The sequence below is a fragment of the Micromonospora sp. NPDC047557 genome, from assembly GCF_043205095.1.
Classification (GTDB): domain Bacteria; phylum Actinomycetota; class Actinomycetes; order Mycobacteriales; family Micromonosporaceae; genus Micromonospora.
Window position 1 is genome coordinate 320,897 of record NZ_JBIDDK010000002.1, and the last position, 109,584, is coordinate 430,480.

Sequence of the window (109,584 nt, forward strand, 5' to 3'; positions counted from 1 at the left end):
AGCCGCTGGGCGCGGTGGTCACCGTGCGGACCTTGCGGAAGGTGGTGGACTCGTCGAGCTTGGGCAGGCGGGGCAGGACGAGGATGTTGTCGACGGTGATCGCGGGCATCGAGGGCTCCTTACTAACTCGTGGCGTGGGTGTTCGACGTGGTCCGGGCCGCCCGCAGGCGGCGGCCGAGTCGGTCGAAGACCCGGGTGAGGCAGGCGACCTCGGCGTCGTCGAGGTCGTCCATCAGGTGGGTACGCACCGACGCCAGATGGTGTGGCGCGGCCTCCGTCAGCGTGAGCAGCCCGGCGGCGGTGAGCACGGCCTCGCTGCCGCGCCTGTCGTCCGGGCAGGGTTCCTTGCTGACCAGGCCGCGCCGCTGCATCGAGGAGATCTGGTACGTGAGTCGGCTGGGGGAGAAGACCAGCCGGCTGGCCAGCTCGCCCATCCGCAGTCGTTGCCCCGGTGCCTCGGAGAGCAGGACCAGCACGTGGTAGTCGGCGAAGGTGAGGTCGCTGTCGGCGCGCAGGTCGTCTTCCAACTGGGTGAACAGGCGCTGGCTGGCCTCGATGTAGGCACGCCAGGCGGCCGCTCGGGTGCTGTCCAGGCTCTCTGTCACGCCCATCACGATAGCACTAGTTCAAAATTTAACTAGTGCTGTTGGGCGTTGTCTGCGTCACGTCTGTCCGGTTGGTGGCATGCTTCGTGCAGCTTTGAAAGAAATCCCGGGTAATCGGGCGGCGGGATCACCACAGGTTGTGCCAGACTCCGGCCTCGTGGAACACGTGGAGCTAGCTGCCGACGACCTGCTGCTGCGCCCCTGGCGGGACGCGGACGCCCCGGCGGTGCGCGACGCCCTGCGCGACCCGGCCGTCGCCCAGTGGAACCCGCAGGGCGACGGGCCGATCGACGACGACGTCGCCCTGCTCTGGGTGCGTCGCCGGGGCGACTGGTCGGCAGGGGACCACGCCTCGCTGGCGGTGACCGCCGCCGGTGACGGCAAGCTGCTCGGCTCGGTGTCGCTGCACCACATTCGCCACGGCGACGCCTCCATCGGCTACTGGACCGTGCCGGCGGCGCGTGGACGTCACGTGGCGACGCGGGCCGTCGTCCGGCTCACCGCGTGGGCGTTCGACGTCCTCCGGCTGCACCGGATCGAGCTGTGTCACGCCGTCGCCAACTCGGCGTCCTGCCGGGTCGCCGACCGGGCCGGGTATGCCGCGGAGGGAACGCTGCGCGAGTCGTACCAGTACGGTGACGGCCGCCGCTACGACGATCACCTGCACGCACGTCTGGCCACCGACCCTCAGGTGCTGGTTCCGACCGTCAGTCGGTGACCTTGCGGAGGAACGCCGCCAGGGTGGTCCTGGTGCGCTCGATCTTCTCCTCCACGGACAGCGTCTCGTGCATCCGCGGCCCGGCGTGCTTCCTGCCCCGCAGGTAGAGCGAGCAGGCCAGGTCGGAGCAGACGTACGCCCCGACGGAGTTGCCCTGCCGGCCCTCGCGGCCGGCCTTGCGCGCGGTCATCAGCGACACGCCGTCGCCAGTGTGGGTGGTCAGGCAGAGGGAGCACATGCTGCGTCGGGTGCGCCCGGTCTGCTGCGGCGCCACCCGCAGGGCGACCCCGACCGGGCCGTCGTCGGTCTCGGCGATCAGGTACGCCCGCTGCGGCGCGGCGGGGTCCCGCCAGCCGAGGAAGTCGAGGTCGTCCCAGGGGTGCGTCTGAAGATCGCTGGGTACGGCCAACCGCTTCGCCTCGCCCTGCGTGCAGTTGACGAAGGAAGCGCGGATGGCGCGTTCGGTGAGGGCTAGCATAGGTAGTAGCCTAGCTCCCCTAGGCAAACGATTAACAAGACTAGATTCTGGGGTGTGGTGCGTGGCACGTGCCGGAGTGACCGCCGAGCGACTGGTCCTGGCAGCGGCCGACCTCGCCGACGAGGTGGGCGTCGAGAACGTGACAGTCGCCGCGCTCGCGCGGCACTTCGGCGTGAAGGACGCGAGCCTGTACTTCCACATCAGGAGCGCTCACGACCTGCGGGTCAGGATCGCCCTCCTGGCGCTCGCCGAGCTGGCCGACCGGGTCGCCGACGCGCTCGCCGGCCGGGCTGGCAAGGACGCCCTGGTCGCCTTCGCCAACGCGTACCGGGACTACGCGACACGGCATCCCGGCCGGTACGCGGCCATGCAGATCGACCTCGACCCCGAGACGGCCGCCGCGAGCGCGGGTATTCGGCACTCGGAGATGACCCGGGCCATCCTGCGCGGCTACCGGCTCGCCGAGCCGGACCAGACCGACGCCATTCGGATGATGCACAGCACCTTCCACGGCTTCGTGAGCCTGGAGCGCACCGGCGGGTTCCGCCACACACCGCGCCCGACGGACGAGTCCTGGGCCCGTACCCTCGATGCTCTTGATGCCCTGCTGCGCAACTGGCCGCAGCCGTGACGGGCGGGGCATGTATCCCATGCCCCGCCCGGCGTCCGGCCCGAGCCCATCAACACGATCAGTCGGAGACGAGCGGGCGTCGCGCTGCGGTCCGCTGTCGGAGCAGGACCAAGCCCAGGCCCGCCAGGAACCAGGTGGCGAGGACGGCCAGGGGCACCAGCGTGTGCGAGCCGTTGAAGTAACCGAAGTTGTTGACCGCGCGCACGGCTGCGCCCGGCGGGAGCTTCGCCGAGATCGCCTGCGCCCATCCCGGCAGCAGGTCGATCCCGATGGTCGCTCCGCTCGTCGCGTTGCCGATGGTGGTGAGGGTGAGCACGGCCAGCGCGATACCGATCGGGCCGAGCCAGGCGCCGAGGGCCTTCGTCGTGAAGGCGCTGGCGGCCGACAGCAGGATGAGCGACAGGGCGAGCAGGGGGAACGGCGCCGTCAGGGAGCCGTACACCGGGCCGGCGACCGTGGCCGCGACCACGCCGATCACGACCGCGAATCCGCCCATCGCGTAGAGCCGGTGGCGCAGGCGCACCTTCGCTGTCGACGCGGTGAGCCCCTGCGCGAGGACGAACGACGAGAGGGTGACCCCGAACACCACGTAGAAGGCGGACAGCCCACGGCTGTCGTAGCTCGCCAGCGGCACGATGTCGTTCTCCTGAACGGTCATGCCCGCATGCCTGGCGAGGCCGGCGACGAGTTGCCGGGCGGCGCCGCTCTCGCTGAATCCGCTCGCGCCGGCGTAGTCGAGCCGCAGGCTGTCGGGCGAGGCCGCGCTGAGGACCGCGACGGCGTCGCCGTCATGGACCAGGGCGGCGCCGTCGTCGACGCTGGTGACAGGTGTGACGGCGACGGCGTCGCCGAGCCCGGCATGGGCACTGGTGGCCAGCTGCTCGCCGACGACAGCGATCGGCAGGCGACTTGGCTCGGGATCACGTTGGAGCCCGACGTAGACGGCGATGAACGCCGTACCGATGATCAGCCCGGTGATCACCAGCGAAAGCCAGGCTCGACGTTGGGTGGTGACTGGCGTTTCCCGCTGGGTGGGTGGATCGGATGGCGACGTCATGGGTGCGTCCTCGGGTAGTGTGGTTTGAATGTCCAACCAGACGAACCGTAGCACCCCCGGTTTGAATTCCAAACCGTCTCGGGACACGCTTGCGGTGGCGCTCGACGCGGTCAACGACAGGTGGTCGCTGCACATCGTGCGGGCGCTCGCCTTCGGGGCGTCGCGCTACACCGAGATCCTGCGAGCGGTCGGCGCGCCCCGGGACGTGCTCGCCGCCCGGCTGCGAAAGCTCGCCGAGACCGGCATCCTGCGGGCGCGATCGACCGAGGACGGCAAGGTCGCGGGGTACGAGCTCACCCAGAAGGGTAGGGACCTCGGGCAGGTCATCCTCGTGCTCAAGCGCTGGGGCGACACCTACAGCGACGCCGACGTACCCAAGGTCGACTTCATCCACGACGTGTGCGGTGAGGTGTTCGTCGCCGAGGTCTGCTGCCAGGCGTGCGGCAGGCCCCTGCGGTCCGGAGAGTTGTCCCTCGATCAGGAGTCCGCCGCATGCTGACCGATCTGGAACTGGCCGACTGGCGGGAGCGGGTGGCCCGGCTGTACCTGTCCGACGTCGATCTCGCCGGCTTCCGGGCCGGCCGCGACGAGCTCTTCGCCACCCACCCGCAGAGCCCGATTCCGCCGGCCGAGCGGCCCGGCTTCACCGGTGTGCGCTACTTCGCGCCGAACCCGGAGGCCGTGGTGGAGGCGCCCCTGCGACCGGCCAGCGGCGAGCTGCGGGTGGACACCGGCGGCCCGGACGGGGTCGTCGCGTACCGGCGGGTGGCGGTGGCCGAGACGCCGTGGGGGCCGCTCACGCTGTGGTGGATCGAGGCGTACGGGGGTGGGCTCTTCGTGCCGCTGCGCGACGGCACCTGCGGGCAGGAGACCTACGGCGGGGGGCGGTACCTCACCGACACGGTGAAGGGCACCTTCGGCCGGGGCGTCGAGCTGCTGTCCGGTGACCGGGTCCGGCTGGACGCCAACTACCTCTACAACCCCAGCTGCGCGTACGACGACCGCTGGGCCTGCCCCCTCGCGCCGCCGGAGAACCGGGTCGACGTGCCACTGCGGGCCGGCGAGCTGGCGTACCACGACTGACCGGCCGCCCCGGCGGACTGCCGGGACGGCCGGTCGTGCCCGTCGATCAGCGGGAATTCGCCGGTGTCGAGCCGGGCACCTGCATCCGGGCCAGCAGTTGCCGGGCCTGATCGGCGAGTTGTGCGTCGACGGTCACCGCGTACTGGCCGGCGCGCAACGAGCTGGCCGAGGTGAAGTCGCGCTGCCCGCCGGTCATCGCGTGCGCCACCGCGCCGAACACGGCGCCCCAGATCGCGCCGATGATCAGGCCGACCAGGATCACCGCCAGCCAGTTGCCGACGGTGAAGATGCCGAACAGCAGGCCGATGAAGAGCCCGAACCAGGCGCCGGTGCCGGCGCCGAGCAGGGCCGCGCGGCCGGTGGTCATCCGCCCGAGCACCGTCTCCACAAGCGTGAGGTTCGTGCCGACGATGGCGCTGTGCTCCACCGGGAAGCGGTTGTCGGCCAGATAGTCGACCACCTTCTGCGCGGACGGATAGTCCGGATACGCGCCGATCGTCACCGTGGGTGGGCCGCTCTCCGGCCCGTGCCCGTCCCCGGCCGGCGAAGACAGGCGGCCTGCCGGCCCGGACGGAAGCACGTCGCCACTGGTTGCGCCGGGCCGCCACGCGGCGGCCGGCCCCGAAGCTGAGGTCATGAGCATCCTCCCTCGTCAGCCGACCGCGTTCCCGCCAGCGCCGGGCGGTAACGCCCGCGCCGGAGTGGGGTGCGTGTCTCCGGTGAGGCATGTGCGGGGACGGTCCGGGTAGGCAGTCCGGTGCAGAGCGGACAGATCAGCGACCACGGGTTCCTCGCCGACGGCCGCACGGCCGCGTTGGTGGACCGCTCGGGCTCGGTGAACTGGTGGTGCCCGGGCCGGTTCGACGCGCCGTCGGTGTTCGCGCGGCTGATCGGCGAGGACGCCGGACACTGGTCGATCCGCCCGGAGGCCGACTTCACTGTCGAACGCTGCTACCTCGACGGCACCCTCGTGCTGCGGACCGTCTTTCGCACCGCGCAGGGCGAGGTGGAGCTCACCGACGCGCTCGCCCTGGAGCCCGGCGCGCGCGAGCACGACATCGGTCTGCGCTCGCCGCAGGTGCTGGTCCGAAGCGTGCGGGGCCTCTCCGGCGAGGTGCCGATGCGGATGCACTACCGACCCCGTTTCGAGTACGGCCGGACCACGCCGTTCCTCATCGAGCGCGACGGCACCCTGGAGGCGGTCGGCGGGGCCAGCCGGCTCTCCCTGGTCACCAGCCTGCGGCTGACCTGCGGCGAGGGCGAGGCCACCGCGGCGTTCACCGTCCGCGCCGGCACGACCCACAACTTCACCCTCGGGTACGCCCCAACCTACGACGCGCCGCAGCCGCAGGTGCCCGACGCCGACCGGACCATCGCCGACACGGCCGAAGGGTGGCGCTCCTGGGTCCGGCAGCACGAGTACACCGGGATCTACGCCGAGCACGTGCGGCGCAGCGCGTTGGTGGTGCAGGGCATGACGTACCGACCCAGCGGCGCGGTGGTGGCGTCGGTGACCACCTCGCTGCCGGAGAAACTCGGCGGGGACCGGAACTACGACTACCGCTACGTGTGGGTGCGCGACTTCAGTCTGACGCTGCGGGCGCTGTGGCGGACGGCGTGTTACGACGAGGTGCAGCGGCAGTTCGCGTGGTTGGGTCGCGCGATGGGCCGGATCGACGAGGAGCCGGTGCCCATCATGTACGGCGTGCTGGGGGAGCGGGACCTCACCGAGCACCGCCTGGATCAGCTCGCCGGCTACCGCGACAGCCCGCCGGTGATGATCGGCAACGACGCGTGGCGGCAGCGGCAGATCGACATCTTCGGTGAGGCGTTGGACGCGGCCTGGCTGATGCGCGACCGGCTGGAGCCGTTGGAGCCGGACGTCTACCACCTGCTCCGGTCGCTCGCCGACAAGGCGGAGCGGGACTGGAAGTTGCCGGACGCGGGGATGTGGGAGGAACGCGGGACCGAACGCCACCACGTGTCCTCGAAGGTGCAGTGCTGGGCGGCCCTGGACCGGGCGGTCCGCTTCGGCGAACGGCTCGGTGAGCCGCAGGACGTGGACCGCTGGGCGGCCGCCCGCGACGAGGTGCGCGCGGAGGTGCTGCGACGCGGGTGGAGCGACCGGCTCGGGGCGTACACCGGGAGTTTCGAATCCGACGACCTGGACGCCTCGGTGCTGGTGATGCCGCTGGTGGGGTTCCTCCCGGCCGACGATGAGCGGATGCGCTCGACGATCCGCGCGGTGGAGGAGCAGCTGTCGCACGACGGCCTGCTGCGGCGCTGGAACGGCGACCCCGCGGGGTTTCTCATCTGCTCGTTCTGGCTGGTGTGCTGCCTGGCGCTGGCCGGTGAGCGGGACCGGGCGCACGAGTTGTTCGACGCGCTGGCCGGGCGGCTCAACGACCTGGGGCTGTTCGCCGAGCAGATCGACCCGTCGACCGGGGAGCAGTTGGGCAACTTTCCCCAGGCGTTCTCGCACATCGGCCTGATCAACGCCGCCGGTGTGCTCAGTGACGTCGAGCAGAACCCGGAGCTGCGTAGCCGCGGCATGCCGCCCGGGCACTTCACACCGACGTCGCGCTGAGCTGCCAGGAGCTGAGCGCCCCGCACGAGCGTCCCCGGGTGGACGGCGCCCGCTCGGGGGATGATGCCGGCATGAGGCTGGTGCTCACGGCGGACACGCATCTCCCCAAGCGGGCCCGGGACCTCCCGGGGCCGCTGTGGACGGCGATCGAGGCGGCGGACGTCGTGCTGCACGCCGGCGACTGGGTCGACGAGTCGCTGCTGGACGCCATGACCGTCCGCGCGCGGCGGCTCATCGGCGTGTACGGCAACAACGACGGCCCGGCGCTACGCGCCCGACTGCCGGAGGTGGCCCGCGTCGACCTCGACGGGCTACGGATCGCCGTGGTGCACGAGACGGGCCCCCGCACCGGCCGGGAGCAGCGGTGCGCGGCCCGCTTTCCCGACGTCGATCTGCTGGTCTTCGGGCACTCGCACATCCCCTGGGACACCGTGGCGCCCGGTGGGCTGCGCCTGCTCAACCCCGGGTCGCCCACCGACCGCCGATCCCAGCCGCACGCCACCTACCTGGAGGCCGAGATAACCCGGGCCCGACTGACGCGGGTCCGGCTGCACACCCTGCCGCGCCCCTGACCGCCGAGCTACTGGCCGCGACCCGTCTCGGCCTGCAGCTCGTCGATCCGCTTGGACGCCTCGGCCTTGGTCAGGTCGTCCGGCAGCGTCGCGTCCGCCTCCCGGGCCAGCGTGGCCAGGTACGACTCCTGGGCCGCGGTGGGCGGCTCGTCGCCGGTGACCCACTCGTCCGGGTCCTTGATCGCGCCGCGCGGGTCGGCCTGGTCGTTGCTGCGGTCCGTCATCATCATCACCCTTTCTTCGAACAGGTGTGCCAGTACCCCGATCGCCGTCGGTTCATGCCCATCCGTGGCGACCGTCGGCACCTACGATCAACGGATGAGCGTGAACTCCTCGGGCGTGGCAGTGGTCGGGGCGGGCATCACCGGGGTGGCCTGCGCGGTGGAGTTGGTCCGGGCCGGGGTGCCGGTGCAGGTCCGTGAACGGGGGCACGTGTGCGGCGGCCGGATGGCCAGCAAACGCTTCGACGGCCGCCCCGCCGACATCGGCGCCGCGTACTTCACCGCCAGCGACCCGGACTTCGCGGCCGTGGTCGACGAGTGGCGTGCCGCCGGTCTGGTCCGGGAGTGGACCGACACCTTCTGGTCGTACGACACCAACGGCCGCCACGACGTGCCCGGTCCGCTGCGCTACGCCGCGCCGCGCGGGCTGCGGTCGCTTGTCGAACACCTGGCCGGCGCCGTGCCGGTGACCGTCGACCGGCTGGTGCTCGCCGTGGAGCCGGGGCCGGCCGTCGACGGCGAGCCGTACGCGGCGGTCGCCCTGGCCATGCCCGGGCCGCAGGCCGCCCTGCTGCTCGATCCCGCCCTGGCCGACGCCACCCGGATCGTGCAGGAGCAGACGTGGTCGCCGGCCCTGGCCGCGGTGCTGCGGTTCCCGTCCCGGCGCTGGCCGCACTTTCACGGCGCGTTCGTCAACGACCATCCGGTGCTCGCGCTCATCTGCGACGACGGCGACCGGCGCGGTGACGACGCGCCGGTGCTGGTGGCGCACACCGTGCCGGAGTTCGCCGCCGGGCACCTGGCCCAGCCCTCCGCCGCCGGACCGGCGATCGAGCAGGCCGTCCGGGACCTGCTGGGGCTGGCCGAGGAGGCCACCGACGTGCACGTGCACCGTTGGACGTACGCCAAGCCGGCCGGCGACCTCACCGGGAACACCCACCACCTCGACGCCGACGGGATCGGTCTGGCCGGCGACGCGTTCGGCAAGCCCCGCGTGCAGAGCGCCTGGCGCTCCGGCCGCGACCTCGGCCGCGCGCTGGCCGCCCGCCTGGGCTGAGCGCCGCTGCCCACCGCTCAGGGGTGCCCGGCGGCGGCGACCGACCGGGCCTCGGGTTCGGACGGGTCTTCGGTCCGCTCACCCGCCCGGTCCAGCAACTGCATGACCGGGGTCGCCGCGACGCCGTGCACCACCACGGAGACGAGCACCACCAGCCCGACCGTCGCCCACAACAGCTCCGCCTGCGGAAAGTCCGCCTTCGTGGTGGCGTACGCCAGGTAGTAGAACGAGCCCACCCCACGGATGCCGAACAGCGAGATCACCCAGTGCTCGGCCGGCCGGCCGGGCGCGCCGCGCAGCGACAACCAGCCGACGGCCGGCCGGACCAGGAAGACCAGCGCCAGCCCGACGGCGGCCGCCGGCCAGGTCAGCGGGGCGAGCAGACCGCCCACGATCGCGCCGCCGAGCAGCAGCAACAACACCAGGGTGAGCAACCGCTCGACCTGCTCGGCGAAGTCGTGCAGCACCGAATGGAACTCGTGGGTCCGCTCGGCGGCCCGGATGGCCCGCGCGGCCACGAACACCGCCAGGAAGCCGTACCCGCCGGCGACCTCCACCAGCCCGTACGCCAGGAAGGTGGCGGCCAGCGCCAGGAAACCCTCGGCGTGCCGGGCCAGCCGCAGCTCGCTGGGCGCCCGGAAGAACAGCTTGCCGAGCAGCCATCCGATGAGCAGGCCGCCACCCACACCGACGCCCACCTTCCAGAGCACGTCGACGGTGAACCACTCGGCCACCCACGCGCGCGGGGCGAGGCTGGTCGAGGCGATCGCGATGGCCGCGTAGACGAACGGGAACGCCAGGCCGTCGTTGAGGCCCGCCTCCGAGGTCAGGGCGAAACGCACCTCGTCCTCGGAGTCCTCCACATCGGTCGGCTCGCCGACCTGCACGTCGGCGGCGAGCACCGGATCGGTAGGCGCCAGCGCGGCGCCCAGCAGCAGCGCCGCGGCCGGCACCAGGCCGGCCCACCACCACCCGAGCAGCGCCACCGCCGCGATGCACAGCGGCATCGCGATGGCCAGCAGCCGCCAGGTGGAGGACCACCGGGCCCAGCTCAACGGCCGGTCGATCTTCAACCCGGCGCCCATCAGGGCGACGATCACCCCGATCTCGGTCAGGTGGGTGGTCAGCTCGGGGTGGGCCAGCGGGTCCGGTGTCGGTAGCCCGACCGGCAGCAGGAAGACCAGCATGCCGAGGGCGAGGAACGCGATGGGCATGGACAGCGGGCGGCGCTCCAACACCCGGGGCAGGATGCCCGCGAGCAGCGCGCCCAGGCCCACCAGCGCGAACGCGACGTCTACCGGCTCCACGGACACCACCCTTTCGCCGCACCCGCACGGCGCGGGCAGGTGGCCACAGACCATGCCCCGGAAGACTTCCGGCTATGCGTGTGCGACCCGGTGAACCGGAGTGAGCCTCACCTCGGCCGGATGAGCGGGGAATCCGCCAGCTCGGCCAGCAGCGCCGCCGGGTCGTCGTACACCGCCACCGCGCCGGCGCCGGCGAGCTCCCCCCGGCTGGTGCCGCCGCAGGTCAACCCGACGCAGGGAATGTTCAGTTTGCCGGCCGCGGCGACGTCCCAGACCGAGTCGCCGACGAAGACGACGCGCTCGGCGGCCAGCCCGGACTGCTCCAGCGCCGCCTCGAGAATGTCCGGTGCCGGCTTGCTCTCCTGCGCGTCCGCCGAGGAGGTGACGGTGTCCACCACGTCGTCGGCGTTCAGGGCCCGGCGCAGCGCACCCACCTCGTGTTCAGCGGCGGAGGTGGCGAGCACCACCCGCAGCCCCCGCTCGGCGCACGCCCGCAGCAGGTCCGCCGCACCGGGCAGCGGAGTCAGCCGCTCCCAGTACTCGGCGTACAGGGTGTTGTGCGCCTCGCGCAGCTTCGGGTCGTCGTCGCGGTCGCGCTCGGGGCCGAGCAGGTGGTCCAGCAGCTTGTCCGAGCCCATCCCGATCGCGCGGTGCACGGTCGCCATCGGTACCGGGTGGTCGGCCTGACGTAGCGCCTCCCACCAGCTCACCGTGTGCAGGTAGGTGGTGTCGACGAGCGTCCCGTCGATGTCGAAGAGCACCCCGTGGGGTTTTTCGGTGGCCATGGGCGCACTCCTACCCGTTCGACGGTCGGCTGATTCGTCCGGGCTGACCGATGGCGGCCGACCTCAGCGCGGCTCGGCCGGCGGAACGAGGATCTCGAACCAGACCGTGGACCCGCGCACCGACGGGTCGGTGCCCCAGGCGTCGCTCAACTCCTCGATCAGGCCCAACCCGCGCCCGCGACTGCTCAACGTGTCGGTGCGGGCCCGGGTCACGGTGCCCCGGGTGCCGGAATCGGCGACCGAGACCAGCAGTCGCTCCGGGCTCAGGTCGATCTCCACGCGGGCGGCCGTGCCGGCGTGCAGCAGCGCGTTGGTGGTCAGCTCGCTGGTGCACAGCACCGCCGCGCCGATCACCGACTCGGGCACCTGCCACTCGGTGAGCTGGCCGGTCATCCAGTGCCGGACCCGGCTGGGCGCGGTCGGCTCGGCCGGCACCTCCATCGCCGCCGACCGGCTCGGCTTGAGCGCGTGCTCGACCGCCAGCACGGCCACGTCGTCCTCGGTGCCGCCGGACACGGCGGCGGTGGCCACCGCGCAGAGGGCGCGGGGGTCGCTGGTGCCGGCCTTGGCCACGGCGTCGCCGAGGGCGTCCAGCCCGGCGGTGAGGCTCTGCCGCCGGCGCTCCACCACACCGTCGCTGAACAACAGCAGGGTGTCGCCGGGAGGGAACGCGACAGTGACGGTGCGCGGGCGACCGCCCAGCCCCAGCGGGGGACCGGCCGGCAGGTCCACGTACTCGGCGTGCGACCGGCCGTCCGCGGAGCACCGGCGGATCAGCGGCGCGGGATGACCGGCGGTGGCCAGGGTCAGCTCCCGCCGCTCGGCGTCGATCACCCCGAACACCACGGTGACGAACAGCTCGTGGCTGCCGGCCTCCGCGCCGAGACTGGCCACGAGCCGGTCCAGCCCGGCCAGCACCGCGTCCGGCGCCGGGTCGGCCAGGGCCAGCGCTCGCAGCGCCGCCCGCACCTGCCCCATTCGCGCCGCGGCCTGCACGTCGTGCCCGGCGACGTCGCCCAGCACCACGCCGAGCGCGCCGGTGGGCAGCAGGAACGCGTCGTAGAAGTCACCGCCGGCCGCGTTGCCGTCCACTCCCGGGTCGTAGCGGGCCGCGATCCGCAGCCGGGGCAGGTCGGGAAGGTGCTCCGGCAGCATGCTGCGTTGCAGCAACTGGGCGGTGCCGTGCTGGGTCTCGAACCGCCGGGCCCGCTCCGCGGCCTGACCGATCAGCTCCGCCGAGGCGGCCAGCAGCGCCCGCTCGGCCGCCGACCAGGAGTGCGGCACCTGGTAGCCGACAGTCAACCCACCCCGGATCACCGACGTGCCCAGCGGCAGCACGGCCATCGACCGGATCTTCTGGTCGTGGCGGTCCACGGCGGTCTCGCGCAGCGGCTGCCCGTCGCGGGTGAACGACGGCTCGCCCGAGCGGGCCGCGAGCGCGACCGGCCCCAGCCAGTCCGCCGGCGTCCGCCGCCACAGCGGCGGCAACCGCTCGTCGGCCTCGTCCATCAGTTCGCCGCGGACCCGGCGCACCATCCGCCAGCCGCCGCCACCCTCGTCCACCGCGAACGCGACCCGGTCGGCGTCGAACGTGGTGATGGTGTGGCGCAGCGCGACCCGGGCCACGTCGTCGAGGGTGAGGGTGCCGGCGAGCGCGGCGGCGACCTCGCTGAGGCTCTGCAACTGCTCGGTCGCGTGGGTGGTTTCGGCGGCCACCGTCAGGATTCCCACGATCTGTCCGGCGCTGTCGCGGACAGCCGAGTGACCGCGGGTGAAGACCACCTGCTCGACCACCCCGGAGCTGTCCCGCATCAGGGGGAGCGTGGACTCCTTCTCCAGGAAGGGCACGCCGTGCCGGTAGGCGCGCTCGATCACGTCACCGAAGCCGGGCAGCGACCAGACCTCGGCGTACACCTCGGCAGCCGGTCGACCGAGGGCAGCGGGGTGTTTGCTGCCCAACAACTCGGCATAGCCGTCGTTGTAGAGCAGGACGAGGTCGTCGCCGTACGCCAGCGCCATCGGCATCGGCGCGGCGAGGATCAGCTCGACCACGGCCCGGACCGCCGGATCCCACCCCTCGCGCGGCCCGAGGGCGGTGGCGGACCAGTCGTGGGCGAGCACGGCGGCCGCACCGGGCCCGGTGGATGCGCCGGGCACCGGAATTGCTGGCGTGGGGACTCGCCCGACCGTTCCTGGCATGTTCGCAGCCTATCCGGCCGTCGGTCAGCCGCATCCGATCATGTGCGCGGGTCGCGGCCGACCCCGACGGGGTGCCTGTTAGGGCAGGTCAGGGCCCCTGTTTGTCGACTTGTCGGAAAAATGGCAGTGAGCCGCGCGGACTGCCGTACCGGTGGCCGGGTATGCGCCCGACGCAGTCCATGCGACAGGAGGGACATCATGCTGAAAACCCTCGCGGTTCGGCAGGCCGACATCGGTGATGCCATCGCCGACACCTGGAGGTCGGTGCTGCTCTTCATCCCGAAGGCAGTGGCCTTCATCGTCATCCTCGTGGTCGGCTGGCTCATCGCCAGAGCGGTCCTCAAGATCGTGGATGCGGTGCTGGAACGGGTGCACTTCGACCAGGCGGTCGAACGCGGAGGCATCAAACGGGCACTCGAGAGAACGAAGTACGACGCCAGCGACATCCTGGCCAGGTTGGCGTACTACGCCGTCCTGCTGTTCACCCTGCAGTTCGCCTTCGGAGTCTGGGGGCCCAACGCGATCAGTGACCTGATCAGCGGTGTGGTGGCCTGGCTGCCGCGCGCGTTCATCGCGATCATCATCGTGGTGGTCGCGGCCGCGATCGCCAACGCCGCCCGCGATCTGGTCACCGGGGCGCTGGGCGGGCTGTCGTACGGCAAGGTCCTGGCCGACCTGACGGCGATCTTCATCATCGCGCTCGGCGTGATCGCCGCGCTGAACCAGGTGGGTATCGCCACCACGGTCACCACTCCGGTGCTGATCGCGGTGCTCGCCACGGTCGCCGGCATCCTGATCGTCGGCGTCGGCGGTGGTCTGGTGAAGCCGATGCAGAAACGCTGGGACGGCTGGCTCGATAGGGCCGCCCAGGAGGCCCGGGCGGTGCAGGAGCATCGGCGGGCCACCTCGGCCGGGCGCGGCGACATGGAGCGGCAGATGGCCGACCGTGGCGGCGACCGGACCCAGGCCATGCCCCGGGTCGACGAGCAGTCGACGATGTCCGGTGGGCGCGGCACGTACCAGTCCGGTGCGGCCGACGAGACCCAGCAGTACCGCCCGTAGCGGGGCGCGACGGCACGATCGTGAGGGGAAGGGCGTCCGCGTTGCGCGGGCGCCCTCTCTCCGCGTCGCGAGTCGTACGGGGTGACCGGGTGGGTCAGGAACGGTCGAGCGAACGGGCCAGCGCGCAGACGGCGACGAGCCGGGTGAGCGGCCACTCCGGCTCGCTCCAGTCCACCGGGCCCCGCGGCGGCGTCCACCCGTGCTCCAGGGCGGCCTCGCGTACCCCCTCGGCGTAGCCGGCGAGCGTCGCGGCGGTCAACGGCCGCCGGTCGCCGTCCAGGCTGTCCCGCACGGCGGCGGCGTGCTGGTCGACAAGCGCCAGCAGTCCGGGACGCGCGGCGGCGGCGGCGAGGCCGGCGGTGCCCACGGAGACGGTGAGGGCGGCCAGGGTCGACCGCGCCGACTCGACGGCGGTCGGGGAGGCGACGCGGTTGAACGGCATACGCATGGTGACCGAGGCTAACCGACCGGTCACCGGGCCGGCCTCGGCCGCTCGGCGGGTGTCGGTTGTGCCACCGGACGGGTCGGGCTGGCCGCGGGGGTTGATCCGGCACAGACGGGGCAGCAGGAGAGGGACGGCGCAGCCCGGCACAGAGCACGGACGGCGCCGGGTGGGCGGCAGACAGCAGGGAGGCACCGATGGGGGAAGTGACGGACGGGCCGGACGAGCGGCACCGGCGGCCGGCAGGGGTGAGCGACGAGACGGTCGCGGCGCTGGGCAAGCTCAGCGAGGCGCTGGAGTGCGTGGAACGGGCCCGTGGGCACCTGTACTCGCTGCACCAGTTGATCGGGCATGCCGACCTGATGCTCGATGACGCGGTGGAGCAGTTCCGCGCCGCCGGGCATCCACACATCGCCGAACGGATCGACGCCGAACTGCTCGGCCGCAACGTGATCGCCGGCCGGTGGACGTTCCAGATCGTCGAGGACTTCGACGACGGCTACCACGCGCTGTTCCGCGAGCTGGACCGGCAGGCCCGTGACGAGTTGGTGGGCGGGCGGCGCCATCTGTACGAGGCGGAGATGAAGGAGCGCCGCCGCACCCGGGGCCGGCCGGGGCACGAGGCCCGGCCGGTCGGCGAGGGCTAGTCGCTGGTGGCGTTGGCCGGCCGACGCCGGGCCGCGTCGTCGGCGATGATCACGGTGGCCACCATGAGCGCGACGCAGAGGCTGAACAGCCAGGACTCGTCGGAGACGAGCCAGGCCGACACGGGCGCCTGCAGCGCGGCGAGCAGGAAGCCGAGCCAGGCGAGGCGGCGCTGACGCGTGGAGAGGATTCCGGAGCCTTGATGCATCCCGAAATTCTTACGCGAACTGGCCCGTTTGCCGTCCTCCGATCGGTCGATTCTGGCTGAGCTGTCCGCTTTCTCAACCGTCCGGACACGAGTTCTTGTCGCGACGCACGGGCGGCTCCCCCCGCCGGTAAGGTGCGCTGCGGCAGGATGGGGTCCCGTGTCCACCTCGCCCGCGCCGCCCCGCGCCACGCTGCTCCTGCTGGCCTATCTCGCGTTCGTCAGCCTCGGCCTGCCCGACGGCCTGCTCGGCGTCGGCTGGCCGTCGATCCGCGCGGACTTCGGCGTACCCACCGAGGCGGTCGGGCTGCTGCTCACCGCCGGCACGGTCGGCTATCTCGCCTCCAGCGTGCTGGCCGGGTTCACGCTGGCCCGCCTCGGCGTGGGCGCGCTGCTCGCCGGCAGCACCCTGCTGGCCAGCCTGGCGCTGACCGGCTACGCCGTGAGCCCCGGGCTGGCCGTGCTCGTGGGCTGCGCGCTGGTGCTCGGGCTGGGCTCCGGTGCGATCGACTCCGGGCTCAACGCGTACGCCGCCGGGGCCTTCGGCCCGCGACACATGAACTGGCTGCACGCCTTCTTCGGCCTCGGCGTGGCGATCGGTCCACTGATCATGACGGCGGCGCTCAGCGCCGGGCTGGCCTGGCGGTGGGGGTACGGCATCGTGGCCGGCGCCCAACTCGCCCTCGCCACCGCGTTCGCGCTCACCGTACGCGCGTGGCAGCGTCGCGCTCCCGCTCCCGAGCCGGGCGTGGGGACGACCGACGCCGGGCCGGCGGTCCGGGTGCCGGTCCTGGCCACGCTGCGGCTGCCGGCGGTCTGGTCCGGGGGACTGGCCTTCGCGCTGTACGTGGCCATCGAGGTGTCCGCCGGACTCTGGGCGTTCCTGCTGCTCACCCAGGGGCGCGGCCTGAGCGCCGCCGTGGCGGGCGGCTGCGTCTCCGCGTACTGGGGCAGCCTCTTCGTCGGCCGGGTGGTGCAGGGCGTGGTCGCTGAACGGCTCGGGTCCCGGCTGGTGTTGCGGGTCAGCCTGGGTGGCATGGCCCTCGGTACGGCGCTGATCGCGGTGCCCGGGGTGGCCGTGCTGGCCGTGCTTGGCCTGGTCGTGCTGGGGTTCGCCGCCGCGCCGGTGTTTCCGCTGCTCACCCTCACCACCGCCGACCGGGTCGGCGCGGCGCACGCGGACCGGGCCATCGGGTTGCAGATCGGCGCCGCCGGTGTGGGCGCGGCGCTCGTCCCGACGGGCCTCGGCGTGCTGATCAGCAACCTGTCGGTGCAGGTGCTCGGCTCGGCCCTGCTGGTGCTCGCGCTGGCGTTGATCGTGCTCTACGAACTGGGCGCCCGCCGGCCCGCCGCCGGAAGCGGGCCGGAGCAGCCCGGCTCCGCTGCGGCCGAGTCCCCAGCGTCCGAGACCGCGACGTCCGGGACGCCGGCCCAGTCCCGGACCGCTCTGCCCGACGCGGACTATCCGTTGTCCGGTCCGGTCCGGCCGGTCGTCGACGGGCGGTAGGCGCGCTGCGGGTCGGTCGGCTCCCGCCCGGCGCCCTCGGCCTCCCCGCCTCGGTCGGCCGCCGCGGGCCCGTGCCCGAAGGCGGCCTCCTCACCGGCGTCGTTGCCGGTCACGTCGTCGGCCTGCCCGTCGATGCTGGAGCCCGCCACGGCGCGCTCCAACTCCTCCAGCGGAAGCCGTTCCTCGTCGCGCCACACCCTGTCGTCCGTCATGACTTCAGCCGTACCCGGGCGCGATGATCGCAAACGGGTACCAGCCGGCCCGAGACACGACGATGGCCGCCGGGAACTCCGGCGGCCATCCTCGGTCGTGCAGGGGATCACGGCTGCGGGCGGTCCACCGAGCCACGCCAGGCGCCGGTCTCCTGACCGCGCCGCTCGATGAACGTCTTGAACCGCTCCAGATCGCCCTTGGCCCGCCGGTCGACGATGCCGAGCTTGTCGCCGGCCTGCTCGACCACCCCGTGCGGCTCGAACTCGAGCTGGAGGGTGACCCGGGTCTTGCCCTCGTCCAGGCGGTGGAAGGTCACCACACCGGCCTGCTGGGTGCCGCCGGTGGAACGCCAGGCGACCCGCTCGTCGGGCAGCTGCTCGGTGATCTCGGCATCGAACTCGCGCTTCACGCCGGCGATGTCAACCGTCCAGTGGGTCATCGTGTCGGAGAGCTGCCGGACCTCCTGCACGCCCTCCATGAACTGGGGGAACTCCTCGAACTGCGTCCACTGGTCGTACGCGGTGCGCACGGGTACGGAAACCTCGACGTGTTCGGTAACGCCACTCATCAGGAACCCTCCTCTGGTCGCGGGTGATGGCCGGATCGGGGGACGATCCGTCTCACCAGCGAGTCGTCTCGTTCTTGTGGCCGAGCGCGGCCCACACCTCGGAGACCGTCTGGTACTCGGTGCCCTCGGGCAGCCGCTCCAGCGCCGCCACGATGTCGTCTGGCGCCTCGTTCTCCCGGGCGCTGGCGATGAGCACCAGTCGGTCGCCGGGCAGCGCGCTCATGGAGATGAACCGGCCGAGCCGGCTACGCTGCTCGACGTCGGTGGAACTCATCCCCTGCGGGGTGCCGGTGCGCAGGTCGCCCGCCGGTGCCGTGGTGGTCTCCGGCTGGTCCTCGCCGGCTGGTTCCGGCACCCGGGACTCCTCGACTCGGGAGCCACCGGTCCCCGGCCCCTGGACGAGGCCGCTGACCTCCTGGCTCATCTGCTCGTCGATCCTCGGTCCGTGCTTGCTGTTGCCACGCTCCATGCCTTCTGCGCTACCCGGCACCCCGCCCGGTAAACCGGCACCGCGTCACGAACCGGCCCCCGGGCCGGACATCCGGGCGGACAACGGCCCTCAGGAAGCGGCCGCCTTCCGCGGTGGCAGCACCGGCTCCTGGAGGTCCTTCTCGCCCGCCTGCAACTGCCGGCCGCGCTGCACCTCGGCGTTGATCTGCACCCCGAGCATCAGGGCAGAGTTGGACAGGTAGAGCCAGACCAGGAACGCGATGGCCGCGCCCAGGCTCCCGTACGTCGTGTTGTACGAGGCGAACTTGGCCACGTAGAGGCCGAAGCCGAAGGAGACCGCCGCCCAGGAGACCAGGGCCACCGCGCCGCCGGGGGTGAGCCAGCGGAAGCGGGGCTGGCGCACGTTCGGGGCGATCCAGAACAGCAGGGACAGGAGCACCATCATGACTATGGCGAGCACCGGCCACTTCGCCACGCTCCACACCGTCCGGGCCAGGCCGCCGGCGTGGATCAGGTCGCCGACCGCGTCGGTGACCGGGCCGCTGACGATCAGCGCGAGGGCGACCACCGCGAGCAGCACCAACGTCACCGCGGCCAAGCCGATCTGCACTGGCCGCAGCTTCCAGACCGGCCGACCCTCGGTCACCCCGTAGATCGCGTTGGAGGCCCGGGTGAACGCCCCGATGAAGCCCGACGCCGACCACAATGCGCCGAGCAGACCGAAACTCAGCAGCACCTTCACGTTGCTCTGCTGAACCACCACGGCCCGGATCACCCCGACCACGCCGCCGTCCTTGTCGGCCACCACCGATCCGGCACCCACCTGCTTGGCGAGGTCGACCACCGTGTCCAGGGTCCGCTCGCCGTCGGAGACCAGACCGACCAGGGCCACCACCACGATGGCGGACGGAAAGAGCGCCAGCACGCCGTAGTAGGTGAGTGCGGCGGCCCAGTCGGAGCAGTTGTCGTTGACGAAGTTCGTCACGCTGCGCACCAGCACCCCGCGCCAGGTCCGCCAGCTCAGCTGCCGCATCCGCCGGGGCACCGGCGCACCCCGCGTGTCGGCGCGCGTCGTACCGGGCTCCATGGTCGTCATGCCCGCTCCCTGTTCCCCGGCCACCGGATGACCGGTCGTCCGGTCGGGCCTGGCCCGGCCGGTACCCCCGGCGAGAAATCGACAAACCCGTGCCGGCAGCGCCGTGTTTGCCGTCCCGCCAGCGGGGAACGGTCATCAGTCATCCTGTCGACACTCCAGGAGGACGAGATGCCCGGGCGCGAGGACATGCCCAGCACGCTGCGACGCTCCCCGGACAAGGCGCAGCGCACCTGGGAGAAGACACACGACTCGGCGGTGGAGACCTACGGCGAGGGCGAGCGGTCGCACCGCACCGCCTTCGCGGCGGTGAAGCACCAGTTCGAGAAGGTGGGCGACCACTGGGAGCCGAAGGGCCGCAAGGGCCCGAGCGACCGCCAGGCCGCCGGCGGCGGCCCGGAGCGGCGCGCACCCACCGCCGGTGGGGTGGACGCCAACGCCAGCAAGGACCACCTCATGTCGGTGGCCCGCAAGCTGGACGTCCCCGGCCGGTCGAGCATGACCAAGCCGGAGCTGGTCACGGCCATCGAGAAGGCCAACGACCGGGCCACCCGCAAGGCCCGCGGCGACTGACCCACGCACACCGCGGTACGGGCGGACGCGCCACCCCGGCGTCCGCCCGTACCGCTCACCACTGCCCGCCGCCGGGCGCCTCGATGTGCACCGCCTTCGTCGCGCTGAACTCGTCCAGCAGCTCCGGGCCGTACCCGAAGCCCTGCCCGCTGGCCCGGCGCGGATGCGCGGCACCGCCGGGCGCCCCGCCGAACACCGAGTTGACCTTCACGGTGCCCACCGGCAGCTCCCGCCACGCCCGCTGCGCATGGCTCATCGACGCCGTCAGCACCGTCGCGGCCAGCCCGTACGGAGAGTCCGCCGCGCAGGTCAGCGCCTCGTCGAACGAGTCGACCACCACCACCGGGGCGACCGGCCCGAACGTCTCCTCCCGCACCAGCACCATGTCGTGCCGGCAGTCGGTGACCACGGTCGCCGGGTAGTACGCCCCGGGCCCGTCCGGCACCTCCCCGCCGGTACGCACCCGCGCTCCGGCCGCCACCGCCGCGGTCACCTGCCCGTGCACGTGGTCGCGGTGCCGCCGGTCGACGAGCGGGCCCAGCTCGGTGCCCGGGTCCCGACCCGGCCCGACCCGCAGCGCGCCGGCCCGGCGCACCAGCGCCGCCACGAAGTCGTCGGCCACCTTCCGGTGTACGTAGATCCGTTCCACCGCGACGCAGATCTGCCCGGCGTTCGCGAACGCCCCGAGCGCGGCCTGCTCCGCCGCCCAGTCGGGGTCGACACCCGCGTCGACGACCAACGGGTCGCTGCCGCCGTTCTCCAGCAGCACCTTCGCGCCGGTACCGGCCGCGGCGGCGGCGATCTTCCGCCCGGTGGCGGTGGAACCGACGTGCGCGACCACGTCCACGTCCTGTGTGGCCAGTGCCGCGCCGACCTCCGGACCACCGGTGAGCAGGGACAGCACCCCGGCCGGCAGCGCCGCGTCCAGGGCGCGCGCCAGCAGCCAGCCCGTCGCCGGCGTTCGCTCGCTGGGCTTGTAGAGCACCACGTTGCCGGTGACCAGGGCCGCGCCGAGCAGCCCGCAGGACACCGCCACCGGGTCGTTCCAGGGGGTGATGACGGCGACCACGCCCCGCGGCTGGGGCGTCATGAAGTCCACCGCGTCCGTCGCGCCGTTCAACGTCCGCCCACCGCGCAGCGGGGCCAGCTCCGCGTACTGTCGCAGGGTGCCGATACCCGCCTCGACGCCGCCGCGGGCGTCCGCGAGTGGCTTGCCCATCTCCGCGGTGACCGCCGCCGCCAGCTCGTCGGTGACGGCCGCGACCGCGTCCGCGGCCCGGTGCAGCGCCGCCGCCCGTTCCGCCGGCGCGGTCGCCGCCCACGACGCTGCCGCGTCCCGCGCCGCCTGGGCCGCCTTGCCGACCTCGTCGGCCGTTGCGATCGGCACGGAGCTGACCGGTTCGCCGTCCGCCGGATCGTGGACGACCAGCTCGCCGCCGGCCCCGCCCGCGCCCCACACCCCGCCCACCAGCTGCGCAACCGTGTACATGCGGCGCTGGATGCCCCGGCCCCGGCGAGACAAACGCGTTTCGCCCGGTTGCGCGCCGGGTAGGCGGATCGGGTGACTACCACCGGCGCGCAGAGCGCGGACGCCGTCGTCGTCGGAGCCGGGCACAACGGCCTGGTCGCGGCGAACCTGCTGGCCGACGCCGGGTGGGACGTGGTGGTGCTGGAGGCGACAGCCGTACCCGGCGGCGCGGTGCAGTCCGCCGAGGTGACCGCCCCGGGCTACCTGAGCGACCTCTACAGCTCGTTCTACCCCCTGGGGTACGCCTCGCCGGTGCTCAACGGCCTCGACCTGGGCCGGTACGGGCTGTCCTGGCGGCACGCCCCGGACGTGCTGGCACACCTGCTGCCCGACGGCCGGGCGGCGGTGGTCAACCGGGATCCGGACGTCACGGCCGCGTCGCTGGAGCAGTTCGCCCCCGGCGACGGAAAGCGCTGGCTGAACGCGTACGCCGACTGGCTCGACGTGGCCGAGCCGATGCTCACCACCATCACCACGCCGTTCCCCCCGGTGCGCGGCGGCCTGGGCCTGCTGCGCCGGCTGCGGGTCGCGGGCGCCCTGCGGCTGGCCCGCCGACTCGTGGTGCCGGTGCGCAAGCTCGGCGACGAGCTGTTCGACGGTCCGGGCGGGCCGGCGCTGCTCGCCGGCTGCGCCCTGCACACCGACCTGTCCCCCGAGGAGGCCGGCTCCGGCGTGTACGGCTGGCTGCTGGCCATGCTCGGCCAGCAGGTCGGCTGGCCGGTGCCCGACGGCGGCGCGCGGCAGATCACCAACGCGCTGGTGGCCCGCCTGTCCGAGCGCGGTGGCCGCATCCTCTACGGCGCGCGGGTCGACCGGGTGCTCACCGCGCGCGGCCGGGCGATGGGCGTCCGCACCGAGGGCGGCGCGCTGTGGCGGGCCCGCCGGGCCGTCCTCGCCGACGTGCCGGCCCCGGCCCTCTACCTCGACCTGGTCGGGGCTTCGGCGCTGCCGTCGCGGCTGGTCGAGGACCTGGCGCACTTTCGGTGGGACGGCTCGACGCTGAAGGTGGACTGGGCGCTCTCCGCCCCGGTCCCGTGGACCAACCGGGAGGTCGCCGGCGCCGGCACCGTGCATCTCGGCGCGGACCTCGACGGGCTCACCCGCTACGCCGGCGAACTCGCCCGCGGCGAACTGCCCCGCGACCCGTTCCTGCTGGTCGGGCAGATGTCCGTGGCCGACCCGAGCCACTCACCGCCGGGCACCGAGTCGCTGTGGTCGTACACCCACCTGCCGTTCCGAAAGGACTGGCGGGCAGAGGAGATCGCTGGGCACGTGCAGCGCATGGAGGACGTGCTGGAGGCGGCGGCCCCGGGCTTCCGGCAGCTCATCGTCGGACGGCACGTGGCCGGGCCCGCCGAGCTGGAGAAGGGCGACCCGAGCCTGGTCGGGGGCGCGCTCGGCGGGGGCACGGCCGCCGCGTACCAGCAGCTGTTCCTGCGCCCGATTCCCGGCCTGGGCCGGGCGGACACCCCGGTGGACCGGCTCTTTCTGGCCAGCTCGTCGGCGCACCCGGGCGGTGGGGTGCACGGCGCACCGGGCGCGAACGCGGCCCGCGCGGCCCTGGCCCGCGACCGCGCCCTGACCGGCGCCGCCTACGCGAAGGCCATTTCCACCGCCCACCGGGCCGTCTATCCTCCGACCTGACGCGGTGATCAAGAGGTTCGCGTCACCGGCGAGCCGGAATCTGACGCACACCTCTTGATCACCGCTGGACCAGGGGTCAGTTGGTGATGTTGCGGTGCTTGCTGCGCAGGCGGAACGGCATCAGCGCGCTCTCGACCTTGGTCGCCGTGGTCATCTTGGAGACGCCGTCGCGCCGCTCCTCGAAGCGGATCGGGACCTCCAGGATCGTGTGGCCCAGCTTGGTGGCCAGGTAGTGCATCTCGACCTGGAAGCTGTAGCCGTTGGACTGCACGCGGTGCAGGCCGATGTCCTTCAGCGCGTCGGCCCGCCAGATCTTGAAGCCGGCGGTCAGGTCCCGGATGCGCACCCGCAGCAGCGTGTGCACGTAGAGGTTCGCCCATCCGCTGAGCGCGCGCCGGTACAGCGGCCAGTTCTCGTCCAGCTCGCCACCGGGCACGTACCGGGAGCCGATCACCACGCCGGCCTGGGTGGAGAGCAGCGCGCCCAGCATCCCCGGCAGCGCCTCCGGCGGGTGCGACAGGTCGGCGTCCATCTGTGCCACGAACTCGGCGCCGCCCTCGAGAGCCCGGGTCATCCCGTCGACGTACGCCCGACCCAGGCCCTCCTTGCCGGCCCGGTGCATCACCTCGATCCGCTCCGGATACTCGATGGCCAGCTTGTCGGCCACCTCGCCGGTGCCGTCGGGGGAGTTGTCGTCGGCGACGAGGATGCGCAGGCCCGGCAGCGGCAGTGCGAGCAGCCGCTCGACCAGCGCCGGGAGGTTGCCCGCCTCGTTGTAGGTGGGCACGACGACGGTCAGGTGTGCGTCTCGCCACGGCGACGGCAGTTGGACGGGCTCGATCATGTCGGACATCCTCGGTTTGCGGACTGGGCTACCCCAGAGGGTAGCCAGTTGCCCGATCCGGATTGAAAAGGCTCCCCGTCGATCGGGCCGGCCGCAGGTGGCGGCGCGCTCAGCGCAGGCGACGGGCCATCGCGGTGAGGGCCATCGCGACGCCAGCGAGGGCGAGGCCGGACAACGCCGGTTTGTGGGTGCCCACCCAGAGCGCCGCCGAGCGCCGCCGCGCCTGGTCGCCGAAGATGCCCGCCGCGCCCCGGTCCCGGTCGTCGTCGCCCGGGTGGTCCAGGTTGTCCCGCCAGGTGGCCGGGTCGATCTCGTCGCCGGTCTGCTGGCTGTCGTACCCGTCGCGGGCCAGCTTGCGGTCCAGCAGGCCGGGGATCAGGATGTCGCCGAGGCGCGCCTGCCAGGTGGGGCCGCCCACGTTCAACTCCCGGGTGCCCCGGTCGGCGGCCCAGACGATGGCCCGCGCCGCCACCTCGGGCGCGAAGATCGGCGGCACCGGCTGTGGGTGCCGGGGCAACCGGGTACGCACCCAGGAGAACTGCGGCGTGTTCACGGCGGGCAGCTGCACCATCGACAGCTTCACGCCCGGGCAGTCGTGCAGCAGCTCGGCCCGCAACGAGTCGTTGAACCCCTGTACGGCGTGCTTGCTCGCGCAGTACGCCGACTGCAGCGGAATCCCCCGGTAGGCCAGCGCGGAGCCCACCTGCACGATCGCCCCCCGACCGTGGGCCCGCATGTGCCGCAGCGCCGCGAGGGTGCCGTGCACCGTGCCGAGGTACGTCACCTCGGTGACCCGGCGGAACTCGCGGGCCGGGATCTCCCAGGCCGGCGCGAACACCGACACCATGGCGTTGTTGATCCACACGTCGATGCCGTCCCAGTGGTGCACCACGTCGTCGGCGGCCTGCTGCACGGCACCCGCGTCAGCGACGTCGACCTGGTACACCCGTACGTCGGTGGCGCCCAGCGACCGGCACTCCCGCTCGGCGGCGGCCAGCCCTGCCGTGCCCCGGGCCAGCAGCGCCAACCGAGCGCCCCGGGCCGCGTACGTGCAGGCCACCGCGCGGCCCACACCGGCGCTCGCGCCGGTCACCACCACCGTCTGCGTCACCGGGTGCCCTTCTGCCGGGTGGCGATGTCGGAGAGCCGGGCCAGCGTCTCCTTGTTGCGCAGGTGCAGCACCAGGTCGTTGGCCTTGTTGCGGACCCAGCGCAGCGGGCCGGCCGCGAAGTCCTCACCGAGGCGGACGCGGGTGGCGTCGCCGTCGACCGGTTCCAGGGTGAACGCCACGATCGCCTCGCCGGCCGGCCACAGGCCGGCGCGCAGCACCAGCCGGTGCGGCGGCTCGCAGGCCAGCACCGTCGAGGCGTCCTGCAACGAGAACGGCCACGGCCCGGCCCGGTGGTGCAGTTGGCTGCCCACCCGGGGCCAGGCGTCGTCCACGTCGCGCACGTGCGCGGTCCCGACCACCCAGTCGCTGTACGTCCACCCGTCGGCCAGCACGTCGAACACCTGCTGCGGGGGAGCGTCGATCACTTTCTCCACTATCGCCACTGGGCTCCCATACCCGCCTCGCGACGGAGGCTAACGGGCCGGCGGGTTAGCTTCTTCCAAGCGGCGGGTAAGGCCGACCGGGGCACCGCCGGCGGCGTTGGCCCACGGCGCCGACGACGACGTTTACTCCTCGGGGCGCCGGGAACCCGCCGGCTGTGCGACAGGACCAGGAGGATCCGTATCAGCGCAGGTCAGCCCGGGTTTACGCCGGTGTTGGCCGGGCTGGTCACGGGCCTGCTGAACCCACCGGGGGAGTCCTGTACGACGCGGTCCTGCTCGACCGCGACGGCACGCTGATCGAGGATGTGCCGTACAACGGCGACCCGGAGAAGGTCCGTCCGGTCCCGGGGGCGCGGGCGGCGCTGGACCGGCTGCGGGCCGCCGGGTTGCGCCTGGCGGTGGTGACCAACCAGTCGGGTCTGGCCCGGGGCTACTTCAGCGAGGAGCAGATGCGGGCGGTGCACGCCCGCGTGGAGGAGCTGCTGGGTGGCTTCGACGCCTGGCTGGTCTGCCCGCACGACGACTCCGACCGATGCGACTGCCGTAAACCGGCGCCCGGTCTGGTGCACGCCGCCGCCCGCGAGCTGAGCACGAGCGCGTCGCGCTGTGTGCTGGTGGGCGACATCGGCCGCGACGTGGGCGCCGCGCTGGCCGCCGGTGCGGCCGGGGTGCTGGTGCCCACCCCGGTGACCCGACCGGAGGAGATCGCCGCCGCCGGCTGGGTGGCCGCGGACCTGCCCTCGGCGGTGGACGAGATCCTGCGCCGCCAGCGGGCCGTGCAACCCGCCGAGGCCGGGGAGCGGGTGGGCACGGCGTTGGTGGTGCGCTCGGACTCGGCCGGGGACGTGCTCGTCACCGGGCCGGCGATCCGCGCCGTCGCGGCCGGCGCGCGGCGGGTGGTGCTGCTGTGCGGTCCCCGCGGACGCGCCGCCGCCGAGCTGCTGCCCGGCGTCGACGAGATCATCGAGCACCCGCTGCCGTGGATCGACCCCGCGCCGGCACCGATCGACCCGGACGCCATGCGGGGCCTGACCGCCCGTCTCGCCGCCGTCGGCGCGGACGAGGCGGTGGTGTTCACGTCGTTCCACCAGTCCGCCCTGCCGCTCGCGTTGCTGCTGCGGATGGCCGGGATCACCCGGATCGCCGCGATCAGCGACGACTACCCGGGCTCCCTGGTGGACATCCGCCACCGGGTGCCGGTGGGCGTCCCCGAACCCGAGCGGGCGCTCTCCCTCGCCGCCGCCGCCGGTTACCGGCTGCCGGTCGGCGACGAACCCGTGCTCCGGCTCCGTGGCGACACCGTGGCGCTCCGCCCGGCCGCTGCCGGTGACCCCGGTTACGTGGTGCTGCACCCCGGGTCGGCCGCGTCGAGCCGGGCCTGCCCGACCGAGCTGGCGGCGCGGATCGCCGCGGCGCTGACCGCCGCCGGGCATCGGGTGCTGGTCACCGGCGGGCCCGACGAGCGTACGGTCACCGCCCGGGTCGCGGCGGCGGGCGGCACCGACCTGGGCGGCCGGACCGACCTGGCCGGGCTGGCCGCGCTCGTCGCGGACGCCGCCGCCGTGGTGGTCGGCAACACGGGGCCCGCGCACCTGGCCGCCGCGGCCGGGGTGCCGGTCGTGAGCCTGTTCGCGCCGACCGTCCCTTTCGGGCAGTGGGGGCCCTACCGGGTTCCCACCGTCCGGCTCGGCGACGCGGGCGCGCCCTGCCGTGACACCCGGGCAGCCAGCTGCCCGGTCCCGGGGCACCCGTGCCTCAGCGGCCTCGACCCGGCCGAGGTGGTCGAGGCGGTACGCACGCTCGTGCCCAGCGGTGGTGGCAACCGATGAACATCCTGCTCTGGCACGTGCACGGCTCCTGGACCACGTCCTTCGTGCACGGTAGCCACCGCTACCTGATCCCCACCACACCCGACCGTGGCCCGTACGGCCTCGGCCGGGCCCGCACCTATCCGTGGCCGGACAGCGCCGTCGAGGTGGCCCCCGACGACCTGCCCGGCAGCGATGTCGACCTGGTCGTCCTGCAACGTCCGGAGGAGATCGACCTGGCCGAGCAGTGGCTCGGGCGGCGCCCCGGGCGTGACGTGCCCGCCATCTACGTCGAGCACAACACCCCCAAGGGCGACGTGCCGAACACCCGCCACCCGATGGCCGACCGCGCCGACCTGCTCGTCGCCCACGTCACCGGGTTCAACCAGATCTTCTGGGACACCGGCGCGACCCGCACCAGGGTGGTCGACCACGGCATCGTCGCGCCGACCGTGTCGTACACGGGTGAACTGGACCGGCTCGCCGTGGTGATCAACGAGCCGGTGCGGCGGGGCCGGGTCACCGGCACGGACCTGCTGCCCGAGTTCGCCGAGATCGCGCCGCTGGACGTGTTCGGCATGGGCGTCGCGGGTCTCGCCGACCACCTCGGGCTGCCCGCCGACCGGCTCACCAGCCACGACGACGTGCCCCAGGACCGGATGCACGCCGAGCTGGCCCGTCGGCGCGCGTACCTGCACCTGTGCCGCTGGACCTCCCTCGGGCTCAGCCTCATCGAGGCGATGGCGATCGGCATGCCGGTCGTCGCGCTCGCCACCACCGAGGCGGTGACCGCGGTGCCACCGGAGGCGGGCGCGCTCGCCACCCGGATGGACACCCTGCTCGACGCCGCCCGCCGGTTCATCGCCGAGCCGGCGGCCGCACGTCAGGCCGGTGTGGCGGCACGGGCCGCCGCGCGGGACAGGTACGGCCTCGACCGTTTCCTCGCTGACTGGGACCGGCTGCTGGAGGAGGAAGTATGCGGATCGCGATGATCTCGGAGCACGCCAGCCCGCTCGCCATCCTCGGAGGCGAGGACGCCGGCGGTCAGAACACGCACGTCGCCGAGCTGTCCGCCGCGCTCGCCGCCGCCGGGCACGAGGTGCGGGTCTACACCCGCCGCGACGCCCTCGACCTGCCGGTGACCGTGCGCGCCCCGGACGGGTACGACGTGGTGCACGTGCCGGCCGGCCCGGCCGAGCCGGTCGCGAAGGACGCGCTGCTGCCGCACATGCGCGAGTTCAGCCGCTGGCTCATCGAGCGGTGGCGCGGCGGGGACTGGACGCCAGAGGTGATCCACGCGCACTTCTGGATGAGTGGCCTGGCCGCGTTGACCGCCGGTCGGCAGACCGGGGTGCCGGTGGTGCAGACGTACCACGCGCTGGGCACGGTCAAGCGCCGCTACCAGGGCGTACAGGACACCAGCCCGGCCCGGCGCATCTCCTACGAGCGGGAGCTGGGCCGCTCGGTGGACCGGGTGGTCGCCCAGTGCCGCGACGAGGTCGGAGAACTGGTCCGGATGGGCGTGCCCCGCTCCCGGATGACCGTCGTGCCCTCCGGGGTCAACCTCGCCTCGTTCTCCCCGCTCGGGCCGGTCGCCGACCGAGAGCCGGGCCGAGCCCGGATCCTGACCGTGGGCCGGCTGGTCGAGCGCAAGGGTTTCCAGACGGTGGTCCGCGCCATGGCGCTGGTGCCCGACGCCGAGTGTGTGGTGGTCGGCGGCCCGCCCGAAGGGCTGCTGGAGACCGACCCGTACGCCCGCAGGCTGCGCGCCCTGGCCGAGTCGTGCGGGGTCGCCGACCGGGTGCACCTCGTCGGCGCGGTGCCCCGGGAGGAGATGGGCCGCTGGTACCGCTCGGCGGACCTGCTGGTCGCCGCGCCCTGGTACGAGCCGTTCGGGTTGACCCCGCTGGAGGCGATGGCGTGCGGTGTGCCGGTCGTCGGCACCGCCGTGGGCGGCATCCGCGACACCGTCGTCGACGGCACGACCGGCGACCTCGTACCGGCTCGGGACCCCAACGCCCTCGCCGCCGCGATCCAGCGGCTGCTCGACGACCGGATCCGCCGCTTCCGGTACGCCACGGCGGCGCGCGAGCGGGCCCGGTCGCGCTACTCCTGGGCGGCCACCGCCGAACGCCTGGCCGAGGTCTACGGCGAGGTCGCCGCCGTGCGCCGGCCGACCCGGGTGGTGGCCTGATGCCGGCGGGCAGCCCGCTCGACGTGCACCTGACCAACCTCGCCGCGGCACTGGGGCCGTACCGCCGGTCTGAACCGCAACTGGCGCGCTGGGGCGCGGCCCTGGCGCACCGGCTGGCCGGCGGCGGACGGCTGCTCGTCGCCGGCAACGGTGGCAGCGCCGCCGAGGCCCAGCACCTCACCGCCGAGCTGGTGGGCAAGCTGCACGACGACCGCCAGCCCCTGTCGGCCATCGCCCTGCACGCCGAGACCAGCGCGGTGACCGCCATCGCCAACGACTACGGCTACGCCGATGTCTACGCCCGCCAGGTCCGCGCCCACGGCCGGCCGGGCGACGTCCTGTTGCTGCTCAGCACCAGCGGCACCAGCCCCAACCTGCTCACCGCCGCGCACGCGGCGCGCGACGCCGGCCTGACCACGTGGGCACTCACCGGGCCCGCCCCCAACCCCCTCGCCGACGCCTGCGACGAGGTGCTCGCCGTGCCGTCGGCCGACACCCAGGTCGTCCAGGAGCTGCATCTCGTCACCAGCCACCTGATCTGCGAGTACCTCGAACAGGAACTGCCCGCCGCGCTGGCCGCGACCAGCGCCGCCGCGGGCGTGCCCGCCGGGCCGGCGCCGGCCGGTCGGCTCGCGTCCGGGCCGGTGCGGACCGGGGTCGAGGTGGTGCTCGACGGCGGGACCGGACAGCAGGTCGACGCGTGAGGATGAGGGGGGAAGCGTGAGGGGACCCGTGGTGGTGGTCGGGGACACCCTGCTCGACCGGGACGTGGAAGGGGTGGTGAACCGCCTCTGCCCGGACTCACCGGTGCCGGTGCTCGACGAGACCTCGGCCGTCGACCGGCCCGGCGGCGCCGGCCTGGCGGCGGTCTTCGCGGCCGCGCAGGGCGCCGAGGTGGTGCTGATCACCGCCCTCGCCGACGACGCCGGGGGTGCGCGGCTCAGCGCGCTGCTCGCCGCGGCCGGCGTGCAGGTGTACCCGCTGAGCCTGTCCGGCGCGACCCCGGAGAAGATCCGGCTGCGGGCCCGGGGCCGGGTGCTGCTGCGTCACGACCGTGGCGGCGCCTCCGGCGAGCCGGGCCAGCCCTCCTACGAGGTGCTGCGGGTGCTCGCCGCGGCGTCGGCGGTGCTGGTCAGCGACTACGGCCGGGGAGTGGCCCGCCAGCCCGCGCTGCGCGCCGCGCTGGCCGCCACCCGCGCGCCGGTCGTGTGGGACCCGCACCCGCGCGGCCCGGCCGCGGTGCCCGGGGTGCACCTGGTCACCCCGAACGAGTCGGAGGTACGCGAGCTGGTCCCCGCGCTGCCCGGCGCGTCCCGGCTGGCCACCGCGTCCCGGGGCGCACAGGGGCTGCGGCGGCGGTGGCGGGCGGGCGCCGTCGCGGTGACGTTGGGCGGGGACGGCGCGTTGCTCTGCCACGCCGGGTCGACGCCGCTGGTGGTGCCCACCCCGGGCAGCGCCGAGGGCGACACCTGCGGGGCCGGCGACCGATTCGCCGCCGCCGCCAGTCTCGCGCTGGCCCGGGGCGCGCTCGTCTCCGAGGCGGTGCAGGCGGCGGTCGCCGAGGCGTCCGCGTACGTGGCGGGCGGGGGAGTGGCCAGCGCCCTGCCGCCACCGGAGCAGCCGTTCCCGCGCGTCCTGCGGGCGGGGTCGAACCGCGGACCGGCGAGCGGGCACGGGGTCACCGGCCCGGGTGGTGAGCGGGTGGGCATCGCGGCGGTCGCCACGCTGCTTGCCGAGGTGCGGGGTGCCGGCGGAACCGTGGTGGCCACCGGAGGCTGCTTCGACCTGCTGCACGCCGGGCACGTGGCCACCCTGCAGGCCGCCCGGCAGCTCGGTGACTGCCTGATCGTCTGCGTGAACTCCGACACCAGCGTGACCGGGTTGAAGGGGCCGGACCGGCCGGTCATGTCCGAGGGTGATCGGGCCCGGCTGCTGGCCGCGCTGAGCTGCGTCGACGCCGTCCTCGTCTTCGACGAGCCGACCCCGGAGGCGGTGCTGTCCTGGCTGCGCCCGGATGTCTGGGTCAAGGGCGGCGACTACGCGACCGGCGGCCCGGACGCGGCCGGGCTCCCCGAGGCGGAGGTCCTGCGCCGCTGGGGCGGGAACACGGTGGTGGTGCCGTACCTGGACGGTCGCTCCACAAGTGACCTGATCACCCGTTCGGCCGGCGGGCCGGCCCCCGGCCTGGGCGAACGCACGCAGCAGCCGGTGTCGACGACGCGGGAGCGCAGCCGATGACCGCCACGAGGTCCGGCGCCGGGCCCACCGTCCTGGTCACCGGCGGCTCCAGCGGGCTCGGCGCGGCGGTGGTCGCGGCGGTGGCCGCCTCCGGTGGCCGTCCGCTCGTGCTGGACCGGCAGGCACCGGTCGACGGCGTGTCCTGGACCGAGTGCGACCTCGCCGACACCCGCGCCGCCGAGGTGGCCACCCAGCACCTCGCCGAGCAGGCCGGCGGCCTGGACGCGGTGGTCACGGCCGCCGGCATGGACGTGCCGGGTCGGCTCGCCGACGTGCCGGGGGAGATCTGGGACCGGATCGTCGCCGTGGACCTGCTGGCCACCGCCGCGGTGATCCGGGCCGCGCTGCCGTTCCTGCAGACCTCTCGGGGCCGCATCGTCACGGTCGCCTCGACCCTGGGGGTCAAGGCGGTCAGCGACGCCACCGCGTACTGCGCCGCGAAGTTCGGCGTGGTCGGGTTCACCCGCGCCCTGGCCGCCGAGCTCGCCGGCGAGGTCGGGGTCACCCTGCTCATTCCCGGCGGGATGCGTACCGCGTTCTTCGACGAGCGCGACCCGCAGTACAAGCCGGGGCCGGACGCCATCCTCAACGACCCCGTCGACACGGCCGCGGCGGTCATGTTCGCGCTCAACCAGCCGCCCGGCTGCGCGGTGCGCGAGATGGTGGTCTGCGCCGAGCAGGAGACGTCGTACCCGTGATCCTCGTGCTGCGCGCCCTCGGCGTCGGCGACCTGGTCACCGCGGTGCCCGCGCTGCGGGCGCTGCGGGCCGCGTACCCCGGTAGGGAGCTGGCGCTCGCCGCGCCCGGCGGCCTGGCCCCGCTGGTCGACCTGGTCGGGGGCGTCGACCGGCTGGTGGACACCGCCGGGCTGGACGGGCCGTCCTGGCCCGGCCCCGCCCCGGAGATCGCGGTGAATCTGCACGGACGCGGCCCACAGTCGCACCGGCTGCTGGCCGCCGCCCGTCCGGGGCGGCTGCTCGCCTTCGCGAACGCCGCCGCCGGGTTCGGCGACGGGCCGCGGTGGGTCGACGACGAGCACGAGGTGGACCGTTGGTGCCGGCTGCTGTCCTGGTACGACATCCCGACCGACCGCCGTGACCTGGGCCTGCGCCGGCCCGCAAAGGCCGGCCGACCGACCGGCGCCACAGTGCTGCATCCGGGCAGCAAGGTCCCCGCCAAGCGGTGGCCCGCCGAACGGTTCGCAGCCCTGGCCCGGGCGCTCGACGAACGGGGGCACCGGGTGCTGGTCACCGGCTCGGCCGACGAACGCGGGCTGGCCGCTCGGGTCGCCGACGCGGCCGGCCTCGCGCCGGCCGCCGTGCTGGCCGGCCGAACCGACCTCGGCGCGCTGGCCGCGCTGGTCGCCGACGCCCGGCTGGTGGTCAGCGGGGACACCGGCGTGGCCCACCTGGCCACCGCGTACGGGACCCCGTCGGTGGTGCTCTTCGGGCCGGTGCCGCCGGCGGCGTGGGGTCCACCGCCGGACCGGCCCCGACACCGGGCGCTGTGGACCGGTGCGGGGGATTGGCGCAGGTGGGACGGGGTAGGAAGCCACCCGACATTGACGGCCCTGCGCCTCGACGAGGTGCTGGCCGCTGTGGACGAGGTGGAGAGGGCGGTGCGGGTCTCCGGTGCGGTTGCGGCGTAGCGACCCGGGTCGGCCCGGTTACGGGCGACGCCGGCGCGGTAAGGGCTGGACCTTCGTCGATCCGAGTGGTGCGGTCGTGCGGGATCCCGCGACTCTGGCGCGGCTGCGGGAGCTGGTGATTCCCCCGGCGTGGCAGGACGTGTGGATCGCGCCGCACGCGAACGGGCACATCCAGGCGACCGGCGTCGACGCGGCCGGACGCAAGCAGTACGTCTACCACCCGGTGTGGCGCGAGAAGCAGGACGCGGCGAAGTTCGACCACATGCTGGAGGTGGCCCGGCGGCTGCCGGGGCTGCGGATTCGGGTGGGACAGGACCTGGGCGGGCGGGGGCTGGGTCGGGACCGGGTGCTGGCGACCGTGGCCCGCCTGCTCGACATGGGGATGTTCCGGGTCGGCAGCGACCAGTACGCGGCCGGCGACGACCCGACGTTCGGGGTGTCCACCCTGCGCCCGGAGCACGCCCGCAGACGCGGTGGCTGCGTGGTCTTCGAGTTCCCCGCGAAGGGCGGCATCGAGCAGGTGCGCCGGATCGAGGACCCGGAGCTGTGTGAGGTGCTGGTCAACCTGCGCCGGCGTCGCCGGCGGGCGGACCGGCTGTTCGGCTACTGGGACGGCCGGGAGTGGCGCGACGTGCGCAGCGACGAGGTCAACGGCTACCTGCGCGACGCCAGTGGCGGCGAGATGACCGCCAAGGACTTCCGCACCTGGCATGCCACGGTGCTGGCCGCCGCGGAGTTGGCCGCGGCCGACCCGGCCCGCTCGGCCACCGCCCGGCGCAGGGCGGTGGCGGCGGTGATGCGTGCGGTGGCCGAGCTGCTGGGCAACACCCCGACGGTGGCGCGGACGTCCTACGTGGACCCCCGGGTCGTCGACCTCTACCACGACGGAGTGGTGGCACCGGTGGACCCGGGTGCGCCGCGCGAGGAGATCGAACGGGTCGTGTTGGACCTGCTGGAGAAGGCCTGACCGGCCCCGCCGACGATCCTGGGGGGGAAGCGACGGGGCCGGGGCCTCGGCCCGGGGGCGACACCGGGCGGCCGCCCGCCGCGTTCCGCGGCGGGCGCCTCGCCACGGCCCCCGTTCGTGGCCGCTGTCGAGCCCGGTACGCGGGCGCCGCCTCGGCCACGTCGGTCGTCAGTCTGCCCCGGACGAGTTGACTCTGGACGCCAGGCGGTTGACGGGCCGCGCCGGAACTGCGTCGCCGTCGCGACACGCCTGCGGGCTCATCCCGTACGCCGCCCGGAACACGCGACTGAAGTGGGCCTTGTCCCCGAACCCCCAGCGCGCGGCGATGACCTGCACGGGCTGGGTCCGCAGCGTCGGGTCGGTCAGGTCACGCCGGCACCGGGCCAGCCGAAGGTCCCGGATGTACGACGCCACAGTGGTGTTCTCGGCCTCGAAGAGGCGGTGCAGTGTGCGCAGTGAGATGTGCTGGGCGTCCGCGACGACCTGTGGGCTGAGCGTCGCGTCGCCGAGGTGGCGGTGGACGTACGCCTGCACCTGGGCGACCAGCGCCCGGCGGCGGACCTCGGTCGGCACCGCGTCCTCGGCGACCAGGTGCCGGCCGAGCATGGTGGTGGCCAGGTCCAGCCCCACCGCGCCGAGCCGGCCGGCGTCGGCGGCGTGGTACTGCTCGGGGTGCCCGGTCACCTGGAGCAGGAACTGCGCCAGCAGCGCACCGAGCCCCTCGCTGCCGGACATCCGGCCGCCGTAGAGCGCGGCCATCCGCGCCGGTGGCAGCGGCAGCGCGGCGTGCGGGATCAGCGTGATGATCGAGGTGGCCTGGGTCCGTTGCGGGTCGGTCGAGTGGTGGCAGACGTCGTGTTCGCGGGAGGCGTCGTAGAAGGTGAACTCGCCGGCCAGGATCTCGCTGCGGCGACCGTCCTGACTGGACGTGCCGACGCCACCGGTCGTGAGGGCGAGCACGTAGAGCTCCGGATCCGAGCGGCGGACCAGCTTGCGGGTGCGGGTGGCGTCCAGTGACGGGTACTGGTACTCGACCACGTGGATCGCGCCGAGGTCGATGAAATCGGCCCGGGCGGCGAAGTCGGCCGTGTGCGCGGACTGGATCCGCAACGGCGCGGAGGTGCGCGCCACCAGGTCCAGCCACATGCCGAACCGTTCACCGGGTGGCAGGACGGTGGTGTCGACGGTCTCTGTGGGCAGCATCGGCGTCGCCTCAGGCGGCTCGGCGGGCGATCAGCGCCTCGATGCCGTCGAGGATCCGGTCCAGGCCGAACGTGAACTCGTCGTCCGGGTCGTCGTCCTGGTCGAGGACGCCGGAGTTCAGCACCCGCAGCAGCGCCGGGAAGCGGACCGGGTCGATGAGACGCCCCAGCATCCGGCGGTACGCCGGCATCAACTCGCCCGGCCCGACGCCGGCCGCCCGGCTGCCCTCGGCGACCTGGTTGACGAGCGTGGCCTCGTTGCGGACGTACCCGGTGACCAGCAGGAGGATCGACATCTTCTCGCTCTCGGGCAGGGGAGTGCCGTCGAGGCAGCGCAGCCCGTCCTCCATCCAGTCGAGCTGCTGGGGGGTGATCGGCGGGCCGGTGATCGGCACGTGCAGCAGCCAGGGGCGCTGTCGCAGCACGTCGTGTTCGGCCCAGGCCCAGCGGGTCAGGCGGGCGCGCCAGTCGTCGTCCGGCGAGGCCGGGCCGGGCGACGGGCCGTACCCGGCGTCCACCATCAGCGTCAGCAGTTCGTCCTTCGAGCCGACGTGCCGGTAGAGGGCCATGGTGGCCGCGCCCAACTCCTTGGCCACCCGGCTCATCGAGACGGCCGGCAGCCCTTCGGCGTCGGCGACCCGTACGGCGGCGTCGACGATCGCGGGCACGCTGAGGCCGGGTCGGGGACCCCGCGGTGGCCGCTCCCGCAGGCCCCAGGCGCTCTCGATGGCCGGCGGGAGCGCCGGGCCGCTGTCGTCTTTCGTCTCCGCCACATTTCCTCCTTGCCCCGCCATCCTAGTTCTGCGTATGGTCTACGCATAACAGCGTACGTCATACGCAGAAGGAGTTCTCCCATGACAGCGACGACCTCACCGGCACCCCGCGCGGGCCGGCGGGAATGGATCGGATTCGCGGTGCTGATGCTGCCGCTGCTCCTGGTCTCGATGGACGTGTCGGTGCTCTACTTCGCCGTCCCGTTCATCAGCGAGGAGCTGCGGCCCACCGCCACCCAGCAGCTCTGGATCTTCGACATCTACGGCTTCGTGCTCGCCGGGCTGCTGATCACCATGGGCGCCCTCGGCGACCGGATCGGCCGGCGTCGGCTCCTGCTGCTGGGCGCCACCGCGTTCGGTGCCGCGTCCCTGCTGGCCGCCTACGCCGACAGCGCCGCGACGCTGATCGCCGCGCGCGCCGTGCTCGGCGTCGGCGGGGCCACCCTGATGCCGTCCACCCTCGCCCTGGTGCGCAACATGTTCCACGACGCCAAGCAGCGGGGCACCGCGATCGGCATCTGGACCGCCACGCTCACCGGCGGTATCGCCGTCGGTCCGGTGCTCAGCGGCGTCCTGCTGGAGCACTTCTGGTGGGGCTCCATCTTCCTGATCAACATTCCGGCGATGCTGTTGCTGCTCCTGCTCGCCCCCGTCCTGGTGCCCGAGTTCCGCAACCCGGTGCGCGGGCGGTTCGACCTGGTCAGCGCGGCGCTGTCGCTCGGCGCGCTGTTGCCGGTGATCTACGGCATCAAGGAGATGGCCCGCGACGGCGTCAGCGCGGTCCGGGTGCTGGCCGTCGTCGCCGGTCTGCTCGTCGGGGCGCTCTTCCTGCACCGGCAGCGGACCCGGGCGTACCCGATGGTCGACCTGGCGCTGTTTCGTCGCCACGGCTTCGCCGGGTCGCTCGCGGTGAACCTGCTGGCGATGTTCGCCCTTGTCGGGTTCGCCATCTTCACCACCCAGCACCTGCAACTGGTGCTCGGCCTGAGCCCGCTGCGGGCGGCACTGTGGAGCCTGGTGCCGTCGCTGGCGGTCGGCGGCGTGGCCCCGGCCGCCGCCGCGCTCGCCCAGCGTGTCGAGCGGGCGTACCTGATCGGCGCCGGCTTCGCGATCGCCGTGCTCGGGTTCGCGGTGCTGACCCGGGTCACGCCCGAGACGCCGCTCTGGCTGCTGCTGGTCGGCGCCAGCGTGTACGCGGGCGGCCTGGTGATGGTGATGTCGCTGGTGACCGAGCTGGTCCTCGGTGCGGCGCCGCCGGAGCAGGCCGGTGTGGCCTCCGCGCTGACCGAGTCCAGCAGCGAGCTGGGCGGCGCGCTGGGGATGGCCATCCTGGGCAGCGTGGGTGCCGCGATCTATCGCCGCGAGGTCCTCGACGAGCTGCCGGCCGGGCTGCCGGCGGACGCCCGCGACGCGGCCGGGGAGACGCTGGGCGGCGCCCTCGCCGTGACCCGGGGGCTGCCGGGTCAGGTGGGTGACGCGGTGCTGCACGCTGCCCGGTTCGCCTTCACCGACGGGCTGCACCTCGCCGCGATCGCCGCCATGGTGGCGATGGTCCTGGGCGCGGTGACCGCGCTGGTGACGCTGCGCGGCGTCCGGCCGGCCGACCCGGCGGCAGTGGCCGCCGAGCCGACCGGCACGCCGTCGTCGGACGTCGCTTCCGTCAGTCGTTGAGCACGTGGGCGAGTCGGTCGCGGAACCGCCGCTCGGAGTCGCTTACCGACTCGCCGCCAAGGCCCAGCAGACCGCCGCTGGACGCTGCGCCGACCACCTGGTCCGCGATCTTCACGAGCCAGTGCTTGTACGCCCCGGCCTCGCCCTCGTCGACGCGGGCGGCCAGCAACGCGGACGCCTCGCCGGCCCGCACCAGCACGTCGTCGATGTACGCCTGCGGGTCGGCGGGCGCGATGACCGGCAGCTCCTCGCCGGCCTCGGGGTCGCCGACCTGCGTCACGATCTCGCCGGCCACGGCGGCGACCAGCGGGCTGGCCGACTCCCGGCCCGCGCCGATGGTCTCCAACCCGGCCGCGTTCTCCGCCATGGTCCGGCGGGTGCCGTCGGACTCGGCGGCGCTCGCCGCGGTCAGCACCGACTGCGGGAGGCCGACCAGCAGCCCCCACTCCCCGTCGGAGAAACCGAAACCGGTGTACGCCGGCTGCTCGATCACGGCAATGCCCCTTCCGCCCTGCTCAGTGTGGTCAATCAACGGGCCCCGCACCGGTGCCCGGGTCAGGCTAGTCCAGGGTCAGCAGACCCTGCTCGGACACCACGCGCACCGACAGGGTCTTGTACCCGACCTCGTCGAAGAGAACAGTCATCTTGTCGTCCTCGTAGGAGAGCACCAGGCCGTGCCCCCACTCCGCGTGGCGCACCTGGCTGTGCACCGGAAATGGCCCGACCGCGCCCTGGTCGGCCACGCTGGTGCCCCGGTGGCAGTTGTCGCAGTGCGCGCAGACCTCGGTCATCTGCTCGCCGAAGTAGGCCAGCAGGGTCTGCCCGCGACAGGCGGTGGTCTCGGCGAAGGCCCGCATCATGTCGGTGCGCGAGCGGGTCACCGTCTGCTGGCGTTCCGCCTCGGCCAGCGCCGCCGCCGCCGCGTCGGTCGGGGTGGGCGAGTAGCGGGGCGCGGCGATGCGCTGGCGGGCGCGCGGCTCGGCGGCGCCCACCTGCTCCAGCAGCGAGAGGTACTGGCCCAGCTTGCGCGGGCCGAGGCCGGTGGCCTCGCGCAGCTCGGTCTTGGTGGCCGGCTTGCGGCGCAGCAGCGCGGCCAGGTCCCGCAGCTCGTTCTCGTCCGGCAGGCCGCCGCTGAAGAACCGTTGCAGGCCCACGTCCTCGGCCTGCCAGAGCAGCAGCACCCGGGCCGGCTGTCCGTCGCGTCCGGCCCGGCCGATCTCCTGGAAGTAGCTGTCCGGCGAGTCGGGCAGCGCCATGTGCACCACCCAGGCGATGTTCGGCTTGTCGATGCCCATGCCGAACGCCGAGGTGGCCACCATGATCGGCACCTGGTCGGCGAGGAACGCCTCGTGCAGCTCGTTGCGCGCGCCGGCCGGCATCCCACCGTGGTAGAACTGCGCCGGGAAGCCCGCGTCGGTCAACCGGGCGGCCAGTTCCTCGGCGGACCGGCGGGTCGGCACGTAGATGATCCCCGGTCGCACGTCGTCGCGCAGCAGCGTGATCAGCCGCCGCCACCGGTAGTCCTCGGTGGGGCAGTGCGCCACCTCCAGGAACAGGTTGGGCCGGTCCAGCCCGGAGACCACGACCTCGGGCTCGCGCAGCCGCAGGCGGGCGATGATGTCGTCGCGGACCGGCGGGGAGGCGGTGGCGGTCAGCGCGACCACCGGCGGCCGGCCGATGCCCTCGATGAGGTGGCCCAGCGCCAGGTAGTCGGGCCGGAAGTCGTGCCCCCAGGCGGAGATGCAGTGCGCCTCGTCGATCGCCACCAGCGCCGGCTTCAGCGCGGCGACCTCGGCCATCCGGTCCGGGTTGCTCAACTGCTCCGGCGTGATGAACAGGAACTCCGCCCGGCCCGACTGGATCTCGGCGATCGCCTCGGCCTGCTGTGCGGCCGACTCGTTCGAGCTGATCCGCACCGCCCGCAGCTCCGGACGCTGCCGCTCGTTGAGCGCCGCGATCTGGTCCTGCTGAAGAGCCAGCAGCGGGGAGATCACCACGGTCGGGCCGGGGATCAGGCTGGCCGGGATCTGGTAGATCGCCGACTTGCCGGCACCGGTGGGCAGCACCACCAGCGCGTCGTGTCGCTTCATCACCGCGCGCATGGCGGCGAGCTGGTTGGGCCGCAGCGCTTTCCAGCCGAAGAGGCTCTTCGCCGCGCGGCGCAACGTCATCGAGTGCGTGGACAGTTTCATCGAGGGCCGGAGGTACCCGAGCCCACGACCGCCGAAACGCGTTCGGCGATCATGGGCTCGGCGGATCCGTGGTTCAGCGCAGGCGGGGAAGCACCTCGCGCTGGTAGAGGTCGAACAGGCCCTGGTAGTGCGGGCCGGTGTTGGCCACGTACACCTCGTCGAAGCCGGCCTTGGCGTACTTGTCGATCATCTCCAGGTGCGCGTCGGCGCTGTTGCCGCAGACGAACGCGTCGCGCACCATCTCCGGCGTGACCAGCTCGGCGGCCTGCTCGAAGTGGCGCGGCGAGGGGAGCACCTGGGACAGCTCGCCCGGCACCCCGGCATTGGGCCAGCGCTCGTACGCGATCCGCGCGCCCTCGGACTCGCTGGCCGCGTACGCCGCCTTGAAGCCGGCCTGGCACGGCTTGTCGCCGCCGCCGTTCTCCCGGAAGCGCCGGACCATCTCACCGTCGGGCATGGTGCTCACGTAGCCGTCGCCGATGCGGGCGGCCAGATCGATGGCCTTCGGGCCGAAGCCGGAGACGTAGATCGACGGCGGCGTGTCGGGCAGCGTGTAGATCCGGGCGTTCTCCACCGTGTAGTGCTTGCCGCGGTGGTTGACGAAGCCGCCGTCCCACAGCTTGCGCAGCACCTCGACGGCCTCCTCCAGCATCTCCAGCCGGACGTCGGCCGACGGCCAGGCGTCGCCGAAGATGTGCTCGTTGAGCGCCTCGCCGGTGCCGACGCCGAGCACGAACCGCCCGCCGTGCAGCACCGCGCTGGTCGCCGCCGCCTGGGCGATCACGGCCGGGTGGATCCGCACGGTCGGGCAGGTCACCGCCGTGGTCACCGGCAGCGAGCAGACCTGGCTGAGCGCCCCGATCATCGACCAGACGAACGGGCTCTGGCCCTGCGCGTCCACCCAGGGGTGGTAGTGGTCGGAGATCCACAGCGCCTCGAAGCCGGCCCGTTCGGCGCCGCGGGCCTGCTCCACCAGCTCGGCCGGCGTGAACTCCTCACTGGACAGAAAGTAACCGATCTTCATCGCTTCCCCTTCGGCGCGCGGACCTGCTGATGGGGAAGCGGTACCCCGGTCGCCGTAGGCCACACCGATCGGTCGGGGCGGGTTCGGTCACCGTCGGCCGAACATCGCCCGGATCGCCGCGAGCAGCAGCAGGGCGCCGACCACCAGGCCGAGCAGGCGTACGCCGGGGATGTCGGCCGGGCTCGTGGCGTCGGCCAGCAGGGCGGGATCCATCCCCGCACTCTCCCGGGAACGGTGCCGTCGGGCAACTGTAAGGTTTATTGACTATTGAATCGCTCGGTGTGACCATGGCAGCACCGCCTGCCGGTGGCGGTGCGCCGAGGGCGCGAGAGATGGGGTACGGGGGCCGCATGAGCGAGCGCAACCAGCGGGTCGGCGGCAACGCGCCGACGCCCGCGACCGACGCCGACCGTTTCGAGGCCACGGCGTGACCGCGCCCGCCGGGCACCTTCCGGCGCTGGCCGCCGCCGTCCTGCAACCCGGGTTCGTCGGGACCACGCCGCCATCCTGGGTGTGCCGCTGGCTCGGCGAAGGGCTCGGCTCGGTGGTGCTCTTCGCCCGCAACGTCGTCGACACCGCCCAGGTGGCGGCGCTGACCGCCACGCTGCGCGCCGAGCGGCCGGACGTCATCGTGGCGATCGACGAGGAGGCCGGCGACGTCACCCGGATCGAGTCCGCCCGGGGCAGCACCCGGCCGGGGAACTTCGCCCTCGGCGCGGTCGACGACCCGGCGCTGACCGAGGCGGTCGCCCTCGACCTCGGCGTCGAGCTGGCGGCGGCCGGGGTGACCCTCGACTACGCGCCGGACGCCGACGTCAACTCCAACCCGGCCAACCCGGTGATCGGCGTCCGGTCGTTCGGGGCCGACCCGGCGCTCGTCGCGCGGCACACCGCCGCCTGGGTCCGCGGGTTGCAGCGCGGCGGCGTGGCCGCCTGTGCCAAGCACTTCCCCGGGCACGGTGACACCCGCGTCGACTCCCACCACGACCTGCCCCGGATAACCGCCGACCGGGCCCGGCTGGACGCCTGCGAGTTGGCGCCGTTCCGCGCCGCCGTGGCGGCCGGCGTGCAGGCGGTGATGACCGGCCACCTGCTGGTGCCCGCGCTCGACGAGCGGCTGCCGGCCACGCTGAGCCAGCGCATCCTGGGCGGGCTGCTCCGCGACGAGATGGGCTTCTCCGGCGTGGTGGTGACCGACGCGGTGGAGATGCGCGCGGTCGCCGACCGGTACGGCTTCGCCGGCGCGGCGGTGCGGGCGCTCGCCGCCGGGGCCGACGCGATCTGCGTCGGTGGTGAGCGGGCCGACGAGGGGGCGGCCCGGGAACTGCGCGATGCCATCGTGGCCGCCGTCGTCTCCGGTGAGCTGCCCGAGGAACGCCTCGCCGAGGCCGCCAAGCGGGTCGGGCAGCTCGCCGCCTGGACGGTGGCCGCCCGTGCCGCCCGCGCGGGCGCCGTCCACGGGGCCTCCGACGTCGGGCTGGTCGCCGCCCGTCGTGCCGTGCGGGTCACCACCGGCCCGGACGCGCCGAGCGCGCTGCCGCTGACCCGCGCCGCGTACGTGGTCGAGTTCGAGCCGCCGCGCAACATCGCCATCGGCGCGGAGACCCCGTGGGGCATCGGGGAGCCGCTGGGCGAGCTGCTGCCCGGCACGACGACGGTGCGCCACGCCGAGCCCGACGTGCCCGCCGACCCGGGTGCCGGGGCCGGCGACCGCCCTCTCGTCCTGGTGGTCCGTGACCTGCACCGGCACGAGTGGATGCGCGCAGCGGTGGGGCGTGCGCTCAGCGCCCGGCCGGACGCGGTGGTGGTCGAGCTGGGCGTGCCCGAGCTGGTCACCGGGTCGGCGCACCTGGCCACCCACGGCGCCACCCGGGCCAGCGGGCAGGCCGCCGCCGAGGTGCTGACCGGCCGGGCCCGCTGACCCCGACCCGTTCGGTTACGGCTGCTCGGCGACCAGGTCGGCGTACTCGGGGTGCTTGTCGATGAACGCGGCCACGAACGGGCACTGCGGCACCACCCGCCCGCCGCGGGCGCGCACCTGATCCAGGGCGCCCCGGATCAACGTGCTGCCGACGCCCTTGCCCTGGAAGCCGCGGTCCACCTCGGTGTGGGTGAAGACCAGTACCTCCCCACTGGGCAGGTACGCGGTGAAGCCGGCCAGCGCGTCGTCGACCAGGATCTCGAAGCGGTTCTTGGCGGGGTTGTCCTCGACGAGGGTGCTCACCGGGCCATTGTCCCCGTCCGGTCGGCCACCGCGTCGAGTTCGGCCAGCAACCGGTCCACCTCGTCCGCGGTGTTGTAGTGGTAGATGCTGGCCCGCACCGCGCCGCCGCTGTCGCGCAACCCCATCGTCTGGAAGTACTCGTAGGCGTAGTAGTCGCCGGACGACAGGCAGAACCCGGCGTCACCCAGCGCCCGCTGGGTCGCCGCCGGCGACATCCCGGCGACCCGGAAGGAGACCGTCGGGCAGCGCCGCGCCGGCGAGCCGTAGACGGTGATCGCAGGCCGCGCGGCGAGTCCGGCGAGCAGCCGGTCCAGCAGCGCCTCCTCGTGCGCCTGCGCGGCGGCCAGTCCGGCCCGCAGCCGCGCCCGGCGGTCACCGACCGCGTCCGGGTCCAGCCCGGCGAGGTGGTCCACCGCGGCGGTCACGCCGGCCAGCAGCGCGAAGCTCGGGGTGCCGTACTCGAAACGGTCCGGCGCCGCGTCCGCGGACGGCACCAGCTTCGCCGGGCGCAGCGCCGCCCACCGGGCCGGGTCGGCGACCATCGCGGCCAGGTGCGGCCCGGACCACTTGTACGCGCTGGTGACCAGCACGTCCGCGCCGAGCGACGCCAGGTCGGTCGGCCCGTGCGGCACCGAGTGCACCCCGTCGACGCAGACCAGCGCCCCGACGGAGTGCGCGATCTTGGCGATCGCCGGCACGTCCGGCACGGTGCCGATGGCGTTGCTGCCGGCGGTCACCGCGACCAGCCGGGTCCGCTCGCCGACCAGGTCGGCGTACTGGCCGGTGGGCAGTTCGCCGGTGTGCCTGTCGAACTCGGCCCAGCGCACCGTCGCGCCCGCCGCCTCGGCGGCCTGCACCCACGGGCGCACGTTGGCGTCGTGGTCGAGCCGGGACACCACCACCTCGTCGCCCGGCCGCCAACCAGCGCCGAGCGTACGGGCCAGGGTGTACGTCAGCGCGGTGGCGCTCGGGCCCAGCACCACCCCGTCCGGCTCGGCCCCGAGCAGGTCGGCGACCGCCGAGCGGGCCGCCGCCACCAGCTCCAGCGAGCGGCGGCCCGGCTCGAACGCGGCGCTGCGGTTGCCGACGGCCGCGCGCATGACGTCGGTGACCGCGTCGATCACACCGGCCGCGGTCTGGGTGCCCCCGGCGCCGTCGAAGTGGACGAAACCCTCGGTCAGGGCGGGATAGGCGGCCCGGATACGGGCGATGTCGAAGGCCATGCCCGGACCCTAGCCGGGATGCGTTCCGCGCTCGCCCTCGGCTGGGCGTCGCCGACGTCTCGTACCCTTGGCGAGGTGACGAACCGACCCGCCACCATCCCCCTGCCCCCCGTCCGCCGCGCCGCCGGCCTCTTCGCCGGACTGGCGCTCGGCCTCGCCGTGCTCGCCGGTTGCAGCTCCCAGGGCGCCTCCACCGACTGCGGGCTGGACGCCTGCACGGTCACCTTCGAGCGGGGTGTCGACGCGAGCGCCACGATCCTGGGCGTCGAGGCCAAGCTGGTCGGGGCCGAGGGCGACCAGGTGACCGTCGAGGTCGCCGGTGAGCAGCTCACCCTCACCACCGGCCAGCAGGCCACCGAGGCCGGCGGCTTCGCGGTCACCCTCGACAGCGTCACCGACCAGCAGGTCAAGATCCGCGTTTCCCGCAACCCGGGCAACTGACCTGGCGGGCGGCGGTGGCCGACGTTTGGGAATCTTCCGAATCGGAGATTGTGACGCCATGTCACTCACCCGTAGCGCCGAAGCCACCGCCTCCCGAACGGCGGACAGCCGGTGGCTGGAACTCCTCGCCCGGGCCGGCTTCATCGGCTACGGCATCGTCCACCTGCTCTTCGCCTGGCTGGCCCTGCAGATCGCGTTCGGCTCGTCGTCCGACGACGGCGACCAGTCCGGCGCGCTGCGGACGCTCTCCGCGCAGCCGTTGGGCAAGTTCCTGGTCATCGCCACCGCGGTCGGCCTGCTCGCCATGGCGATCTGGCAGGGCCTCGAAGCGGTCGGCGGGCACCGCGCCGAGCGGGGCAAGGAGCGGGTCATGGAGCGGCTGGCCTCGGCCGGCCGGACCATCGTCTACCTCTACTTCGCCTGGACCGCCTTCAAGGTGTTCAAGGACGCTGGGTCGAACAGCGCCGACAGCCAGGAGGCGCTGAGCGGCAAGCTGATGACCTCCACCGGTGGCCGCTGGCTGGTCGGCCTGGCCGGGCTGGTGGTCGCGGCGATCGGCATCGGCCTGGTCATCTACGGCATCCGCAAGACGTTCGAGAAGCACCTCAAGACCGGCGAGATGAGCCCGAAGACCCGCAAGCTGGCCCGCCGCCTCGGCATCGCCGGCTACGTCGCGAAGGGCGTCGCGTACGGCATCGCCGGCCTGCTGGTCATCGTGGCGGCGGTGAAGTACGACCCGGAGAAGGCCCGCGGTCTGGACGCCGCACTGCACACCCTGCAGGAGCAGTCGTACGGCACCTTCCTGCTGACCCTGGTCGCCCTGGGCATCGCCTGCTTCGGCGTCTACTGCTTCCTCCAGTCCCGGTACCGCAAGGTCTGAGCTGGTCGATACCGGGGACGTCGGGCACTATTGGGCTTTTGCCCGAACTACCGCCCCCGGTCGAAGGGAAGCGCCCCACTCGTGCAGAGCTATCTCGAAACGGCCGTCGCCGCGCTCGCCGCGGCGGCGGTCGCCCTCTTCCTGGTCGAAGTCGTCCACCGGGTCACCCGACGGTTCGGTCGCCGCTCGCTGTTGATGACCGAGTTGACCGACCACGCGCACCGCCCGTTCCAGGTCGCCGTCACGGTGCTCGCAGTGCAGTTCGCCGCCCGCTTCAGCACCGGGTACGCCGTCGGTGAGAGCTGGCGGCGGCTGCTGCTGCACCTGCTGGTGCTCTGCGTGATCGCCAGCGCGGCCTGGCTGGTGGCGGCGCTGCTGATCGTCGTGGAGGACACCGCGCTCGCCCGGTTCCGCGTCGACGTGCCGAACAACCGGCATGCCCGACGGGTGCGTACCCAGGTGGTGATGCTGCGGCGGCTGACCGTCGCGGTGATCGTCATCCTGACCATCGGCGTGATGCTGATGACGTTCCCGAGTGTGCGCGGTATCGGCGCCGGCGTGCTGACCTCCGCCGGTGTGGTCGGTGTGGTGGCCGCGCTGGCCGCCCAGAGTCTGCTCGGCAACGTCTTCGCTGGGCTGCAGCTCGCCTTCAGCGACGCGGTCCGCCTCGACGACGTGGTGGTCGTCGAGGGGGAGTGGGGTCGGATCGAGGAGCTGACCCTCAGCTACGTGGTGGTCCAGATCTGGGACGACCGGCGGCTGATCCTGCCCACCTCGTACTTCACCAGCACGCCCTTCCAGAACTGGACCCGGACCGAGGCGGCCGTGCTCGGCACCGCCGAGTTCGACGTCGACTGGGCCGTGCCGGTGCAGACCATGCGGGAGGAGTTGCGCCGGCTGGTCGAGGGCACCGAGCTGTGGGACGGCCGGGTCTGCGTCCTGCAGGTCACCGACGCTACCGGCGGGACGGTACGGGTGCGCGCGCTGGTCAGCGCCGCCGACGCGGGGAGCCTGTGGGACCTGCGCTGCCTCGTCCGCGAGCACCTGGTGGCCTGGATCCGGGACAACCGGCCCACCGCGATGCCCCGGATGCGTACCGAGCTGGGCGACGCCAGCAGCAACCTGCCGTGGCAGTGGGTGCAGCCCCGGCGGCCGACCCACCGTCCGGGCGCCACCGAGGCCCCCGACGACGCGCGCGTCTTCGGCGGCAGTGACGACGGCGACGCCCGCAGCGAAGCCTTCGTCGGCCCCGACGAAACCCCCACCCCCAGTCCCGCCACCCCCAGTCCCGCCACCCCCACCCGCTGATCCCTCCGGTGATCAAGAGGTTTGCGTCAGGGAAAGCGCGACTCCTGACGCAAACCTCTTGATCACCATCAAAGGGGGGTGGGCGGGGAGGTTTGGGTTGGCTTTGGCGGGGGACCTGCTGCCGGACATCTCTGTCGGCGATCGGCGCGGCAACCGGGCAACAGGAACGGTCACCGACTCGGGGCGCTCTAGGATTGACGAGCGGCAACTCCGGGCATACAGCGCGGTGATGAGGAAAGGAGGACAGCATGGCTGACGTGGCAAATGCCCGCACATCCCGCAATGGGAGCGAGCCCTCCACCGCCGAGCTGGTGCAGCGGGCCACCGAACAGGTCTCCCGTCTGGTGCGAGATGAACTGGCGCTGGCCCGGGCGGAGTTGACCCAGAAGGGCAAGCACGCCGGTATCGGGATCGGCCTGTTCGGCGGCGGCGGCGCGCTGGCGTTCTACGGCCTGGGCGCGCTTGTCGTCACGGCGATCCTGCTGCTCGACCTGGTGCTGCCCGCCTGGGCTGCCGCCCTGATCGTCGCGGTGGCGCTCTTCCTGGTGGCCGGCATTCTCGCGCTGGTGGGAAAGAAGCAGGTCAGCCGTGCGGTCCCGCCGGTGCCGGCGGCGACGGTCCGCAGCCTCCGGGCTGACGTGGACACCGTGGCCGCCGCGGTGAAGGACAGGGGACGGGCATGACGGGCAACGGGACGGGCGACACCGAGGCCCTGCGCGAGGAGATCCGCCGCACCCGGGTCGAGCTGGGCGAGACCATGGAGGCGTTGGCCGCCAAGGCGGACGTCAAGGCCCGCCTGAAGGAGTCCGCCGAACAGGCGCGGGAGCGGATGCGCGAGCAGGCGGCGCAGACCGTGGCCCGGGTCCGCGGGCAGGCCGTCCGCGGCGCCGGGATGGCACGCGCCCAGGCGTACGACAAGGGCGGCCTGGTCCGCGAGAAGAGCGAGCTGGTTCGACGCAATCCGGTGCCGTGGGCGGCGATCGCCGCCGGCGCGGTGGCCACCGTGGTGGTGCTGATGATCGTGCGGGGGAGGCGTAGGTGAGCAAGAGCATCGGCAAGGTCGCGTACCGGCCGGTCGGCGTGTTGTTGGGTATCGCCGCGGGTACGGTGGCCGGCGCGATCTTCCGGCAGGTCTGGAAGGTCACGGCGGGCGACGGTGAGGCGCCCAACGCCACCGACGAGGACCGCGGCTGGGGCGAGATCCTGGCCGCCGCGGCGTTGCAGGGGGCCATCTTCGCGGTGGTCCGCGCCGCTGTGGACCGGGGTGGAGCGGTTGGCGTGCGCCGGATGACCGGCCACTGGCCGGACTGACCGACATCAACCTGCGGCCCCCTTCCATTATCGACGGAAGGGGGCCTTTCGCACGGCTCCGCACGCCGCCCAGCGACCCCGGGCAGCCGTCAGGTCACATGTCGGAGAAATTCGTCGTACAGGTCGTGCAGACTTTTTGCGTACGTGATTTGCTGTTCCACGCTGTTGCGAGATGGCGTGGGTTGAGAGAAGTTCCCTTCGTGGGGGCCGCCTCAGACGCCGCTGCTCGAAAACGGCCAATCGGCCGCACGGCGTGCACGGCCGCCAGTTTTAGAAGGAGATACACATGGCGCAGGGAACCGTGAAGTGGTTCAACGCTGACAAGGGCTTCGGCTTCATCACCGTCGACGGCGGGGGTGCTGACGTGTTCGTCCACTTCTCGGCCATCCAGACCAGCGGCTACCGCACGCTGGAGGAGAACCAGCGAGTGGAGTTCGAGATCGCCCAGGGTCAGAAGGGCCCGCAGGCCGAGCAGGTCCGTCCCCTCTGACGAGGGTGGCCGGCCCCCGCCGGTCAGTGGACGACCCGGCCAGGGGTCGTTGCAGTAAAGCCCCGTATCCCTTCCGGGATGCGGGGCTTCCCACGTTCATCCGTCAGCGTCGACGGCGCGAGCGCAGGCCCAGCCAGAGCACGACCAACCCGGCCAGGGTCACGATCGGGCCGATCACCGCCCAGACCCGCTCGTCGGTCATCGCGCTGCCGCTGACGTAGCCGAGGCCCTGCACCGTCCACACCGCACCGATCACCACGGCCAGCAGGCCGAGGGTGAGCGTCAGCCAACCCCTCATCGCGCGACCTCCTTTCCGGATCGGGCGGCGCGCCGCCCCCGGGTCCCCGCATCGCCGTTGCGGTGGCGCGACGCGAGCACCCGGGGTGGGCGGCTCACCACCGGTCGTGCACCTGCGGGCGGATCAGCTCGTCGTAGACCTCGCGGACCCCGGCCAGTTGCGCGGCCGTGAGCGGCGGCAGGTCGGCCGCGGCGGCATTGCGCCGGGCCTGCTCGGCGTCGCGGGCGCCGGGGATGACGACGGTGACACCGGTCTGGTCCAGCACCCACCGCAGCGCGAACTGCGCCATCGTACGGTCGGCGTCGACAAGCGGCGCCAGCCGGCGGACGGCCGCGAGCCCCTGCGCGTAGTCGACCCCGGAGAACGTCTCGCCCACGTCGAACGCCTCGCCGTGGCGGTTGTAGTTGCGGTGGTCGTCGGCGGGGAATTCGGTGTGCTCGTCGTAGCGGCCGGAGAGCAGGCCACTGGCCAGCGGCACCCGGGCGATGATGCCGACCCCGGCCTGCGCGGCGGCCGGCAGGACGCGCTCCAGCGGCTTGTGCCGGACGGCGTTGAGGATGATCTGGACGCTGGCCACGCCGGGCCGGGCGATGGCGGTGAGCGCCTGGTCGCAGGTCTCCACGCTGACTCCGTACCCCGCGATGGCCTTCTCGGCGACGAGGGTGTCCAGGGCGTCGAAGACCGCGTCGTCGGCGAAGACGGCGGTCGGCGGGCAGTGCAGCTGGACCAGGTCCAGGGTGTCCATCCCGAGGTTCGCCCGGGACCGGTCGGTCCACTCCCGGAAGTGGGCCAGGGTGTACGCCTCCGGCCGCTGCTCGACGCGCCGGCCCATCTTCGTGGCGACGGTCAGGCCGGCGTCGGGCCGGGAGCGCAGGAAGCGGCCGATCAACTGCTCGCTGCGGCCGTCGCCGTACACGTCGGCGGTGTCCAGGAAGGTGACTCCGGCGTCCACGGCGGCGCTGAGCACCGCCATGGCGTCGGCCTCGCTGACCGTGCCCCAGTCGGCCCCGAGCTGCCAGGCGCCCAGGCCAACCACTCCGACAGTCCGGCCGAGCCGGTTGAAGTTGCGCTGTTCCATGCCCCCGAGCCTAGTGATCGGGTTGCCGGCCTGCCAGGCGAGCCGTACCGTCAACAAGACGGACGTACGGTTTGGAGGCGGAGATGTGGGATCCGACGACGTACCTGCGCTACGGCGACGAGCGCTCCCGGCCGTTTCACGACCTGCTCGCCCGGGTCCCCGCCGTCCGACCCCGGACGGTGGTCGACCTCGGCTGCGGGCCCGGCCAGCTCACCGCGACCCTCGCCGAGCGCTGGCCGGACGCCCGGGTCCGCGGCCTCGACTCCGCGCCGGAGATGATCGACCGGGCACGCGCCCTGCCGGCCCCGGTCGAGTTCGCCGTCGCCGACCTGCGCGACTGGCGCCCGGCCGGCGACGAGGACGTGGTGGTCACCAACGCGGCCCTGCAGTGGGTGCCCGGCCACCAGGAGCTGCTGCGCCGCTGGGCCGCCGACCTGCCCGCCGGCGCCTGGCTCGCCATGCAGGTCCCCGGCAACTTCGACGCCCCGTCGCACCGGGCGCTGCGCGAGGTCGCCGGCCGCCCGGCCTGGCGTGCCGAGCTGACCCCGCTGCTGCGCCCCGACCCGGTCGACGACCCGGCCGACTACGCGGAGCTGCTGACCGCCGCCGGCTGCGCGGTGGACGCCTGGGAGACTACCTACGTGCACCTGCTGCCGGCCGAACCCGCCGCCGACCACCCGGTGCTGGCCTGGATGGAGGGCACCGCGCTGCGCCCCGTCCGGGCCGCCCTGGACGCCGCCGGCTGGTCGGCCTTCCGGGCCGAGCTGGGCGTACGGCTCGCCGCCGCGTACCCGGTGCGGCACGGTCAGGTGTCCTTCCCGTTCCGCCGCGTCTTCGTCGTCGCCCGCGCCGGCGCCCATGCCCAGGAGAATCCGTGACCGACCTGTCCACCTTCATCGCCGGCCTGCCCAAGGTGGAGCTGCACGTGCACCACGTCGGCTCCGCCTCGCCCCGCATCGTCTCCGAGCTGGCCGCCCGGCACGAGGGCCGCTCGCCGGTGCCGGCCGACCCGGCGGCCCTCGCCGACTACTTCGAGTTCCGCGACTTCGCGCACTTCATCGAGGTCTACCTGAGCGTCGTCGACCTCATCCGCGACCCGGAGGACGTCTGGCTCCTCACCCACGAGGTGGCCCGGGAGCTGGCCCGCCAGCAGGTCCGCTACGCGGAGCTGACCATCACCCCGTACTCGCACGTGCGCCGGGGCATCCCCGCGCCGGCGTTCTGCGAGGCGATCGAGGACGCCCGTAAGCGCGCCGCCGCCGACTTCGGCCTCGAGCTGCGCTGGTGCTTCGACATCCCCGGCGAGGCCGGCCTGCCGGCGGCCGAGGAGACGCTGCGCATCGCGCTCGACGAGCGCCCGGACGGGCTGATCAGCTTCGGGCTCGGCGGCCCCGAGATCGGCGTACCCCGGCCGCAGTTCCGGCCCTTCTTCGACCAGGCCCGTGCGGCCGGGCTGCGCTCGGTGCCGCACGCGGGCGAGACCACCGGCCCGCAGACCATCTGGGACGCGCTGAACGAGCTGGGCGCCGAGCGGATCGGGCACGGCATCTCCGCCGCCAAGGACCCGGAGCTGCTCGCGTACCTGGCCGAGCGGCAGATCGGGATGGAGATCTGCCCGACGTCCAACGTGCGGACCCGGGCCGTGGCCAGTCTCGACGAGCACCCGCTGCCCCGGCTGGTCGAGGCCGGGCTGCTCGTCACCATCAACTCCGACGACCCGCCGATGTTCGGCACCACCCTCAACGACGAGTACGCGGTGGCCGCCCGGCTGCTCGGGGCGGGCCCGGGGGAGCTGGCCGCCCTGGCCCGCAACGCGGTGACCGCGTCCTTCATGGACCCGGACGGCAAGCAGCGGATCACCGCCGAGATCGAGGCGTACGTCGCCAGCGCCGGCTGAGGTAGGGGTGAGCGGGGCGCGCGGCGGGAGCGTGGGTGTGGGGGGACCTGAAACTCCCGCCGCGCGCGCGGCTCCACCGGCGGTGTGGGTGCGCGGTGCGCTGGCCGGTGGAACTGGTGGGTTCGTGCTCTGATCCTGTCAGCCCGCAAGCCTTTGACCGCCGTCGTTAACCGCGATCTAAGGAAGACTTGCGCCGCCGCACAGCCCCGGTCCGCTCAGCCGATCGGAGCGCCCCCGTCGGCCGATCGGCCGGAGGTGTTTTAGTCGCCTGCGCGGGGCTGCTCAGTCGTCGGTGGGACCTGCTCAGTCGTCGGTGGGGCGCTGGCGGGGCCAGCGACGGCCGCTCGTCTTCTGGTCCCGGGCGTCGCGCGCCATCCGGCCCACGAGGCCAAACCGGTTGACCTGCCGGGGCGTCGCCTCCGGGTCGGCGAGCAGCATCACCACGCTGGCGCCGCCCAACCGGGCCCGGTCGATGCTGACCGAGCCGTTGGCCTGCAACGCCACCCGCTTGGCGATGTCCAGGCCGAGCCCGGTCGAGCCCTGGTCGCTGGTGCCCCGCCGCAGCGCCCGGTCCGGGTTGGCGATCCCCGGACCGGCGTCGTCGATCCGGATCGCCACGTACCCGTCGCGGCGGGACACGGCCACCTCGAACGCCGTTCCCTGCGGGGTGTAGCGGAAGACGTTGCCGATCACCGCGTCCAGCGCGGCGGCCAGCTCGGCGCGCGGCACGGGCGCGGGAATGCGCAGCTGGGCGCCGTTGACCCGGTGTGGCCGGTTCTGGTCACCGGCGAGCGCCGCCCAGAACACCATCCGGTCCCGGACGACCTCGCTGACGTCGCACATCGCCGGGCCGGCCTCGTGGGCCACCGCCTTGCGGGTGGTCTTGATCAGCACGTCGATCTCACCCTCGAGGGTGACGATCGCCTGCCGGATCCGCCGGATGCCCCGCAGCCGGTCCAGCTCCGCCGGGCTGAACGAGCCCACGCTGGTGTCGTCGGACTCCAGCGCCTCCGCGTCCAGCCGGAGCACGGTCAACGGCGTCCGCAGCCGGTGGGACAGGTCTGCCACCAGCTCCCGCTCATCGGTGCGCGCCGCGTCCAGCCGGTCGGCCATCCGATTGAAGGCGTACCCGGCCTCCGCCAGCTCACGGGGCCCGGTCGGCTCCACGCGTACGCCCAGGTCGCCGTCGCCGATCGACAGGGCGGCCTTGACCAGACCCTTGGTGGCGTCCACCGCGCGGGCGGCCACCCGGTCGACCACCAGCACCGCCGCGCCGGCCATCGCCGCGCCCACCCCGAACAGCAACAGCCAGGTGCCCCCGGCGCCCTCGCCCAACGTCGAGTCCGCCACGAACACCTCGACCACGGCCGTCCGATCGCCGAGGACCACCGGGTCGAGCCGGACCACCCCGCCGTCGACGTCGGTGACCAGCGAGCGCCGCTCGGCGCGGGCCCGGTCCAGGTCGCTGCCGCTGGCGCGGCCGGCGGACTCGTCCAACCCCAGCCCGTGCACCACCGGCCGGGTCGACGCGCCGTCACCGCTGGCCACGACGGCGCGTTCCACCACCGCCGGGTCCGTGCTCACGGCCAGCGCCCCGGTCACCAGCGCGCTGCGCCGGGCCGCGTCGGCGATCGCCTCCTCCCGGCTCTGCTCGCGCAGGCTCAACCCGAGCGGGATCAGGAACGCGAGCGCGACGAGGCTGCACATGCCGGCCGTGAGCAGGGCCAGCGCCGTCCTCAGTCCGGTGCCACCAGCCGGAACCCGACCCCCCGCACGGTGCGCAGGTAGCGCGGCTTCGCCGCGGACTCGCCCATCTTTCGGCGGAGCCAGTACAGGTGTACGTCGATGGTCTGATCCTCGCCGACCGATGGCTGCCGCCATACCTCCTCCAAGAGTTCCCGGCGGGACACTACCCGCCCGGGTCGTGCGGCGAGATACGCCAGCAGGTCGAATTCCTTACGGGTCAGCGCCAGCGGCTCCCCGTCGAGCTGGGCGCTGCGCTCACCGACGTCGACCCGCAACCCGCCGACCGTGTGCACCGCGGGCTGCACCGTCCGGCTGGCCCGCCCGGCACGCCGCAGCACCGTGGTGATGCGGGCGTCCAGGTGCGCGCCCGTGAACGGCTTGACCATGTAGTCGTCGGCCCCGGCGCGCAGCAGCTTGACCACCGACTGCTCGTCGTCCCGGGCGGTGGCGATGATGATCGGGACGTCGGTGATGCCGCGCAGCATCCGCAGGGCGTCGGAACCGTCGAGATCGGGCAGGCCGAGGTCCAACACCACCAGGTCGGGTGTCTCCGCGGCGACCCGGCGCAACGCGTCCAGGGCGGTGCCCACGGCGTGCACGGCATGCCCCCGGTCAGCGAGGGACCGCAGCATCGCGCCGCGTACGACGTGATCGTCTTCGACCAGGAGCACGGAGGCCACGACAAGACCGTACTTGGCCTGGCAAGTTGATCGCGTTGCGACGTGCCTGGGAACCGGGCAAGCTGGTACAACGATGTCCTTCACCCTGTTCGCCGACGCCCGCCTGGCGCTCGCCCGGGACAGCCTCGCCGGCCTCTCCACCGGCGACGCGCTCGGCGCGCGGTTCTTCCTGCCGGGGCCGCCGGAGGACCTCACCGACGCCACGCTGCCGCCCGCGCCCTGGGAGTGGACCGACGACACCGAGATGGCCTGCTCGGTGGTCGCGGAACTGGCCGCGACGGGCCGCATCGACCCGGACCGGCTGGCACTGGCGTTCGCGCAGCGCTGTGACGCCCGGCGCGGGTACGGCCCCGGCGCGATGCTGATCCTGCGGCTGATCCGCACCGGCACCCCGTGGCCGGTGGCCGCCGCGTCCGCCTTCGACGGCCAGGGCTCCTGCGGCAACGGCGCGGCCATGCGGGTGGGCCCGCTGGGCGCGTACTTCGCCGACTCCACCGCCCGCGCCGCCGCGCAGGCCCGCGCCTCGGCCGAGGTGACCCACGCGCATCCCGAGGGAATCGCCGGCGCGGTCGCGGTGGCGGTCGCCGCCGCGCTCGCCGCCCGGGCCCGCCTCGACGGACACCGACCGGCCCCGGCCCGGCTCCTGGCCGGGATCGCCGCCGCGGTCGACCCGGGCACCGAGGTGCACCGCGGCGTGCACCGCGCCGTCGGGCTGCTCGGCCGGCCCCTGTCCCGCGTGGTGGCGGCGCTCGGCAACGGCGCCCGCGTGACGGCCCAGGACACCGTCGCGTTCACGCTCTGGGTGGCCGCCACCCACCTCGACGACTACCCGGAGGCCATCCGGGTCTGCGTACGCGCCGGCGGTGACGTGGACACCACGGCGGCCATCACCGGCGCGGTGGTGGCCGCGTACACCGGCGTCGGCACGCCGGGCGGGGTGCCCGAGGCGTGGCTGGCCGCCCGCGAGCCGCTGCCCACCTGGCTACCCTGACCGCCGCGCCGCGCCGCCGTGCCGCTGCCGTGCCGGCGGCGACCCTCCGGCCGCGCCGGTCGGCCCCTGCCGAGGCCGGGCGTGATCCACTCGACATCGCCGATATCGGGGTAACCCGGCCGCAGGACAGCCCGACATCGGCGATGTCGTGTCGATCATGGGGCGAGGCCAGGTTTCGGGGTCCGGCGGTGGTTCAGCCGTTGCGGGCCGGAGCGCCGACCGGAACCGCCTCCGCCGCGTCGACGGACGCCGCCGACGTGGTGACGGCCGGCGTCGTGGTGACGGCCGCCGTCGTCGCGTCGATCGCCGCCCTGGTCGCGTCGTCCGATGCCGTTGCCTCGCCCGGTGCCGGTGCGTCGTTCGGTGCTGGCGCGTCGTCCGGGTCGCCGGTGACCTCGGCCAGGGCCGCGTCCTCGGCCGGGTCGCGTCGCCGCCACCGGCTGACCAGCCAGCCGATCGCCGCGCCGCCGCCCAGGCCGGCCAGCAGCCCGGCGGCGAGCATCGCGTCGGCGCTGCCGGACTCCTCGCCGGAGCCGCCCGAGGCGTCCACTGACGCCTCACCGCCGTCGGCGCCCGGAGCGCCGGCGGCGGGATCGTTCGCCGCGCCGGCCGCCGGAGCGCCGTGCCCGCCGTGCCCGACCGGCCCGGCCGCACCCGCCGCCGCGGGCAACAGCGTCAGCACCGGGGCCCGGTGTGCGCCGCTGGCGTCCGCCCACCGGACGACAGTGCCGTCGGCGTACGTCTGGACGACCTCGAAGGTGAGCCGCTCCGCCTGCGGCAGCGGGCCCATGGACAGGGCCAGCCGGGCCGGGCCGGACGCGCCCGCGCCGACGCGGACCCAGGTCACCGCCGTGGTCACGGTGCTCACCCCGGAGGAGTGGATGCCGGCCACCGGCTTGTCCAGCGTACGGGTGCTGATCTTGGGTGCCCAACCGTCGACCGACATCGGGTAGACCTCGCCCACCGGGGCGTCGGCCGGCAACCGGACCTCGATCTGGGTGGTCTTCGTGCCGGCCCGCTCCTCGGGCACGCTGAACTCCAGTCGTACGGCGTCGCCCTGCCGTGCCTCGGTCGGAGTGGTCGTCACGTCCGCGGCGTGCGCCGCCGTACCGGGCCAGAGCAGCAGCCCCGCGGCGGTCAGCGCGGTCACCGCCGCGATTCGCCGCGGGCGGCCTCCGCCGTGCGTGCTCGCCATCTCGTGCCCCCATCCGTCTCGACGCGACCGGCTCCGGTTTCCGGCCACACCTTCTAGTTCGGCTGGCAGGCGCCAAAGGTTCAACGCCGGACGCGAGGAAGGTGCCCTTCCCGGCCGCGAGGGGGTGGACCGATAGCATCGGCAGGAGCCGAGGACCGGCATCGTTTCGTACTGCTTGGAGGAGTCACCGTGTCCGCACCCCGTACCCCCGCCGTGGCCGACCCTGTCGTCGTCGCCGCCGGGACGACGGCGGCCGACGCGGTGGCCGCGGCCGGACTGCCCGCGAACGGCCCCAAGGCGATCGTCGTGGTCCGCGACCCGCAGGGTCAGCTGCGCGACCTGGACTGGGCGCCGACCGAGGAGACCGTCGTTGAGCCGGTCAGCCTGGACTCGCCCGACGGGCTCAACGTGCTGCGCCACTCCACCGCGCACGTGCTCGCCCAGGCCGTGCAGGACATCTTCCCCGAGGCCAAGCTGGGCATCGGCCCGCCCATCGAGAACGGCTTCTACTACGACTTCGACGTCGCCAAGCCGTTCCAGCCCGATGACCTCAGCAAGATCGAAAAGCGCATGCAGGAGATCGTCAAGTCCGGGCAGCGGTTCCGTCGCCGCCGCTTCGGCAGCCTCGACGAGGCGCGCGCCGAGCTGGCCGACGAGCCGTTCAAGCTGGAGTTGATCGAGGTCAAGGGCGAGGGCCTGGACACCGACGAGGTGATGGAGGTCGGCGGCGGCGAGCTGACCATCTACGACAACCTCGACGCCAAGGAGGACAAGGTCTGCTGGTCGGACCTGTGCCGGGGTCCGCACCTGCCGACCACCCGACTGATCGGCGCGTTCAAGCTGATGCGCTCGGCCGCCGCCTACTGGCGCGGGTCGGAGAAGAACCCCCAACTCCAGCGCGTGTACGGCACCGCGTGGCCGACCCGCGACGAGCTCAAGGCGTACCTGAAGCTGTTGGAGGAGGCCGCCCGGCGCGACCACCGCAAGCTCGGCGCGGACCTGGACCTGTTCAGCTTCCCCGACGAGATCGGCTCGGGCCTGGCGGTCTTCCACCCCAAGGGCGGCATCATCCGCCGCGAGATGGAGCACTACTCGCGGCGGCGGCACGAGGAGGCGGGGTACGAGTTCGTCAACACCCCGCACATCTCCAAGGCGCAGCTGTTCCACACCTCCGGGCACCTGCCGTACTACGCGGACACCATGTTCCCGCCCATGCAGCTGGAGGGCGCGGACTACTACCTCAAGGCCATGAACTGCCCGATGCACAACCTGATCTTCAGGTCGCGCGGGCGGTCGTACCGTGAACTGCCGCTGCGGATGTTCGAGTTCGGCACTGTCTACCGGTACGAGAAGTCGGGTGTCGTGCACGGCCTGACCCGGGTCCGCGGCCTGACCCAGGACGACTCGCACATCTACTGCACCCGCGAGCAGATGGCCGGCGAGCTGTCCACGCTGCTCAGCTTCGTGCTGGACCTGCTGCGCGACTACGGGCTGGACGACTTCTACCTGGAGCTCTCGACCCGGGACGACTCGCCCAAGTTCATCGGCGCCGACGAGGACTGGGCGGAGGCGACCGAGGCGCTGCGGACCGCCGCCGAGACCTCGGGTCTGGAGTTGGTGCCCGACCCGGGTGGCGCGGCGTTCTACGGGCCGAAGATCTCCGTGCAGGCGCGCGACGCGATCGGCCGAACCTGGCAGATGTCCACCATCCAGGTCGACTTCAACCAGCCGGAGCGGTTCGGGTTGGAGTACCAGGCCGCCGACGGCAGCCGCCAGCGGCCCGTGATGATCCACCGGGCGCTGTTCGGGTCGATCGAACGGTTCTTCGGGGTGCTCACCGAGCACTACGCGGGGGCGTTCCCGGCGTGGCTGGCGCCGGTGCAGGTGGTGGGCATCCCGATCCGCGAGGACCACACCGACTACCTGCACGGCTTCGTCGCGGCGCTGCGGGCCGAGGGCATCCGGGCCCAGGTGGACGCGGGTGACGACCGGATGCAGAAGAAGATCCGTACGGCGCAGCAGCAGAAGATCCCGTTCATGGTGATCGCCGGTGACGACGACGTGGCGGCCGGCACCGTGTCCTTCCGCTACCGCGACGGCTCCCAGCGCAACGGCGTGCCGATCGCCGAGGCGGTCACCCACATCCTCGACGTGGTGACCTCTCGCACGAACGTCGGCCCGTCGGCCGCACCGGAGTAGCCGGCGTCGCGCGCCGCGCGCCGCGCGCCGCGCGTCATGATCGTGCTTGATCCAGGAAGTAGTGGCCTCCCGCTCCTGGGAGGCCACTACTTCCATGTTCGGGGGGGGGGGGGGGGATCATGCCCGAAGCGGGCGTCGGCCTGGTCAGATGCCGCAGGTGGGTGCCGACCAGCCGCCGACCGCGGCGACGTGGGTGTGGTCGTTGTGGTCCGGGTAGCCGGGGCCGAGGATCTGTCCGAAGCCGTGGTTGCGGGCCTGCTGGGCCAGCCGGCACAGCGACGGTGAGCCGACCAGGTCCACCGCGTCGCCGTACAGGTGCCGGCTGTTCGAGGCCCCGCCGACCGCGCTGTTGCAGGCGTAGCTGCGGAAGCTGCTGCTGATCGCGATGGGCACGTCGCCGAGGGCGTGCCGCAGGGCCTGGAGCTTCCACATCGAGACGAGCGCGTTGGCGCGGGCGGTGCTCGCCGCGACCGCTCCGCCGGACCAGGTGCTGTTGCAGTTGTTCAGCTCGGCGTAGCTGAAGTTGACCGGTGTGCAGTCGTCGTCCTGGAGGGCGTACAGCCGGTTGAAGGTCTGCGGGCCGGCGACGCCGTCCGCGCCCAGCCCGTACGCCTGCTGGAAGCGGACCACCGCGGACCGGGTGGCGGGGCCGTAGGCACCGTCGATGGTGAGCACGGCGCCGTAGCCGGGGTAGCCGGCGACGCGGATCTGGAGTTGCCGGACGTCCTCGCCGGACATGCCCTGCGACAGGGTGCGACCCCAGGTGTAGCAGCCGTCCGCGTGCGCGGCGCTGGCGGTGAGGGTGACCCCGGTCACCGTGGTGGCGACGGCCAGCGCGAGCGCCGCGATGACCCTGCCGAGTCGTCGGACCATGAAGCTCTCCATTCATTTATTCGAGTGCCTGAATGCATGGAAGTTTCAGGTCTCGGCGGTAATCCGTCAACAACTTGCAGCAAGGAGTTTCCCGGTGACGGGTGTCGCGGCTGGCCCACGCGGCTCCGTAGGATCGGCTCGTGACAGGGGCGGAGCGGCACACGGACAGCGACGGCATGGCGGACGGCCTGGATCGGCTCTGGACGCCGCACCGGATGACCTACATCTCCGGCGAGGACCGCCCGGCCGAGGGCTACGAGAAGCCGACCGGCTGCCCGTTCTGTCTGGCCCCCGGGCTGCCCACCGAGGAGAGCCTGGTGGTCGCCCGCGGCGAGCGCGTCTTCGTGGTGCTCAACCTCTACCCGTACAACCCGGGGCACCTGCTGGTCTGCCCGTACCGGCACGTCGCCGACTACACCGACCTCGATGAGCCGGAGACCGTCGAGCTCGCCTCGTACACCCAGACGGCGATGCGGGTGATCCGCAAGGTCAGCAACGCGCACGGCTTCAACCTGGGCATGAACCAGGGCGGGGTGGCCGGTGCCGGCATCGCCGCCCACCTGCACCAGCACGTGGTGCCGCGCTGGGGCGGCGACGCGAACTTCATGCCGGTGATCGGCCGCACCAAGGTGCTGCCCCAGCTGCTCGGCGACACCCGCGACCTGCTCGCCCGCGCCTGGCCGTCCTGACCGCGCCGCCCGCGCGGCGTCCGCGCCGGTCCGGCTAGTCGGCGCGCAGCAGCGGGACGAGCTCCGGCCAGCTCTCCACCCGGTGTACGAGCGGCAGCAACGCGGCGTACGCGGCGACCTGCGCCGGGCGGGGTCGGAACAGGAACCGGTGCGGCACCGAGTCGAGGTAGCCGAGCACCTCCAGCTTGTCGTCCACGAAGTGGGTCAGGTCGAGCCGCCGGGCGATCGGCGCCTTCGCCGGCCGGGTGCGGCAGAAGTGCACCCGCTCGACGGGGATCCCGGTGCGGGCCGTGAAATCGTGGTGGGCCAGCCACTCCCGGGTCCGCCGCTCGGTGGACTCGCCGCACTTGGAGACGAGGTGCACCTCGTCGAACGCCGGCCCGAGCGCCGCGAGCGCGTCGAACGCCCCGTCCACCATCGGCGTCCGCAGGTAGTGCGCGCCGAAGAAGGAGGTGTCGGCGTCGTCGTCGGCTGGCTCGATGAGCACACCGCCGATGTCCACGCCCAGCCGTCGCATGGCGTCGATCATGCCGTACGGCCCCGGCGCGCGCGTACCGCGTTTCCGCGTGGGGAGTTGCTACGCCCCGCCCGGTGAAGGTGGCACGATCGGCCGATGGCAGTGACGACACGGATGTTGGGGCGCAGCGGCATCGAGGTCAGCGCCCTCGGCATGGGGTGCTGGGCGATCGCCGGTCCCTGGGCGGAGGGCAGCCAGCCGCTGGGCTGGGGCGCGGTCGACGACGACGAGTCCGTGCGGGCGGTACGCCGCGCGCTCGAGGAGGGCATCACCCTCTTCGACACCGCCGACACGTACGGCGCGGGGCACGGCGAGCGGGTGCTGGGGCGGGCCCTCGCCGGCCGCCGGGACGAGGCCGTGATCGCCACCAAGTGGGGCTACACGTTCGACGAGGCGACCCGGCAGGCGACCGGGGAGGACGCGTCACCGGCGTACCTGCGGCGGGCCGTGACCGCGTCGCTGCGCCGGTTGGGCACCGACCGGATCGACCTCTACCAGCTGCACCTGGCCGACCTGCCGGTGCCCCGCGCGGAGGCGCTGATCGGCGTCTGCGAGGACCTGGTCGCCGAGGGCCTGATCCGCGCGTACGGGTGGAGCACCGACCGACCGGACCGGGCCGCCGCGTTCGGACAGGCCGCCTCCGGCGCCACCGCCGTGCAGCACGCCCTGTCGGTGCTGCGCGACGCCCCCGAGGTGCTCGCCGTCTGCGACAAGTACGACCTGGCCAGCGTCAACCAGGGGCCGCTGGGGATGGGCCTGCTCACCGGCAAGTACACGGCCGCGTCGACGTTGCCCCGCGACGACGTGCGCGGGTTGGCGCCGGGCTGGCTGGAGTGGTTCCGCGGCGGACGGCCCGCGCCGGAGTGGCTGCGCCGGGTCGGGGCGGTCCGCGCCGCGCTGACCGCCGACGGGCGCACCCTCGCCCAGGGCGCGTTGGGCTGGATCTGGGCACGCAGCGGGCGCACCATCCCGATCCCCGGCTGCCGTACGGTCGCCCAGGTCGAGGAGAACGCCGCCGCGCTGCGCCGAGGGCCGCTGGCGCCGGACCAGTTCGTCGAGGTGGAACGCCAACTCGCCGCCCTGCGCACCGCCGCCCTGCGCGACGCCGATCGCCCGCACTGGCCCCGCCCCACGCACCCCACGACTCACCCCTGACCCGCACACCGCGCGCGGCGGGGCCCCTGTCCGACGCCGGTGCCGCCCCGTCGCGTGCCGTCCCCCTGGGGATAGTCCACATCGGCGACTCGCGGGCGTGGCGGGGTGGGGCGTGCGGTGCCCTGCCGTGCGCGCGGTGCCGTGCCGTGCCGTGCGGTGCCGTCCCGTGCCGTGGGCGTGGCGTCCCGTGCCGTCCCGTGCCGTGCCGTGGGCGTGGCGTGGCGTGCCGCGCGGTGCCGTCCCGTGCCGTCCCGTGCCGTGCCGTGGGCGTGGCGTGGCGTGCCGCGCGGTGCCGTCCCGTGCCGTGCCGTGGGCGTGGCGGCCCGAGCGGCGCCGTGTCGGGGTGCCGTGCGGTGCCGTGTGCCATAGCGGCGCCGCGTGCTGTGCTGGTGTCGCGTCCTGTCGAGCTGCCCCAGATGTGGGGCAGCGTCGGTGCGGATGCGGTCCGCTCCGGCAGCGGTGCCCCGAATGTGGGGCAGCGTCGGTGCGGATGCGGTCCGCTCCGGCAGCGGCGTCCCGAATGTGGGGCAGCGTCGGTGCGGATGCGGTCCGCTCCGGCAGCGGCGTCCCGACTGTGGGGCAGCGTCGGTGCGGATGCGCTCCGCTCCGGCAGCGGTGCCCCGAATGTGGGGCAGCTCGACAGGACGCGAACACGTAGGTCACGCCGCCGCCCCGCCCACGCGCGACGGCTCGCCCCGCGACGGCTCGCCCGCGACGGGGAGTCGTCCGGGACAGGCGCGCGGGCAGACAGGGCCAGCGGGCAGACAGGGCCAGCAGGCAGACAGGGTCAGCGGCTACGCAGGTTCAGTGGGCACGCAAGGTTGCCCGGCACCCGGGGTTTGGCGGGCACGAGGGGCCTGCCCGGCACGCAGGGCTACGGGGTGTGTTCCTTGCGGACCTGGTCAGCCAGGTGGGTGGGCATCGGGTCGTGGCGCACGAAGTGGCGGCGGAAGGTGCCCGTGCCGGCGGTCATCGAGCGCAGCTCGACGGCGTAGCGGAGCAGTTCGGTGGCGGGCACCTCGGCGCGCACGAGGGTACGGCCCTCGGCGTCCTCGTCGGGTTCGGTGCCGAGCACCCGGCCGCGCCGGCTGGACAGGTCGCCCATCACCGCGCCCACCGAGCCGTCCGGCACCCGGACGGTCACCTCGTCGATGGGTTCCAGCAGCGTCGGCTGGCCGCGCTCGGCGGCGTCGCGCAGCGCGAGCGCGCCGGCGGTCTGGAAGGCCGCGTCGGAGGAGTCGACGCTGTGCGCCTTGCCGTCGACGAGGGTCACGCGCAGGTCCACCACCGGGTGGCCGGCGACCAGCCCGCGCTCCAGCTGGGCGCGGACGCCCTTCTCGACGGACGGGATGTAGTTGTGCGGCACCGCGCCGCCGACGATCCGGTCGACGAACTCGAAGCCGGCGCCGCGGGGCAGCGGCTCAACCTCGATGTCGCAGACGGCGTACTGGCCGTGGCCGCCGGACTGCTTGACGTGCCGACCGTGCCCCCGTGCCGGCACGGTAAGCGTCTCGCGCAGCGACACCTTGACCGGTTCGGTGTCCAGCTCGACGCCTCCGGCGCGCAGCCGGTCCAGCACGACGTCCGCGTGCGCCTCGCCCATGCACCAGAGCACCAGCTGGTGGGTCTCCGGATTGCGCTCCAGCCGCAGCGTGGGGTCGCCGGCGACCAGCCGGGCGAGGTTGCGGGCCAGCGCGTCCTCGTCGGCGCGGCTACGGGCGACGATCGCCACCGGCAGCAGCGGCTCCGGCATCTCCCACGGCGCGATCAGCAGCGGGTCGTCCTTGGCCGAGACGGTGTCGCCGGTCTCCGCGCTGCCCGACTTGGTGATCGCGCAGATGTCGCCGGCCACGCAGTGCGGGACCTCGCGCAGGGTCGCGCCCAGCGGGGTGTAGATGTGCCCGACCCGTTCGTCGGCGTCGTGGTCGGGGTGCCCGCGCTCGGCCATGCCGTGTCCGCAGATGTGCACGGTCTGTTCGGGGCGCAGCGTGCCGGAGAAGACCCGGACCAGCGAGACTCGACCGACGTGGCGGTCGACGGTGGTCTTGACGACCTCGGCGACGAGCGGGCCGTCCGGGTCGCAGGTCAGCGGCGGGCGGGGCGAGCCGTCCACGCCGGTGACCGCCGGCAGCTCGTGCTCCAGCGGTGACGGGAACGCGGCGGTCAGCACCTCCAGTAGCGCGTCCAGGCCAACGCCGGTCTCGGCGCAGACCGGCACCGCCGGATAGAAGTGGCCCCGGGCGACGGCCTTCTCCAGGTCGTCGATGAGCACGTCGTCGCTGATCTCCTCGCCGTCGAGGTAGCGGTCCATGAGGGTCTCGTCCTCGCTTTCGGCGATGATCCCCTCGATCAGCTCGTCGCGGGACTCGTCGATGGCCCGCTGGTGCTCCGGGTCGGGGTCGCGGACGTCGGCGGGGAGCCCGGCGCTGTAGTCGAAGACCCGGCGGGTGATGAGCCCGAGCAGGCCCTCGGTGGAGACGCCGTCGTCGCCGAGCATCGGCAGGTACAGGGGCATCACGTTGTCACCGAAGACCCGCTGGCAGAGCGCCACCGTCTCGTCGAAGTCGGCGCGGGGCGCGTCGAGGCGGGCCACCGCGACAGCGCGCGGCATGTCGACAGCGGCGCATTCCTCCCACAGCGCCACCGTGGCAGCGTCCATCCCACCGGCCGCCGAGACGACGAACAGCGCGGCGTCGGCGGCCCGCAGGCCGGCCCGCAGTTCGCCGACGAAGTCGGCGTACCCGGGTGTGTCCAGCAGGTTGACCTTGATGCCGTTGTGCAGCAGGGGGGCGCAGGACAGGCTCACCGAGCGCTGCTGGCGTACGGCGGCCGGGTCGTGGTCGCCGACCGTGGTGCCGTCGACGACGCTGCCGGCCCGGCCGATGGTGCCGGTCGCGGCGAGCAGCGCCTCGACGAGGGTCGTCTTGCCCGCACCGGAATGCCCGACGAGCACCACGTTGCGAACCCGCGCGGGGTCGGTCACCACCGGCGTGCCGCCGGTGGCCCCCTTGTCCTGATTTTTCTGCGCCATGGGGCGCACCTCCCTCAGCCGGTGGTGGGTGGCGACCGCCGCGCGACGGGAAGCGGCCCGGGGCGAGTGCGCGGCGATATCCTCCGGTGGTCTGCTGCACAGCGGGAACTCAACGGGCGGGCGGGTGAGCTGGCTCACCTCCAGGCTCGATCTCACACCCGTTGCCGTACACGCACAAGCCTGCCCCGGGCGGGTCGCAGGGACCGGCCGTATCGCCGGACCTGGGCGGACCGTTATCGTGGGGACCGCCATGGCGAAGATCTTCCAAGTGTCGGCCCGCGCGGGGATGACCCGCGTCGTCGAGCCGATCGCACGTGCCCTCCTGCGCGCGGGCGTCACTCCCAATGCCGTCACCGTCGCGGGCACCGTTGGTGTGCTCATCGGCGCGCTCGGCTTCGGTGCCCGCGGCCACCTGGTCGCGGGCGCGTTGATCGTGACCGTGTTCGCGCTCACCGACCTGCTCGACGGGACGATGGCCCGGATGAGCGGCGGCTCCACCCGCTTCGGCGCGTTCCTCGACTCGAGCATGGACCGGGTCGCCGACAGCGCCGTCTTCGGCGCGGTGGCCTACTGGCTGGCCACCCAGGGCGACCACTCCGGGGTGGCTGCCGCGCTGCTGTGCCTGGCCGCCGGCGGGCTCGTCTCCTACGTGAAGGCGCGCGCCGAGGGGCTGGGCATGACCTGCAACGTGGGCATCGCCGAGCGCACCGAGCGGCTGCTGATCGTCGGCGTCGGCGGGATCCTCACGGGCGTCGGCGTGAAGCCGGCGCTGGAGATCGCGCTCTGGCTGCTCGCCGCCATCTCGATCTTCACAGTGGGGCAGCGGATGGCGCACGTCTACCGCCAGGCCCAGCAGCTCCAGCCGGACGGCCAGGCGTGAGCGGGCTGCCGGCGACCCGGCGTCGGACGACCGGCGGCCGGGCCGCGTGAACCTCACCGAGCTGGGCTACGTCGCCGGCTGGCGGCTGGTCCGCGCGCTGCCCCGGCCGGTGGTGGCGGCGGCGTTCCAGGCGGGCGCGGACCGCGCCCATCGCGGCGGTGGCGGCGGTACGGCCCGACTGCGCGCGAACCTGCGTCGGGTGGTCGGCCCGGAGCTGCCCGAGGCGGAGCTGGACGATCTCGTCAAGCGCGGGCTGCGCTCGTACGCCCGGTACTGGATGGAGGCGTTCCGGCTGCCCGCGTTGAGCCGGGAGCAGATCCTGGCCGGTTTCCGGCTCGACGGCGCCGAGCTGTTGGCGGCCGACGTGGCCGCCGGCCGGGGCGCGGTGGTGGCGCTGCCGCACGCCGGCAACTGGGACGCCGCGGGCGCCTGGGTCGCGGCCACCGGTTGGCCGATCACCACAGTCATGGAGCGACTCAAGCCGGAGGGCGTGTACAAGCGTTTCCTGGCCTTCCGGGCTGAGCTGGGGATGGAGATCCTGCCCACCCACGGTGGCCCACGTCCGGCGTTCGACGTGCTGCTGGACCGCCTACGCGCCGGCGCGGTGGTGCCGCTGCTGGCCGACCGGGACCTGTCCGCCCGGGGGGTGGAGGTGGACTTCTTCGGTGGGAAGACCCGGATGCCGGCCGGGCCGGCGCTGCTCGCGCTGCACACCGGAGCGCCGCTGTACGTGGCCTCGATGTGGTACGAGCGGGACGCGGCGTGCGCCTCGCTCGCCGGCCCGCTGCCGGTGCCCGGGCCCGAGGTGGGGCCCCTGGACCAGCGGGTCCGGTCGCTGACCCAGCTGATCGCCGACCGTCTGGCGGCGGGTATCGCCCGGCATCCGCAAGACTGGCACATGTTGCAGCGGATGTGGTTGGACCAGAGGAGGGCGGGGGAGGGCACGGCGCTGCCCTCGTCGGCCCCCGGCCAGGGCTGAAGGGGTGGGCTGACGCATGCGGATCGGCATCGTGTGCCCGTACTCGTTCGACGTCCCCGGCGGGGTGCAGAACCACGTCATGGATCTCGCCGAGGCGCTGATCGTGCTCGGTCACGAGGTCAGCGTGCTCGCTCCGGCGGACGAGGATTCGCCGCTGCCGGAGTACGTGGTGTCCGCCGGCCGGGCGGTGCCGCTGCCGTACAACGGGTCGGTGGCCCGGATCGCGTTCGGGCCGGTCTCGACCGCGCGGGTCCGGCGCTGGCTCACCAATGGTGACTTCGACGTGCTGCACGTGCACGAGCCGCTGACGTTGAGCCTGTCGCTGCTGGCGGTGCTCTCCGCTCGCGGCCCGGTGGTGGCCACGTTCCACACGGCGATGACCCGTTCGCGGGTGCTGGCCGCCGCGCAGGGCGTGCTGCAGATCGTGTTGGAGCGGATCACCGCCCGGATCGCGGTGAGCGCGCTGGCCCGCAAGGTGCAGGTCGAGCACATGGACGGCGGCGCGGTGGAGATCCCCAACGGGGTGGCGGTGGCGAAGTTCGCCGACGCCGAGCCGCTGCCGGGCTGGCCGGGGGAGTGCGGGCCGGGCACCGGCGGCACCGTGGGCTTCCTGGGCCGGTTCACGGAGGCGCGCAAGGGCTTCCCGGTGCTGCGGGACGCCTTCGTGGCGCTGGCGGCAACCCGGCCAGGGTTACGGCTGCTGGTCGCCGGCCCGGGTGACCCGGACGACCTGTACGACCAGTTCCCGGCCGCACTGCGGGAGCGGGTGGCGTTCCTCGGGCTGGTCTCCGAGGCGGACAAGGCCCGGATGCTGCGCAGCGTGCACCTGTACGTGGCGCCGAACACCGGCGGCGAGTCGTTCGGGATGATCCTCACCGAGGCGCTGGCCGCCGGCACCACGGTGGTGGCGAGTGACCTGGACGCGTTCCGCCGGGTGCTCGACGGTGGGCGGGCGGGGCGGCTGTTCCCGACCGGAGACGCGGTGGGGTTGCGCGACGCCCTGTCCGAGCTGCTCGACGACCCGGCCGGGCGGGCCACGCTGAGCGCCTGCGGCGATCAGGTGGTGGCGAATTTCGACTGGCCGGTGGTTGCTCGGCGTGTTCTTGAGGTATACGCAGCGGCGATCGAGGCGACCGACGGGCGGGTCATCGACCAGGAATGGGTGGGGCTGGGCTGAGCCGGGTGACGGATGGTGCGGCTGGTGACGCCGGTGACCGGCGCGGGCGTGCGCAACGGAGGAGAAACGGAGCAGCACTACGATGCCGCACATGTGGTGGGTGGTGGCCGCGAGTGTGCTCGTGGGGGTGCTTGCGGCGTACCTCATCTGGACCGCCGGCCGGGTCGAGCGGCTGCAGGGCCGCGCGGAGCTGGCGGCGCGGGCCCTCGACGCCCACCTGCTGCGCCGGGCGGCGGCCGCGGCGGTGCTGGCGGAGCGGCGTTTCGGCGTCGAGTTGTACGCGGCGGCCCGGATCGCGCTGGACGCTCCGCCGCAGGAGCGGGAGGCGGCTGAGAACGACCTGACCCGGCAGTTGCGCTCGGTGCGGCTGGACCCGGCCGATCCGGACTGCATGGCGGTCATCGCGGCGAGCCGCCGTCTCGCGTTGTCCCGGCAGGTGCACACCGACCTGGTTCGCGATGCCCGGTCGGCGCGCAGTCGTCCGCTGGTGCGGTTGTTGCGGATGGGGCGGGGCCGGGAGTGGCCGCGTTACTTCGACATCGACGACCCGACGCTCGTCGTGCCGGCGGACGTTCCGGCCGGCTGACCGGGGCGGGCGCGGGCGGGCCGGCGCGGCGGTGAGCAGGGCCACAGTGCAGGCCACCGGTGGTCTGATTGGCTGTCGGCGCGGCGTTGACCAGTGCGTAGCATTTTCGCTGCCACCCCCACCGCACGTCCAAGGAGCGATGACCCGTGCCCGAAACCACCGCCTCGACCACCGGCACCGCCCCCGTCGTCGGCACGGCCCGCGTGAAGCGGGGCATGGCCGAGATGCTCAAGGGCGGCGTGATCATGGACGTCGTCAACGCCGAGCAGGCCAAGATCGCCGAGGACGCCGGCGCGGTCGCGGTGATGGCCCTGGAGCGGGTGCCCGCCGACATCCGCGCGCAGGGTGGGGTCTCCCGGATGAGCGACCCCGACATGATCGACGGGATCATCGACGCGGTCTCCATCCCGGTGATGGCCAAGGCCCGCATCGGTCACTTCGTGGAGGCGCAGATCCTCCAGTCGCTCGGCGTCGACTACGTCGACGAGTCCGAGGTGCTGACCCCGGCCGACTACGCGAACCACATCGACAAGTGGGCCTTCACGGTCCCGTTCGTGTGCGGCGCGACCAACCTGGGCGAGGCGCTGCGCCGGATCACCGAGGGCGCGGCCATGATCCGCTCCAAGGGCGAGGCCGGCACCGGCGACGTCTCCAACGCCACCACCCACATGCGCAAGATCCGCCTGGAGATCCGCCGGCTGTCCTCGCTGCCCGCCGACGAGCTGTACGTCGCGGCCAAGGAGCTGCAGGCCCCGTACGAGCTGGTCAAGGAGGTCGCCGAGAGCGGCAAGCTGCCGGTGGTGCTGTTCACCGCCGGCGGGATCGCCACGCCGGCCGACGCGGCGATGATGATGCAGCTCGGCGCGGAGGGCGTCTTCGTCGGCTCCGGCATCTTCAAGGCCGGCAACCCGGCTCAGCGGGCCGCCGCGATCGTCAAGGCCACCACCTTCCACGACGACCCGGATGTGCTGGCGAAGGTCTCCCGGGGTCTGGGTGAGGCGATGGTCGGCATCAACGTCGACGAGATCCCGCAGCCGCACCGCCTGGCCGAGCGCGGTTGGTGAGGATGAACCCACCCACCATCGGTGTGCTCGCGCTCCAGGGCGACGTCCGGGAGCACGTGGCGGCGCTGGCCGCGGCGGGCGCGGATGCCCGCCCGGTCCGTCGCCCGAGCGAGCTGGACGCGGTCGACGGGCTGGTGATCCCGGGGGGCGAGTCCACCACCATCAGCAAGCTCGCCGACATCTTCGACATGCGCGAGCCGATCGACAAGCGGATCGCCGACGGCATGCCGGTCTACGGCTCCTGCGCCGGCATGATCATGCTGGCCACCGAGGTGCTGGACGGTCGGGCCGACCAGCGCGGCTTCGCCGGGATCGACATGACGGTACGGCGTAACGCGTTCGGCCGGCAGGTCGACTCGTTCGAGGCGCCGGTGGAGGTCGCCGGTGTGCCGGGGGAGCCGTTCCACGCGGTGTTCATCCGCGCGCCGTGGGTCGAGCGCGTCGGCGCGGCAGTCCAGGTGATCGGGAAGGTGACCGGCGGCCCGGCCGCCGAGCGGATCGTGGCGGTGCGGCAGGGCAACCTGCTGGCCACCTCGTTCCACCCTGAGCTGACGGGTGACCTGCGCGTACACGCGTACTTCGTGGAGCTGGTGCGCGCCGCCTGAGCGGCGGAGGCGCGGTGGCGGGCATGAATCCCGCCCCCGGATCGTTGGTCTGGGCAGGCCCCGGCGCCGTGCCACCGCCCCGGGCCGGTCCCGGGTGTGACATGGCGGGGTGTGACCTCGGTAAGATTGTCGCGGTTCGGCAGGGCCGTCGCCCGGCGCGGCACTTCCCGCGGGGCCGACCGGCCGCCGGATCGCCGATGCGGCGCGGAATCGGTGCGGCAGTCGACGCAGGCGTGCAATGACAGACGGAGGTAGAAGATGTCCGGCCACTCAAAGTGGGCGACGACCAAGCACAAGAAGGCCGTCATCGACGCCAAGCGCGGCAAGATGTTCGCCAAGCTGATCAAGAACGTCGAGGTGGCCGCGCGGACCGGTGGCGGCGACCCCTCCGGTAACCCGACGCTCTTCGACGCGATCCAGAAGGCGAAGAAGAGCTCGGTGCCGAACGACAACATCGACCGCGCCGTCAAGCGCGGCTCCGGCCTGGAGGCCGGCGGCGCCGACTGGCAGACCATCATGTACGAGGGGTACGGCCCGAACGGCGTGGCCATGCTCATCGAGTGCCTCACCGACAACCGCAACCGGGCGGCCACCGAGGTGCGTACCGCGCTGACCCGCAACGGCGGCTCGCTCGCCGACGCCGGCTCGGTGTCGTACATGTTCTCCCGCAAGGGCGTGGTGATCGTGCCCAAGGAGGGCACCAGCGAGGACGACGTGATGATGGCCGTCCTCGACGCCGGCGCCGAGGAGGTCAACGACCTCGGTGAGGCGTTCGAGGTGGTCTCCGAGCCGACCGACCTGATCCCGGTGCGGACGGCGTTGCAGGACGCCGGCATCGAGTACGAGTCGGCCGAGTCCTCCCTGATCCCCAGCATGAACGTTCCGCTGGACGAAGAGGGCGCCCGCAAGATCTTCAAGCTGATCGACGTCCTGGAGGACTGCGACGACGTGCAGAACGTCTACGCGAACTTCGACGTCAGCGACGACGTGATGGCGGCCGTCGACGCCTGAGGTCCGACCCGTCCGGCCTGCCCGGCGTGCCGGTCTTGATCCACACCAGGTCGCCGATGTGGGGGTGTCCGCGCGAGCGGTTGCCCCCACATCGGCGACCTGGTGTGTCAGAGCTCCCTTGCCCGCGACCTGGCTGCCGAGTAGCACGCAACGCGTGATCGACTCGACATCATGGAAGTCGGGGTGTCCGACGCGTAGGGACACCCCGCTTTCCGTGAACCGGAGTCGATCAAGCGCCCCGGGCCGGCCGGGCGCCCAGCGGCCGTAGGCTTCCTCCGGGAGCAAACGAGGAGGTTCCGGGGGAGATGGTGGAACGCCGATTCGCGCCGGGTGACGTGGTCGTCCGGCGGGAGATCCTGCGGGGCGAGGTCTGGTTCGGCTGCCCGACGATCTGCGTCGAGGACTCGCCCGACCTGCTCGCCCTCTACCTCCCGCCGGGGGCGGAGTTCGGCTTCCCGACCGACGGCGTGTTCCCCTGTGGACGGCACCCGTGGGAGACGGCCGGGCACCGCTCCTGGTCGGGGCACGGCAAGCTGATGCTGCACCGGCCGGGCGAGGCGCACTCGGTGGACGTGTTCTGGACGGGCCCGCAGCGCGACTTCGCCGGCTGGTACTTCAACCTGCAGGATCCGCTGCGGCGTACCCCGATCGGGGTGGACACTCTCGATCACGAGCTGGACCTGTGGTGGGGCGCGGACGACGACCGGTACGTCTGGAAGGACGTCGAGATGTTCGCGCAGCGCCTCGTCGAGGGGCGCTACCCGGGCATGGCGGACGCGATCCGCGGCGAGGGCGACCGGATCGCCGCCCTGCTCGACGCGGGTCAGCGGTGGTGGGACCCGGCGTGGGCGCGGTGGCAACCCGATCCGGCCTGGTCGGCGCCCCGGTTGCCGGCCGGCTGGGCCTCGGTGCCCACCCGCTGACCACGCGCGACTGCCGGGTGAGCCGCGCCGGCCGTGTGGTCGGTCAGCACTGCAGCACCGGATCGACGAGAAACTCCTGGTCGGGTGGCCGGTGTACGCGACGGGCGCCGGTGTCCGCTCAGGACACCGACGCCCGCGTGGGCCCTCGCCGGTCAGCCGATGCTCTCCCGCTCCCGCCAGGCGGCGCGCAGCGAGGTCCGGCCGTTGGTGCGGAGCAGCGAACCCTCGTAGACGCGGGCCCCGGCGACCACGAAGGCTCCGGCGGCGACCAGTAGGACGGCCAGCGACACGATCGGCTCCCAGCCGGCCGCGTCGCCGGTGAACAGCCGCAGCGGCATCGCCGTGGGCGACGAGAACGGCAGGTACGACAGCACCCGCATCGCGGTCGCGTTGTCGTTCAGGAAGATCACCGCGAAGAACGGCAGCATGACGGCGAGCTGCACCGGTGTCGACACACCGGCGATGTCCTCCTGGCGGTTGACCAGGGCGCCGGCGGCCGCCCACATCGCGGCCAGCAGCACGAAGCCGAGCAGGAAGAACGGCACGAACCAGCCGATCGCCGGGGCGAGCAGGGTGAGCAGGTCCCCGCTGTCGCCGATTTGCATGCCGAGGACGGCCACGAGACCGATCAGCGCGATCTGCCCGAGGGCCAGGATGCCCCCGGCGATCACCTTGCCGGCCAGCAGCGCCCGTACCGGCACGGCCGCCACCAGGATCTCCACGATCCGGGTCTGCTTCTCCTCGGTGACGCTCTGCGCGATCTGCAGGCCGAAGGTCTGCGAGGTGATGAAGAAGACGAACGCGAACACGAACGGCACCAGGAACGCCACCACCGGGTCGACCGCGTCGGGATCGAGAAGGCGCACCGGCGGCGCGATGCTCAGCGCCCGGACCACCTCGTGAGGTGCGTCGTCCATGGCGAGCACCGCTGGACCGCTGACGACCGCGGCGTCCACGTCCCCGTCGCGGACGGCCTGCTCGGCGGCACGGTCGTCGGCCACCACCCGGACGTCGAGCCCGGCGGCGCGCAGCGGGCCGGCCGCGTCCTGGGTGACGGCCACGCTCTTCGGACCGCCGGAGAGCAACGGCGGCAGGATGGTGCCGGCGGCGGCGATCACCAGGAAGAAGAGCGTGCCGAACAGGAAGGTGCGGTCGCGGAGCTTGACCCGGATCTCGCGTTCGGCGACCAGCCGGGTGGCCTGGGTGACGTTCACTGGGTGACCTCTCGGAAGATCTCGGTGAGCGAGGGGCTGACCGGGCGGAAGGCGCGGACCGGGCCGCGGGCGAGGGCCGCGTGCAGGATGGGCTGCTCGTCGGCGCCGACCGGCAGGTCGAAGACCGCCCGCGCGCCGTCCAGCTCGACCAGGGTGACCCCGGGCTGGTCGCGGACCCAGCCGGCGTCGGTCGCCACCACCAGCTCGAAGCGGGGCGAGGTGTACGGGTCGCGCAGCTGCGTACGACTGCCGGCGGCCCGGATCACTCCGTCATCGATGATCACCAGGTCGTCGCAGAGGCGCTCCACCACGTCGAGTTGGTGGCTGGAGAACAGCACCGGCACTCCGGCGGCGGCGCGTTCGCGCAACACGGCGACGACCGTGTCGACGGCGAGGGGGTCGAGACCGGAGAACGGCTCGTCGAGCACCAGTACCTCGGGGTCGTGCACCAGCGCGGCGGCGATCTGGGCCCGCTGCTGGTTGCCCAGCGACAGCGTCTCCAGCAGGTCGTCGCCGCGTTCGCCGAGCCCGACCCGCTCCAGCAGAGCGTCCGTGGCGCGGCGGGCGGCGGGGGCGTCCAGGCCGTGCAACCGGCCCAGGTAGGCGACCTGCTCCCGCGTGGTCATCTTGGGATACAGGCCCCGTTCCTCCGGCATGTAGCCGAAGCGGCGGCGGTCCTGTCGGGTGAGCTTCGCGCCGCCCCAGCTCACCTCGCCGGCGTCGGGGGCGAGCACACCCAGGATGATTCGCATGGTGGTGGTCTTGCCGGCGCCGTTCGCGCCGACGAAGCCGGTCATCCGGCCGGCGGCCACCTCGAAGGACACGTTCTTGAGCACCTGCCGGTCGCCGAAACTGCGGTCGACGCCGTCGAGTTGGAGCGTTCTCGTCACGCGTCCACGCTAGATCGAACCCGTCGGCCCGCCGTCCCTCCGAGGGCTGAGCCGAGGGGTCCGCCGAGCGACGGACACCGGTCATCCGCCGGGGCGGACCACCCCGTTCTCGTACGCGAACACCACCGCCTGGACCCGGTCGCGCAGGCCCAGTTTCGCCAGCACCCGACTCACGTGCGTCTTCACCGTCGCCTCGCCGAGGCACATGGTCGCGGCGATCTCGGCGTTGCTCGACCCGGCGGCGAGCAGCACCAGCACCTCCCGCTCGCGTGGGGTCAGCTCGCCCAGCGCGGCCTCGGCGCCGGCCCCCCGGTGTGCGGTGCCCGCCGGATCACCGGGACGGGCGAACGTGGAGATCACCCGGCGGGTGATCTCCGGGGCGAGCAGACCGTCGCCGCGGGCCAGCACCCGGATCGCCTCGATCAGCTCCTCGGGTGTGCCGTTCTTGAGCAGGAAACCGCTGGCCCCGGCCCGCAGCGCGGTGAAGAGGTAGTCGTCGCGGTCGAAGGTGGTGAGGATCAGCACCGCCGGAGCGCCGGGCCCGTCGTCGGTGATCCGCCGGGTGGCCTCCAGCCCGTCCATGCCGGGCATCTCCACGTCCATCAGCACCACGTCGGGGCGCGTGGCGCGGGCCATGGTGACGGCCCGCGCGCCGTCGGCGGCCTCACCGACCACCGTGATGTCGTCCTCCACCTCCAGGATGATCCGAAAGCCGGTGCGCACGAGATGCTGGTCGTCGGCGAGCAGCACCCGAATCGGGGTGATCGGTGGGGTGCTCACGAGGACCGCCCCGCCCCGGCCGTCAACGACCGTCCGTCTCCGGTCTCCCGTTGCCGGCCGATCGCCGGGTCCGCGAGCGGGAAGCGGGCACGGACCCGCCAACCCCCGCCGGCCCGGGGCCCGGCCTCCAGCTCACCGTCGTGCGCGGTGACCCGCTCGCGCATCCCGATCAGGCCGAGCCCGGCGGCATCGGCCCGGCCGCCGGTCCGTCCGTCGTCGGTCACGTCGACCTCCACCTCCCGGGCCAGATAGCGGACCCGCACATCCAGCAGATCCGCCCCGGCGTGCTTCAGGGTGTTGGTCACCGCCTCCTGCGTCACCCGGTAGGCCGCCTGCGAGACCGACTCGGGCAGCGCGACGGGCTCGCCGTACACCCCGAGGGTGGCCCTCAGGCCCGCGGCCCGCGCCCGCTCGACCAGCTCACCGATGCGCTCGACGTCGCCGGGCGCGGCCCGCTCGACGTCGCTGTCGCCGGAGGCGCGCAACACGCCGAGCATCCGGCGCAGCTCGTCGACGGCGGTGCGGGCGCTCTGCTCGATGGCGGCGAGTGCCGTGCGGGCCTTGCCCGGGTCGCGGTCGAACACCCGGCGGCAGGCGGACGCCTGCACCCCCATCACCGACACGTGGTGGGCGACGACGTCGTGCAGCTCCCGGGCGATCCGGACCCGTTCGCCGAGCACCGCCCGCTCCCGGCCCTCAGCCTGGGACCGGCGCAGCTGGGCGGCCTGTTCGCGCAGCTCGTGCTCGCGCCGCGCGGCCACCCAGGCGGTCTCGCCGAAGAAGTACGCGAACCCGAAGACCAGTACGTTGACCAGGACGCCGCTGATCATCGCGGCGAGCACCGGCGGCACCGGGCCGACCGCGTCGTCGAAGGCGCCGGGCGGGATGTGGTCGATCGTCACCGCGTAGTAGACGCCCAGCCAGGCGAACATCGTGGCGATCACGCCGATCCGCAGCCGGCGGGCCAGCTGGTGGTCCGGTCCCCAGGCGCCCATCGTGTAGAGGGCGCAGAACAGGGCCCATGCGGAGAACTGGGTCTCCGGCGCCGACCGGGCCTGCGCGGCGATGAACGCCACCGCGACGACCAGCAGGGTGGCGGCCGGCCAGCGCCGCCGTCCGACCAGCGGAAGCGTCACCGCGACGGTCCAGAACAGCTGCTCCGGCCCGGACGGCGGTGGCCCCAGCAGGAACGCCCCGGTGCTGCGGGCCAGGGTGAGGCTGACCAGCGCCAGCCCGGTCACCGCGAGCCCGATCCACAGGTCGATCCGCCGCTGCTGGGCCGTCGGGCCCGGACGGCGCCACTCGTCGCGCTGTGCCTCGGTCATCCGGGAACGATGCCACGTCGTCAGACGCGTCCGCTATCCGGACGGCCCGGCGGTGACCGCGCGCCGACGTGCGGCGGCCCGACGCGGTGTCCGCGCCGGGCCGCCGTCTGCGCTGTCGCTCAGGTCGTCTGACGACGGCTCTTGAGGGCCGTGTCGATCAGGTCCCACACCAGCACCACGGCGACGCCCAGCGCGATGAGGGCGTTGAGGAGATTGCGGTTGTCCGCGTCCGCCAGCCAGCTCAGCCGCTCGCGCAGAGCCGGGTTGAGCAGCGCGTCGGAGAGCGCCAGCCCGGCCAGCGGCACCGTGAACGCCAGGTTGAGCAGCGCCTTCACCGCGAACAGCGGCCAGCTCCAGCGCCCGATCCGGTACTTGACGATCTCGAACACCGCGATGGCGAGCAGGACGACGATCAGCGCCGGCAGCCAGAACGACCAGAGCGCCGGGTCGAGGACGGGGATGTTGTCGCCGTCGCTGGCACGCACCCACGACTGGTAGTGCTGCAAGGGCAGGTAGCCGATGGTCAGCACCAGCATGGCCACCGCCGCGATGGTGTCGACGAGGGAGATGTCGCGGTGCGCGGGGACGTCGGGCAGTTCGTCGACGGTCCAGTCGGGCAGGTCGACGGTGGGCTGGGACCGCTCGATGAGGACGAAGGTCAGGGTGAGCCAGAAGCTGATGTGCACGGCCACGTGCAGGGCGACGACGAGGCCCGACCCGATTGCGCCGAAGCCCTTGCCGTCGACGACCGCGACGACCGTGACCACCGTGCCGGCGAGCGCCGGGATGAAGCTGAGCAGCAGCTTCAGCAGCCGCAGCCACACCAGGTAGTAGGTGGGGCCGAGGAGCTGGAGCCGGCGGTCGGCGTAGCGGGCGGCCAGCCGGTCGGGGTTGCCCAGCTCGGTGAGCACCTCCCGCTCGGCGGCCGCCGCGTCCTCGCCGCCCCCGGTCCGGTCCTCGATCATGTCCTCGATCGAGGCGCGCAGCTCGGTCGCGATCTCGTCGCGCCGTTGGGCGGGCACCGAGCGCAGGGTGGCGGCCAGGTAGCGGTCGGTCAGCGTGTTCATCGGTCCACTCCTTGGATCAGCCCGGTGATGGAGGTCTGTACGGCGGCGAGGTCGTCCAGGAGCCGGCTCAGCATCGACTCGCCCTCGTCGCTGGTCCGGTAGAACTTGCGCGGCCGGCTCTCCTCGGTGTTCCACTCGCTGGTCAGCAGGCCCTGGTCCTCCAGGCGGCGCAGCAATGGATAGAGCGTGTTGGCGTCGACCGGAAAGCCGTGGTCGGTGAGCCGTTGCAGCAGTGCGTAGCCGTAGTCCGGTCGGCGGAGCGCGACCAGGCTGGCCACCACGACGGTGCCTCGACGCAGCTCCTGCAGGTGCGTCCGTAGAACATCCTCGCTAACCATGTGTCACACCATACCGTGTGCCACACAGTATTGTCTAGCGGAACATCATCGTGTCTGCCCACGCCCGGTTTCGGCCGCTCCGACGTGCGGGGCGCCCGGCCGGCACCGGACGCCCCGCCACCTGGTCGGAGTCAGCAGGACACGCCCTGGCGGAAGTTCCGCTCGACGTAGCTGGCCGGGCCGACCTGGAAGTAGCCAACGCCGGGCCGGATCGGGTGCCCGGTGAACAGCTCCACCCGCGACCCGACGCGAACCAGGTACGCCTCGGCGTCCCCCGCGTCGTTGCGGATCAGCGACCCGCGCGGCCCGTAGATCGCCTCCAACTCGGCGAAGGACATGCCGACCCTGGCCCCGGCGGGCGACTGCGGCGGTGCGGTGGCCGTACCCACCTCCACCAGTCGCCCGTCGCGGAAGGCCAGCAGGAGGACACCGGCCCAGGAACCGGTCACACCGGCGTTTACCACAGTGCCGCAGCCCGGCGCGGTCCAGTCGATGCGGCCGGCCGCGGTGAGCGCGGCCAGGCTGGCGCCGATCCGGTACACGCCGGCGCCACCGACGCTGAGCACCTGCGGGTGGCTGTGCCCGCCGGTGGTGGCGAGCGGGCCGCGGGCCGAGGCCGGCGCGACGCCGGCCAGCGGCGCCGCCGCGGCCGGAACCGTGGCGGTCACCGCGACGAGCGTGCTGAGCGCCAGCGCGGCAGTGGTGAGCAGGATCGAGGGACGGTTCATGGTGCGCTCCTTCGGTGATGGGTCTCCTGCCCTGTTAGTCACCGCGCCGGCGTCAGCGGTTCGTCGGGTTTCCGACCGGTCCGGTCTACTGTGAAGAGACCGTGCTGGCCGGGGGTGACACCGTGACGGCTCCGCAGCGGATCGGGCCCTACGCCATCGAGCGACTGCTGGGCGTCGGCTCGTTCGCGACGGTCTGGCTGGGCTACGACGCGGTGCTCGACGCGCGTGTGGCGATCAAGGTGCTGGCCGAGAACTGGAGCCACGACCTGCGGGTGCGGGAACGCTTCCTCGACGAGGCCCGGCTGTTGCGCCGCCTGGAGCATGAGCGGCTGATCCGGGTGCACACCGTCGGTGAGTTGCCCGACGGCCGGCCGTACGCGGTCCTGGCCTGGGCGGACCGGGGGAGCCTGCGCGACCGCCTCGCCGTCGGCGAGATCCCCGCGCCGACCGCGCTGCGGCTGCTCGGCGAGATCTGCGCCGGGGTCGCCGTGCTGCACCGGCACGGCGTCGTGCACCGTGACCTCACCCCGGGCAACGTCCTGTTCCGCTCCGCCGGCCCGGACGTTCCCGATGCCGAACAGGTGCTGATCGCCGACCTCGGCCTCGCCAAGGCGCTCGCCACCGCCTCGGGGCTGACCGCCCGGGCCGGCACCCCCGGTTACATGGCCCCCGAGCAGGACGACCCGGGCGCGGTGATCGACACCCGCGCCGACGTGTACGGGCTCGGCCGGCTGGGGATCCGGCTGCTGGCCGCCGACCCGTCGGGCACGCACCCGGCCCGACCCGACCCGCCGCACGCCCCCCAGATCCGACTCCGTGACGGCGTGCCCCCGGGGATAGCGGCGGTGCTCGCCCGGGCCACCGCGTACGACCCGGCCGACCGCTATCCCGACGCCGCCTTCCTGCACGCCGCGTTGACCCGCGCGCGGGGACCGGCCGGCCCGGTTGCCGCGAGCGCGCGGCAGCGACCACCACCGCGCCGTCCGCGCCGGTCGCTGCTGGCCGGGGTGGCCGTCGTGGTCGCCGTCGCGGTGGGCCAGGTGGCCGCCGAGCCGGGTGGCACCGGGTCGGGTCGGTCGGCCGGCGGCACGTACACGACCGGGCCGTTGACCGTGGCGTTGCCGCCCGGCTGGTCCGCTACGGGGGCGACCTGGGCCGGTCAGTACGACGCCGACGGCGAACCCGAACCGGCCCTGGTGATGTCGCCGCGACCCCGCCGCTGGGCCGCCGACCCCCGACTGCCCGGCGCGTTCGTCGGCCTCTCCGCCGCCACGGCGGCACGCACCACGCCGGCCGGATTCCTGGCCGAGCGGACGCACGGTGACTGCGCGCCCGCGCCGGCCCGCACCACCCGACAGGCGGGCGTCGAATGGACGGTGGTCCACTACGTCTGCGACCAGGGCCGGCCGCAGATCGTCGAGTCCGCCGGCCTGCACCCCGGCGGTCCGGCCCTGGTGTACGTGCAGATCGCCCCGCCGGCCGGCAGCGGGCCCGACTTCGTGGACACCCTGCTCGCCGGCGTACGCCTGCGGTAGGTGCGGCTGAACGCGCTCGCGCGCCTGCCAGCTCGCAGGGCACGGGTCAGCGGACCACCACGGTGATGGTGTGCTCCCGGCCCTCCTTGGGGATCGTCACGGCGACGGTGCCGGGGCGGACGAAGCGGATGTCCACCACGCCCGCCTCGTACTGCTGGGAGACCAGCTCCGGGCGGTCCACGGTGACGAGCCCCGGCCCGATGCCCTGGATCCGCAGCACCGCACCGGTGGCGAAGCAGAGCGACCGCAGCAGCTCGATCTCGGTCTCGGCGAGCGGCAGGTCGTAGCGGACCGCGCCCTGACAGGCCGGGGTCGCGGCGGTCGGCGGGGGAGTCGTTCGGGGCGTACCCCTTGTCCTGCCTGGTGCGGGCGGTGCCGCGGGCGGACGCCCGCTGGTCGGCGGTGGTCGGGACGGTGACCCGGTGGGCGCGGGGATCGCGGAGCTCGCGGCGGGCGTCGGCGTCGAACGGGTCGAGCCGGGCGGTTGGACGGGCAGCGGCGAGACGGCGTCGGCGCCGCAGGCGGCGACCCCCACGGTGGCCGCGAGGACGACGACGAGCCGGCGGACCGACGCCGCGCTCATCCGGCGCCGAGCCGTTGCCGGACCTGCCGCCGGGCCAGGTGCAACCGGGACTTCACCGTGCCCACCGGAAGGTCGAGCAGAGCGGCGATCTCGGGGTAGCTCAGCCCGAGGACGTCGCGCAGGGCCACCACCTCGGCGTGGTCGGGGTGGACCGAGTCGAACGCGTCGAGCAGATCGAGGCGGGTGCCCGCGACCACGCTGGTCCGTCGGGGATCGGCCTGGTCGGGCACCGGAACACCGCCGGCCTCCAGTCGACAGCGGCGGCGCAGCGTGCGGTACGTGGAGCGGGCCCGGTTGGCGGCCAGCCGGTGCAGCCAGGTGCGGAACGAGGAGCGACCCTCGAACCGGGTGATGCCGCCGGCCAGCGCCAGGAGGGTGTCCTGGCAGGCTTCCTCGGCGTCCTGGCGGTTGGGCAGGAATCGGGCGCACAGCCGCAGCACCTCCGGGCGCACCGCGACCAGCAGGGCGTCCAGCGCCGCCGGGTCGCCCTGCGCGGCGCGGCGGGCCAGGGCGTCGAGATCCGCGGAGTCGGGCATGCCGGGTGTCCAATGCTCGCCGGTGGCCGATTCTCAAGCGTACGGCCGTCGGCGGTGTCCGCCCTCGTCCGGTCCGGCACCCGACCCGCGCTACTCGAAGCGGGAGACGTCGCCGGCGCCCCGGCGCAGGATCTCCGGCTCGGGCCCGGACAGGTCGATCACCGTCGTCGGCTCCTTGCCGCAGTCGCCGGCGTCGAGCACCGCGTCGAGCTGGTGGTCGAGCCGTTCCTTGATCTCCCAGCCCTGGGTCATCGGCTCGTCCTCGCCGGGCAGCGCCAGGGTGCTCGACACCAGCGGCTCACCCAACTCGGCCAGCAGCGCCTGGGTCACCGTGTGCCGGGGTACGCGGACACCGACGGTGCGCTTGCGCGGGTGCAGCATCCGGCGGGGCACCTCCTTGGTGGCCGGCAGGATGAACGTGTAGCTGCCCGGAGTGGACGCCTTCACCAGCCGGAACACCGCGTTGTTGATCTGGACGAACTGGCCGAGCTGCGCGAAGTCCCGGCAGACCAGGGTGAAGTGGTGCCGGTCGTCGAGGTGGCGGATCTGGCGGATCCGGTCCAGGCCGTCCCGGTTGCCCAACTGGATGCCGAGCGCGTAGCAGGAGTCGGTCGGGTACGCGACCAGCCCACCCCCGCGGATCAGGTCGGCAACCTGGCCGATGATCCGGGGCTGCGGGTTCTCCGGGTGTACGTCGTAGTACCTCGCCATGTTCCGAGAATAGTCGTGGGGGAGACGCGGACCACCCTCGGCGCGGACGGTGGAGCCGTCGAGATCACCTCGGTAGGGTAGGTGCCGGTCGGCTCCGACCACCGAGATCCACACCGCCGGGGGGCGCCAGGCATGGCTGATTCGTTCGCGCATCTGCACGTGCACACCGAGTACTCGATGCTCGACGGAGCGGCCCGGCTGAAGGACCTGTTCGCCGAGGCCAACCGGCTGGGCATGCCGGCGGTGGCGATCACCGACCACGGCAACATGCACGGCGCGAACGACTTCTACAACCAGGCGATGGCCGCCGGGATCACGCCGATCCTGGGCGTCGAGGCGTACGTGGCGCCGGAGTCGCGCTACCACAAGGCGCGGGTCAAGTGGGGGCGGCCGGAGCAGAAGAGCGACGACGTCTCGGGTAACGGCGCGATCACCCACAAGACCATGTGGGCGAAGAACGCGCAGGGCCTCAAGAACCTGTTCACCCTCAACTCGCGCGCGTCCATGGAGGGGCACTACGTCAAGTGGCCCCGGATGGACATGGAGCTGATCGCCGAGCACGCCGAGGGCATCATGGCGACCACCGGCTGCCCGTCCGGCGCGGTGCAGACCCGGCTGCGGCTGGGGCAGTTCGACGAGGCGCTCAAGGTCGCCGCGAGCTACCAGGACATCTTCGGCAAGGACAACTACTTCCTGGAGATCATGGATCACGGCCTCTCCATCGAGAGCCGGGTCCGCGAGGGGCTCACCGAAATCGCCCGCAAGCTGGACATCCCGCCGGTCGTCACCAACGACTCGCACTACACGCACGAGGCCCAGGCCACCGCGCACGACGTGCTGCTGTGCGTGCAGACCGGCAGCAACATCGACGACCCGAACCGGTTCCGCTTCGAGGGCGGCGGCTACTTCGTCAAGAGCGCCGACCAGATGCGCGCGGTCGACTCCTCGGAGCTGTGGCAGCAGGGCTGCCGCAACACCCTGCTGGTGGCCGAGAAGGTCGACCCGAAGGGCATGTTCGAGTTCCACAACCTGATGCCGCGCTTCCCGGTGCCCGAGGGCGAGACGGAGGAGTCCTGGTTCCGCAAGGAGACCTTCGCCGGGCTGGCCCGCCGCTACCCCAACGGCATCCCGGAGGGGCACGTCGTCCAGGCCGAGTACGAGCTGGGCGTCATCAACCAGATGGGTTTCCCGTCGTACTTCCTCGTGGTCGCCGACTTCATCCAGTGGGCGAAGAAGCAGGGCATCGCGGTGGGCCCGGGTCGTGGCTCGGCCGCCGGCTCGCTGGTGGCGTACGCGCTGGGCATCACCGACCTGGACCCGATCCAGCACGGCCTGATCTTCGAGCGGTTCCTCAACCCCGAGCGTGTCTCGATGCCGGATGTCGACATCGACTTCGACGAGCGTCGGCGCGGTGAGGTGATCAAGTACGTCACCGACAAATGGGGTGAGGACAAGGTCGCCCAGATCGCGACGTTCGGCACGATCAAGGCGAAGGCCGCGATCAAGGACTCGGCCCGGGTGCTGGGTTTCCCGTACGCGGTCGGCGACCGGATCACCAAGGCGATGCCACCGGCGGTGATGGGCAAGGACATCCCGCTGACCGGCATCTTCGACCCGAAGCACCCCCGCTATGCCGAGGCCGGCGAGATCCGGGGCCTGTACGACTCCGACCCGGACGTCCGCAAGGTGATCGACACGGCCAAGGGCATCGAGGGGCTGATCCGGCAGACCGGTGTGCACGCCGCCGGCGTCATCATGTCCGCCGAGCCGATCATCGAGCACATCCCGTTGATGCGCCGCGACGCCGACGGGGCGATCATCACGCAGTTCGACTACCCGACCTGCGAGTCGCTCGGGCTGCTGAAGATGGACTTCCTCGGCCTGCGGAACCTGACGATCATCGACGACGCGGTCAAGAACATCGAGCTGAACCACGGCCTCAAGCTCGACCTGCTGGGCCTGCCGCTGGACGACAAGGCCGCGTACGAGCTGCTGGCCCGCGGTGACACCCTCGGCGTGTTCCAGCTCGACGGTGGGCCGATGCGGTCGCTGCTGCGGTTGATGAAGCCGGACAACTTCGAGGACATCTCCGCCGTCCTGGCGTTGTACCGGCCGGGCCCGATGGGCGTCGACTCGCACACCAACTACGCGCTGCGCAAGAACGGCCTCCAGGAGATCACCCCGATCCACCCGGAGCTGGAGGAGCCGCTGCGGGAGATCCTGGCGCCCACGCACGGCCTGATCGTCTACCAGGAGCAGGTGCAGCGCGCCGCGCAGATCCTCGCCGGCTACACCCTCGGTCAGGCGGACCTGCTGCGCCGGGCGATGGGTAAGAAGAAGAAGGAGATCCTCGACAAGGAGTTCATCCCGTTCCGGGACGGCTGCCGCGAGCGCGGCTACTCCGACGAGGCGATCCAGGCCGTGTGGGACGTCCTGGTGCCGTTCGCCGGGTACGCCTTCAACAAGGCGCACTCCGCCGCGTACGGCCTGGTGTCCTACTGGACCGCGTACCTCAAGGCGCACTACCCGGCCGAGTACATGGCCGGGCTGCTCACGTCCGTCGGTGACGACAAGGACAAGATGGCGCTCTACCTGTCCGAGTGTCGCCGGATGCGCATCCAGGTGCTCCCGCCGGACGTGAACACCTCGGCCGGGCCGTTCACGCCGGTCGGCAAGGACATCCGCTTCGGCCTGGCCGCGGTCCGCAACGTCGGCGCGAACGTGGTCGCCTCGATCATGCGGTGCCGTCAGGAGAAGGGCGACTACACCGACTTCTACGACTTCCTGTCCAAGGTGGACGCGGTGGTCTGCAACAAGAAGACCATCGAATCGCTGATCAAGGCCGGCGCGTTCGACTCGATGCAGCACCCCCGCAAGGGGCTGCTCGCGGTGCACGCCGACGCCATCGACGCGTACGCCGACGTCAAGCGCAAGGAGGCGGTCGGCCAGTACGACCTGTTCGGCGCCGGCTTCGGTGACGCCGACACCGGCAGCACGACGGTCATGCCGGTCATCGGCGACGGCGAGTGGGACAAGCGCGACAAGCTGGCGTTCGAGCGCGAGATGCTCGGCCTGTACGTCTCCGACCACCCCCTGTTCGGCCTGGAGCACATCCTCGGCGCGGCGGCCGACACCACCATCGCGTCCCTCGCCGAGGACGGTGCGGTGCCCGACGGGGCCGTCGTCACGCTCGCCGGCATCCTCTCCGGGGTGCAGCGGCGGGTCACCAAACAGGGCCGCGCCTGGGCCTCAGCCACCCTCGAGGACCTGGCCGGCGGGGTGGAGACGCTGTTCTTTCCCAACACCTACGAGGTGATCGGGCAGTACATCGCCGAGGACGCCATCGTGGTGGTCAAGGGCCGGGTGGACCGCCGCGACGACACCCCACGGATCATGGCGATGGACATGTCCATGCCGGACGTCAGCACCAGCGCCACCAACAAGCCGGTCACCCTCACCATCCCGGTGCACCGCTGCACGCCGCCGCTTGTGGAACGGCTCAAGGAGACGCTGGTGCTGCACCCCGGCGACACCGAGGTGCACGTCAAGCTGCTCAACGGTGGGCGCACCACCACCCTGCGGCTCGGCCCGTTCCGGGTGGCGGCGACGACCGCGTTGATGGGTGACCTGAAGAGCGTCCTCGGCCCGGCCAACGTGAGCTGACCTGGTCGGCCTCGGGGGATCACCCAATATTGGGCTAAATGTCCTTTATCGTGCTGGGATGATGTCGTGTCGCCGTCTGCGGACCGTGGCCCCCGCCCTGGCACTGGTGGCCGGCCTCGCGTCCTGCACCGACCGGGGCCCCACCGAGAAGGCTGACGCCGCATCGACCCCGGGCGGGGCGACCGCGGCCGGGCCGGCACCGACCGCCTTCGGCCCGTTGGCACCGGGAATGCCGACCTATCCGGCGGCCGGCAACGTCTACGCTGCCGCCGGCCCCGACCAGCTGACCGAGGCGGTACGCGGCGACCGCTCGATGGTGTACGTGCCAAACACCAAGAGCAACGATGTCTGGTTGATCGACCCCGGGACGTACCAGGTGGTGGGGAAGTTCCCCGGCGGCCCGGAGCCCCAGCACGTCGTCCCCTCCTACGACCTGCGGACGCTCTACGTGGCGTCCAGTCAGATCCCCCGGGGTGGCCTGATCCCGATCGACGCCCGGACCGGTGAGCCGGGCGAGTTCCGCAATCTCGAGGACGTCTACAACCTCTACTTCACCCCCGACGGCAAGCAGGCGATCGTGGTCGCCGAGGCGTACCAGCGACTGGACTTCTACGACCTGGCCAGCTGGCAGCGGGTGCGGTCGGTGCGGTTTCCCGAGTGCGGCGGCATCAACCACATGGACTACTCCGCCGACGGCCGGACGATGCTGTTCAGTTGCGAGTTCGCCAACCGGATGCTGGTGCTGGACACTGCCTCCCTGCGCAAGGTGCGCGAGTTTCGCCTCACCCGGACGCCCGACGGGATGCCGCAGGACACCCGGCTGACTCCGGACGGCCAGCACTTCCTCGTCGCCGACATGCGCGCAAACGGGGTGTATGTCTTCGATGGCCTGGCCACCCGGCAGACCGCGTTCATCCCCACCGGCAGGGGCGCGCACGGCATCTACTTCAGCCGGGACGCCCGGCAGGCGTACGTCACCAACCGCGAGGAGGGCACGGTGACCGTGCTCGACCTGGCGAACCTGAAGCGCACCGCGACCTGGCGGATCCCGAACGGCAGCCCCGACATGGGCGGCCTGTCCGTCGACGGCAAGGTGCTGTGGCTCTCCGGGCGCTTCACCGACGAGGTGTACGCGCTGAACACCTCGACCGGAAAACTGCTGGCCCGGATCCCGGTCGGCAAGGGCCCGCACGGCCTCACCGTCTGGCCTCAGCCCGGTCGCTACTCCCTGGGCCACACCAGCAACATCCGCTAGCGGCCCGGCCGGCGTCGTCCGGCCGGGCCGCGACGCCGGCTCAGCCCTGGTCGGGTGCCGCGATCTCCCGCAACTGGCCGTCGGCCAGCCGCAACCAGCGCTGCACGCCGATCTCGGCGAGGAACCGCTCGTCGTGGCTCACCACCACAAAGGCGCCCTGGTACGCGGACAGCGCGCTCTCCAGTTGGGCGACGCTGACCAGGTCCAGGTTGTTCGTCGGCTCGTCGAGCAGCAGCAGTTGCGGCGCCGGTTCGGCGCAGAGCACACACGCGAGGGTCGCGCGCAGCCGCTCGCCGCCGGAGAGCACCCCGACCGGCAGGTTCACCCGGGTGCCCCGGAACAGGAAGCGGGCCAGCAGGTTCATCCGCCTGGCGTCCGGCAGGCTCGGCGCGTACGCGGCGAAGTTCTCCGCGACCGTGCGGTCGAGGTCCAGCAGGTCCAGCCGCTGCGACAGGTACGCGATCCGCCCGTCGGCCCGTTTGATCTCGCCGCCGGCCGGTTCGAGGTCGCCGTTGACGAGGCGCAGCAGGGTCGACTTGCCGACGCCGTTCGCCCCGGTGAGCGCGATCCGCTCCGGCCCTCGGATCACCAGGTCGGCGCCGTCACCGCCGAACAGCTCCCGATCGTCGAAGCGGGCCCGCATCCCCTGGCCGGAGAAGACTGTCCGCCCACTTGGGACGGTGGTGTCCGGCAGGTCGACGGTGATCTTGTCCTCGTCGCGGACCGCCCGGCCGGCCTCGTCGAGACGGGCCTTGGCCGAGCCGAGCCGAGCCGAGTGGGTCTCCTGCGACCTGCCCGCCGACTCCTGCGCGCTGCGCTTGAGCCCACCGGCGACGATCCGGGCCAGACCGGCGTTCTTCAGGTTCTTGGCGGCGTTGCTGGCCCGCCGGTCGGCCCGCTCACGGGCCTGCTGCATCTCCCGCTTCTCCCGCTTGACCTCCTGCTCGGCGTTGCGCAGGTTGCTCTCGGCCACCTCCCGCGCCGCCTGCACCGCCTCGGTGTACGCGGTGAAGTTGCCCCCGTACCAGTTGATCTCGCCTCGTTCCAGCTCGGCGATGCGGTCCATCCGGTCCAGCAGCTCCCGGTCGTGGCTGACCAGCAGCAGGCACCCGGACCAGTCGGACAGCACGTCGTAGAGCTTGTGCCGAGCCTCCAGGTCCAGGTTGTTGGTCGGCTCGTCGAGCAGCAGCACGTCGGGCCGTCGCAGCAGTTGCGCCGCCAGGCCGAGGGAGATCACCTGACCGCCGCTGAGGGTGTGCAGCCGCCGGTCGAGCGCCAGGTCACCCAGGCCGAGGCGGTCCAGTTCGGCGCGGGTGCGCTCTTCGATGTCCCAGTCGTCGCCGATGGTGGCGAAGTGCGCCTCGCTGGCGTCGCCGGCCTCGATGGCGTGCAGCGCCGCGATCCGCTCGGCGACGCCGAGCACCTGGGCCACGGTCAGGTCGCCGACCAGCGGCAGCGTCTGCGGGAGGTAACCGAGCACACCGTCGACGGTGACGCTGCCGCCGCTGGGCGTCAGCTCCCCGGCAATCAGCCGCAGCAGGGTGCTCTTGCCGGCGCCGTTGGGCGCGACCAGGCCGGTGCGACCGGCCGGGACGGTGAAGGACAGCTCCGAGAAGACCGGGGTGTCGTCCGGCCAGGAGAAGGACAGGTTCGAGCAGACGATGTACGCATCAGACATGCGAGTGACCTCAAAGGGTGGGGTGGGCGCGTCCAAGCCGCCCGACGACAACGGGAACCGGTGAAACGACGTCACGGCCACGGCGGCTGCGTGAATCCGCGCCAATCCGTTGCCGAACATGTCCGGTCTCACCCGGAGATGTCGTCGTCACCCGCCATGTCTGGTCTCCCTGGTCGTACCGCTGACCCAACTCGGCCAGTCTAACAACGGATCTTCACCCCGCCACCAGATTCCTGGCGGGGCGGTGCCTCGCGTCAAGATCCGCGCAACATCAGGGATGTTGCTGTCTCCCGTGCGCCGGAGGCAGCAACATCGGCGAAGTTGCGCAGATCTTGGCGCGGAGCGCAGGGCGCGGAGCGCTCGTACCGCTCAGCGGGGGCGGTACTCGACCTCGGGGCGGCCGGGGGTGCCGTAGCGGGGGGTGCGCACCGCGCGGTCGATGGTGACCAGGTACTCCAGGTAGCGGCGGGCGGTCACCCGGGAGATGCCGGTCGCCGCGCTCACCTCGGTGGCGGACAACCCCGCCCCCGGGCGGGATCCCTCGGCCAGCGCCGCGCGTACCCGGTTGAGGGTCTGCGCGTCGAGGCCCTTGGGCAGGCTGTGCCCGGTGGTACCGCGCAGGGTGGCGAACATCCGGTCCACGTCGTGCTGGGCGGTCACCTCACCGTCGGCGAGCGCCTGGGCGCGGTAGTCGGCGTAGCGCTCCAGCTTGTCGCGGAACGCCGCGAACGTGAACGGTTTGAGCAGGTAGTGGGTCACCCCGAGGGACACCGCGGTGCGCACCACCGCCAGGTCCCGCGCGGAGGTCACCGCGAGCACGTCGACGCTGCTGCCGGCCGCGCGCAGCGCCCGGCAGACGTCCAGGCCGTGCAGGTCGGGCAGCCGAAAATCCAGGAGTACGAGGTCCACGTCACCGCCGCCACCCGCGCGCAGGGCCGCCATGGCCGCCCGCGCGGTGTGCGCCACCCCGACGACCACGAAACCCGGAACCCGTTCGGTGTACGCGGCGTGCGCCTCGGCCAGCAGCGGCTCGTCCTCGACGACCAGCACCCGAATGTCGGTCATCGCGGGCCGCCGACCGGCAGTCGAACCGTGAACAGGCTGCCGCCGTCGTCCGAGCGGGCCACCTCGTGACGGCCACCGTGGCGGCGGACCACCTGCCCGATCAGCGCCAGACCGAGACCCCGGCCGCTGCTCTTGGTGGACCAGCCGCGCCGGAACGCGTCCGCCACCCGGTCCTCGGCCAGCCCGGGCCCGCTGTCGGCGACCCGGACCACCAGCTCGTCGTCGACGGCGCCGACGAAGACCCGCACCGTACGCGGCGGGGGCGTGCCGGCGACCGCCTCCAGGGCGTTGTCGATCAGGTTGCCGACGACGGTGAGCAGGTCGTTGGTCGGCAACGGGCTGTCGTCGAGGCGGCAGTCCGGCTCGATGACGAGGTCCACGCCGCGCTCGCCGGCCTGGGCGGACTTACCGAGCAGCAGCGCGGCCAGGGCCGGCTCGGTGACCGCGTCGACCACCCGGTCGGTCAGCTGCTGCGCGTGGGCCAGGTCCCGGGTGCCGAGCCGGACCGCCTCGTCGGCGCGGCCCAGCTCCACCAGCGTGAGGACGGTGTGCAGGCGGTTGGCCGACTCGTGGGTCTGCGCCTGCAACGCCTCGGTCAGCGCGCGCACCGAGTCCAGCTCGCTGGCGAGGGTGCGCAGCTCGGTCTGGTCGCGCAGGGTCAGCACGGTGCCGAGCGGTGCCCCCTCGAAGCGGGCGGTCCGCTGGTTGGCCACCAGCACCCGGTCACCGGCCAGCATGGGCTCGTCGAGGGCGTCGCGCCCGGAGCCGAGCAGCTCGGCCACGGCGGGCGGCAGGTCGATCCCGGCCACCGGCTGGTCGGTGACCGGCTCGTCCGCGTCGAGACCGAGCAACCGCCGGCCCTCGTCGTTGATCAGCGCCACCCGCCGATCGGTGGTAAGCACCACGAGACCCTCGCGCACCGAGTGCAGGACAGCGTCGTAGTACTCGTACATCCGGGTCATCTGCGCCGGTCCCAGGCCGTGGGTCTGGCGGCGCAGCCGGCGGCTGAGCAGCCACGATCCGGTCGCGGCGAGCGCGAGCGCCGGCGCCGCGACGCCGAGCAGCACGGGGAGCTGGCGCAGCAGCTTGCGGTTGATGGCCCGGGTGGTGATGCCCACCGAGACCAGCCCGACGATGCGCCGCTCTTCGTCGTACACCGGCACCACCGCGCGCACTGACTCGCCGAGCGTCCCGACGTTTGTGGTGGTGAACGCGCGACCCGCCAGGGCGGGCCCGATCTCGCCGACGAACGGCTCGCCGATCTGGTCCCGGGTCGGGTGTGAGAAACGGGTGCGGTCGGGGGCCATCACGACGACGAAGTCGGTGCCCGTGGCCAGCCGGGTCGATTCGGCGTACGGCTGGAGGATGCTGGCCGGGTCGGCGGTCGTGAGGGCCGCGCGGACGTCGGGGGAGCCGGCAACGGTCTGCGCCACCGCGAGCACCTCCTCCTGCGCGGCCTGGCGCGAGTCGACGCGGGCCAGCCAGACGGCGCCCGCCGCGCCGGCCAGCACGAGCAGCGTCACCACCACCGCCTGGAGGGCGAACAGCTGCCCCGCGATGCTCCACTGCCGTCGGGCCACCTCCACCACCTCCTCGGGTTTTCGCGGTGAACAGAATGACCGCAAATTTGTCAACGGGTGAGACGCGCTTCACATTGTCGACATGGACACCACCGCATCCACCACCACGGCGGAGCCGTCGGCCCGCCGGGACCGTACCCGTTACCTGTACCTGGCCGTCATCGTGGCCGTGCTCGCCGGCATCGTGGTCGGCCTGGTCGCCCCCGATTTCGGCAAGGAACTCAAGCCGATCGGCACGGGCTTCGTCAACCTGATCAAGATGATGATCAGCCCGGTCATCTTCTGCACGATCGTGCTGGGCGTCGGTTCGGTCCGGCAGGCCGCGAAGGTCGGCAAGGTCGGCGGGCTCGCCCTCGGCTACTTCCTGACCATGTCGACCGTCGCGCTCGCCATCGGCCTGGTCGTCGGCAACCTCATCCACCCCGGCTCCGGCCTGGACCTCGGCCAGGACCTCGCTGGCGCCGGCAAGGCCGCCGCCGGAGACGAGGCCGGCGGTACGACGGAGTTCCTGCTCGGGATCATCCCGAAGACGCTGTTCTCCGCGCTCACCGAGGGTGAGGTGCTCCAGACGCTGCTGGTGGCGCTGCTCGTCGGCTTCGCCGTGCAGACGATGGGCCGGCGCGGTGAGCCCGTGCTCGGCGCGATCGCCCTCGTCCAGCGGGTGGTCTTCAAGGTCCTCGCCATGATCATGTGGCTGGCGCCGATCGGCGCGTTCGGCGCGATGGCGGCCGTCGTCGGCGCGACAGGCGTGGACGCCCTCAAGAGCCTCGCCCAGATCATGCTCGGCTTCTACGCCACCTGTCTGATCTTCGTGCTGGTCGTCCTGGGCGCGCTCCTGTGGTTCGTGGCCCGGATCTCGATCTTCTCGCTGCTGCGCTACCTCGGCCGGGAGTTCCTGCTGATCCTGTCGACGTCGTCGTCGGAGTCGGCGCTGCCGCGGCTGATCGCCAAGATGGAGCACTTCGGCGTGAGCAAGCCGGTCGTGGGCATCACGGTGCCGACCGGGTACTCGTTCAACCTCGACGGCACGGCGATCTACCTGACGATGGCATCGCTGTTCATCGCCGACGCGCTCGGCAACCCGCTCTCCATCGGCGAGCAGATCTCGCTGCTGCTGTTCATGATCATTGCCTCGAAGGGTGCGGCGGGCGTCACGGGCGCCGGCATCGCGACCCTGGCCGGCGGGCTCCAGTCCCACCGGCCCGACCTGGTGGACGGCGTCGGGCTGATCGTGGGCATCGACAGGTTCATGTCGGAGGCCCGCGCGCTGACCAACTTCGCCGGCAACGCGGTGGCGACAGTCCTGGTCGGCACCTGGACGGGCGAGTTCGACAGGGACCGGGCGGCCGGTGTGCTGCGCGGCGACGACCCGTTCGACGAGGCCACAATGCTCGACGACCACGACGAGGACGAGTCGGCGGCACGCAGGGACGAATCGACCGCGCCAGCGGGCGTCCCCGCCTGACCCGGTCGCGGTTTTGATCGACTCGAGTTCGGCGATGTCGGGTTATCCGAGCACGTAGGACACCCCGATATCGCTGATCTCGTGTCGATCACCACCGGGCGTCAAGGACCGATGGTGTCCCTATGGCTGCGGTGGGGGAGGGGCGAGCCAGGCGAGCGGTTGCCCTGCGAGAGCGGCGTCGGCGAGGCGTTGAGCGGAGGCCGTCTTGAGGGCCCCACGCGAGCTGTCGATCCAACGCCTGGTGTGACGCGTCGACAAGCGTCAGCTCATTGCCCCCAGGGCGGCCGCACAGAACTCAGCCGGTGGCAGGTATTCGTGGGCGGCGACGTAGTGGAGCAGCAGCTGAGGTGCGGCGTACACGACGCCATCGCCCTGGACCTCGAATTCGGCGCTCTCGCGGGCGATCACGCCCTGCCGGATGGCTTCCCTGGCGTCCTCGCCCAGGTCCCGGACGCAGATTTCGCAGTAGTGGTACCCGCGTGTCTGGCGGACCCGTGCCTTGGCCAGTGCCGTCAGAGCTGGCATCAACCCGTCCGGGGGAGCGCCGGTCGGGTACGGATGCGCGGCATCCAGCCAACCGACGTTGAGCAGCGGCAGGTCTGGCCACGGCTCGTCGGCTGCCCCTGGCTCGTCCTCGTGCCGCTCCAGGTACGTGTACGGCGTCAGGTCCGCGAAGTAGGTCATGAGCCATACGTACCATCGGCATGCCTCGATCGGGTCGGTGACCCTCCAAGATCGGTTGCGGTTGCGCCGGTCGTTTCGCGACAGTCACGGGCTCCCACTGGCTGGGGGTGGGCGCAGCCGGCGGTCATTACCGGTGGGGGGATGCGGTAGTGAGCGGTATACCGCAGAGTCATATTCATACCTCTGCGGTATACCGCTCACCAGCACATCGGCATGGCTTGCAGCCGACGCGGTCGTCCCTTGATCAAGGCCGTCATGTGTGGACTTGACAGTCGAGGTGTGAGCGTTAACATCGACAACCACCACTGTCTGTCGGGAGGTCCGATGACGCTCGTCCTCGCGCGTTCCACTGCACGGCGGATGGCCGGGCTCACGGCTCTGGTCGTGCTGCTCGCCGTCGGCCTCACCGTCGTCTCCCCGAAGCCCGCCGCGGCCTGGGACAACGGCACGGCGAACACCCCGCCGATGGGGTGGAACAGCTACGACTCGTTCAACTGGAGCGTCACCGAGGCCGACGTCCGGGCCAATACCGACTACCTGCGCGACAACCTGCGCCAGCACGGCTGGCAGTACGTCGTCATCGACTGGGCCTGGTACTACCCGGGCCAGCACAACAACAGCCCCAACCAGGACGCCAACCTCAATCCCCGGCTGCGGATGGACGCCAACGGTCGGCTGCTGCCGGACACCACGCGGTTTCCCTCGGCGGCGGGCGGCAACGGGTTCAAGCCTCTCGCCGACTATGTGCACGCCCAGGGACTGAAGTTCGGTGTCCACCTGATGCGCGGCATCCCGCGGCAGGCGGTCGCGGACAACGTGCCGATCCTCGGCACCACCTGCCGGGCCAACCAGATCAACAACACCACCACCGCGGCCTGGCTCAACCTGATGTGGGGTCTGAACATGTCCAACGCCTGCGCGCAGGCGTACCTGGACTCGGTCTTCCAGCTCCTGGCCAGCTGGGGTGTCGACTACGTGAAGGTGGACGACATCGCGGCCCCGACGTACCGGCAGGCCGAGGTCGAGGGCTACCGGACGGCGATCCAGCACAGCGGTCGGCCGATGGTGCTGAGCCTCTCGCCCGGCGCGACACCGCTGGCCAGTGGCGGACACGTACGGGACAACGCGCACATGTGGCGCATCGTCAACGACCTGTGGGACAACTGGTCGTCGCTCGACGCGCTGTTCGACCAGTTGCGCAACTGGACGCCGTACCGGACGACGGGCGCCTGGCCTGATCCGGACATGATTCCGATCGGGCGGCTGTCGAAGTACGGCCCGGTCGGCGCACCCCGCTACTCCGGGCTCACCGCCGACGAGCAGCGCACCCTCATGACCCTGTGGGCGATCAACCGGGCCCCGCTGATGTGGGGCGGCAACCTGGTCGAGAACCGCGCCGCCGAGCTGGCGTTGATGACCAACGCGGCGGTGCTCGCCGTCGACCAGAACAGCGCCAACAACCGGCAGCTCGTCGGCGGCACCCGGCAGGTGTGGACCGCCGACGTTCCCGGCACCGACCACCGGTACGTGGCGCTGTTCAACCGCGAGAGCGCGACCGCCAACGTCTCGGTGAACCTGGCCGACCTGGGCATCGGCTCGGCCACCGTCACCGACCTGTGGTCCGGTGCCGGTCTCGGCACCGTCACCGGCACGCTCACCCGATCCATCCCCGCCCACGGAAGCGGCCTGTACCGGGTGGCGCCGCTGACCACCGCCCCCACGCCGACCACCTACACGGTGGCCGCGCGGCACAGCGGCAAGCTCCTCGACGTCTACAACGCGTCCACCGCCGACGGCGCCAACGTCGTGCAGTGGGGCGCCAACGGGCAGGCCAACCAGCGGTGGCGGTTCCAGGACGTCAGCGGCGGCTACTCGACGGTGACCAGTGTCAGCAGCGGCAAGTGTCTCGACGTGTACGGCGGGGCGGGCGCCACCGCCGACGGCGTCCGCGTGATCCAGTGGACCTGCAACGGCGGCACCAACCAGCAGTGGCGCGTCGAGGACCTCGGGACCGGCTACGTCAGGCTCGTGGCCCGCCACAGCGGGAAGTGCCTCGACGTGCTGAACGCCGCCACGGCGGACGGTGCTCAGGCCGTGCAGTGGACCTGCGGCACCGGCGCCAGCCAACAGTGGCGACGCACCACCGCGTAGCGCGCCGTCGGCCCTCGCGGCGGTGATTCGGTCGTGAAACGCGCCGCCCGGCGCTACGCCAGCGGGCCAACTGAACGCTGACGGCGGGCGCTGCGGTGGTTACGGTCGTGGATGCCGAGGTTTCCCGACCGTTCGAGGAGTGATCGCATGGCACCCTCTCCGTCCCGGCTCTTCGCGGAGATAGCGACGGCCGAACGACCGGCCGAGACCAGAGTGGTCATGCGGCGAGCGGTGGTGCTCGGCGGCAGCATGGCCGGGTTGCTGGCGGCCCGGGTTTTGAGCGATCACGCCGAGGAAGTGCTGATCATCGAACGCGATCCGTCCGATGTCGACGGCGGGCCTCGGCCGGGGGTGCCCCAGGGCAGCCAGGTGCACGCGCTGCTGCCCGCCGGTCAGGTCCAGTTGGAACGCTGGTTTCCCGGCATCGCCGACGAGGCGCTGGCGCTCGGTGCCCCTCCGCCGCCGCGCGACCAGGACACCGCGAAGGTCTTCATCAACGGCGTACTGGGTCTGCCGCCGGCAGCGACCGGCACCGGGCCGGCGTTGATCACCACGCGTCCGTTCCTGGAGGCGCTGGTCCGTCGGCGGACCCTCGCCGTCGACAACATCCAGATGGTGTACGGCCGGGCCGAGGGCCTCCTCTTCGACGAGCGGCGCGTCACCGGCGCCCGGTACGTGCCCGAGGGCGGCAGCGAGCCGGTCGTCGAAACGGCGGACCTGGTGGTGGACGCGATGGGCCGGTCCAGCCGGTTGAGTGACTGGCTGGCCGAGGAGGGGTGGCCGCGCCCGCCGATGCACCGTATGCCGATCAAGCTGAACTACGCGACGGCGCTCTACAAGCGCGACGAGAAGGTCAGCGACGCTTGGGTGGCGGTCTTCCACACCATGGCGGGCAAGGGGCGTACCGCCCGGATCGGCGGGATCAACTCGGTCGAAGGGGACCGTTGGATCATGCTGGTCGCCGGCTACGACGGGGACCGGCCCAGCCGCGATGTCGCCGACTTCACCACCCGCTGCCGGGAGCACTACCCGCAGATGTTCGGCGACATCGCCGAACACGGGGAGATGCTCGGCCCGGTGGTCACGTACCACCAGGCGGACAGCCGACGCCGCGACTTCCATAAGCTCGACCGCCTGCCCGCCGGGTTGGTCGCCGCCGGTGACGCGGTCGCGTCCTTCAACCCGGTGTACGGCCAGGGCATGACCTCCGCGACGCTGCACGCCTCCTGCCTGTCAAACTATCTGCGGTCCGGGCCGAAGCCGCACGACGAGCCCGCGCGGGCGTACTTCGACCAGGTCCGCGTGGTGGTCGACGCCGCCTGGCAGGTCTCCACCACCGCCGACATCGAGCTGCCGCACGTCGACGGGCCGTACCCGCCCGGTTACCTGGTCACCAAGTGGTTCGGCGATCTGCTCTTCCGGGCGTCGCTCACCGACCCGGTGCTCAACGCCCGGTTGGGGCGGGTGACCACAATGCTCGACCACCCGGCCGCCCTGAGCCGCCCCGGCACCCTGTTCCGGGCGCTCCGCTTCGGCCTGCGCGGCGGCCGTCGGCGGTGATTCGTCGCCAAACCCGCAGCCCGTGGCGGGGTGCGGTGGAGAATGGTGGGTCGGGAAGGGGTGCCGCGACGAACCGGGGGAGCAGGCGTGCTCGCAACCAGCCTCCTTGGCCGGCTGCGCCGCCGTGACCCGGGGGACGCCGTCCTGCGGCGCGCGGTGCGCCTGACGCTCGTCGCGTCCCTCATCTTCTACGCCTGCCGGTACGGGGCGGGCAGCCCGGTACTCGCCACGTACGGGTTGTTCGGCACGATCGCCGCCGGGTCGTTCGCCCAGTTGCCCGGTCCGGCGCCGCAGCGGGCGCGGATCCTCGTCACGTCGCTGCCGGCGGTCTGGGCGCTGATCGCGGCCGGCACGCTGCTGGCGTGGAGCACGTGGGCGGCGGCCGGCGGAATGCTGGTCGTCGGGTTCGTCGTGGCGTTCGCGGGGGTCGGGAATCCGCGGCTGGTGGGTCTGGCCAGCGCGTTCCAGCTCTTCTACATTCTGGCGTCCTTTCCGCCGTACCAACCGGGCACCCTGCCGCAGCGACTGGGCGGGGTCACGCTCGCGGTCGTGCTGCTCGCCGCGGCCGAGGTGCTGCTCTGGCCCGATCCGGTGCCGGTCACCTACCGGCAGCTGCTCACCCGGGCGGCGGACGGCGTCGGGGCGTTCCTCGACGACGCCGCCGACGCGCTGACCGACCCGCACGCGGGTCACGGTGGTCGGGACAGCCGGCGCGCGCGGGCGTACGACCTGGTGGCCCCGCTCGGTCTGGGTCGCAACCCGCCGGAGCGGGCGCCGACCGCGGCGGGCGCCCAGGACCGGGCGCTGCGGATCTCGGCGGCGGCGCTGCGGGAGGTGCTCGCCGAGGCGGACCGGCTCGCGGGGGACGCCCCGCCGGAGCCGATCGGAGAGCTGGCGGCGGCGCGGCTGGTGCGCACCTGCGCTGAGACGACCCGGGCCGCCGGCCGGAGCCTGTCACCGGGTGCGCCGCCGGTCGACCTCGCTGGCCTGGACGTCGCGATCCGCGCGGCCGAGGCCGCCTACCCGGTGGGGCGGGGCGGCGGCGACGCGCCGGACGTACCCCGGATGTGCCGGGACGCGACCGCGCTGGCCCTCGCCGACCAGGTGCGGGTCTTCGCCGTCGGTGCCCGGGTCGCCGCCGGGGCGCGGCCCGCCGGAGGCGAGGCATACCCCAGACTTTTCGAGTACGCGCGCCACAGCCCGTGGACGCTGTACTGGTGGCAGTTCCGCTCCCACCTGGCACCCCGCTCCGCCCACCTGCACAGCGCGCTTCGACTGGCCGTGGCGCTGTCGGTCGCCCGGGTGGCCGCCGGGGTGTTGCAGCTCAACCACGGCTTCTGGGTGCTCCTGGCGACCCTCACGGTCCTGCGGACCTCGGCCGCCGACACCCGCACCGCGCTGCGACCCGCAGTGCTCGGCACGATCGCGGGCGTCGTCGTCAGTGGCCTGCTGGTGCTCCTCGTCGAGGACCCCATCGTGTACGCCGTCGTTCTGCCGGTCACGCTGCTGCTGGCGTTCGGTGTCGGTCGGCTGCTGGGCCCGGTCTGGCAGCAGGCGCTGTTCACCCTGCTGCTGACCGTCGTGTTCAGCCAGCTCAGCCCGGAGGGTTGGCGGCTCGCCGAGGCCCGGCTGGTCGACGTCGGGCTCGGCGCGGTGATCGGTGTGCTCGCCGGCGTCGCCATGTGGCCGCGCGGCGCGAGCCACGACCTGCGCCACAACGCCGCGCGGTACCTGACGGCCAGCGGGGACGCGGTCGAGCGGACCGTCGAGGCGGTGCTCGGCGACGCGCCGCCGCCCGAGGACGACCTCGATCGGGTCCGCCAGCGGATGGTCCTTGTCGACTCGTCCTACTGCCAGTACCACTCCGAGCGCCACGACCCGCAGCGCGCGCGGGTGGACTGGGACGCCGCCCTGGGCGCGGGGCAGCACGTGGTGCCCGGCGCGGAGTCGCTGCTGCGCCGCAACCCGCCCGGCTGTCTCGCCGGCTGGCCGGCGGCGGCGGCCCTGCTGCGGGACGCGGCCGGGCAACTGCGGTCGGCGTACGACGAACTGGCCGGCGAGGTGGCACAGGGCCGGGCCGCGGGCCCGGTGCCGGCCCCGACCGACTGTGTCGACGAGGTGGACCGGGTCCGTCCGCTGCTCGGCGACGTCGACTCCTCGGCGGTACGCCACCTGGTGGAGGTCGACCGTTGGCTCGCCGGCCTCGCCGACAGCCTCACCCGGATCCACCCGCGGCGCTGATGGCGAACCGGTCGGTCGAGACCGGAAGTGGTGACGGGTGCAGTACGTCTAGCGAGGCAGGAAAGCCTGTTGTGCAGCTCACGCCACCCGTGGTTGATCTTCAGTGACCAAGTGGCCCCTGTCAAAAGCCGGTGAAGATCACCAGACTCCTCTGCGTGACCTACCAACCACCCGAACAGCCTTACCCCGGCCCGCAGCCGCCACCAGCTGGGTACCCCGGCTTCCAGCCCTCGCCCGTCCCTGGCCGGCGCAAGCTGGGCACCTGGGCGATCGTCGGCATCGTCGTGGGCGTTGTTGTGCTGCTCTGCTGCGGCATCGGCGTCGTCGGCGCGATCGTCGGCGGCGACAGCCCTCAGGCAACGCCCTCGGCGTCGGCGCGGGCCGTGGTCGACGGCGCGGCGCCCACCGCCGCCCCCGCCACTCCCGCCGCGCCGGTGACTACGGCCGCTGCGCCGCCATCCGTGGCCCCGACGACGAAGCCGGCGCCTCCGCCCGCACCGGTCACGGTTGTCATGCCGGACCTGGTCGGTCTGAACGCTGCCGTGGCTCAGGACAAGTTGAAGAGGCTCGGCATCACCACCATCAAGCTCGGTAGCGGCGACGAGAACGACACTTTCGTGATCCTGCCGGAGAACTGGACGGTGACGAAGCAGTCCCACAAGAAGGGCGCCAAGGTGGCCCTTGATGAGCTGGTGGTGCTGACCTGCACCAAGCAAGGCTGAACGCGATGAGGCCCCGAACACCGGAGTTCGGTGGTTCGGGGCCTCACGTCCACGTCGGTCGTTCGCAGGTGCGGCCGCAGAGACGCGGTAATACGCCGATGAGCCTCATACCTCAGTGTCATATCTATACCTCAGAGTCATAACGTTCGTCAGGGACCGGCCCGCCCACGCGCGGCCGACAGTGGGCTCGTCCGTGCGCCACAGGCCGCCGATCGCCGATTGGCCGTGCCCATGCGAGGTGGTCCGGGCCTAGCGTCGGCGACATGGAGATCGCGCAGGCACAGCAGTTGTGGAAGCCGGAGCCCGGCTGGTTGAACACGGCCTCCTACGGGTTGCCGCCCGAGCCGGCCTGGTCGGCGGTGCAGGAGGCCCTGGCCGGCTGGCGGGTTGGCAGCACGTCCTGGGAGGGCTGGGGCGAGTCGGTGCAGCGGGCCCGTACCGCGTTCGCCGGTCTGATCGGCGTGCCGGCCAGTGACGTGGCGGTCGGCGCGACCGTCTCCCAGATGCTGGCGCCGGTGGCGGCGGGGCTGCCGGCGGGGGCCACCGTGGTGGTTCCGGAGATCGAGTTCACCTCGAACCTGTTCCCCTGGCTCGTCCAGGAGGAGCGCGGCGTCACGGTCCGCACGGTGCCGGCGGACCGGCTGGTCGACGCGATCGACGCCGACACCGACCTCGTCGCGTTCAGCCTGGTGCAGTCGGCCGACGGCTCGGTCGCCGCGTACGACGAGATCGTGGCCGCGGCCCGCGCGCACGACGCGCTGGTGGTGGTGGACGCGACCCAGGCGTGCGGGTGGCTGCCGTTCGACGGGACCCGGGCCGACGTGGTGGCCGTTGGCGGCTACAAGTGGCTGATGAATCCGCGCGGCACCGCGTACACCTATCTGGCCCCGGCGCTGCGCGAGCGCCTGCGCCCGGACGCCGCCGGCTGGTACGCGGGCCGCGACCCGCACGCCTCCTACTACGGCCCGCCGCTGCGGCTGGCCGACGACGCCCGCCGGTTCGACATCTCGCCGGCCTGGTTCAGCTGGGTCGGCGCGGCCCCCGCCATGGAGCTGGTCGCCGAGATCGGCGTGCCGGCGATCCAGGAGCACGACGTGGCGCTGGCCAACCGGTTCCTGACCGGCCTGGGTCGGCCGCCGGGGGACAGCGCCATCGTCACCATCGAGGTGCCCGGCGCGGAGCAGCGTCTCGCCGCGGCCGGCATCCGGGCGGCGGTCCGCGCCGGGCGGATCCGCGCCTCCTTCCACATCTACTCCACCGAGGCGGACGTGGACGCCGCCCTGGATGCGCTGAACGGGTGACCCGTGCAGATTAGGACGGTCGGCTGCGGCCGACCGTCCTAATCTGCCGTCAGGAGCAGGCGCCGAAGGTCGCGGCGGTGTAGGAGAGGGGTTGCCACTCCAGGTCGATGCCGATGCTCATGTCCCACCGGCCGTCGGCGAGGCGGCCGAAGTGGACGATGTTGCTGCCGGCGCCGTCGTAGTAGTACCAACCCTCGCCCTCGTACACGGCGAGACGGGTCGCCGCCGTGGCCAGGGTCTTCTGGCCGACTCCCGTTGCACGTCAGTCGGAAGGCGGACATTCCACATCAGGCCAGGTGGCCACCGATCTTCGTGTACCCGCGCAGCAGGTCCCGGGAGATGATCAGCCGCTGCATCTCGTCGGTGCCCTCGAAGATGCGGTAGAGCCGGACCTGCCGGTACCAGCGCTCGATGGGCAGCTCCCGGGTGTAGCCCATACCGCCGTGGATCTGGAGCACCCGGTCGACCACCCGGTTGACCATGCCGGCGCCGTAGAGCTTGCCCATCGACGAGGCGTGCCGGGGGTCCAGGCCCTGGTCGACCGTCCACGCCGAGCGCAGCACCAGCCAGCGGGCCGCCTCCAGCTCGGTCTCCGAGTCGGCGATCATCCACTGGATGGCCTGGTTGGTGCCGATCTTCGCGCCGAACGTCTCGCGGGTGTTGGCGTAGTCGATCGCCATCTGCAGGACCCGCTCGGCGATGCCGATGGCGTGCGACGGGATGGTGTAGCGGCCCTTGCCGATCCACTCCATGCCGAGGGTGAAGCCCTGCCCGATCTCGCCGAGGATGTTGCGGTGCGGCACGCGTACGCCGTCGAAGATCAGCGACGCGGGCCCGCCCTCGCCCATGGTCTGGATGAACTCCGAGCGCCAGCCCATCGCCCGGTCCACCAGGAACGCGGTCGCGCCGCCGTTGCGGGCGCCCTTCTCCCGGTCGGTCACCGCGACGACGATGGCGAAATCGGCGTCGTGGCCGCCGGTGATGAAGGTCTTCTCGCCGTCGAGGATCCAGTCGTCGCCGTCGCGGCGGGCGGAGAGCCGGATGTTTGCCGCGTCCGAGCCGGCGCCCGGTTCGGTGATCGCGAAGCAGGACCGCCGCTCACCCTCGATCGTCGGAATGAGGAATTCCTGCTTCTGCTCCTCGGTGGCGTGGAACAGGATGTTGTCCGCCTCGCCGCCGAAGCGGAACGGCACGAACGTATGGCCCAGCTCCGTCCAGATCAACGACTGGAGGACGGCCGGCAGGTTCATCCCGCCGTACTCCTCGGGGGTCGCCAGGCCCCAGAAGCCGAACTTGCGCGCCTTGAGTTGCAACTCGCGCACCTCGGAGTGGTCCAGGCCCGGCTGGTGCGCCCGCTCGCGGCGCAGCACCTCCGCCTCCAGGGGCATCACCTCGCGGCGGATGAACGACCGGACGGTGTCCCGCACCGCCCGCTCCTCGTCGGTGAGCGAAAAGTCCACGGTGGTCCTCCTGGCGTCGGTGCGGCCGGTCACCCCTAAACTAGCGGTGTAAGTTTTGATGCGTCCAGACCCCCGTGTCGCCGACTCGCGAGGAGCGCAGTGCCCCGACCCCGCCGGCCCCGGCTCACCCGGCAGTTGATCGTCGACACCGCCACGGCGCTCATCGACGCCGAGGGTCTGCCCGCGCTCTCCACCCGTCGACTCGCCGCCGCGCTGGGCGTGCAGGGCCCGTCGCTCTACAACCACTTCGCCACCAAGGACGAGATCCTGGACGCGGTCGCCGACGCGGTCACCGGCGCCGTCGACACCAGCGGCTTCACCGGCCGGGACTGGGCCGGCGCGCTGCGCGACTGGGCCTGGTCGTACCGGCGGGCGCTCACCGCGCACCCGAACATCGTGCCGTACCTCGCCCAGGGGCCCGGTCGCCGGCCGGCCGCCCTCGCCATGGCCGACGCGGTCTACGGCGGCCTGGTCCGCGCCGGGTGGCCACCGGCCCGCGCCACCCACATCGGCGCGGCGCTGCGCTACTTCGTGGCCGGCTCGGCGCTCGGCTCGTTCGCCCGCGGATTCGTCGAGGACCCCGAGCTGTACGCCGCGCACTACCCGCACCTGCGTCAGGCGCACCGGCTCGCCGAGCACCAGCAGAGCGTGGACGAGGGCGCCTTCGCCCTTGGCCTGGACGCGCTGCTGCACGGGCTGGCCGCCGAGTACGCCCGCACCGTCGGGCCGGTGGAGTCCGGGCGGCCCAGCGGGTAGCGTCCAAACTCCCAGCGCTAGTTTCATCGCCCGCCGCGACCCCGTCGCCTTCGCCCGCCGCCCAGCCCGCCCCCATCGCCCGTCGCCCACCCCGGAAGGGACGCCATGGACCTCGCCGCCCCGCCGTCGCTGCTGCCCGATGCCCTGCGCCTCCGGCGCCACCTGCACATCGGCGGCGAGTGGACGTCTCCCGCCGGCACCGACGTGATCGACGTGGAGAACCCGAGCACCGGCGAGCTGATCGGCCAGGTGCCCGCCGGCACCGCGGCCGATGTGGACGCCGCCGTCGCCGCCGCCCGCGCCGCCTTTCCCGGCTGGGCGGCCACCGCGCCCGCCGAACGGTCCGCGTACCTCGACCGGCTGCACGCCGCGCTCGCGGCGCGCGCCGACGACCTCGCCCGCACCGTCGCCGCCGAGCTGGGCGCCCCGCTCAAGCTCGCCACCCGCGTGCAGGTCGCGCTGCCGCTGATCGTGCTGCGCGACCACGTGGCGCTCGCCGCCCGGCCGCCGGTCGAGGAGACCATCGGCAACTCCCTCGTCGTGCGCGAGCCGATCGGCGTGGTCGGCGCGATCACCCCGTGGAACTACCCCCTGCACCAGGTGATGGCGAAGGTCGCGCCCGCGCTCGCCGCCGGCTGCACGGTCGTGCTCAAGCCCAGCGAGCTGACCCCGCTGACCGCGTACCTGCTCTTCGACGCGGTCACCGAGGCCGGTCTGCCGCCGGGTGTGCTCAACCTGGTCCCCGGAACCGGCGCGGCGGTCGGCGAGGCGCTCGCCGGGCACCCCGACGTCGACCTGGTCTCGTTCACCGGCTCCACCGCCACCGGCACCCGGATCATGCGACTCGCCGCCGACCGGATCGCCCGGGTCGCGCTGGAGCTGGGTGGCAAGTCCGCCAACGTGATCCTCGAAGACGCCGACCTGGCCGCCGCGGTCAAGGTCGGCGTCGGCAACGCCCTGATGAACTCCGGCCAGACCTGCACGGCGTGGACCCGGATGCTGGTGCACCGCGACAGGTACGCCGAGGCGCTCGACCTGGTCGCGGCGGCGGTGGCCGGCTACCGCGTCGGCGACCCGTTCGACCCGGCCACCCGCCTCGGCCCCCTGGTCTCCGCCGCCCAGGCGACGCGGGTGCGCGGCCACGTCGAGCGGGCTCTCGCCGACGGCGCCCGCCTCGTCGCCGGTGGCCCGGACGCCCCGGTGCCGGCGCGGGGGCACTTCGTCGCCCCGACAGTCTTCGCCGACGTGCACCCGGACAGCGCGCTCGCCCAGGAGGAGGTCTTCGGCCCGGTGCTCGCCGTTCTCCCGTTCGACGACACCGACGAGGCCGTCGCCATCGCCAACAACTCGCGCTACGGGCTGGCCGGCGCGGTCTGGTCCGCCGACACCGAGGCGGCGCTCGCGGTGGCGCGGCGGTTGCGTACCGGTGCGGTCGACATCAACGGCGCGGCGTTCAACCCACTCGCGCCCTTCGGCGGCTACAAGCAGTCCGGCCTGGGCCGGGAGCTGGGCGTGCACGGGCTCGCCGAGTTCTGCGAGCTGAAGGCGATCCAGCGATGAGCGGCGCTGAGCCGACGGCCGTGCCGGGGGTGGGCGCGGAGCCGGCGGCCGTGCCGGCGGTTAGCGCTGAGCCGGCGGACGCGTCGGTCACCGTCCGCGCGCTTGTCGCGCGCGGGCCCGGCGCCGCGCTGCGGGTCGAGCGGGTACGCCTGCCCGCGCCCGGCCCCGGCGAGGTGCGGGTGACGATCCGGGCGGCCGGCGTCTGCCACTCCGACCTGTCCATGGTCAACGGCACTCTGGCCGCGACGTTCCCGCTGGTGCTCGGGCACGAGGCGACGGGCGTGGTGGCCGAGGCAGGGGCGGGCACCCGGCTGCCGGTCGGCACGCCTGTGGTGCTCAACTGGGCGCCCGCCTGCCGGGCCTGCTGGTGGTGCAGGCACGACGAGCCGTGGCTCTGCGCCGCCAACACCGCCCCGACCGTGGCGCGCGGCGAGACCGAGGACGGCATCCCGCTGCACCTCACGCTGGGTCTCGGCGCGCTCGCCGAGGCGGTGGTGGTGCCGGAGAGCGCCGTCGTACCGATCCCCGCCGGGCTGCCCGCCGAGCAGGCCGCGCTGCTCGGCTGCGCGGTGCTCACGGGCGTCGGCGCGGTCGGCAACACCGCCCGGGTCGCGCCCGGCGAGTCGGTCGCCGTCGTCGGGCTCGGCGGGGTCGGGCTCGCCGTTCTCGCCGCCGCCCGCCGCGCCGGCGCCACGACGATCCTCGCCGTCGACGTGGCCGAGGCGAAGCGGGACCTGGCCCTCGCCGCCGGGGCCACCGACTTTCTGCTCTCCGACGACAGGCTCTCCAAGGAGGTGCGGGCACGCACCGAGGGCCGGGGCGTCGACCACGCCTTCGAGTGCGTCGGGCGGGCCGCCACGATCCGGGCGGCGTGGCGGCTCACCCGGCGCGGGGGAGCGGTAACCGTGGTCGGCATGGGCGCCAAGGACGACATGGTCAGCCTCGGCGCACTCGACATCTTCCACTCCGCGCGTACGCTGCGCTCCTCGGTGTACGGCTCGTCCGACCCGGACCGTGAGGTGCCGGTGCTGGCCGGTGAGCTCGCCGACGGCACGCTGGATCTGCGCGTGCTGGTCAGCGGCACGCTCGGGCTGGACGAGGCGCCCATCGCGTTCGACCGGCTCGCCCGGGGTGAGGGCGCCCGCTGGGTGGTCACGCTGGACTGAGCCGAGCAGCCTCACCTGCCGGCCGTCTCCGCCCGCTGGCGTCGGCGGCGCCCAGTGTCGATCAGAAGGGTGGTGTGTCCTCGCCCATCAACGCCAGCACGACGCCACCCCTCCCGCTCTTGAGGCTCTGGACCACGACCTTGCCGGTGCTGCCGTCGGGCAGTTCCAACGTGAAGGTCTTCCCGACCGCGTTCTTGGGGCCATTGCCGGCGCTGTTGGCGGGCCGGAAGTCGCCTGCCCACGGCCGGGTCCCACCCTTGCGGGCGGGCTCGGCGAAGAGGGCGGCGGTGCCAGGGGTCCTGGTGCCGTCCGAGGAGAGAAGCACTGAGGCGCTGCGAAAGGTAGCCATATGCGCCAAGGCTATCCCGCGCTGCGCTCGATCGCGCCCCGCAACTGCCCTCGACACCGAACGGCCTTCGGAGCGACCGCGGTCTGCTACCCGCTGGGGACGATCGTGCGATGGCTGCGGACCGAGCCAGCCCCCGGCCGTCTGGCGCATCAGAGAGTGGGTTGGGTCTCCCACCAACCGTGCACCCGAGGAGCATGACGACATCGCATGGGTCCGTATCGGTGGGGCGACACGGATCGTCGCCCCGCCACCGGCGATGCACTTCCCACCGTCGCCAGGAGCTGGAACAGCGTAGGGTCGGCGTGCAGTGGAGGACTTCGCGCCCGCCGCATGGTCCGTCACCTGCACGCCGCGGTCAGGCGAGTACCACGCTGCACGTTCACCTACCTGCTCCAGGAGGTTCGATCATGTCCAAGGACTCGACGACCAAGGCGAACGTCAAGAAGAAGGGTAAGACGATCAAGGAGAAGCAGACTGCGAAGCGCCTCAAGCGCGACGAGCAGAACGGGCGCTCCTCGAACGTCGTGTCCACCGGGCGCTGACGCCGGCAGCATCGCGGCATTGTTCGAATGCGCCGATGACGGGTGGGATCCGACGATCGTCGGATCCCACCTGCCGCTGCTGCCCTAGAGCTGCGGCAGGGCCGCGCGAGTAGTGCACAGGGCAGGGCAGAGAACTCAGGACCAGCTACGCGAGCCATAAGATCTACTTCTATGGCCCGCACCACACCTCCGCGTCCCCTGGACATCACCGCGCTCTTCCCCGAGCTGCGGGACCATTGCAGCACCGCGACCCGGCTGCATCCCCGGCCCGGCGCTCCGACCGTTGGGGACAGTTCGGTCGGGGGACCGCTGCTGTGGCCGGCCGACGGAATGTGGCCGGTCTGCGACGATGCCGGGGCGCACGAGCCGTACAACCTGACCACCCCGGCCGCCCTGCATCGCAGGCGGGAGATCCTCGCGACCGCGCAAGCCCGGGCGCCGCTGCCGGGCGGGGACTTCTTGACCGCGCAGGAGCGGGCTGAGCTCGATGCGGCCGACGCTCTGGAGCTGGACGACCTGATCGAGGATCCGATCCCGTTGGTCCCGGTCGCGCAGCTGTACCGACGGGATATCCCGGACTACGCCGGTCCGGACGGCACCGACCTGCTCCAGGTGCTGTGGTGCCCGGTGGACCATTCGGATCGGCACTACAGCCCTCGCGTCTTCCTCTACTGGCGTGACAGTTCCGCCGTCGGCCCGCTGCTCGAAGCGCCTCCCGAGCCGCCGGTGATCAGCGACATGTACCTGCCGGTTCCGTGCGTGGTGCACCCCGAGCAGGTTCGCGAGTACCAGTACGCCGATCTGCTCCCCGATGACCTACGCGAGCGGCTCGACGAGTGGGATGACGACGAGGACGACAGCCGTCCCCACTATCAGAGCGACTTGTCGCTGGCGCCGGGCTGGAAGGTCGGCGGGTACGCGAACTGGTCGCTGACCGATCCGTACCCGATGGACTGTGTCGCCTGCGGCACCCCGATGACCTTGATCTTCACCGTCGACTCGGGCGACTGGAACGGCATGCACTGCAGTTGGCGCCCGTTGGAGGAGAACCCGACCGCGTCCCCGGACGTCGTCGTGCAGATCGGGCGCGGCTACTCGCTGTACACCTTCCGCTGTCCCGCATCATTCGACCATCCCCCGGCCACCGCTATGCAGTGACGCGGTCTCCATCCGTGGCGGGCCGGATCCGCAGACCGAGTAGGCCCCGGAACGCGATCAGGGCCAACGGAGAATGATTCGGAGGTTCGGCGGGATCGGCGAAGCGGTATCTCGCTACCGGACTGCGCGGACGGTGCCTACTCTTCCGTCGTGGCCCGTACCCGTATCAGGAGCATCGCCGTCGAGGACATCGTCTACCGATGGGCTGTCGGCCTGGTCGATCCGAGCCGTGTCAGGGTCAGGGTCTGGCGGGACGGACCCGGCGGTGCATTGGAGGTCATGGTGAACTTCGATGACCCATGGCTGAACTATGGACCGATCATCACCGCACCTGCCGGCCAGGCGGCCGAAGTGTTCGAACTGAGCCCGGTCGCCCCGGCTCTGGTCGCGAAGATCGTCCGGCAGGCATTGGACATGGGCTGGCAGGCACATCACAACGCAACGACGCGGCTCCAGCTCACCCGCGACCGCGAACGGTTGGAGCCATAGATCGATCGGTCAAGAAAGGTCGAGGCGCGCCGCCACGAGCCGCACCGCTCGGCCCGCCGCTGACGGCCTGGGCTGCGTGACGCCCGGCAGCGGCCGGCCCGCTGAGGACGAACTCGTTCTTGGTCGGTCACGTGGTTTGATCACGGTGTCGATGCGAAGGAGGCCACGGTGGGTCGCAGCGCGATCATCTTCCACGGGACCGGCGGCAACCCGGACGTGGTCTGGTACCGCTGGTT

Annotated in this window: 112 protein-coding genes (2 of these 112 only partly in view); 60 read left to right on the forward strand and 52 right to left on the reverse strand. The window is 72.8% G+C overall.

Annotated elements, in window-relative coordinates; all coding sequences use genetic code 11:
• Positions 1-109, reverse strand: partial view of a pirin family protein gene (locus tag ACGGAQ_RS09210; RefSeq protein ID WP_393046244.1) — the start only. The gene continues 878 nt to the left of window position 1, outside the view; 109 of the gene's 987 nt are visible here — the first part of the coding sequence; the start codon lies at positions 107-109; the stop codon falls past the left edge of the window.
• Positions 110-122: 13 nt separating this feature from the next.
• Positions 123-605 carry a MarR family winged helix-turn-helix transcriptional regulator gene (locus ACGGAQ_RS09215; RefSeq protein WP_393046247.1) on the reverse strand — a complete coding sequence of 161 codons (483 nt, stop codon included), beginning with the start codon at positions 603-605 and terminating at the stop codon, positions 123-125.
• A gap of 157 nt (positions 606-762) precedes the next feature.
• Between ACGGAQ_RS09215 and ACGGAQ_RS09220 the strand changes: the two genes are divergently transcribed.
• Positions 763-1,323 (forward strand): GNAT family N-acetyltransferase, encoded by a 561-nt coding sequence (locus ACGGAQ_RS09220; RefSeq protein ID WP_393046250.1) that lies wholly within the window; start codon positions 763-765, stop codon positions 1,321-1,323.
• On the opposite strand, the gene ACGGAQ_RS09225 is transcribed toward ACGGAQ_RS09220, so the two are convergent.
• On the reverse strand, positions 1,313-1,801 hold the full coding sequence (locus ACGGAQ_RS09225) for an FBP domain-containing protein (RefSeq protein WP_393046253.1): 489 nt from the start codon (positions 1,799-1,801) through the stop codon (positions 1,313-1,315). The genes ACGGAQ_RS09220 and ACGGAQ_RS09225 overlap by 11 nt on opposite strands.
• Positions 1,802-1,862: 61 nt before the next feature.
• Here ACGGAQ_RS09225 and ACGGAQ_RS09230 point away from each other — a divergent pair, with 61 nt between their 5' ends.
• Positions 1,863-2,432: a TetR/AcrR family transcriptional regulator gene (locus tag ACGGAQ_RS09230; RefSeq protein WP_393046256.1), complete on the forward strand. Its 570-nt coding sequence runs from the start codon at positions 1,863-1,865 to the stop codon at positions 2,430-2,432.
• Between the two features lie 58 nt (positions 2,433-2,490).
• Here ACGGAQ_RS09230 and ACGGAQ_RS09235 read toward each other — a convergent pair whose 3' ends face one another.
• Positions 2,491-3,489 carry a hypothetical protein gene (locus ACGGAQ_RS09235; RefSeq protein WP_393046259.1) on the reverse strand — a complete coding sequence of 333 codons (999 nt, stop codon included), beginning with the start codon at positions 3,487-3,489 and terminating at the stop codon, positions 2,491-2,493.
• A gap of 61 nt (positions 3,490-3,550) precedes the next feature.
• Between ACGGAQ_RS09235 and ACGGAQ_RS09240 the strand changes: the two genes are divergently transcribed.
• Entirely contained in the window at positions 3,551-3,988 is a 438-nt protein-coding gene (locus ACGGAQ_RS09240) for a winged helix-turn-helix transcriptional regulator (RefSeq protein WP_393046262.1), read from the forward strand.
• The gene (locus ACGGAQ_RS09245; RefSeq protein ID WP_393046824.1) at positions 3,985-4,572 is read left to right on the forward strand and encodes a DUF1684 domain-containing protein; all 588 of its coding nucleotides are present in this window, start codon (positions 3,985-3,987) and stop codon (positions 4,570-4,572) included. The genes ACGGAQ_RS09240 and ACGGAQ_RS09245 overlap by 4 nt, the downstream gene beginning before the upstream one ends.
• 46 nt (positions 4,573-4,618) lie before the next feature.
• Here ACGGAQ_RS09245 and ACGGAQ_RS09250 read toward each other — a convergent pair whose 3' ends face one another.
• On the reverse strand, positions 4,619-5,209 hold the full coding sequence (locus ACGGAQ_RS09250) for a general stress protein (RefSeq protein ID WP_393046265.1): 591 nt from the start codon (positions 5,207-5,209) through the stop codon (positions 4,619-4,621).
• Between the two features lie 120 nt (positions 5,210-5,329).
• Here ACGGAQ_RS09250 and ACGGAQ_RS09255 point away from each other — a divergent pair, with 120 nt between their 5' ends.
• Positions 5,330-7,159, forward strand: coding sequence for a glycoside hydrolase family 15 protein (locus tag ACGGAQ_RS09255; protein WP_393046268.1), 1,830 nt, complete (start codon positions 5,330-5,332; stop codon positions 7,157-7,159).
• 71 nt (positions 7,160-7,230) lie between these two features.
• A complete protein-coding gene (locus ACGGAQ_RS09260; RefSeq protein ID WP_393046270.1) occupies positions 7,231-7,731 on the forward strand; it encodes a metallophosphoesterase family protein in 501 nt (166 codons plus the stop codon).
• An 8-nt stretch (positions 7,732-7,739) separates the two neighbouring features.
• Here ACGGAQ_RS09260 and ACGGAQ_RS09265 read toward each other — a convergent pair whose 3' ends face one another.
• Positions 7,740-7,955, reverse strand: a complete 216-nt coding sequence (locus tag ACGGAQ_RS09265; RefSeq protein WP_357119772.1) for a DUF3072 domain-containing protein — start codon at positions 7,953-7,955, stop codon at positions 7,740-7,742.
• A 115-nt stretch (positions 7,956-8,070) separates the two neighbouring features.
• Between ACGGAQ_RS09265 and ACGGAQ_RS09270 the strand changes: the two genes are divergently transcribed.
• Complete coding sequence (locus tag ACGGAQ_RS09270) at positions 8,071-9,009, forward strand: NAD(P)/FAD-dependent oxidoreductase (RefSeq protein ID WP_393046826.1); 939 nt, start codon at positions 8,071-8,073, stop codon at positions 9,007-9,009.
• A gap of 17 nt (positions 9,010-9,026) precedes the next feature.
• Here the strand turns inward: ACGGAQ_RS09270 and ACGGAQ_RS09275 are convergent, their stop codons facing one another.
• The 3 genes from ACGGAQ_RS09275 to ACGGAQ_RS09285 form a co-directional block, all read right to left on the reverse strand.
• Positions 9,027-10,316: a cation:proton antiporter gene (locus tag ACGGAQ_RS09275; protein ID WP_393046274.1), complete on the reverse strand. Its 1,290-nt coding sequence runs from the start codon at positions 10,314-10,316 to the stop codon at positions 9,027-9,029.
• A 107-nt stretch (positions 10,317-10,423) separates the two neighbouring features.
• Entirely contained in the window at positions 10,424-11,101 is a 678-nt protein-coding gene (locus ACGGAQ_RS09280) for an HAD family hydrolase (protein WP_393046277.1), read from the reverse strand.
• Between the two features lie 63 nt (positions 11,102-11,164).
• Entirely contained in the window at positions 11,165-13,300 is a 2,136-nt protein-coding gene (locus tag ACGGAQ_RS09285) for a SpoIIE family protein phosphatase (protein ID WP_393046280.1), read from the reverse strand.
• Positions 13,301-13,498: 198 nt separating this feature from the next.
• On the opposite strand from ACGGAQ_RS09285, the gene ACGGAQ_RS09290 reads away from it, so the two are divergent.
• Positions 13,499-14,362: a hypothetical protein gene (locus ACGGAQ_RS09290; protein WP_393046283.1), complete on the forward strand. Its 864-nt coding sequence runs from the start codon at positions 13,499-13,501 to the stop codon at positions 14,360-14,362.
• A gap of 94 nt (positions 14,363-14,456) precedes the next feature.
• On the opposite strand, the gene ACGGAQ_RS09295 is transcribed toward ACGGAQ_RS09290, so the two are convergent.
• On the reverse strand, positions 14,457-14,810 hold the full coding sequence (locus tag ACGGAQ_RS09295; protein ID WP_393046285.1) for a DUF6401 family natural product biosynthesis protein: 354 nt from the start codon (positions 14,808-14,810) through the stop codon (positions 14,457-14,459).
• Positions 14,811-15,001: 191 nt separating this feature from the next.
• On the opposite strand from ACGGAQ_RS09295, the gene ACGGAQ_RS09300 reads away from it, so the two are divergent.
• On the forward strand, positions 15,002-15,451 hold the full coding sequence (locus ACGGAQ_RS09300) for a hypothetical protein (protein WP_393046287.1): 450 nt from the start codon (positions 15,002-15,004) through the stop codon (positions 15,449-15,451).
• On the opposite strand, the gene ACGGAQ_RS09305 is transcribed toward ACGGAQ_RS09300, so the two are convergent.
• Entirely contained in the window at positions 15,448-15,657 is a 210-nt protein-coding gene (locus ACGGAQ_RS09305) for a hypothetical protein (protein WP_354943523.1), read from the reverse strand. The two genes, ACGGAQ_RS09300 and ACGGAQ_RS09305, sit on opposite strands and share 4 nt — an antisense overlap.
• A 157-nt stretch (positions 15,658-15,814) precedes the next feature.
• On the opposite strand from ACGGAQ_RS09305, the gene ACGGAQ_RS09310 reads away from it, so the two are divergent.
• A complete protein-coding gene (locus ACGGAQ_RS09310; RefSeq protein ID WP_393046290.1) occupies positions 15,815-17,161 on the forward strand; it encodes an MFS transporter in 1,347 nt (448 codons plus the stop codon).
• Here the strand turns inward: ACGGAQ_RS09310 and ACGGAQ_RS09315 are convergent.
• From ACGGAQ_RS09315 to ACGGAQ_RS09330, 4 genes are all read right to left on the reverse strand, one after another.
• The gene (locus ACGGAQ_RS09315; RefSeq protein ID WP_354860125.1) at positions 17,116-17,373 is read right to left on the reverse strand and encodes a hypothetical protein; all 258 of its coding nucleotides are present in this window, start codon (positions 17,371-17,373) and stop codon (positions 17,116-17,118) included. The two genes, ACGGAQ_RS09310 and ACGGAQ_RS09315, sit on opposite strands and share 46 nt — an antisense overlap.
• A gap of 107 nt (positions 17,374-17,480) precedes the next feature.
• Entirely contained in the window at positions 17,481-17,942 is a 462-nt protein-coding gene (locus ACGGAQ_RS09320) for an SRPBCC family protein (RefSeq protein WP_393046294.1), read from the reverse strand.
• Between the two features lie 52 nt (positions 17,943-17,994).
• On the reverse strand, positions 17,995-18,411 hold the full coding sequence (locus ACGGAQ_RS09325; RefSeq protein WP_358104704.1) for a DUF2795 domain-containing protein: 417 nt from the start codon (positions 18,409-18,411) through the stop codon (positions 17,995-17,997).
• A gap of 90 nt (positions 18,412-18,501) precedes the next feature.
• On the reverse strand, positions 18,502-19,488 hold the full coding sequence (locus ACGGAQ_RS09330) for a YihY/virulence factor BrkB family protein (RefSeq protein ID WP_393046297.1): 987 nt from the start codon (positions 19,486-19,488) through the stop codon (positions 18,502-18,504).
• Between the two features lie 168 nt (positions 19,489-19,656).
• Here ACGGAQ_RS09330 and ACGGAQ_RS09335 point away from each other — a divergent pair, with 168 nt between their 5' ends.
• Complete coding sequence (locus ACGGAQ_RS09335) at positions 19,657-20,058, forward strand: ChaB family protein (protein WP_234588399.1); 402 nt, start codon at positions 19,657-19,659, stop codon at positions 20,056-20,058.
• Positions 20,059-20,113: 55 nt separating this feature from the next.
• Here ACGGAQ_RS09335 and ACGGAQ_RS09340 read toward each other — a convergent pair whose 3' ends face one another.
• Positions 20,114-21,547 carry an aldehyde dehydrogenase family protein gene (locus ACGGAQ_RS09340; RefSeq protein WP_393046301.1) on the reverse strand — a complete coding sequence of 478 codons (1,434 nt, stop codon included), beginning with the start codon at positions 21,545-21,547 and terminating at the stop codon, positions 20,114-20,116.
• A gap of 72 nt (positions 21,548-21,619) precedes the next feature.
• Here ACGGAQ_RS09340 and ACGGAQ_RS09345 point away from each other — a divergent pair, with 72 nt between their 5' ends.
• Positions 21,620-23,230 (forward strand): phytoene desaturase family protein, encoded by a 1,611-nt coding sequence (locus tag ACGGAQ_RS09345; protein WP_393046303.1) that lies wholly within the window; start codon positions 21,620-21,622, stop codon positions 23,228-23,230.
• A 76-nt stretch (positions 23,231-23,306) separates the two neighbouring features.
• Here the strand turns inward: ACGGAQ_RS09345 and ACGGAQ_RS09350 are convergent, their stop codons facing one another.
• The 3 genes from ACGGAQ_RS09350 to ACGGAQ_RS09360 all read right to left on the reverse strand — a co-directional run bounded on the left by ACGGAQ_RS09350 (position 23,307) and on the right by ACGGAQ_RS09360 (position 25,628).
• Entirely contained in the window at positions 23,307-24,074 is a 768-nt protein-coding gene (locus ACGGAQ_RS09350; RefSeq protein WP_393046306.1) for a polyprenol monophosphomannose synthase, read from the reverse strand.
• A 109-nt stretch (positions 24,075-24,183) separates the two neighbouring features.
• A complete protein-coding gene (locus tag ACGGAQ_RS09355; RefSeq protein WP_393046309.1) occupies positions 24,184-25,185 on the reverse strand; it encodes an SDR family oxidoreductase in 1,002 nt (333 codons plus the stop codon).
• On the reverse strand, positions 25,182-25,628 hold the full coding sequence (locus ACGGAQ_RS09360; RefSeq protein WP_393046312.1) for an SRPBCC family protein: 447 nt from the start codon (positions 25,626-25,628) through the stop codon (positions 25,182-25,184). The genes ACGGAQ_RS09355 and ACGGAQ_RS09360 overlap by 4 nt, the downstream gene beginning before the upstream one ends.
• A 155-nt stretch (positions 25,629-25,783) precedes the next feature.
• Between ACGGAQ_RS09360 and ACGGAQ_RS09365 the strand changes: the two genes are divergently transcribed.
• From ACGGAQ_RS09365 to ACGGAQ_RS09400, 8 genes are read left to right on the forward strand one after another with little or no spacing between them, the layout of a single operon-like run.
• Positions 25,784-27,457, forward strand: coding sequence for an HAD-IIIA family hydrolase (locus ACGGAQ_RS09365; RefSeq protein ID WP_393046315.1), 1,674 nt, complete (start codon positions 25,784-25,786; stop codon positions 27,455-27,457).
• Positions 27,454-28,428: a glycosyltransferase gene (locus ACGGAQ_RS09370; protein ID WP_393046318.1), complete on the forward strand. Its 975-nt coding sequence runs from the start codon at positions 27,454-27,456 to the stop codon at positions 28,426-28,428. Before ACGGAQ_RS09365 ends, ACGGAQ_RS09370 begins: the two co-directional genes overlap by 4 nt.
• On the forward strand, positions 28,413-29,630 hold the full coding sequence (locus ACGGAQ_RS09375; RefSeq protein ID WP_393046321.1) for a glycosyltransferase: 1,218 nt from the start codon (positions 28,413-28,415) through the stop codon (positions 29,628-29,630). The genes ACGGAQ_RS09370 and ACGGAQ_RS09375 overlap by 16 nt, the downstream gene beginning before the upstream one ends.
• The gene (locus ACGGAQ_RS09380) at positions 29,627-30,334 is read left to right on the forward strand and encodes an SIS domain-containing protein (protein WP_393046828.1); all 708 of its coding nucleotides are present in this window, start codon (positions 29,627-29,629) and stop codon (positions 30,332-30,334) included. Before ACGGAQ_RS09375 ends, ACGGAQ_RS09380 begins: the two co-directional genes overlap by 4 nt.
• Before the next feature lie 16 nt (positions 30,335-30,350).
• Positions 30,351-31,868: a PfkB family carbohydrate kinase gene (locus ACGGAQ_RS09385; protein ID WP_393046323.1), complete on the forward strand. Its 1,518-nt coding sequence runs from the start codon at positions 30,351-30,353 to the stop codon at positions 31,866-31,868.
• Positions 31,865-32,566 (forward strand): SDR family oxidoreductase, encoded by a 702-nt coding sequence (locus tag ACGGAQ_RS09390; RefSeq protein WP_393046326.1) that lies wholly within the window; start codon positions 31,865-31,867, stop codon positions 32,564-32,566. The genes ACGGAQ_RS09385 and ACGGAQ_RS09390 overlap by 4 nt, the downstream gene beginning before the upstream one ends.
• A complete protein-coding gene (locus ACGGAQ_RS09395) occupies positions 32,563-33,516 on the forward strand; it encodes a glycosyltransferase family 9 protein (RefSeq protein ID WP_393046329.1) in 954 nt (317 codons plus the stop codon). The genes ACGGAQ_RS09390 and ACGGAQ_RS09395 overlap by 4 nt, the downstream gene beginning before the upstream one ends.
• Complete coding sequence (locus ACGGAQ_RS09400; RefSeq protein ID WP_393046331.1) at positions 33,500-34,483, forward strand: DNA topoisomerase IB; 984 nt, start codon at positions 33,500-33,502, stop codon at positions 34,481-34,483. The genes ACGGAQ_RS09395 and ACGGAQ_RS09400 overlap by 17 nt, the downstream gene beginning before the upstream one ends.
• 168 nt (positions 34,484-34,651) lie before the next feature.
• On the opposite strand, the gene ACGGAQ_RS09405 is transcribed toward ACGGAQ_RS09400, so the two are convergent.
• Both ACGGAQ_RS09405 and ACGGAQ_RS09410 read right to left on the reverse strand, forming a co-directional pair.
• A complete protein-coding gene (locus ACGGAQ_RS09405) occupies positions 34,652-35,686 on the reverse strand; it encodes a helix-turn-helix domain-containing protein (RefSeq protein ID WP_393046334.1) in 1,035 nt (344 codons plus the stop codon).
• A gap of 10 nt (positions 35,687-35,696) precedes the next feature.
• Entirely contained in the window at positions 35,697-36,458 is a 762-nt protein-coding gene (locus ACGGAQ_RS09410; protein ID WP_393046337.1) for a TetR/AcrR family transcriptional regulator, read from the reverse strand.
• 81 nt (positions 36,459-36,539) lie between these two features.
• Between ACGGAQ_RS09410 and ACGGAQ_RS09415 the strand changes: the two genes are divergently transcribed.
• Complete coding sequence (locus ACGGAQ_RS09415; protein WP_393046340.1) at positions 36,540-38,129, forward strand: MFS transporter; 1,590 nt, start codon at positions 36,540-36,542, stop codon at positions 38,127-38,129.
• Here ACGGAQ_RS09415 and ACGGAQ_RS09420 read toward each other — a convergent pair.
• The 4 genes from ACGGAQ_RS09420 to ACGGAQ_RS09435 form a co-directional block, all read right to left on the reverse strand.
• On the reverse strand, positions 38,119-38,622 hold the full coding sequence (locus tag ACGGAQ_RS09420; RefSeq protein WP_393046342.1) for a hypothetical protein: 504 nt from the start codon (positions 38,620-38,622) through the stop codon (positions 38,119-38,121). The genes ACGGAQ_RS09415 and ACGGAQ_RS09420 overlap by 11 nt on opposite strands.
• A 67-nt stretch (positions 38,623-38,689) precedes the next feature.
• Positions 38,690-40,321: a RecQ family ATP-dependent DNA helicase gene (locus tag ACGGAQ_RS09425; protein WP_393046345.1), complete on the reverse strand. Its 1,632-nt coding sequence runs from the start codon at positions 40,319-40,321 to the stop codon at positions 38,690-38,692.
• A gap of 73 nt (positions 40,322-40,394) precedes the next feature.
• A complete protein-coding gene (locus ACGGAQ_RS09430; RefSeq protein ID WP_393046348.1) occupies positions 40,395-41,345 on the reverse strand; it encodes a TIGR03557 family F420-dependent LLM class oxidoreductase in 951 nt (316 codons plus the stop codon).
• An 87-nt stretch (positions 41,346-41,432) separates the two neighbouring features.
• A complete protein-coding gene (locus ACGGAQ_RS09435) occupies positions 41,433-41,558 on the reverse strand; it encodes a hypothetical protein (protein WP_255421242.1) in 126 nt (41 codons plus the stop codon).
• Between the two features lie 74 nt (positions 41,559-41,632).
• On the opposite strand from ACGGAQ_RS09435, the gene ACGGAQ_RS09440 reads away from it, so the two are divergent.
• The gene (locus ACGGAQ_RS09440; protein WP_393046352.1) at positions 41,633-41,776 is read left to right on the forward strand and encodes a hypothetical protein; all 144 of its coding nucleotides are present in this window, start codon (positions 41,633-41,635) and stop codon (positions 41,774-41,776) included.
• Positions 41,773-43,266, forward strand: coding sequence for a glycoside hydrolase family 3 protein (locus ACGGAQ_RS09445; protein ID WP_393046355.1), 1,494 nt, complete (start codon positions 41,773-41,775; stop codon positions 43,264-43,266). The genes ACGGAQ_RS09440 and ACGGAQ_RS09445 overlap by 4 nt, the downstream gene beginning before the upstream one ends.
• Before the next feature lie 15 nt (positions 43,267-43,281).
• Here the strand turns inward: ACGGAQ_RS09445 and ACGGAQ_RS09450 are convergent, their stop codons facing one another.
• Positions 43,282-43,569: a GNAT family N-acetyltransferase gene (locus ACGGAQ_RS09450; RefSeq protein WP_393046358.1), complete on the reverse strand. Its 288-nt coding sequence runs from the start codon at positions 43,567-43,569 to the stop codon at positions 43,282-43,284.
• Positions 43,566-44,792 carry a cysteine desulfurase-like protein gene (locus ACGGAQ_RS09455; protein WP_393046361.1) on the reverse strand — a complete coding sequence of 409 codons (1,227 nt, stop codon included), beginning with the start codon at positions 44,790-44,792 and terminating at the stop codon, positions 43,566-43,568. The genes ACGGAQ_RS09450 and ACGGAQ_RS09455 overlap by 4 nt, the downstream gene beginning before the upstream one ends.
• 75 nt (positions 44,793-44,867) lie before the next feature.
• Between ACGGAQ_RS09455 and ACGGAQ_RS09460 the strand changes: the two genes are divergently transcribed.
• The 7 genes from ACGGAQ_RS09460 (at position 44,868) to ACGGAQ_RS09490 (ending at position 49,222) form a co-directional block, all read left to right on the forward strand.
• Positions 44,868-45,233: a hypothetical protein gene (locus ACGGAQ_RS09460; RefSeq protein WP_354860975.1), complete on the forward strand. Its 366-nt coding sequence runs from the start codon at positions 44,868-44,870 to the stop codon at positions 45,231-45,233.
• Between the two features lie 58 nt (positions 45,234-45,291).
• A complete protein-coding gene (locus tag ACGGAQ_RS09465) occupies positions 45,292-46,113 on the forward strand; it encodes a DUF1206 domain-containing protein (protein ID WP_393046364.1) in 822 nt (273 codons plus the stop codon).
• 81 nt (positions 46,114-46,194) lie between these two features.
• Positions 46,195-47,421 carry a mechanosensitive ion channel family protein gene (locus ACGGAQ_RS09470; RefSeq protein ID WP_393046366.1) on the forward strand — a complete coding sequence of 409 codons (1,227 nt, stop codon included), beginning with the start codon at positions 46,195-46,197 and terminating at the stop codon, positions 47,419-47,421.
• A 248-nt stretch (positions 47,422-47,669) separates the two neighbouring features.
• Positions 47,670-48,104 carry a phage holin family protein gene (locus ACGGAQ_RS09475; RefSeq protein WP_355053394.1) on the forward strand — a complete coding sequence of 145 codons (435 nt, stop codon included), beginning with the start codon at positions 47,670-47,672 and terminating at the stop codon, positions 48,102-48,104.
• A complete protein-coding gene (locus ACGGAQ_RS09480) occupies positions 48,101-48,463 on the forward strand; it encodes a DUF3618 domain-containing protein (protein WP_393046369.1) in 363 nt (120 codons plus the stop codon). Before ACGGAQ_RS09475 ends, ACGGAQ_RS09480 begins: the two co-directional genes overlap by 4 nt.
• The gene (locus tag ACGGAQ_RS09485; protein WP_266250038.1) at positions 48,460-48,732 is read left to right on the forward strand and encodes a DUF4235 domain-containing protein; all 273 of its coding nucleotides are present in this window, start codon (positions 48,460-48,462) and stop codon (positions 48,730-48,732) included. The genes ACGGAQ_RS09480 and ACGGAQ_RS09485 overlap by 4 nt, the downstream gene beginning before the upstream one ends.
• 286 nt (positions 48,733-49,018) lie before the next feature.
• Complete coding sequence (locus ACGGAQ_RS09490; protein WP_011905669.1) at positions 49,019-49,222, forward strand: cold-shock protein; 204 nt, start codon at positions 49,019-49,021, stop codon at positions 49,220-49,222.
• Positions 49,223-49,325: 103 nt separating this feature from the next.
• On the opposite strand, the gene ACGGAQ_RS09495 is transcribed toward ACGGAQ_RS09490, so the two are convergent.
• On the reverse strand, positions 49,326-49,520 hold the full coding sequence (locus ACGGAQ_RS09495) for a hypothetical protein (protein WP_393046372.1): 195 nt from the start codon (positions 49,518-49,520) through the stop codon (positions 49,326-49,328).
• 94 nt (positions 49,521-49,614) lie between these two features.
• Positions 49,615-50,598, reverse strand: coding sequence for an aldo/keto reductase (locus ACGGAQ_RS09500; protein ID WP_393046375.1), 984 nt, complete (start codon positions 50,596-50,598; stop codon positions 49,615-49,617).
• An 83-nt stretch (positions 50,599-50,681) separates the two neighbouring features.
• On the opposite strand from ACGGAQ_RS09500, the gene ACGGAQ_RS09505 reads away from it, so the two are divergent.
• On the forward strand, positions 50,682-51,476 hold the full coding sequence (locus ACGGAQ_RS09505; RefSeq protein WP_393046378.1) for a trans-aconitate 2-methyltransferase: 795 nt from the start codon (positions 50,682-50,684) through the stop codon (positions 51,474-51,476).
• A complete protein-coding gene (locus ACGGAQ_RS09510; protein ID WP_393046380.1) occupies positions 51,473-52,495 on the forward strand; it encodes an adenosine deaminase in 1,023 nt (340 codons plus the stop codon). The genes ACGGAQ_RS09505 and ACGGAQ_RS09510 overlap by 4 nt, the downstream gene beginning before the upstream one ends.
• A 303-nt stretch (positions 52,496-52,798) precedes the next feature.
• Here the strand turns inward: ACGGAQ_RS09510 and ACGGAQ_RS09515 are convergent, their stop codons facing one another.
• Both ACGGAQ_RS09515 and ACGGAQ_RS09520 read right to left on the reverse strand, forming a co-directional pair.
• Positions 52,799-54,202 carry an ATP-binding protein gene (locus tag ACGGAQ_RS09515; protein WP_393046383.1) on the reverse strand — a complete coding sequence of 468 codons (1,404 nt, stop codon included), beginning with the start codon at positions 54,200-54,202 and terminating at the stop codon, positions 52,799-52,801.
• A gap of 29 nt (positions 54,203-54,231) precedes the next feature.
• Positions 54,232-54,921 carry a response regulator transcription factor gene (locus ACGGAQ_RS09520; RefSeq protein ID WP_007458139.1) on the reverse strand — a complete coding sequence of 230 codons (690 nt, stop codon included), beginning with the start codon at positions 54,919-54,921 and terminating at the stop codon, positions 54,232-54,234.
• A 73-nt stretch (positions 54,922-54,994) separates the two neighbouring features.
• On the opposite strand from ACGGAQ_RS09520, the gene ACGGAQ_RS09525 reads away from it, so the two are divergent.
• Positions 54,995-55,912 carry an ADP-ribosylglycohydrolase family protein gene (locus ACGGAQ_RS09525; protein WP_393046387.1) on the forward strand — a complete coding sequence of 306 codons (918 nt, stop codon included), beginning with the start codon at positions 54,995-54,997 and terminating at the stop codon, positions 55,910-55,912.
• Between the two features lie 193 nt (positions 55,913-56,105).
• Here ACGGAQ_RS09525 and ACGGAQ_RS09530 read toward each other — a convergent pair whose 3' ends face one another.
• Entirely contained in the window at positions 56,106-57,107 is a 1,002-nt protein-coding gene (locus ACGGAQ_RS09530; protein WP_393046390.1) for a DUF1775 domain-containing protein, read from the reverse strand.
• A gap of 189 nt (positions 57,108-57,296) precedes the next feature.
• Here ACGGAQ_RS09530 and thrS point away from each other — a divergent pair, with 189 nt between their 5' ends.
• Positions 57,297-59,306: a threonine--tRNA ligase gene (gene thrS / locus ACGGAQ_RS09535; protein WP_393046393.1), complete on the forward strand. Its 2,010-nt coding sequence runs from the start codon at positions 57,297-57,299 to the stop codon at positions 59,304-59,306.
• 144 nt (positions 59,307-59,450) lie between these two features.
• Here the strand turns inward: thrS and ACGGAQ_RS09540 are convergent, their stop codons facing one another.
• Positions 59,451-60,179: a D-Ala-D-Ala carboxypeptidase family metallohydrolase gene (locus tag ACGGAQ_RS09540; protein ID WP_393046396.1), complete on the reverse strand. Its 729-nt coding sequence runs from the start codon at positions 60,177-60,179 to the stop codon at positions 59,451-59,453.
• 176 nt (positions 60,180-60,355) lie between these two features.
• Here ACGGAQ_RS09540 and ACGGAQ_RS09545 point away from each other — a divergent pair, with 176 nt between their 5' ends.
• Positions 60,356-60,868: an HIT domain-containing protein gene (locus ACGGAQ_RS09545; protein WP_357497809.1), complete on the forward strand. Its 513-nt coding sequence runs from the start codon at positions 60,356-60,358 to the stop codon at positions 60,866-60,868.
• A gap of 34 nt (positions 60,869-60,902) precedes the next feature.
• Here the strand turns inward: ACGGAQ_RS09545 and ACGGAQ_RS09550 are convergent, their stop codons facing one another.
• Positions 60,903-61,385: a hypothetical protein gene (locus ACGGAQ_RS09550; RefSeq protein WP_393046399.1), complete on the reverse strand. Its 483-nt coding sequence runs from the start codon at positions 61,383-61,385 to the stop codon at positions 60,903-60,905.
• Positions 61,386-61,481: 96 nt separating this feature from the next.
• On the opposite strand from ACGGAQ_RS09550, the gene ACGGAQ_RS09555 reads away from it, so the two are divergent.
• Positions 61,482-62,540, forward strand: coding sequence for an aldo/keto reductase (locus ACGGAQ_RS09555; RefSeq protein WP_393046402.1), 1,059 nt, complete (start codon positions 61,482-61,484; stop codon positions 62,538-62,540).
• Positions 62,541-63,414: 874 nt separating this feature from the next.
• Here the strand turns inward: ACGGAQ_RS09555 and ACGGAQ_RS09560 are convergent.
• Complete coding sequence (locus ACGGAQ_RS09560) at positions 63,415-65,571, reverse strand: elongation factor G-like protein EF-G2 (RefSeq protein WP_393046405.1); 2,157 nt, start codon at positions 65,569-65,571, stop codon at positions 63,415-63,417.
• A 250-nt stretch (positions 65,572-65,821) separates the two neighbouring features.
• Between ACGGAQ_RS09560 and pgsA the strand changes: the two genes are divergently transcribed.
• The 8 genes from pgsA to ACGGAQ_RS09600 all read left to right on the forward strand — a co-directional run bounded on the left by pgsA (position 65,822) and on the right by ACGGAQ_RS09600 (position 72,796).
• On the forward strand, positions 65,822-66,451 hold the full coding sequence (gene pgsA / locus ACGGAQ_RS09565; RefSeq protein WP_393046407.1) for a phosphatidylinositol phosphate synthase: 630 nt from the start codon (positions 65,822-65,824) through the stop codon (positions 66,449-66,451).
• A gap of 46 nt (positions 66,452-66,497) precedes the next feature.
• A complete protein-coding gene (locus tag ACGGAQ_RS09570; protein WP_393046409.1) occupies positions 66,498-67,430 on the forward strand; it encodes a phosphatidylinositol mannoside acyltransferase in 933 nt (310 codons plus the stop codon).
• Between the two features lie 16 nt (positions 67,431-67,446).
• Positions 67,447-68,607: a glycosyltransferase family 4 protein gene (locus tag ACGGAQ_RS09575; RefSeq protein WP_393046412.1), complete on the forward strand. Its 1,161-nt coding sequence runs from the start codon at positions 67,447-67,449 to the stop codon at positions 68,605-68,607.
• A gap of 82 nt (positions 68,608-68,689) precedes the next feature.
• Entirely contained in the window at positions 68,690-69,193 is a 504-nt protein-coding gene (locus ACGGAQ_RS09580; RefSeq protein ID WP_393046414.1) for a hypothetical protein, read from the forward strand.
• A gap of 146 nt (positions 69,194-69,339) precedes the next feature.
• A complete protein-coding gene (gene pdxS / locus ACGGAQ_RS09585) occupies positions 69,340-70,257 on the forward strand; it encodes a pyridoxal 5'-phosphate synthase lyase subunit PdxS (protein WP_393046417.1) in 918 nt (305 codons plus the stop codon).
• A gap of 2 nt (positions 70,258-70,259) precedes the next feature.
• The gene (pdxT, locus tag ACGGAQ_RS09590) at positions 70,260-70,862 is read left to right on the forward strand and encodes a pyridoxal 5'-phosphate synthase glutaminase subunit PdxT (protein WP_393046419.1); all 603 of its coding nucleotides are present in this window, start codon (positions 70,260-70,262) and stop codon (positions 70,860-70,862) included.
• Between the two features lie 258 nt (positions 70,863-71,120).
• Entirely contained in the window at positions 71,121-71,873 is a 753-nt protein-coding gene (locus tag ACGGAQ_RS09595; RefSeq protein WP_139587604.1) for a YebC/PmpR family DNA-binding transcriptional regulator, read from the forward strand.
• A gap of 305 nt (positions 71,874-72,178) precedes the next feature.
• The gene (locus tag ACGGAQ_RS09600; protein WP_393046423.1) at positions 72,179-72,796 is read left to right on the forward strand and encodes a DUF402 domain-containing protein; all 618 of its coding nucleotides are present in this window, start codon (positions 72,179-72,181) and stop codon (positions 72,794-72,796) included.
• Positions 72,797-72,948: 152 nt separating this feature from the next.
• Here the strand turns inward: ACGGAQ_RS09600 and ACGGAQ_RS09605 are convergent, their stop codons facing one another.
• From ACGGAQ_RS09605 to ACGGAQ_RS09635, 7 genes are all read right to left on the reverse strand, one after another.
• Positions 72,949-74,010, reverse strand: a complete 1,062-nt coding sequence (locus tag ACGGAQ_RS09605) for an ABC transporter permease (protein WP_393046426.1) — start codon at positions 74,008-74,010, stop codon at positions 72,949-72,951.
• Entirely contained in the window at positions 74,007-74,900 is an 894-nt protein-coding gene (locus tag ACGGAQ_RS09610) for an ABC transporter ATP-binding protein (protein ID WP_393046429.1), read from the reverse strand. The genes ACGGAQ_RS09605 and ACGGAQ_RS09610 overlap by 4 nt, the downstream gene beginning before the upstream one ends.
• Before the next feature lie 81 nt (positions 74,901-74,981).
• Complete coding sequence (locus ACGGAQ_RS09615; RefSeq protein ID WP_393046431.1) at positions 74,982-75,680, reverse strand: response regulator; 699 nt, start codon at positions 75,678-75,680, stop codon at positions 74,982-74,984.
• On the reverse strand, positions 75,677-77,005 hold the full coding sequence (locus tag ACGGAQ_RS09620; protein ID WP_393046434.1) for a sensor histidine kinase: 1,329 nt from the start codon (positions 77,003-77,005) through the stop codon (positions 75,677-75,679). Before ACGGAQ_RS09620 ends, ACGGAQ_RS09615 begins: the two co-directional genes overlap by 4 nt.
• A gap of 119 nt (positions 77,006-77,124) precedes the next feature.
• Positions 77,125-78,072, reverse strand: a complete 948-nt coding sequence (locus ACGGAQ_RS09625) for a permease prefix domain 1-containing protein (protein WP_393046436.1) — start codon at positions 78,070-78,072, stop codon at positions 77,125-77,127.
• Positions 78,069-78,410: a PadR family transcriptional regulator gene (locus ACGGAQ_RS09630; protein ID WP_110564981.1), complete on the reverse strand. Its 342-nt coding sequence runs from the start codon at positions 78,408-78,410 to the stop codon at positions 78,069-78,071. The genes ACGGAQ_RS09625 and ACGGAQ_RS09630 overlap by 4 nt, the downstream gene beginning before the upstream one ends.
• 131 nt (positions 78,411-78,541) lie before the next feature.
• Positions 78,542-79,138, reverse strand: coding sequence for a hypothetical protein (locus ACGGAQ_RS09635; protein WP_393046439.1), 597 nt, complete (start codon positions 79,136-79,138; stop codon positions 78,542-78,544).
• A 122-nt stretch (positions 79,139-79,260) separates the two neighbouring features.
• Here ACGGAQ_RS09635 and ACGGAQ_RS09640 point away from each other — a divergent pair, with 122 nt between their 5' ends.
• A complete protein-coding gene (locus ACGGAQ_RS09640; protein ID WP_393046442.1) occupies positions 79,261-80,673 on the forward strand; it encodes a serine/threonine-protein kinase in 1,413 nt (470 codons plus the stop codon).
• 46 nt (positions 80,674-80,719) lie between these two features.
• Here ACGGAQ_RS09640 and ACGGAQ_RS09645 read toward each other — a convergent pair whose 3' ends face one another.
• The 3 genes from ACGGAQ_RS09645 to ACGGAQ_RS09655 all read right to left on the reverse strand — a co-directional run bounded on the left by ACGGAQ_RS09645 (position 80,720) and on the right by ACGGAQ_RS09655 (position 82,503).
• On the reverse strand, positions 80,720-81,256 hold the full coding sequence (locus ACGGAQ_RS09645) for a hypothetical protein (protein ID WP_393046445.1): 537 nt from the start codon (positions 81,254-81,256) through the stop codon (positions 80,720-80,722).
• Complete coding sequence (locus ACGGAQ_RS09650) at positions 81,253-81,792, reverse strand: RNA polymerase sigma factor (protein WP_393046447.1); 540 nt, start codon at positions 81,790-81,792, stop codon at positions 81,253-81,255. Before ACGGAQ_RS09650 ends, ACGGAQ_RS09645 begins: the two co-directional genes overlap by 4 nt.
• Before the next feature lie 90 nt (positions 81,793-81,882).
• The gene (locus tag ACGGAQ_RS09655) at positions 81,883-82,503 is read right to left on the reverse strand and encodes an L-threonylcarbamoyladenylate synthase (RefSeq protein ID WP_393046450.1); all 621 of its coding nucleotides are present in this window, start codon (positions 82,501-82,503) and stop codon (positions 81,883-81,885) included.
• Between the two features lie 132 nt (positions 82,504-82,635).
• Between ACGGAQ_RS09655 and dnaE the strand changes: the two genes are divergently transcribed.
• Entirely contained in the window at positions 82,636-86,166 is a 3,531-nt protein-coding gene (gene dnaE / locus ACGGAQ_RS09660) for a DNA polymerase III subunit alpha (protein ID WP_393046453.1), read from the forward strand.
• A gap of 58 nt (positions 86,167-86,224) precedes the next feature.
• On the forward strand, positions 86,225-87,421 hold the full coding sequence (locus ACGGAQ_RS09665) for a hypothetical protein (RefSeq protein WP_393046456.1): 1,197 nt from the start codon (positions 86,225-86,227) through the stop codon (positions 87,419-87,421).
• 40 nt (positions 87,422-87,461) lie between these two features.
• Here the strand turns inward: ACGGAQ_RS09665 and abc-f are convergent, their stop codons facing one another.
• The 3 genes from abc-f to ACGGAQ_RS09680 form a co-directional block, all read right to left on the reverse strand.
• Positions 87,462-89,099, reverse strand: coding sequence for a ribosomal protection-like ABC-F family protein (gene abc-f / locus ACGGAQ_RS09670; RefSeq protein ID WP_393046458.1), 1,638 nt, complete (start codon positions 89,097-89,099; stop codon positions 87,462-87,464).
• Between the two features lie 369 nt (positions 89,100-89,468).
• Positions 89,469-90,164 carry a response regulator gene (locus ACGGAQ_RS09675; RefSeq protein ID WP_393046460.1) on the reverse strand — a complete coding sequence of 232 codons (696 nt, stop codon included), beginning with the start codon at positions 90,162-90,164 and terminating at the stop codon, positions 89,469-89,471.
• Positions 90,161-91,744 carry an ATP-binding protein gene (locus tag ACGGAQ_RS09680; protein WP_393046462.1) on the reverse strand — a complete coding sequence of 528 codons (1,584 nt, stop codon included), beginning with the start codon at positions 91,742-91,744 and terminating at the stop codon, positions 90,161-90,163. Before ACGGAQ_RS09680 ends, ACGGAQ_RS09675 begins: the two co-directional genes overlap by 4 nt.
• A gap of 82 nt (positions 91,745-91,826) precedes the next feature.
• Here ACGGAQ_RS09680 and ACGGAQ_RS09685 point away from each other — a divergent pair, with 82 nt between their 5' ends.
• Positions 91,827-93,209, forward strand: coding sequence for a cation:dicarboxylate symporter family transporter (locus ACGGAQ_RS09685; protein WP_393046465.1), 1,383 nt, complete (start codon positions 91,827-91,829; stop codon positions 93,207-93,209).
• A 261-nt stretch (positions 93,210-93,470) separates the two neighbouring features.
• Here ACGGAQ_RS09685 and ACGGAQ_RS09690 read toward each other — a convergent pair whose 3' ends face one another.
• Positions 93,471-93,893: a hypothetical protein gene (locus ACGGAQ_RS09690; RefSeq protein ID WP_393046467.1), complete on the reverse strand. Its 423-nt coding sequence runs from the start codon at positions 93,891-93,893 to the stop codon at positions 93,471-93,473.
• Between the two features lie 324 nt (positions 93,894-94,217).
• On the opposite strand from ACGGAQ_RS09690, the gene ACGGAQ_RS09695 reads away from it, so the two are divergent.
• From ACGGAQ_RS09695 to ACGGAQ_RS09715, 5 genes are all read left to right on the forward strand, one after another.
• Positions 94,218-96,044 (forward strand): alpha-galactosidase, encoded by a 1,827-nt coding sequence (locus ACGGAQ_RS09695; protein WP_393046470.1) that lies wholly within the window; start codon positions 94,218-94,220, stop codon positions 96,042-96,044.
• Between the two features lie 147 nt (positions 96,045-96,191).
• Complete coding sequence (locus tag ACGGAQ_RS09700; RefSeq protein ID WP_393046473.1) at positions 96,192-97,604, forward strand: FAD-dependent oxidoreductase; 1,413 nt, start codon at positions 96,192-96,194, stop codon at positions 97,602-97,604.
• 87 nt (positions 97,605-97,691) lie between these two features.
• Positions 97,692-99,845: an FUSC family protein gene (locus tag ACGGAQ_RS09705; RefSeq protein WP_393046475.1), complete on the forward strand. Its 2,154-nt coding sequence runs from the start codon at positions 97,692-97,694 to the stop codon at positions 99,843-99,845.
• A gap of 155 nt (positions 99,846-100,000) precedes the next feature.
• Positions 100,001-100,567 carry a PASTA domain-containing protein gene (locus ACGGAQ_RS09710; RefSeq protein WP_393046478.1) on the forward strand — a complete coding sequence of 189 codons (567 nt, stop codon included), beginning with the start codon at positions 100,001-100,003 and terminating at the stop codon, positions 100,565-100,567.
• Between the two features lie 263 nt (positions 100,568-100,830).
• Positions 100,831-101,868 carry an aminotransferase class V-fold PLP-dependent enzyme gene (locus ACGGAQ_RS09715; RefSeq protein ID WP_393046481.1) on the forward strand — a complete coding sequence of 346 codons (1,038 nt, stop codon included), beginning with the start codon at positions 100,831-100,833 and terminating at the stop codon, positions 101,866-101,868.
• A gap of 49 nt (positions 101,869-101,917) precedes the next feature.
• On the opposite strand, the gene ACGGAQ_RS09720 is transcribed toward ACGGAQ_RS09715, so the two are convergent.
• Positions 101,918-102,076 carry a hypothetical protein gene (locus tag ACGGAQ_RS09720; RefSeq protein ID WP_393046483.1) on the reverse strand — a complete coding sequence of 53 codons (159 nt, stop codon included), beginning with the start codon at positions 102,074-102,076 and terminating at the stop codon, positions 101,918-101,920.
• 79 nt (positions 102,077-102,155) lie between these two features.
• Positions 102,156-103,328, reverse strand: coding sequence for an acyl-CoA dehydrogenase family protein (locus tag ACGGAQ_RS09725; RefSeq protein ID WP_354855998.1), 1,173 nt, complete (start codon positions 103,326-103,328; stop codon positions 102,156-102,158).
• A 99-nt stretch (positions 103,329-103,427) separates the two neighbouring features.
• On the opposite strand from ACGGAQ_RS09725, the gene ACGGAQ_RS09730 reads away from it, so the two are divergent.
• The 3 genes from ACGGAQ_RS09730 (at position 103,428) to ACGGAQ_RS09740 (ending at position 106,810) form a co-directional block, all read left to right on the forward strand.
• On the forward strand, positions 103,428-104,084 hold the full coding sequence (locus tag ACGGAQ_RS09730; RefSeq protein WP_393046486.1) for a TetR/AcrR family transcriptional regulator C-terminal domain-containing protein: 657 nt from the start codon (positions 103,428-103,430) through the stop codon (positions 104,082-104,084).
• Between the two features lie 105 nt (positions 104,085-104,189).
• Entirely contained in the window at positions 104,190-105,644 is a 1,455-nt protein-coding gene (locus ACGGAQ_RS09735) for an aldehyde dehydrogenase family protein (RefSeq protein WP_393046489.1), read from the forward strand.
• The gene (locus tag ACGGAQ_RS09740; protein WP_393046491.1) at positions 105,641-106,810 is read left to right on the forward strand and encodes an alcohol dehydrogenase catalytic domain-containing protein; all 1,170 of its coding nucleotides are present in this window, start codon (positions 105,641-105,643) and stop codon (positions 106,808-106,810) included. The genes ACGGAQ_RS09735 and ACGGAQ_RS09740 overlap by 4 nt, the downstream gene beginning before the upstream one ends.
• 61 nt (positions 106,811-106,871) lie before the next feature.
• On the opposite strand, the gene ACGGAQ_RS09745 is transcribed toward ACGGAQ_RS09740, so the two are convergent.
• Complete coding sequence (locus ACGGAQ_RS09745) at positions 106,872-107,159, reverse strand: hypothetical protein (protein ID WP_358104958.1); 288 nt, start codon at positions 107,157-107,159, stop codon at positions 106,872-106,874.
• Positions 107,160-107,566: 407 nt separating this feature from the next.
• On the opposite strand from ACGGAQ_RS09745, the gene ACGGAQ_RS09750 reads away from it, so the two are divergent.
• The 4 genes from ACGGAQ_RS09750 to ACGGAQ_RS09765 all read left to right on the forward strand — a co-directional run.
• The gene (locus ACGGAQ_RS09750) at positions 107,567-107,701 is read left to right on the forward strand and encodes a hypothetical protein (protein ID WP_393046494.1); all 135 of its coding nucleotides are present in this window, start codon (positions 107,567-107,569) and stop codon (positions 107,699-107,701) included.
• Positions 107,702-107,872: 171 nt separating this feature from the next.
• The gene (locus ACGGAQ_RS09755) at positions 107,873-108,859 is read left to right on the forward strand and encodes a hypothetical protein (RefSeq protein ID WP_393046497.1); all 987 of its coding nucleotides are present in this window, start codon (positions 107,873-107,875) and stop codon (positions 108,857-108,859) included.
• Between the two features lie 150 nt (positions 108,860-109,009).
• On the forward strand, positions 109,010-109,348 hold the full coding sequence (locus tag ACGGAQ_RS09760) for a hypothetical protein (protein WP_393046499.1): 339 nt from the start codon (positions 109,010-109,012) through the stop codon (positions 109,346-109,348).
• 168 nt (positions 109,349-109,516) lie between these two features.
• Positions 109,517-109,584 carry the 5' end (the start) of an RBBP9/YdeN family alpha/beta hydrolase gene (locus tag ACGGAQ_RS09765; RefSeq protein ID WP_393046502.1) on the forward strand. Its footprint extends 469 nt past the window's final position, so 68 of the gene's 537 nt are visible here — the first part of the coding sequence; it begins with the start codon at positions 109,517-109,519; its stop codon lies off the right edge, out of view.

What these genes read in the sequence shown, in the direction of transcription:
- ACGGAQ_RS09225 (WP_393046253.1), bottom strand. Translation starts at nt 1,801, where the DNA reads ATGCTAGCCCTCACCGAACGCGCCATCCGCGCTTCCTTCGTCAACTGC.
- ACGGAQ_RS09235 (WP_393046259.1), bottom strand. Translation starts at nt 3,489, where the DNA reads ATGACGTCGCCATCCGATCCACCCACCCAGCGGGAAACGCCAGTCACC.
- ACGGAQ_RS09250 (WP_393046265.1), bottom strand. Translation starts at nt 5,209, where the DNA reads ATGACCTCAGCTTCGGGGCCGGCCGCCGCGTGGCGGCCCGGCGCAACC.
- ACGGAQ_RS09260 (WP_393046270.1), top strand. Translation starts at nt 7,231, where the DNA reads ATGAGGCTGGTGCTCACGGCGGACACGCATCTCCCCAAGCGGGCCCGG.
- ACGGAQ_RS09265 (WP_357119772.1), bottom strand. Translation starts at nt 7,955, where the DNA reads ATGACGGACCGCAGCAACGACCAGGCCGACCCGCGCGGCGCGATCAAG.
- ACGGAQ_RS09280 (WP_393046277.1), bottom strand. Translation starts at nt 11,101, where the DNA reads ATGGCCACCGAAAAACCCCACGGGGTGCTCTTCGACATCGACGGGACG.
- ACGGAQ_RS09285 (WP_393046280.1), bottom strand. Translation starts at nt 13,300, where the DNA reads ATGCCAGGAACGGTCGGGCGAGTCCCCACGCCAGCAATTCCGGTGCCC.
- ACGGAQ_RS09290 (WP_393046283.1), top strand. Translation starts at nt 13,499, where the DNA reads ATGCTGAAAACCCTCGCGGTTCGGCAGGCCGACATCGGTGATGCCATC.
- ACGGAQ_RS09295 (WP_393046285.1), bottom strand. Translation starts at nt 14,810, where the DNA reads ATGCGTATGCCGTTCAACCGCGTCGCCTCCCCGACCGCCGTCGAGTCG.
- ACGGAQ_RS09300 (WP_393046287.1), top strand. Translation starts at nt 15,002, where the DNA reads ATGGGGGAAGTGACGGACGGGCCGGACGAGCGGCACCGGCGGCCGGCA.
- ACGGAQ_RS09305 (WP_354943523.1), bottom strand. Translation starts at nt 15,657, where the DNA reads ATGCATCAAGGCTCCGGAATCCTCTCCACGCGTCAGCGCCGCCTCGCC.
- ACGGAQ_RS09315 (WP_354860125.1), bottom strand. Translation starts at nt 17,373, where the DNA reads ATGACGGACGACAGGGTGTGGCGCGACGAGGAACGGCTTCCGCTGGAG.
- ACGGAQ_RS09320 (WP_393046294.1), bottom strand. Translation starts at nt 17,942, where the DNA reads ATGAGTGGCGTTACCGAACACGTCGAGGTTTCCGTACCCGTGCGCACC.
- ACGGAQ_RS09325 (WP_358104704.1), bottom strand. Translation starts at nt 18,411, where the DNA reads ATGGAGCGTGGCAACAGCAAGCACGGACCGAGGATCGACGAGCAGATG.
- ACGGAQ_RS09330 (WP_393046297.1), bottom strand. Translation starts at nt 19,488, where the DNA reads ATGACGACCATGGAGCCCGGTACGACGCGCGCCGACACGCGGGGTGCG.
- ACGGAQ_RS09335 (WP_234588399.1), top strand. Translation starts at nt 19,657, where the DNA reads ATGCCCGGGCGCGAGGACATGCCCAGCACGCTGCGACGCTCCCCGGAC.
- ACGGAQ_RS09340 (WP_393046301.1), bottom strand. Translation starts at nt 21,547, where the DNA reads ATGTACACGGTTGCGCAGCTGGTGGGCGGGGTGTGGGGCGCGGGCGGG.
- ACGGAQ_RS09350 (WP_393046306.1), bottom strand. Translation starts at nt 24,074, where the DNA reads ATGATCGAGCCCGTCCAACTGCCGTCGCCGTGGCGAGACGCACACCTG.
- ACGGAQ_RS09370 (WP_393046318.1), top strand. Translation starts at nt 27,454, where the DNA reads ATGAACATCCTGCTCTGGCACGTGCACGGCTCCTGGACCACGTCCTTC.
- ACGGAQ_RS09375 (WP_393046321.1), top strand. Translation starts at nt 28,413, where the DNA reads ATGCGGATCGCGATGATCTCGGAGCACGCCAGCCCGCTCGCCATCCTC.
- ACGGAQ_RS09390 (WP_393046326.1), top strand. Translation starts at nt 31,865, where the DNA reads ATGACCGCCACGAGGTCCGGCGCCGGGCCCACCGTCCTGGTCACCGGC.
- ACGGAQ_RS09405 (WP_393046334.1), bottom strand. Translation starts at nt 35,686, where the DNA reads ATGCTGCCCACAGAGACCGTCGACACCACCGTCCTGCCACCCGGTGAA.
- ACGGAQ_RS09415 (WP_393046340.1), top strand. Translation starts at nt 36,540, where the DNA reads ATGACAGCGACGACCTCACCGGCACCCCGCGCGGGCCGGCGGGAATGG.
- ACGGAQ_RS09425 (WP_393046345.1), bottom strand. Translation starts at nt 40,321, where the DNA reads ATGAAACTGTCCACGCACTCGATGACGTTGCGCCGCGCGGCGAAGAGC.
- ACGGAQ_RS09430 (WP_393046348.1), bottom strand. Translation starts at nt 41,345, where the DNA reads ATGAAGATCGGTTACTTTCTGTCCAGTGAGGAGTTCACGCCGGCCGAG.
- ACGGAQ_RS09435 (WP_255421242.1), bottom strand. Translation starts at nt 41,558, where the DNA reads ATGGATCCCGCCCTGCTGGCCGACGCCACGAGCCCGGCCGACATCCCC.
- ACGGAQ_RS09440 (WP_393046352.1), top strand. Translation starts at nt 41,633, where the DNA reads ATGGCAGCACCGCCTGCCGGTGGCGGTGCGCCGAGGGCGCGAGAGATG.
- ACGGAQ_RS09455 (WP_393046361.1), bottom strand. Translation starts at nt 44,792, where the DNA reads ATGGCCTTCGACATCGCCCGTATCCGGGCCGCCTATCCCGCCCTGACC.
- ACGGAQ_RS09465 (WP_393046364.1), top strand. Translation starts at nt 45,292, where the DNA reads ATGTCACTCACCCGTAGCGCCGAAGCCACCGCCTCCCGAACGGCGGAC.
- ACGGAQ_RS09475 (WP_355053394.1), top strand. Translation starts at nt 47,670, where the DNA reads ATGGCTGACGTGGCAAATGCCCGCACATCCCGCAATGGGAGCGAGCCC.
- ACGGAQ_RS09480 (WP_393046369.1), top strand. Translation starts at nt 48,101, where the DNA reads ATGACGGGCAACGGGACGGGCGACACCGAGGCCCTGCGCGAGGAGATC.
- ACGGAQ_RS09490 (WP_011905669.1), top strand. Translation starts at nt 49,019, where the DNA reads ATGGCGCAGGGAACCGTGAAGTGGTTCAACGCTGACAAGGGCTTCGGC.
- ACGGAQ_RS09495 (WP_393046372.1), bottom strand. Translation starts at nt 49,520, where the DNA reads ATGAGGGGTTGGCTGACGCTCACCCTCGGCCTGCTGGCCGTGGTGATC.
- ACGGAQ_RS09500 (WP_393046375.1), bottom strand. Translation starts at nt 50,598, where the DNA reads ATGGAACAGCGCAACTTCAACCGGCTCGGCCGGACTGTCGGAGTGGTT.
- ACGGAQ_RS09505 (WP_393046378.1), top strand. Translation starts at nt 50,682, where the DNA reads ATGTGGGATCCGACGACGTACCTGCGCTACGGCGACGAGCGCTCCCGG.
- ACGGAQ_RS09515 (WP_393046383.1), bottom strand. Translation starts at nt 54,202, where the DNA reads ATGTGCAGCCTCGTCGCGCTCGCGTTCCTGATCCCGCTCGGGTTGAGC.
- ACGGAQ_RS09525 (WP_393046387.1), top strand. Translation starts at nt 54,995, where the DNA reads ATGTCCTTCACCCTGTTCGCCGACGCCCGCCTGGCGCTCGCCCGGGAC.
- ACGGAQ_RS09530 (WP_393046390.1), bottom strand. Translation starts at nt 57,107, where the DNA reads ATGGCGAGCACGCACGGCGGAGGCCGCCCGCGGCGAATCGCGGCGGTG.
- ACGGAQ_RS09540 (WP_393046396.1), bottom strand. Translation starts at nt 60,179, where the DNA reads ATGGTCCGACGACTCGGCAGGGTCATCGCGGCGCTCGCGCTGGCCGTC.
- ACGGAQ_RS09545 (WP_357497809.1), top strand. Translation starts at nt 60,356, where the DNA reads ATGGCGGACGGCCTGGATCGGCTCTGGACGCCGCACCGGATGACCTAC.
- ACGGAQ_RS09550 (WP_393046399.1), bottom strand. Translation starts at nt 61,385, where the DNA reads ATGCGACGGCTGGGCGTGGACATCGGCGGTGTGCTCATCGAGCCAGCC.
- ACGGAQ_RS09555 (WP_393046402.1), top strand. Translation starts at nt 61,482, where the DNA reads ATGGCAGTGACGACACGGATGTTGGGGCGCAGCGGCATCGAGGTCAGC.
- ACGGAQ_RS09560 (WP_393046405.1), bottom strand. Translation starts at nt 65,571, where the DNA reads ATGGCGCAGAAAAATCAGGACAAGGGGGCCACCGGCGGCACGCCGGTG.
- pgsA (WP_393046407.1), top strand. Translation starts at nt 65,822, where the DNA reads ATGGCGAAGATCTTCCAAGTGTCGGCCCGCGCGGGGATGACCCGCGTC.
- ACGGAQ_RS09575 (WP_393046412.1), top strand. Translation starts at nt 67,447, where the DNA reads ATGCGGATCGGCATCGTGTGCCCGTACTCGTTCGACGTCCCCGGCGGG.
- ACGGAQ_RS09580 (WP_393046414.1), top strand. Translation starts at nt 68,690, where the DNA reads ATGCCGCACATGTGGTGGGTGGTGGCCGCGAGTGTGCTCGTGGGGGTG.
- pdxT (WP_393046419.1), top strand. Translation starts at nt 70,260, where the DNA reads ATGAACCCACCCACCATCGGTGTGCTCGCGCTCCAGGGCGACGTCCGG.
- ACGGAQ_RS09595 (WP_139587604.1), top strand. Translation starts at nt 71,121, where the DNA reads ATGTCCGGCCACTCAAAGTGGGCGACGACCAAGCACAAGAAGGCCGTC.
- ACGGAQ_RS09600 (WP_393046423.1), top strand. Translation starts at nt 72,179, where the DNA reads ATGGTGGAACGCCGATTCGCGCCGGGTGACGTGGTCGTCCGGCGGGAG.
- ACGGAQ_RS09620 (WP_393046434.1), bottom strand. Translation starts at nt 77,005, where the DNA reads ATGACCGAGGCACAGCGCGACGAGTGGCGCCGTCCGGGCCCGACGGCC.
- ACGGAQ_RS09625 (WP_393046436.1), bottom strand. Translation starts at nt 78,072, where the DNA reads ATGAACACGCTGACCGACCGCTACCTGGCCGCCACCCTGCGCTCGGTG.
- ACGGAQ_RS09630 (WP_110564981.1), bottom strand. Translation starts at nt 78,410, where the DNA reads ATGGTTAGCGAGGATGTTCTACGGACGCACCTGCAGGAGCTGCGTCGA.
- ACGGAQ_RS09635 (WP_393046439.1), bottom strand. Translation starts at nt 79,138, where the DNA reads ATGAACCGTCCCTCGATCCTGCTCACCACTGCCGCGCTGGCGCTCAGC.
- ACGGAQ_RS09645 (WP_393046445.1), bottom strand. Translation starts at nt 81,256, where the DNA reads ATGAGCGCGGCGTCGGTCCGCCGGCTCGTCGTCGTCCTCGCGGCCACC.
- ACGGAQ_RS09650 (WP_393046447.1), bottom strand. Translation starts at nt 81,792, where the DNA reads ATGCCCGACTCCGCGGATCTCGACGCCCTGGCCCGCCGCGCCGCGCAG.
- ACGGAQ_RS09655 (WP_393046450.1), bottom strand. Translation starts at nt 82,503, where the DNA reads ATGGCGAGGTACTACGACGTACACCCGGAGAACCCGCAGCCCCGGATC.
- dnaE (WP_393046453.1), top strand. Translation starts at nt 82,636, where the DNA reads ATGGCTGATTCGTTCGCGCATCTGCACGTGCACACCGAGTACTCGATG.
- ACGGAQ_RS09665 (WP_393046456.1), top strand. Translation starts at nt 86,225, where the DNA reads ATGATGTCGTGTCGCCGTCTGCGGACCGTGGCCCCCGCCCTGGCACTG.
- abc-f (WP_393046458.1), bottom strand. Translation starts at nt 89,099, where the DNA reads ATGTCTGATGCGTACATCGTCTGCTCGAACCTGTCCTTCTCCTGGCCG.
- ACGGAQ_RS09675 (WP_393046460.1), bottom strand. Translation starts at nt 90,164, where the DNA reads ATGACCGACATTCGGGTGCTGGTCGTCGAGGACGAGCCGCTGCTGGCC.
- ACGGAQ_RS09685 (WP_393046465.1), top strand. Translation starts at nt 91,827, where the DNA reads ATGGACACCACCGCATCCACCACCACGGCGGAGCCGTCGGCCCGCCGG.
- ACGGAQ_RS09690 (WP_393046467.1), bottom strand. Translation starts at nt 93,893, where the DNA reads ATGACCTACTTCGCGGACCTGACGCCGTACACGTACCTGGAGCGGCAC.
- ACGGAQ_RS09695 (WP_393046470.1), top strand. Translation starts at nt 94,218, where the DNA reads ATGACGCTCGTCCTCGCGCGTTCCACTGCACGGCGGATGGCCGGGCTC.
- ACGGAQ_RS09700 (WP_393046473.1), top strand. Translation starts at nt 96,192, where the DNA reads ATGGCACCCTCTCCGTCCCGGCTCTTCGCGGAGATAGCGACGGCCGAA.
- ACGGAQ_RS09715 (WP_393046481.1), top strand. Translation starts at nt 100,831, where the DNA reads ATGGAGATCGCGCAGGCACAGCAGTTGTGGAAGCCGGAGCCCGGCTGG.
- ACGGAQ_RS09735 (WP_393046489.1), top strand. Translation starts at nt 104,190, where the DNA reads ATGGACCTCGCCGCCCCGCCGTCGCTGCTGCCCGATGCCCTGCGCCTC.
- ACGGAQ_RS09740 (WP_393046491.1), top strand. Translation starts at nt 105,641, where the DNA reads ATGAGCGGCGCTGAGCCGACGGCCGTGCCGGGGGTGGGCGCGGAGCCG.
- ACGGAQ_RS09745 (WP_358104958.1), bottom strand. Translation starts at nt 107,159, where the DNA reads ATGGCTACCTTTCGCAGCGCCTCAGTGCTTCTCTCCTCGGACGGCACC.
- ACGGAQ_RS09750 (WP_393046494.1), top strand. Translation starts at nt 107,567, where the DNA reads ATGTCCAAGGACTCGACGACCAAGGCGAACGTCAAGAAGAAGGGTAAG.
- ACGGAQ_RS09755 (WP_393046497.1), top strand. Translation starts at nt 107,873, where the DNA reads ATGGCCCGCACCACACCTCCGCGTCCCCTGGACATCACCGCGCTCTTC.